This is a genomic window from Vibrio sp. RE88 (assembly GCF_013113835.1).
Taxonomy (GTDB): domain Bacteria; phylum Pseudomonadota; class Gammaproteobacteria; order Enterobacterales; family Vibrionaceae; genus Vibrio.
The window spans coordinates 1-93387 of sequence record NZ_VTYQ01000012.1; the positions used below are offsets into that span (position 1 = coordinate 1).

Annotated in this window: 88 protein-coding genes and 5 tRNA genes; 49 read left to right on the top strand and 44 right to left on the bottom strand. The window is 45.5% G+C overall.

What is annotated here, in order from left to right; genetic code table 11:
* Both F0265_RS21155 and F0265_RS21160 read left to right on the top strand, forming a co-directional pair.
* Positions 1-69: transfer RNA gene (locus F0265_RS21155), tRNA-Met, on the top strand.
* 46 nt (positions 70-115) lie between these two features.
* Positions 116-200, top strand: a tRNA-Leu gene (locus tag F0265_RS21160).
* Positions 201-370: 170 nt separating this feature from the next.
* On the opposite strand, the gene F0265_RS21165 is transcribed toward F0265_RS21160, so the two are convergent.
* From F0265_RS21165 to F0265_RS21235, 15 genes are all read right to left on the bottom strand, one after another.
* Positions 371-1504: a flagellin gene (locus F0265_RS21165; protein WP_038510104.1), complete on the bottom strand. Its 1134-nt coding sequence runs from the start codon at positions 1502-1504 to the stop codon at positions 371-373.
* A 506-nt stretch (positions 1505-2010) separates the two neighbouring features.
* Positions 2011-3150, bottom strand: coding sequence for a flagellin (locus F0265_RS21170; RefSeq protein WP_171750257.1), 1140 nt, complete (start codon positions 3148-3150; stop codon positions 2011-2013).
* Between the two features lie 374 nt (positions 3151-3524).
* Positions 3525-4718, bottom strand: coding sequence for a flagellar hook-associated protein FlgL (flgL, locus tag F0265_RS21175; protein ID WP_171750258.1), 1194 nt, complete (start codon positions 4716-4718; stop codon positions 3525-3527).
* Positions 4719-4730: 12 nt separating this feature from the next.
* On the bottom strand, positions 4731-6605 hold the full coding sequence (gene flgK, locus F0265_RS21180) for a flagellar hook-associated protein FlgK (RefSeq protein ID WP_171750259.1): 1875 nt from the start codon (positions 6603-6605) through the stop codon (positions 4731-4733).
* A 229-nt stretch (positions 6606-6834) separates the two neighbouring features.
* Positions 6835-7749, bottom strand: coding sequence for a flagellar assembly peptidoglycan hydrolase FlgJ (gene flgJ, locus F0265_RS21185; RefSeq protein WP_171750260.1), 915 nt, complete (start codon positions 7747-7749; stop codon positions 6835-6837).
* An 11-nt stretch (positions 7750-7760) separates the two neighbouring features.
* Entirely contained in the window at positions 7761-8852 is a 1092-nt protein-coding gene (locus F0265_RS21190; RefSeq protein ID WP_171750261.1) for a flagellar basal body P-ring protein FlgI, read from the bottom strand.
* 51 nt (positions 8853-8903) lie between these two features.
* Positions 8904-9683: a flagellar basal body L-ring protein FlgH gene (flgH, locus tag F0265_RS21195; RefSeq protein WP_171750262.1), complete on the bottom strand. Its 780-nt coding sequence runs from the start codon at positions 9681-9683 to the stop codon at positions 8904-8906.
* Positions 9684-9707: 24 nt separating this feature from the next.
* Positions 9708-10496, bottom strand: coding sequence for a flagellar basal-body rod protein FlgG (gene flgG, locus F0265_RS21200; RefSeq protein ID WP_171750263.1), 789 nt, complete (start codon positions 10494-10496; stop codon positions 9708-9710).
* A gap of 21 nt (positions 10497-10517) precedes the next feature.
* Complete coding sequence (locus F0265_RS21205; protein WP_171750264.1) at positions 10518-11267, bottom strand: flagellar basal body rod protein FlgF; 750 nt, start codon at positions 11265-11267, stop codon at positions 10518-10520.
* Positions 11268-11482: 215 nt separating this feature from the next.
* Positions 11483-12787, bottom strand: a complete 1305-nt coding sequence (flgE, locus tag F0265_RS21210) for a flagellar hook protein FlgE (protein ID WP_171750265.1) — start codon at positions 12785-12787, stop codon at positions 11483-11485.
* Positions 12788-12829: 42 nt separating this feature from the next.
* Complete coding sequence (flgD, locus tag F0265_RS21215) at positions 12830-13543, bottom strand: flagellar hook assembly protein FlgD (RefSeq protein WP_019274764.1); 714 nt, start codon at positions 13541-13543, stop codon at positions 12830-12832.
* 16 nt (positions 13544-13559) lie between these two features.
* The gene (flgC, locus tag F0265_RS21220; RefSeq protein ID WP_045975446.1) at positions 13560-13976 is read right to left on the bottom strand and encodes a flagellar basal body rod protein FlgC; all 417 of its coding nucleotides are present in this window, start codon (positions 13974-13976) and stop codon (positions 13560-13562) included.
* Positions 13977-13980: 4 nt separating this feature from the next.
* The gene (gene flgB / locus F0265_RS21225) at positions 13981-14376 is read right to left on the bottom strand and encodes a flagellar basal body rod protein FlgB (protein ID WP_171750266.1); all 396 of its coding nucleotides are present in this window, start codon (positions 14374-14376) and stop codon (positions 13981-13983) included.
* A gap of 220 nt (positions 14377-14596) precedes the next feature.
* A complete protein-coding gene (locus tag F0265_RS21230) occupies positions 14597-15424 on the bottom strand; it encodes a protein-glutamate O-methyltransferase (RefSeq protein ID WP_171750267.1) in 828 nt (275 codons plus the stop codon).
* Between the two features lie 10 nt (positions 15425-15434).
* The gene (locus F0265_RS21235; protein ID WP_171750268.1) at positions 15435-16361 is read right to left on the bottom strand and encodes a chemotaxis protein CheV; all 927 of its coding nucleotides are present in this window, start codon (positions 16359-16361) and stop codon (positions 15435-15437) included.
* 76 nt (positions 16362-16437) lie between these two features.
* On the opposite strand from F0265_RS21235, the gene flgA reads away from it, so the two are divergent.
* From flgA to flgN, 3 genes are all read left to right on the top strand, one after another.
* Entirely contained in the window at positions 16438-17184 is a 747-nt protein-coding gene (gene flgA, locus F0265_RS21240; protein WP_171750269.1) for a flagellar basal body P-ring formation chaperone FlgA, read from the top strand.
* A gap of 82 nt (positions 17185-17266) precedes the next feature.
* Entirely contained in the window at positions 17267-17581 is a 315-nt protein-coding gene (gene flgM, locus F0265_RS21245) for a flagellar biosynthesis anti-sigma factor FlgM (RefSeq protein WP_171750270.1), read from the top strand.
* Positions 17582-17593: 12 nt separating this feature from the next.
* The gene (gene flgN / locus F0265_RS21250) at positions 17594-18019 is read left to right on the top strand and encodes a flagellar export chaperone FlgN (RefSeq protein WP_171750271.1); all 426 of its coding nucleotides are present in this window, start codon (positions 17594-17596) and stop codon (positions 18017-18019) included.
* Between the two features lie 65 nt (positions 18020-18084).
* Here the strand turns inward: flgN and flgP are convergent, their stop codons facing one another.
* Positions 18085-18516 carry a flagellar assembly lipoprotein FlgP gene (gene flgP, locus F0265_RS21255; protein WP_006957411.1) on the bottom strand — a complete coding sequence of 144 codons (432 nt, stop codon included), beginning with the start codon at positions 18514-18516 and terminating at the stop codon, positions 18085-18087.
* Positions 18517-18525: 9 nt separating this feature from the next.
* The gene (locus F0265_RS21260; RefSeq protein WP_019274762.1) at positions 18526-19161 is read right to left on the bottom strand and encodes a FlgO family outer membrane protein; all 636 of its coding nucleotides are present in this window, start codon (positions 19159-19161) and stop codon (positions 18526-18528) included.
* A gap of 164 nt (positions 19162-19325) precedes the next feature.
* Here F0265_RS21260 and F0265_RS21265 point away from each other — a divergent pair, with 164 nt between their 5' ends.
* From F0265_RS21265 to F0265_RS21280, 4 genes are all read left to right on the top strand, one after another.
* Positions 19326-20459 carry a flagellar assembly protein FlgT gene (locus tag F0265_RS21265; protein WP_029236009.1) on the top strand — a complete coding sequence of 378 codons (1134 nt, stop codon included), beginning with the start codon at positions 19326-19328 and terminating at the stop codon, positions 20457-20459.
* Between the two features lie 52 nt (positions 20460-20511).
* Positions 20512-20588 (top strand) — tRNA-Arg (locus F0265_RS21270).
* 470 nt (positions 20589-21058) lie between these two features.
* A complete protein-coding gene (locus F0265_RS21275) occupies positions 21059-21610 on the top strand; it encodes a helix-turn-helix transcriptional regulator (RefSeq protein WP_171750272.1) in 552 nt (183 codons plus the stop codon).
* Positions 21579-22400: a VUT family protein gene (locus F0265_RS21280; protein WP_171750273.1), complete on the top strand. Its 822-nt coding sequence runs from the start codon at positions 21579-21581 to the stop codon at positions 22398-22400. Before F0265_RS21275 ends, F0265_RS21280 begins: the two co-directional genes overlap by 32 nt.
* Positions 22401-22479: 79 nt before the next feature.
* On the opposite strand, the gene F0265_RS21285 is transcribed toward F0265_RS21280, so the two are convergent.
* The 4 genes from F0265_RS21285 to F0265_RS21300 form a co-directional block, all read right to left on the bottom strand.
* Positions 22480-23256, bottom strand: a complete 777-nt coding sequence (locus F0265_RS21285) for a class I SAM-dependent methyltransferase (RefSeq protein WP_171750274.1) — start codon at positions 23254-23256, stop codon at positions 22480-22482.
* Between the two features lie 171 nt (positions 23257-23427).
* Positions 23428-23964 (bottom strand): N-acetyltransferase, encoded by a 537-nt coding sequence (locus F0265_RS21290; RefSeq protein WP_171750275.1) that lies wholly within the window; start codon positions 23962-23964, stop codon positions 23428-23430.
* A 99-nt stretch (positions 23965-24063) separates the two neighbouring features.
* Positions 24064-25719, bottom strand: a complete 1656-nt coding sequence (locus tag F0265_RS21295) for a phosphoethanolamine--lipid A transferase (RefSeq protein ID WP_171750276.1) — start codon at positions 25717-25719, stop codon at positions 24064-24066.
* Between the two features lie 106 nt (positions 25720-25825).
* Complete coding sequence (locus F0265_RS21300; protein WP_171750277.1) at positions 25826-26215, bottom strand: glycine zipper family protein; 390 nt, start codon at positions 26213-26215, stop codon at positions 25826-25828.
* 215 nt (positions 26216-26430) lie between these two features.
* Between F0265_RS21300 and F0265_RS21305 the strand changes: the two genes are divergently transcribed.
* Positions 26431-26937 (top strand): Fe3+-citrate ABC transporter substrate-binding protein, encoded by a 507-nt coding sequence (locus F0265_RS21305; RefSeq protein WP_171750278.1) that lies wholly within the window; start codon positions 26431-26433, stop codon positions 26935-26937.
* 53 nt (positions 26938-26990) lie between these two features.
* Here the strand turns inward: F0265_RS21305 and F0265_RS21310 are convergent, their stop codons facing one another.
* The 5 genes from F0265_RS21310 to F0265_RS21330 form a co-directional block, all read right to left on the bottom strand.
* Positions 26991-27953, bottom strand: a complete 963-nt coding sequence (locus F0265_RS21310) for an OmpA family protein (RefSeq protein WP_171750279.1) — start codon at positions 27951-27953, stop codon at positions 26991-26993.
* Between the two features lie 233 nt (positions 27954-28186).
* Positions 28187-29152, bottom strand: a complete 966-nt coding sequence (locus tag F0265_RS21315) for an OmpA family protein (protein WP_171750280.1) — start codon at positions 29150-29152, stop codon at positions 28187-28189.
* Positions 29153-29470: 318 nt separating this feature from the next.
* Positions 29471-30898 (bottom strand): glutamate--tRNA ligase, encoded by a 1428-nt coding sequence (gltX, locus tag F0265_RS21320; RefSeq protein ID WP_171750281.1) that lies wholly within the window; start codon positions 30896-30898, stop codon positions 29471-29473.
* 119 nt (positions 30899-31017) lie between these two features.
* Entirely contained in the window at positions 31018-31674 is a 657-nt protein-coding gene (locus F0265_RS21325; protein WP_171750282.1) for a DUF2057 domain-containing protein, read from the bottom strand.
* A gap of 73 nt (positions 31675-31747) precedes the next feature.
* Complete coding sequence (locus tag F0265_RS21330) at positions 31748-32884, bottom strand: porin (protein WP_171750283.1); 1137 nt, start codon at positions 32882-32884, stop codon at positions 31748-31750.
* A 478-nt stretch (positions 32885-33362) separates the two neighbouring features.
* On the opposite strand from F0265_RS21330, the gene F0265_RS21335 reads away from it, so the two are divergent.
* The 4 genes from F0265_RS21335 (at position 33363) to F0265_RS21350 (ending at position 39095) form a co-directional block, all read left to right on the top strand.
* Positions 33363-36056, top strand: a complete 2694-nt coding sequence (locus F0265_RS21335) for a copper-translocating P-type ATPase (RefSeq protein WP_171750284.1) — start codon at positions 33363-33365, stop codon at positions 36054-36056.
* Between the two features lie 8 nt (positions 36057-36064).
* Complete coding sequence (locus F0265_RS21340) at positions 36065-36508, top strand: DUF411 domain-containing protein (protein WP_171750285.1); 444 nt, start codon at positions 36065-36067, stop codon at positions 36506-36508.
* A 303-nt stretch (positions 36509-36811) separates the two neighbouring features.
* The gene (locus F0265_RS21345; RefSeq protein ID WP_171750286.1) at positions 36812-37411 is read left to right on the top strand and encodes an outer membrane beta-barrel protein; all 600 of its coding nucleotides are present in this window, start codon (positions 36812-36814) and stop codon (positions 37409-37411) included.
* Positions 37412-37604: 193 nt separating this feature from the next.
* Positions 37605-39095 (top strand): winged helix-turn-helix domain-containing protein, encoded by a 1491-nt coding sequence (locus tag F0265_RS21350; protein ID WP_171750287.1) that lies wholly within the window; start codon positions 37605-37607, stop codon positions 39093-39095.
* 55 nt (positions 39096-39150) lie between these two features.
* On the opposite strand, the gene hemH is transcribed toward F0265_RS21350, so the two are convergent.
* From hemH to htpG, 3 genes are all read right to left on the bottom strand, one after another.
* Positions 39151-40107, bottom strand: a complete 957-nt coding sequence (gene hemH / locus F0265_RS21355; RefSeq protein ID WP_171750288.1) for a ferrochelatase — start codon at positions 40105-40107, stop codon at positions 39151-39153.
* Positions 40108-40240: 133 nt separating this feature from the next.
* Positions 40241-40885, bottom strand: coding sequence for an adenylate kinase (gene adk, locus F0265_RS21360; RefSeq protein WP_006957391.1), 645 nt, complete (start codon positions 40883-40885; stop codon positions 40241-40243).
* Positions 40886-41202: 317 nt separating this feature from the next.
* Positions 41203-43107 carry a molecular chaperone HtpG gene (gene htpG / locus F0265_RS21365; RefSeq protein WP_171750289.1) on the bottom strand — a complete coding sequence of 635 codons (1905 nt, stop codon included), beginning with the start codon at positions 43105-43107 and terminating at the stop codon, positions 41203-41205.
* Between the two features lie 252 nt (positions 43108-43359).
* On the opposite strand from htpG, the gene F0265_RS21370 reads away from it, so the two are divergent.
* Genes F0265_RS21370 through F0265_RS21385 form a run of 4 tightly spaced genes read left to right on the top strand, consistent with a single transcriptional unit; the run spans position 43360 to position 45842 of the window.
* The gene (locus tag F0265_RS21370; protein ID WP_171750290.1) at positions 43360-44226 is read left to right on the top strand and encodes a transcriptional regulator; all 867 of its coding nucleotides are present in this window, start codon (positions 43360-43362) and stop codon (positions 44224-44226) included.
* A 10-nt stretch (positions 44227-44236) separates the two neighbouring features.
* Positions 44237-44752, top strand: a complete 516-nt coding sequence (locus F0265_RS21375; protein WP_006957388.1) for a regulatory protein ToxS — start codon at positions 44237-44239, stop codon at positions 44750-44752.
* A 49-nt stretch (positions 44753-44801) separates the two neighbouring features.
* The gene (locus tag F0265_RS21380) at positions 44802-45557 is read left to right on the top strand and encodes a sulfite exporter TauE/SafE family protein (protein WP_171750291.1); all 756 of its coding nucleotides are present in this window, start codon (positions 44802-44804) and stop codon (positions 45555-45557) included.
* A gap of 6 nt (positions 45558-45563) precedes the next feature.
* Positions 45564-45842, top strand: coding sequence for a SelT/SelW/SelH family protein (locus F0265_RS21385; RefSeq protein WP_171750292.1), 279 nt, complete (start codon positions 45564-45566; stop codon positions 45840-45842).
* A 26-nt stretch (positions 45843-45868) separates the two neighbouring features.
* Here the strand turns inward: F0265_RS21385 and yfcE are convergent, their stop codons facing one another.
* From yfcE to F0265_RS21410, 5 genes are read right to left on the bottom strand one after another with little or no spacing between them, the layout of a single operon-like run.
* Positions 45869-46414, bottom strand: a complete 546-nt coding sequence (gene yfcE, locus F0265_RS21390) for a phosphodiesterase (protein WP_171750293.1) — start codon at positions 46412-46414, stop codon at positions 45869-45871.
* 50 nt (positions 46415-46464) lie between these two features.
* Complete coding sequence (locus F0265_RS21395; protein WP_171750294.1) at positions 46465-46869, bottom strand: CBS domain-containing protein; 405 nt, start codon at positions 46867-46869, stop codon at positions 46465-46467.
* The gene (locus tag F0265_RS21400) at positions 46866-47216 is read right to left on the bottom strand and encodes a P-II family nitrogen regulator (protein ID WP_043008947.1); all 351 of its coding nucleotides are present in this window, start codon (positions 47214-47216) and stop codon (positions 46866-46868) included. Before F0265_RS21400 ends, F0265_RS21395 begins: the two co-directional genes overlap by 4 nt.
* The gene (locus F0265_RS21405) at positions 47206-48000 is read right to left on the bottom strand and encodes a DUF1538 domain-containing protein (RefSeq protein ID WP_171750295.1); all 795 of its coding nucleotides are present in this window, start codon (positions 47998-48000) and stop codon (positions 47206-47208) included. The genes F0265_RS21400 and F0265_RS21405 overlap by 11 nt, the downstream gene beginning before the upstream one ends.
* Positions 47997-48731 (bottom strand): DUF1538 domain-containing protein, encoded by a 735-nt coding sequence (locus F0265_RS21410; protein WP_171750296.1) that lies wholly within the window; start codon positions 48729-48731, stop codon positions 47997-47999. The genes F0265_RS21405 and F0265_RS21410 overlap by 4 nt, the downstream gene beginning before the upstream one ends.
* A gap of 231 nt (positions 48732-48962) precedes the next feature.
* Between F0265_RS21410 and F0265_RS21415 the strand changes: the two genes are divergently transcribed.
* The 5 genes from F0265_RS21415 (at position 48963) to F0265_RS21435 (ending at position 53432) form a co-directional block, all read left to right on the top strand.
* A complete protein-coding gene (locus F0265_RS21415) occupies positions 48963-49877 on the top strand; it encodes a TIGR01777 family oxidoreductase (RefSeq protein WP_171750297.1) in 915 nt (304 codons plus the stop codon).
* A gap of 45 nt (positions 49878-49922) precedes the next feature.
* Positions 49923-50750 (top strand): SDR family oxidoreductase, encoded by an 828-nt coding sequence (locus F0265_RS21420; protein ID WP_171750298.1) that lies wholly within the window; start codon positions 49923-49925, stop codon positions 50748-50750.
* A gap of 302 nt (positions 50751-51052) precedes the next feature.
* A complete protein-coding gene (locus F0265_RS21425) occupies positions 51053-51907 on the top strand; it encodes a co-chaperone YbbN (protein WP_171750299.1) in 855 nt (284 codons plus the stop codon).
* 140 nt (positions 51908-52047) lie between these two features.
* A complete protein-coding gene (locus tag F0265_RS21430) occupies positions 52048-52971 on the top strand; it encodes an SPFH domain-containing protein (RefSeq protein ID WP_019274732.1) in 924 nt (307 codons plus the stop codon).
* Between the two features lie 8 nt (positions 52972-52979).
* Positions 52980-53432: an NfeD family protein gene (locus F0265_RS21435; RefSeq protein ID WP_171750300.1), complete on the top strand. Its 453-nt coding sequence runs from the start codon at positions 52980-52982 to the stop codon at positions 53430-53432.
* 544 nt (positions 53433-53976) lie between these two features.
* Here F0265_RS21435 and F0265_RS21440 read toward each other — a convergent pair.
* The 4 genes from F0265_RS21440 to zipA form a co-directional block, all read right to left on the bottom strand.
* Positions 53977-54777: a DUF2057 domain-containing protein gene (locus F0265_RS21440; protein WP_171750301.1), complete on the bottom strand. Its 801-nt coding sequence runs from the start codon at positions 54775-54777 to the stop codon at positions 53977-53979.
* A gap of 133 nt (positions 54778-54910) precedes the next feature.
* Positions 54911-55966: a porin gene (locus F0265_RS21445; protein WP_171750302.1), complete on the bottom strand. Its 1056-nt coding sequence runs from the start codon at positions 55964-55966 to the stop codon at positions 54911-54913.
* 495 nt (positions 55967-56461) lie between these two features.
* Positions 56462-58471 (bottom strand): NAD-dependent DNA ligase LigA, encoded by a 2010-nt coding sequence (ligA, locus tag F0265_RS21450; protein ID WP_171750303.1) that lies wholly within the window; start codon positions 58469-58471, stop codon positions 56462-56464.
* 156 nt (positions 58472-58627) lie between these two features.
* On the bottom strand, positions 58628-59548 hold the full coding sequence (zipA, locus tag F0265_RS21455) for a cell division protein ZipA (RefSeq protein WP_171750304.1): 921 nt from the start codon (positions 59546-59548) through the stop codon (positions 58628-58630).
* Positions 59549-59756: 208 nt separating this feature from the next.
* Between zipA and cysZ the strand changes: the two genes are divergently transcribed.
* From cysZ to crr, 5 genes are all read left to right on the top strand, one after another.
* Positions 59757-60494, top strand: coding sequence for a sulfate transporter CysZ (gene cysZ / locus F0265_RS21460; RefSeq protein WP_171750305.1), 738 nt, complete (start codon positions 59757-59759; stop codon positions 60492-60494).
* 198 nt (positions 60495-60692) lie between these two features.
* On the top strand, positions 60693-61661 hold the full coding sequence (cysK, locus tag F0265_RS21465; RefSeq protein ID WP_006957372.1) for a cysteine synthase A: 969 nt from the start codon (positions 60693-60695) through the stop codon (positions 61659-61661).
* Positions 61662-61960: 299 nt separating this feature from the next.
* Positions 61961-62218: an HPr family phosphocarrier protein gene (locus F0265_RS21470; protein WP_006957371.1), complete on the top strand. Its 258-nt coding sequence runs from the start codon at positions 61961-61963 to the stop codon at positions 62216-62218.
* Between the two features lie 137 nt (positions 62219-62355).
* Positions 62356-64080 carry a phosphoenolpyruvate-protein phosphotransferase PtsI gene (ptsI, locus tag F0265_RS21475; protein ID WP_171750306.1) on the top strand — a complete coding sequence of 575 codons (1725 nt, stop codon included), beginning with the start codon at positions 62356-62358 and terminating at the stop codon, positions 64078-64080.
* Positions 64081-64185: 105 nt separating this feature from the next.
* Positions 64186-64695 (top strand): PTS glucose transporter subunit IIA, encoded by a 510-nt coding sequence (gene crr, locus F0265_RS21480; protein WP_006957369.1) that lies wholly within the window; start codon positions 64186-64188, stop codon positions 64693-64695.
* A 67-nt stretch (positions 64696-64762) separates the two neighbouring features.
* Here the strand turns inward: crr and F0265_RS21485 are convergent, their stop codons facing one another.
* Positions 64763-65917: a 2-octaprenyl-3-methyl-6-methoxy-1,4-benzoquinol hydroxylase gene (locus tag F0265_RS21485; RefSeq protein WP_171750307.1), complete on the bottom strand. Its 1155-nt coding sequence runs from the start codon at positions 65915-65917 to the stop codon at positions 64763-64765.
* A 288-nt stretch (positions 65918-66205) separates the two neighbouring features.
* Between F0265_RS21485 and miaB the strand changes: the two genes are divergently transcribed.
* The 5 genes from miaB to lnt all read left to right on the top strand — a co-directional run bounded on the left by miaB (position 66206) and on the right by lnt (position 71850).
* On the top strand, positions 66206-67630 hold the full coding sequence (gene miaB, locus F0265_RS21490; RefSeq protein WP_006957367.1) for a tRNA (N6-isopentenyl adenosine(37)-C2)-methylthiotransferase MiaB: 1425 nt from the start codon (positions 66206-66208) through the stop codon (positions 67628-67630).
* Between the two features lie 108 nt (positions 67631-67738).
* Complete coding sequence (locus F0265_RS21495) at positions 67739-68836, top strand: PhoH family protein (protein ID WP_019277799.1); 1098 nt, start codon at positions 67739-67741, stop codon at positions 68834-68836.
* A complete protein-coding gene (ybeY, locus tag F0265_RS21500; RefSeq protein WP_171750308.1) occupies positions 68833-69303 on the top strand; it encodes an rRNA maturation RNase YbeY in 471 nt (156 codons plus the stop codon). Before F0265_RS21495 ends, ybeY begins: the two co-directional genes overlap by 4 nt.
* 100 nt (positions 69304-69403) lie before the next feature.
* The gene (gene corC, locus F0265_RS21505; protein ID WP_171750309.1) at positions 69404-70303 is read left to right on the top strand and encodes a CNNM family magnesium/cobalt transport protein CorC; all 900 of its coding nucleotides are present in this window, start codon (positions 69404-69406) and stop codon (positions 70301-70303) included.
* Positions 70304-70341: 38 nt separating this feature from the next.
* Entirely contained in the window at positions 70342-71850 is a 1509-nt protein-coding gene (gene lnt / locus F0265_RS21510) for an apolipoprotein N-acyltransferase (RefSeq protein WP_171750310.1), read from the top strand.
* Between the two features lie 65 nt (positions 71851-71915).
* On the opposite strand, the gene F0265_RS21515 is transcribed toward lnt, so the two are convergent.
* Positions 71916-72386, bottom strand: coding sequence for a zinc ribbon-containing protein (locus tag F0265_RS21515; RefSeq protein WP_006957362.1), 471 nt, complete (start codon positions 72384-72386; stop codon positions 71916-71918).
* A gap of 138 nt (positions 72387-72524) precedes the next feature.
* On the opposite strand from F0265_RS21515, the gene leuS reads away from it, so the two are divergent.
* The 13 genes from leuS to F0265_RS21580 all read left to right on the top strand — a co-directional run bounded on the left by leuS (position 72525) and on the right by F0265_RS21580 (position 85507).
* Positions 72525-75098, top strand: a complete 2574-nt coding sequence (leuS, locus tag F0265_RS21520; RefSeq protein ID WP_171750311.1) for a leucine--tRNA ligase — start codon at positions 72525-72527, stop codon at positions 75096-75098.
* A gap of 139 nt (positions 75099-75237) precedes the next feature.
* Positions 75238-75870, top strand: a complete 633-nt coding sequence (gene lptE, locus F0265_RS21525) for an LPS assembly lipoprotein LptE (RefSeq protein WP_171750312.1) — start codon at positions 75238-75240, stop codon at positions 75868-75870.
* Between the two features lie 6 nt (positions 75871-75876).
* Positions 75877-76899 (top strand): DNA polymerase III subunit delta, encoded by a 1023-nt coding sequence (gene holA / locus F0265_RS21530; protein WP_171750313.1) that lies wholly within the window; start codon positions 75877-75879, stop codon positions 76897-76899.
* Between the two features lie 51 nt (positions 76900-76950).
* Positions 76951-77268 carry a ribosome silencing factor gene (gene rsfS / locus F0265_RS21535; protein ID WP_006957358.1) on the top strand — a complete coding sequence of 106 codons (318 nt, stop codon included), beginning with the start codon at positions 76951-76953 and terminating at the stop codon, positions 77266-77268.
* Between the two features lie 3 nt (positions 77269-77271).
* A complete protein-coding gene (gene rlmH, locus F0265_RS21540) occupies positions 77272-77742 on the top strand; it encodes a 23S rRNA (pseudouridine(1915)-N(3))-methyltransferase RlmH (protein ID WP_171750314.1) in 471 nt (156 codons plus the stop codon).
* Between the two features lie 6 nt (positions 77743-77748).
* Positions 77749-79632 carry a penicillin-binding protein 2 gene (gene mrdA, locus F0265_RS21545; protein WP_171750315.1) on the top strand — a complete coding sequence of 628 codons (1884 nt, stop codon included), beginning with the start codon at positions 77749-77751 and terminating at the stop codon, positions 79630-79632.
* Positions 79632-80753: a rod shape-determining protein RodA gene (gene rodA / locus F0265_RS21550; protein ID WP_006957355.1), complete on the top strand. Its 1122-nt coding sequence runs from the start codon at positions 79632-79634 to the stop codon at positions 80751-80753. Before mrdA ends, rodA begins: the two co-directional genes overlap by 1 nt.
* Positions 80754-81536, top strand: a complete 783-nt coding sequence (locus tag F0265_RS21555) for a septal ring lytic transglycosylase RlpA family protein (RefSeq protein WP_171750316.1) — start codon at positions 80754-80756, stop codon at positions 81534-81536. It abuts the gene before it with no gap.
* Between the two features lie 89 nt (positions 81537-81625).
* A complete protein-coding gene (locus F0265_RS21560; protein ID WP_171341562.1) occupies positions 81626-82804 on the top strand; it encodes a serine hydrolase in 1179 nt (392 codons plus the stop codon).
* A gap of 143 nt (positions 82805-82947) precedes the next feature.
* Complete coding sequence (gene ybeD, locus F0265_RS21565; protein WP_006957352.1) at positions 82948-83226, top strand: DUF493 family protein YbeD; 279 nt, start codon at positions 82948-82950, stop codon at positions 83224-83226.
* A gap of 178 nt (positions 83227-83404) precedes the next feature.
* On the top strand, positions 83405-84058 hold the full coding sequence (gene lipB, locus F0265_RS21570) for a lipoyl(octanoyl) transferase LipB (RefSeq protein WP_171750317.1): 654 nt from the start codon (positions 83405-83407) through the stop codon (positions 84056-84058).
* 23 nt (positions 84059-84081) lie between these two features.
* Entirely contained in the window at positions 84082-85047 is a 966-nt protein-coding gene (gene lipA, locus F0265_RS21575) for a lipoyl synthase (protein ID WP_171750318.1), read from the top strand.
* Positions 85048-85180: 133 nt separating this feature from the next.
* Positions 85181-85507, top strand: coding sequence for a hypothetical protein (locus tag F0265_RS21580; RefSeq protein ID WP_171750319.1), 327 nt, complete (start codon positions 85181-85183; stop codon positions 85505-85507).
* A 74-nt stretch (positions 85508-85581) separates the two neighbouring features.
* Here the strand turns inward: F0265_RS21580 and F0265_RS21585 are convergent, their stop codons facing one another.
* Positions 85582-86148 carry a hypothetical protein gene (locus tag F0265_RS21585; RefSeq protein WP_171750320.1) on the bottom strand — a complete coding sequence of 189 codons (567 nt, stop codon included), beginning with the start codon at positions 86146-86148 and terminating at the stop codon, positions 85582-85584.
* A gap of 279 nt (positions 86149-86427) precedes the next feature.
* The gene (gene glyA, locus F0265_RS21590; protein ID WP_006881653.1) at positions 86428-87678 is read right to left on the bottom strand and encodes a serine hydroxymethyltransferase; all 1251 of its coding nucleotides are present in this window, start codon (positions 87676-87678) and stop codon (positions 86428-86430) included.
* A 366-nt stretch (positions 87679-88044) separates the two neighbouring features.
* On the opposite strand from glyA, the gene F0265_RS21595 reads away from it, so the two are divergent.
* Positions 88045-88644 (top strand): YitT family protein, encoded by a 600-nt coding sequence (locus F0265_RS21595; protein ID WP_045985433.1) that lies wholly within the window; start codon positions 88045-88047, stop codon positions 88642-88644.
* Between the two features lie 60 nt (positions 88645-88704).
* Here the strand turns inward: F0265_RS21595 and vexH are convergent, their stop codons facing one another.
* Positions 88705-91815, bottom strand: coding sequence for a vibriobactin export RND transporter permease subunit VexH (vexH, locus tag F0265_RS21600; protein WP_171750321.1), 3111 nt, complete (start codon positions 91813-91815; stop codon positions 88705-88707).
* Positions 91815-92879: an efflux RND transporter periplasmic adaptor subunit gene (locus F0265_RS21605; protein WP_065741298.1), complete on the bottom strand. Its 1065-nt coding sequence runs from the start codon at positions 92877-92879 to the stop codon at positions 91815-91817. Before F0265_RS21605 ends, vexH begins: the two co-directional genes overlap by 1 nt.
* 268 nt (positions 92880-93147) lie before the next feature.
* Between F0265_RS21605 and F0265_RS21610 the strand changes: the two genes are divergently transcribed.
* Both F0265_RS21610 and F0265_RS21615 read left to right on the top strand, forming a co-directional pair.
* Positions 93148-93232: transfer RNA gene (locus tag F0265_RS21610), tRNA-Tyr, on the top strand.
* A gap of 55 nt (positions 93233-93287) precedes the next feature.
* Positions 93288-93372: transfer RNA gene (locus tag F0265_RS21615), tRNA-Tyr, on the top strand.
* Positions 93373-93387 lie beyond the last annotated feature (15 nt).

Genomic DNA, 93387 nt, shown 5'->3' on the forward strand with positions numbered 1-93387 from the left:
AGCTCAGCTGGTTAGAGCACATCACTCATAATGATGGGGTCACAGGTTCGAATCCCGTCGTAGCCACCATTAATTTAGATTGCTAGCTCAGGCTAACAGTCCTGAAAATTAAGACGCGGAAGTGGCGGAATTGGTAGACGCACCAGATTTAGGTTCTGGCGCCGCAAGGTGTGAGAGTTCAAGTCTCTCCTTCCGCACCATATCTATTCTAGAAATAGAATTCTGAAACCCAGCTTTATGCTGGGTTTTCTTTTAACTGAACAAACCTTTTGTTTGTTAACTTAAACGCATCCCCCAGACATAAAAAATCCAGCCGAAGCTGGATTTTACTTAAAGTCATGACTTTCTAATATGCTGCGAAATTACTTTCTTAGCCTAGAAGCCCCAACGCTGAGTTGGGCGCCTGCTTTGCTTGAGCAAGAACAGAGCTAGATGCTTGAGACAAGATCTGAGCTTTTGTTAATGCGGTAGTTTCTTTGGCGAAATCAGTATCTTTGATTCGGCTCTTAGAAGCATTCACGTTTTCGTTAATGTTATCTAAGTTGTTGATCGCATGGCTGAATCGATTCTGGAAAGCACCAAGTTCTGCACGGTGGCTATCCACGAATTTCAACGCTGAATCGACAATAGCAACCGCTTCCTGAGAACCGGCAACCGTAGTAACGTCGATGGTATCAACCGTTACCGCTTGGGCTGGGCCCATGCTCAATTCACCGGCTAATGCACCACCAAATGTCACATCACCAACAACACGGTTGTTGTCAGCAAAGACTTGTAAGTTACCATCTTCACCAACCGATGCTTTTACCATATCAGTCTGACCATTGATGTACGTAGCCAGCTCTTCAATATCGTCACCTTCTTTCGCATTTACTGTGATGTTTTGTTGTTCACCAAAAACATCCGTCAGTGCGATAGTCAGATCATTAGCACCCGCTTGCACACCCCAGTCTTTGTCCTTGGCATTGGCTGCAACATAGCTGTTACCACCCATCATGCTGTTGTCGCTACGCATGTTGTTTAGTGTCAGCATCACTGCTTCACCATTGTCAGCACCAATCTGGAATGACTTAGTTGCGAATGTACCGTTCAGTAGCTTGTTACCACCGAATGAAGTCGTTTCGGCAATACGGTTCAGCTCATCGTTCAGTGCAGTGATCTCTTCCTGAATCGCAACACGTTCAGACTTAGAGTTTGAGCCGTTTGCAGATTGTAGTGACAAATCACGCATACGTTGCAGAATATTAGTCGTTTCGTTCATAGCGCCTTCAGCTGTCTGCGCCATGGAAATACCATCATTCGCGTTACGTACAGCAACGTCTAGACCTCGGCTTTGTACATTCAAACGGTTAGAGATCTGCAAGCCTGCTGCATCATCTTTAGCACTATTGATTTTAAAACCAGAAGATAAACGTTCCATTGAGGATTGCTGTGCATTAGATGCGCTATTTAGGTAGCGCTGCGCAGTCATTGCCGCAACATTGGTGTTTACATTAACCGCCATAGTGGTTACTCCTATTGATTTTCCGTAGATCGGAAGTTTCGAAAGGTTTCCGACGTCTCGGTAAACCAAGTTCTCTCAAAGTAACCTTATTAGCGACGATAAAATGATTATCTTTAGAGCAATTTTCAAAATTCCTACGAAAACTAGGGAGAAGAATAAATATGTTGATCAAATCAGCAGATATGAAATCTATTGCTAAAGTTTTTGCTAAAACAGCCGGGGGGAGTAGTGAGAAGACAAAGGGTATTTGTCTAAGAATAGCAGAGGTGAGCTGGCCTGAATGACAGGCAAAAGAAAAGCCCCTTTTCCTTTGAGAGAACCGGGGCTAGTGTGGTAGCCATTGTGGAGATCGAGAGAAATGATCACAGCCTGGCTGCCGTGTGCATAAGTCACTTGGTTAATTAGAGCAGGTGTGAGAGAGAACTCTAATTACCTTATCACCTATGCTTGCCGAAACATCTTCGCTAGCCCCACGTCTAGGTTAATGCTAGTGAAGATATTTACTGCTACTGCAATAATGACATTGCAGAATTTGGCAACTGTTTTGCTTGGGCTAGAATCGAAGTACCAGCCTGTTGCAGAATTTGTGCTTTGGTCATCGCGGTCGTTTCTTTCGCGAAATCGGTATCGCGGATTCGACTGTTTGATGCCTCTACGTTTTCTTGGATGTTGGCCAAGTTATTAATACTGTGGCTCAATCGGTTTTGCTTCGCACCTAAGTCTGCACGTTGAGAATCAACGTATCGCAGAGCTGCATCGACAATACCAACCGCATTTTGTGCGCCACCAACGGTATTTACATCAATGTTTTGAACGGTTGTGTTCAAACCCGGACCACCATTGAGACCCAGCTCCGTAGCAAGACCACCCGAAATATTCAGGTTACCTTCCAGGTTCGGCTCTGCGGCAAAAATCTGCAGCTTGCCTTCTTCATCCACAGACGCTTTCAACTTATCGGTCTGACCATTGATGTACGTCGCCAGCTCCTCGATGTCATCGCCATCTTTCGCAATGATATCCAACGTCACAGCCTCACCATCTTTAGTCGTGAACTCAAACTTGAGATCTTTGGCTGTAGGAGGTACTCCCCAGTCTTTGGTTTTAGGTTGCTCAGCAATAAAGGACTGGCCTCCCATACGGAAATCATCCGCACGAATACTGGTTAAGCCCATGATGATTGCTTCACCTGAACTCGCACCTATCTGGAACGACGCTTCTCCAAATGAGCCGTTAAGAAGTTTACGACCACCAAAAGATGTCGTTTCCGCAATACGGTTTAACTCATCTTGCAGCGCTTCAACTTCTTCGTTCAAAGCCTGACGCTCAGACGCAGAGTTTGTCCCGTTTGCTGATTGCAGTGACAAGTCACGCATACGCTGTAGGATGGAGGTCGATTCGTTCATCGCGCCTTCCGCTGTCTGGGCAATGGAAATACCATCATTAGCATTTCGCATGGCAACATCCAGACCACGTGACTGTGCTGTCAAGCGGTTAGAGATCTGAAGACCCGCAGCATCGTCTTTTGCACTGTTGATTTTCTGACCTGAAGACAATCTTTCCATCGAGGTGTTTAAATCACCTGTGGCCTTATTCAGGTAACGCTGGGCAGTCATTGCCGACACGTTAGTATTTACAGTAATGGTCATAGTTTGCTCTCCTAATGAGTTCGCAAGTGCTTTGCGAAGCGGCCAGCTTAATCTCAGTTGGAAGCACTGACCGTAAATGACTTGCTAAGCAGGAAACGCCTGCTTAAAACCTGTTCGTTAAACTCTTGGTTTTATCAATACAAGTAGTGTGCCAACTTTAGAAAACGAATAATAAAATAATTTTATATATATTTTTCATGCACTTAATGAGATTGGAACTTTAAAGCACTCATGCTCATTTTATCGCCACACCGTAGCGGCAATGACCTTGCCGCCTATTTGCCACTTGGTTGCCATTACCATACAGGCGATGTTTCTGACCAAGAGGCAATACCTGACTTCGCACATACGGCTTAGCACGTATGGCATTGAAGTTAGATGTAATTAAACAATGTTAAATCTTTCGTTTTACCAAATGCCTGTTGAGAGGCTTGAAGCGCCCGCGAGTTTTCATTGAACTCTATAATGGCATCGGCATAGTCGAGGTCTTCAAAGTTACTCTTGGACTTTGCCAAGGTCATTTTGAAATCATCGTGTTGTTCTTCTTGGATATCCAATGTACTCAGGCGAGCACCGACATCCGTTCTTGCCTTATTCAGATGAATAAATGCCGCATGGAACTCTTGAGTAATCTGATGCAACTCGGCGGTATTTGACGTATCCGATACGGAGCCTTCCGCTAATTTCATCGCCTGCTTAAACGTATCAAAGATACTGTACGTTTTGCGCGGCTCTAAGGTGATCGCATCACCTTTAGTAATTTGGCCTTTGACCTGAATCGTGACATCTTCAAACTTAATCCCAATCGCAGGGTCAAAATTGTCTGCTTTCACTACCGCACCATCACGTTCAAGCTGATAGCCATAATTTCCATCAGGCATGTCAACAAACGTGACTTTGTACGTCGACTGGTCATCCGGATTGGTGTTTATCGCTCGCTCAAGCAGCAACTCAGAGACCCCTTTGAGATCATATTGAGGCTCAAAGTCTCCATAAGGGTTGTCGATTTCCATAAACAGTTTGCTGCCCGGATCGTTGATTGGCATTTCCAAACTGTTTGAAATCTTCATCTTGCGCTGGTAGTCATCGCCTGCATAAACCACGTCACCATCTTTATCACGGAAAAACGGCTGGTTTTTCGGCTTAGTTCCCGCAAAGATATAGTTACCTGATTCATCCTGCACATTGGAGAGATTGAGGAAATTATTCGAAATTTCCAGCAATTCACGGCGCTTCGCGATTCGGTCTTCAGGTGATAACGAGCCATTGATCATTTCCATGACCGTACGCTTAGCTTCATCGGCATACTGTTCCGCATTGGAAATAATCACTTCGTGATGCTCTAGGCGATTTCGGCTTAGTACAATCGCATCGGTAAACTGGCGTAATTGCTCTTTCTGTTGACCGATGTTTTGGATGTAATGCGTCGCTAGCGGATCATCACTGGCACGCATTAACTTCTTACCCGAAGCTAACTGAGCCTGATTGTGGTGAACTTTGGCTTCCTGACGGCGTAAGTCATTCTGTACCGATTGATAGTTATGGAAGCTGGAAATACGATTCATCATTTATCTGCCCCCCTATCTCAACGCCAATATAGTGTTAAAGGTATCGTTCGCCGCTTGCATAATGCGCGATGATGCCATGTAAGCCTGCTGAAACTTCATCATGTTGGCGGCTTCTTCATCGAGGTTCACCCCGGAGATAGAAGCAACCCTTTCTTGCGCGGCTTCTTTTTCCAGACGTGACACGTCGGTTAAGCGAGACGCCGTAGACATTTGCAGGCCTACATCAGTATTCAGGTTATGGTAGATATCCAATACCGTTGATTCACCATCATTGAGGTGTTTGTTGGTCTGGATATTCTGCATTTTCAGTAAGTTGCCGTTATCACCTTCGGATGGGACAAGGTTTGCCGTGAACTTGTCATTGGCAATTGCACCCGCAGACAACTCAAACGTGGTGCCCTGTACGGTCACAGGCCCGGTTGGCGGGTAAGCCTGAGGTTGAAGTAGAATCTTGCCCTTGGTGTCTGTGACGGCAAACTGCTTACCATCCGGTGAGATGATCACTTCGAATTCGCGTAAGTCGCCGGCAGTATCAATAGAGAAAGTGGCGCTCCCTTGGGCAAACGTCGTCGAGGCTTCGTAACTCTGAGCGGCAATCGCTGAAGGGTCATTGGTTGCCATCTTCATCTGCGCCGCACCGTTTCGTGTCGGTCTGATCAACACTCGTTCGCCTGCCTGTAGGCCGTTGTTGATATCAATACGAATGCCATCGAGTGATATTGAGTTTCCAACCACAGGAACAATCGACATATCGCCATTGGGGCGAGTGATATAGTAATCACCACCGTTAAATTGAAGTGAGTACTGACCGCCAACTAATTTATTGGTGTCTTCGATATACACTTCTAGATCGGCAGTAGAGTTGGAGGATGTCACCACACGGGATTTGGCCACTACTTCAGAGTTCACATCAGTAAAGACTAACCCACCGATATTCCCCCTGAGATCCAAACCTTGAGATTGAAGTGCATTGACATCATAAGAGAACGCGGTCGCCATCTTACCTAATTCGTCCATCAGGTAAGGGATCTTCTCGTCACGCATCGTCAGCATCGCACCGAGTTTGCCATCAATGTCTTTAGTGGTGATGGCTTTGATGCCTTTACCTTCGATCATTGCCAAACGACGCTGGTGCACGTCAGGGTAGCCATCAATCATTTTCAACTGGCTAGCCTCTGTACCTGAAACTAAGGTGTGTCCGTTACCAATATGAACGTTAAAGCCTTCAGCGTTTTTACGCGGCGTTACCGTCACCTTAGTGTACTCAGACAATTCTGCTATCAGCTTTTCATGCTGATCCATTAAGTCATTGTGCGGGCCAGGTGTACGCATCATCAAGCGATGTAAATCCCTGATTTCAAGAGCAAGCTGGTTTACTCGCTCAATGCCGAGATCGAGCTTTTTGTTTGTGACGTCAGACTGTCTACGTACAGTTTCGTGGAAGTCATTGAGGTTTTGCGTGATCAGATCCGCTTTCTCCAGCACCACTTTTCGTGCGCCAACATCATTAGGGCTATCAGCCAACGACTTGACCGCATCAAACCATTCATTAAGGTTTTCAGGAATTTTTTTCGACGCGACGGATGACAGCATGTTGGATAACATTTCCAAGTTAGCCTCATCATCGACCTTGTGTGCGTAGTTAGTCGTTGAGATGTTCATCTCATTGACGGCAAACTGATCCCAAGAGCGGCGAACTTTTTCCACATGCACGCCCATACCATAGGTTTCCCCGCCGTATTGGCGTGGCATATTCGCACCTTGGATCACCGACTGACGGCTATAACCCTCTGTATTTACGTTAGAGATGTTATGACCCGTGGTGTTAAGTTGTCTCTGAGCCGTCAGTACGCTTTGCGAACCAAGATTCAGAAGATCAGACGCCATATAGCCCCCAGGAAACCCAATAAAATCAGTAGAACTGAATAACTTAGTTAACTATTTGCAATATATGTGCCAAATGCGGGATGCGGGATGCGGGATGCGGGATGCGGGATTATTTTGCTTTTCTGAAGAGCATTCCTGCCAATATTTTTTGCGGCAAGACAAAGTTGTAGTCAGCACTCTCAGTAAAACAGCCGTGCTTAAAAGCAAACTCACCCAAAGGTGAGTCTGTTTACATCTGATCGATTTGCGCTTTAACTCTCAGTACTTTGTTAGCGTACTGCGGGTCTGTCGCATAACCAGCCTGATGAATACCATGAATAAACTGCTCATTGTTGCCTTGATGGCGAAGTGCCATGGTGTAGCGAGGGTTATCATTCAAGAAGCGCACATAATCATTAAAGCTTTCTTCAAAGTTAGAGTACGAGCGGAATGCCGCTTTTTCTTTTACCGGAACACCTTGATGGTATTCTAGGGTCTGTGTCGCGACCTTATCTCCACCCCAGCTCTTATCAGCTTTGATGTTAAACAAGTTGTTGCTGCTACCTCGGCCATTACTGACCACTTTTTGCCCCCAACCCGTTTCCAACGCGGCCTGAGCCAATAGCAATGAAGAGTCCACACCCAATGCTCGTGCTGCTTTTTCAGCATACGGTTTCATGGATGTCACGAAAGACTCTGGAGACTCGAATGAAGTGGGTGTTGAAGCAGCCGCAGTAACAGGAGCAAGTTCTGCATTCTCTCGGCGAGACTGGCGGACATTATCAATTTTGTTCATCAAAGCTTCGAAGTCGGCTTCGCGACTGGCAGCATTAGTGTTTTCCACTGACCCAGAAGTAAGCTGAGCTACGATCATATCAGCCAGTCCAAGAGAGCCTGAGGAGCTAAGTTCACTCGCCATTTGCTCATCCATCATCTGGCGGTAGAACTGCTGATTTTGACTGTCCATCAACCCTGATTCAAACGTTGAGTTGGCGTCACGCATCGATTTAAACAGCATGGAAGTAAAGATAGATTCAAACTGTTTGGCTGCCGCAGTCAGCGCTTCCTTTTCACTGTTTTCATCCCCATCTACCGCTTTCTGACGTAGTTTGTCGAGATTAGCGATATCGTGGATGAAGCCGATGTCTTTTCCATTGTTAATCATAACGCCTCTCCTTAGATTACGATCAACTGACCTTCAATCGCACCCGCCTGTTTGAGCGCTTGGAGGATAGCCATCAGATCTGACGGTGCAGCACCGACTTCGTTCACGGCACGGACCAAATCATCTAAGGTCAGGCCTGGTTCGAACTTGAACATCTTGCCTTGCTCTTCAGTAACTTCAATATCTGTATCGGGTGTCACTACCGTTTCACCGCCACCAAATGCGTTTGGCTGACTGACATTGAGGTTTTCCTTGATTGCGACTGTCATGCCGCCATGGGTGACCGCAGCCGGTTTAAGACGCACGTGTTTGCCAACCACAATCGTACCAGTACGAGAGTTAACAATAATTTTCGCTGAACCCTCAGCCGGATTAAACTCAAGGTTTTCAATAGCAGAAAGGAAGGAAACACGTTGGGAGATATCGCGTGGCGCACGGACTTTAACGGAAGTAGCATCAATGGCTTGGGCCATTTGTGGGCCAAGGAAATTGTTCACTGCATCAGCCATACGCTGCGCTGTTGTAAAATCAGATTCGAGTAGGTTAAAGGTAATGTAGTCCCCGCGACCAAATGGTGTCGGGATCTCACGCTCGACAATCGCACCATTAGAAATCATACCGGCTGTTGGGTTGTTACCGACGATTTTAGACCCGTCCGCCCCGGTCGCACTAAACCCACTCACGACTAGGTTGCCTTGTGCAACGGCATAAATTTGCCCATCGAGACCTTTCAACATCGTCTGCATCAAGGTGCCACCACGTAAGCTTTTCGCTGAACCGATAGAGGAGACAGTGACGTCGATGGTCTGGCCCTGCTTAGAAAAAGCCGCCAAGTCAGCCGTGACAATGACAGCCGCGACGTTCTTTGATTTCGGTTTAGTACCGGGTGGAAGCTGAATGCCGAAGTTTTCGAGCATGGCGTTAAAGCTTTGATCTGTAAAAGGAGTTGATTCACCAGTACCCGGTAAACCCGTGACCAATCCGTAACCTACTAATTGGTTGCTTCGCACACCTGCCACTTGTGACACATCTTTGATACGTGCGGCATAAGCCGGTGTGGATGCAATGATCAAACTCGTCAATAACAGAATCAGCTTCTTCATCGGGATACCTTTCTTAAATACTCTGTGCCAAAACTTCGACTTCAGATGGCTTTATAAAGCAACATTAAAAAATCGTGCCAAGAATCCCGGCTCTTGCATATCTTGTTGAGTGCCTGTACCTGAGTAACGAATTCTTGCGTTAGAGATACGGTTTGACGCAATTGTATTCTCATAAGAGATGTCATCTGGACGAATTGTGCCGCTTAAGCGGATGTACTCATCCCCCGTATTGAGCGTCAACCATTTCTCACCACGAATCACAAGATTGCCGTTAGCCAGTACTTCAACCACTTCAACAGTAATCGAGCCAGAAATACTGTTACTCTGGTTGGCCGCAGCACTGCCACTGAACTTGTTATCGTTACTTAAATTATAAGAGAAATTGTAATCGCCAATGTTAAGTTGCTGGCCACCGACTTCAAGAGGATCCATTGATGCATCGTTGTTTTTCGATAGATCCGCATCTGAGCTCTTGGCTGCCTTAGTATTTTCATCCAAGGTCACGGTGATGATGTCACCTACACCACGCGGTTTAGAATCATCATAAAGGCTGCTTGCCTGAACTGTATTGAACAGAGATCCTGTTTCAGCCGCATAATGCTCAGGTTGATGCTTAGGGTGAATAGGTGCCCATGCAGGATCACCCGCTACCGGATCGGATCTGCCACGAAGCGTATCAACGATACCTGAGCTTTCGTCTTGAGACTTATCCCCTTCAACAGCATCCACCGTTGTCGTACCCTGAATAACATCGGATGTTTCAACTGGCGCTTCAAGCATCGAACAGCCCGATAACAGCGCAATAGCCAAAATGGTCAGTAAGCGATTCATTAGCAATTCCTCAATCTTTCAGGCTTATAGCTGCTGGTTAACGAAGCTCATCATCTTGTCGACGGCAGAAATGACTTTGGAATTCATTTCGTATACACGCTGCGCTTCGATCATGTTGACTAGCTCTTCCGTCACATTCACGTTGGAGGTTTCCAACATGGATTGACGAATGTCACCAAAGCCATCAAAGCCTGGGACACCTTCTTGAGGATCACCACTAGCACCTGTTGGTAAGTACAAGTTCTGCCCGATAGGCTCAAGACCACCTGGGTTAACAAAATCCACGGTCGCAATTTGCCCTACGACCTGATTATCTTGCTGCCCACGAACACGTACTGACACTTCACCGTCGGTACCAATCGTAATGCTGATTGCATCTTGTGGAATCGCGATTTCTGGTTCCAATGGATAACCGGCACCTGAAGTCACCACGACACCTTCATCGTTAACAGTAAACTGACCGTTACGGCTATAACCGATGTTGCCGTCTGGCATTAGGATCTGGAAGAAACCATCCCCTTCGATCATCATGTCGAGGCTGTTATTGGTCGTTTGAGTGTTACCCTGAGTATGGACCTTTTGGGTTGCGACTACTTTAGAACCCGCGCCCAACATTAAACCACTTGGTAGCTCGGTATTTTGTGAAGACTGGCCACCCGGTTGGTTGATGTTCTGATAAAACAGATCTTCAAATACCGCACGGCTCTTTTTATAACCAACCGTTGACGCGTTCGCCAGGTTATTTGAAATCGTAGAAATATTGGTTTGTTGGGCATCCAAACCCGTTTTACTTACCCATAATGCTGGATGCATATCTCTCTCCTAATAATCTGGTTAGCTCATACGAAGCAGAGAGTCAGACGCTTTGTCCATGTCTTCTGCCGTGCTCATCATCTTGACCTGCATCTCAAACTGACGCTGAAGGTCAATCAGATTGGTCATTTCGCCAATTGCATTGACGTTACTGCCTTCCAGCGCACCGGTGAGCAGTTTGACGCCGGCATCCATTTCGTATGCGGCATTAGGATCTTTAGAACGGAATAACCCGTTAACATCTTTGTACAGTGATTGATTATTGGTGCTGGTAAGCTTGATTCGATCGACGATTTCAATCGCGTCTGCTGGCGCGCCCTGAGGAACGACAGAAATCGTACCGTCAGTGCCAACTTCAATTTTGCTGACTGGGATAGGTATCGTAATTGGCGCCCCAGTCTCACCTAAGACCAAGTTGCCGTTACCCGTGGTAAGCATGCCATTGACATCAACTTTCATATTACCGTTACGTGTCAGGCCTTCTTTACCTGTCACATCAAGAACAGAGATCCAACCTTGATCTTGAATAGTGACGTCTAAGTCCCGCCCAGTGGTAATCACACTACCCTGTTGGAAATTATGGCCCGGACGCTCTGTCATGCTGAATACACGGCTTGGCATACCATCACCGTACGCTTGCATAGAGCGGGCTTGCGCCAAATCAGCACGGAAGCCCGTGGTACTGACGTTTGCTAGGTTGTTCGCTCTAAGCTGCATAGCCTGCATATTCTGCTTTGCGCCACTCATAGCGAGAAACAGTGCACGATCCATAATTTGCTCCAATAATCACAATTCAGATCAATTAAAGCAAATTGTATGCCAGTTTTATATATCTATAATTATCAATGATTTAATGAAAGATTGTTCATCAGAAAAAGGAATAGATGAAGAGAGTTGCCATAGGTGGCAATAATAGCAAGCTGGTTGTTGCCACCAGCCTGCTATTCAGATGATTGCGGAATGTCTTTAAACTCTCAGAACCGTGATTAACGAATCTGCAGGATGTTCTGTTGAGTTTGGTTGTGCACTTCTAGAGAACGTGAGTTCGCTTGGAAGTTACGCTGAGCAGAGATAAGATCCACCAGCTCCTGTGTCATATCGATGTTGGCTTGTTCAAGCACACCACTCGAAATCGTACCAAAAGAGCCCTTGTTTGACTCACCCCAAATCTTACTGCCAGAGAACTGAGTGGAATCCCACTGAGTACCACCTTTCTTATCCAGACCTTGCTCATTAGGTACTCGGACTAATGCAACTCGACCTAGGATAATGTTCTCACCATTCGAATAAGTACCAAGCACGCTACCGTTCTCATCGAAATCAACTTTAGTCAAGAAGCCAGTCGTTGCACCGTCTTCGTCAAACTTGGTTAATTCAAATGGAGCGGCAAACTGTGTCGCATCCTGTAGGCCAAATGATAGCGCTTGGTTGATATCCGCACCATTCAGCTCTACTGGGTTTGCACCTGTACCAAGCGGCTCAGAGACAATGTTCTGACCGTTGTTAAGGCTTGCTAACGTACCATCATTATTGAATCGCATAGTGTGACCAACATGACCCGTAGGTGCCGTAGCATCACCACCAACTATGTTGATTGGCTTCTCACCAGCGCTATCAGTAACAGTGTAATACGTCTGCCAAGTATTGGCTTGATTCTGATCTTTCAAATAGTAAGTCGTCAACTTGTACGACTGACCCATAGAGTCATAGATAGTCGAAGATGTTGAGCGGTTGTAGGTTTCCGGATCGGAATAATCAAACAATGCCGGGTCTTTCAACTCCCCACCAGCAGGCAGGTTAACACCTACATCAATATTCGAAGTCTGTTTAGGTTTACCAAACTCTTTCGGGATATTAATTGGTGAAGGCTCGTAAGACAGTACATCGCCCGTGTCTTTGTTGACCTGATAACCTAACAGGAACTCATCATTCGCTGTTGTCATGTAGTTATCTTTGTTCAGGTGAAACGCACCATTACGTGTCAACTCATTAGTCGTCGGTGCTAGGCGGTCTTTAGCAACAGCAAAGAAGCCAGTACCAGAGACACGCAAATCCATTGGGTTGTTGGTATAAATACTTGAACCTTCATGGAATTGCTGAGCAACCTTAGCGGCTTGTACACCCTGACCAGGCGTGGTCTTAGCGTGGGTGAACAGTGAATTAGAGTAAACATCACCAAACTCGGCACGGGACTCTTTAAAGCCATATGTGTTCGCGTTCGCAATGTTGTTACTGGTTGTGTTCAGATCTAACTGAGCTGCGGACAAGCCGCTTAATGCAACATAAGACATTCCAAATCTCCTATCTAGCTAGCATATCAACTTTATAAAGAGTTACGCTTTGCCAACTTCTAGTACTTCAGCAAGTCGAACTGGCGACTCAAAGCCAGCCAGATTGAGTAGTACGTTACCATCACCTTTACCAAGCAGAACGCTATTGACATTAGCGTAAGTCGAAACTTCAAAGTCTTTCGCCTGCCCGTCCAGCAAACCCGATGCTTTCACATTGTATTTGCCAGCCGGCAATGGATTACCGTTTTGATCTTTACCATCCCACTCGACGCGGTTATCACCTGCAGGTTTAGAACCGACATCAAAGGTACGGATCAGCTGCCCCATTTGGTCTTCTACTCGCACCATCAGGTTATCAACAGATTGAGGTAGTTTGACCATAGCAGCCATGGAGCCATCATCAGCCTTCACCCCTGCTGCACCTGGGACTAATACGTCTCGGCCAACAAGTGACGATGCCTGAAGCGCTTGGTTAGAAGTCATCGACGCATTCAGTGTTTCAAACTGATTGTTCATTTTGCCGATGCCATCTACCGTCGCGAACGACGCCATCTGAGCAATCATCTGGTCATTGCTAACCGGCTTAAACGGGTCTTGCTGAGCAAGCTGCTTGGTGAGCAACGATAAGAAGTCTTCTTGTTTAAGATCCTGCTTACCCGTTGTTTCATCAGGCTTATTCTTGTCCTGAAGCTGTTTAAGCTGGTCAACATAGGACAAGCCACTCTGACCAACATTATTATTAATGCCCCCGGCCATATGTTACCTCCTATCCCTATTGACCCATCTGCAGCGTACGCAGCAGCATTTGTTTGCTTGCATCTGCTACTTGCACATTCGTTTGGTATGAACGAGAAGCAGAAATCATATTGGCCATTTCTTCCATCACATTGACGTTTGGCTTGTAGATATAGCCATCGTCATTTGCGAGTGGGTGATCTGGGTTGTACTCCGCATCAAGCGGTTTATCGCTTTCAACTATCCCTAACACTTGTACTGGCACCGTATGGTCTCGACCGTACTTTGCCTTACTTAACTCAGCACCGAACACAGCGTGGCGCGCTTTGTAGGTGTCTTTTGCAGAGCTAGAGACACTGTCAGCATTTGCCAAGTTGCTAGAGGTGGTGTTTAGACGAACAGATTCAGCACTCATGGCAGAACCAGTTACATTGAATACATTAAATAAGCTCATCTAATTATTCCCCTTTGATTGCTTTCGTTAAGTTCTTGAACTTACTTCCTAAGAAGTCGAGTGATGCTTGGTGTCTGATTTGATTCTGCATAAACAAGTTACGCTCTAAATCTACGTCTACCGTGTTGCCATCACCGGTGTCAGGTTGAGTCGGAAGTCGATAAAGCACTTCCCCTGTCACTTGTGTAGAGGCAGGAATATGCCGACCATCAGTACGGCTAAGCCCAATGCTTGCCTCTGATGTTGCCGCCTGCAATGCCTTTTGGAAGTCCATGCCTTTCGATTTGTAGCCAGGTGTGTTGGCTTGAGCAATGTTGGAGGAAATCACCTCAGCATTGCGCTCGCGTACACCCACCGTGTATTGGTGGATACCTAATGCGTTGTCGAAAGATATAGCCATGTTAACCTCTACATAAAGAACTGACCGTTACTACTGAATAACAAAGCAATTAGCGTACCAACTTTAATTAAACCGTAATTTCTTTGTTATAAGCTCATCAGCAATTACCACGCCAAAGTGTGAAATTGTGGAGCAATGGAATGTCACTGTAAGTATAGAGAAATAATCCCGATACGAAAAAGCCCAGCGAGTCGCTGGGCTTGAGTTAAATGTATTCGGCTTATTTAAGTTTATAAATAATACCCGGGTTACAACGAACCATCTCAAAACGGTCAGTTAACCCAGTTAAAGACTCAGACGCCCCAAGTAGTAGATATCCACCTGGATTTAAACTGTTAGCCATCTGATTTAAAACCTGTGATTTCATGTCTGGAGAGAAATAAATCAATACGTTGCGACAGAAAATGATGTCGAACTTACCGAGCAAGGCGTAGCTGTCCATCAGGTTTTGAGGGCGGAAATTAACCAAGCGCTTAACATTGTCTTTGACTTTCATTCGGCCATCACCAGCATCTTCAAAGAAATTGCGGCGACGCTCAGGAGACAGACCTCGCCCTAAGGCAAGATTATCGTAAACACCTGCACGACACATATCCAACATACTCGCAGAGATATCCGTTGCCGTAACGGAGACGTTTGGCAACATCCCTGGCTTACGTTGCTGGGTTTCGAGAATGGTCATCGCCATAGAATACGGCTCCTGACCAGAAGAGCTTGCCGCTGACCAAATTTTTATTGGTCGTTTGTTTGCCGCCGCTTCCGGCAACAGCTTATTAGCAAGGACTTCAAACGGGTAAGTATCACGAAACCACAGTGTTTCGTTGGTTGTCATAGCATCAACAGCGGCAACGCGTAACTCTCGGTTACGGCCAGTGACAACATCTCGTAGCAGATCGGACAAAGAGCTGAGCTTAAACTTTGTCACAAGAGGACTTAATCGACTCCTCACTAAGTACTGTTTACTGTCACCCAGTACGATGCCACATTGAGATTCTAAGAAACGGCTGAAATCACGATACTCTTGATCGCTTATAGTTATCGCTGTCATTTACTTCTCTTTATTCAGTAAGCGCAGTCTTCACTGCATTACCAAGTTCATCAGGGTTGAATTTCGCAATGAAGGAGTTAGCTCCCACACGTTCAACCATCGCTTGGTTAAATACACCACTGAGTGATGAATGGAGAATAACATACAAATTTTTCAGATCTGGATGACGACGGATTTCCGCTGTCAGTGTGTAACCGTCCATTTCTGGCATTTCAATATCTGAAATGACTAAGGAAATTTGGTCGTAGATACTGCCCTCTGCTGCCATTTCGACCAGCTTGTCGTACGCTTCTTTGCCGTCCTTAACCGAAACAACTTCAAAACCGATAGAAGTGATCGCTCTTTCCACCTGCTTACGGGCAACAGTGGAGTCATCGGCAATCAGTATACGACGTACCACTTCTTTTTCCGTCTGCACCTGAGCAATTTCTTCACCAATGGTTGAATCCATGGTTTCATCAACTGGTGCAATTTCTGCAAGGATTTTTTCAACATCGAGGATTTCGACAAGTTCATTATCGATATTGGTGACCGCAGTCAGGTAGTTGGCTTTACCCGAACCATCTGGCGGAGGCAGAATCGCTTCCCAGTGCATGTTGATAATACGTTCTACGGACGTCACTAGGAAAGCCTGAATCGTACGGTTAAACTCAGCGATCACAACAAAGGCTTTTTCAACATCCGTAGTCGGACGACCACCAATCGCTAAACTCAAGTCAATCACCGAAACTGTATGGCCGCGAATGTGCGCCACCCCTTTAACAAGAGGATGCAAGTTTGGCATTGAAGTAAGCTTAGGACACTGAAGAACTTCTTTTACCTTAAATACGTTGATACCGTAACGCTGTCGCCCCATCAGGCGAAATGTTAGGAGTTCTAATCGGTTTTGACCGACGAGTTGCGTACGCTGATTCACCGAATCAAGAATACCCGTCATAAGCTCATCTCCATCTCAAACTTTCATGGTATAAAATGATAGTCTACTAAAAGCTATGAAAAATCAGAGAAACAGAATGACACACCATAAATCACATTTATGCTCAGTTTCCATAACTAATTGTAGAGCTTTCTATAAAAACTTTTATAAGTCTATCGTCTTTTTATGCTTTTTCTTTAGTTTTTCAGCAACATCAGCCACGTCTGAGCAAATTATCAGTATTCAGCAAGCGGCAGAAGAGTACGTTTTATCGACCGTCGAATGGCCCACTGGCGGTACGTTAGACGCAAGAGCGGCAAATATTGACAGCCGTGTCTTTGCCACCGATTGCCCAAGCCCTTTAGACACGTCTTCCTCCTCTACAAACCCTAACGCCAGTAACATCACTGTGTTAGTAGAGTGTAGCGAAGATAACTGGAAATTATATGTTCCCGTCAGACTGACTCGTTCTGGCCCTCAAGTTACGCTCGTTGGCCCGCTTAGCCGAGGTCAAGTTATCTCACGACAAGATGTCACTATTAATATGGTAGACTTGCAACGCTTCAGGCGGCAAGGCTTTTCCAACATTGATGCCGTAATTGGGGCAAAAACAAAGAAAAATCTGCGCGCTGGCGAAGTCATTGAAAGCAATGATATATGCGTAGTTTGCCGCAATGAAACGGTCACAATCAAAGCCGTAAAGTCTGGTATGACCATCACAACCAAGGGCACAGCACTCACAGATGGGTCACATGGTGAACAGATAAGAGTGAAAAATACAAAATCCAACCGTATAATTGAAGGGAGAGTCACAGGGATCTCGGAAGTAACGGTTATTTTCTGATCAATTCAAAAAAAGCCTAAAGTAATCCCTACTCTAGTCGATATTGACAACATAAGATTCTAAACACGAAAGGCTCACACATATGGCAGGCATTGATAACATACGCTCTGGGCAGACGGTTACAACGTCGACGAGAAGCACAGCGCGTAATGAAAATAGCCCTTCTGCAACTGATTCAGCAAAGAAGTCAGAAGTTGCACAAGACTCTGTATCCTTAAGTCAACAAGGTAAGGCAGTCGGTGAAATGCATACCCAACTTGCTAGCCAGCCAAGCTTTGACCAAGCAAAAGTTGCCGCGATCAAAGAAGCTATTGCGAATGGCTCTTACAGCGTTGACCCACAAAAGCTGGCCGATAATATGATCAAGTTCGAAAAAGAACTTGGTGGTTTCGAATAACGAGTTTCTGTCATGGCAGCCCTAAGCAGTTTAGTTGAGTTCCAACTTAAAAGCGCAACCGATCTTTCATTACTGTTAGAGAAAGAGAAAGCTGCGATCGCCACCAGGGTCGCTAAAGACATCGAACAGCTTGCCAAAGAAAAACTCACTTTAGTTAACCAGCTTCAACAGACTGACCAACGCATTAGCCAACATCCCGATGTGGCGACTTTGACCAATGACCCAGAGTTGAGCCCTCTAGTCGACCAAATTCGCTCTATCGTCCATGATTGCCAACAGGCGAATGCAGTAAACGGTGAAGCTTTGCAACGCGCACAGTTGAGCTTCAATAAGCTGAATAACCTAATGCAGCAAACTCAGGGCAAACTGGGGATGACTTACACAGCAGAAGGTCAAACCAAAAATGTCACTACATTAGGCACCAACATCAAAGCCTAATCAGCAGGAACACAAAAAAGCGGCAATGATTGCCGCTTTTTTTGATCGAAGATTTAGAGAGAAATTTAGAAAAGAGTTTGTTGACGTTTTTCCGGAACGACTTGCACTTCACCGTAATCACGGAGCTTGTTCATCTTCTTGATGTCCAAGCGCAATTCAGTAACGTAACTGTCGCCCACTTTATAACTGCGTACCACTTCAGCACCACGAATGACACCATCGACAGCACCCGAGGTTAATTCAGTCCCTAGGCGTTGATCCTGTAGATCTGCTCGGCCGCTCACTCGCATACCATATACTTGCTCAGCCAGTTCTCGATAGGCATCAATCTTAGAGGCACGCATCGCTCGCACCTGACGCTCTTCATCTGTACGGCCTTTCTGCTCACTGATATTGGCATAGCCAACCGCAGTTAACCAATCATCCGGGCGCATATTCTGCAAAGGTTGGCAGCCAACCATAATCAACGCAACCGCCAGTAAAAATAGCTTCTTCATCTCAACTCCCTATGGACGCAGAATAACCGTGTAAGGTTGTCTTATTGTAGGGTCTGAGCGAATCAAAACACCATCTTCAGTTCGGATACTGTTAAGTGTATCTAGGTCACGACCAATTCGATCCGCAGGTAAGAAACCTTGAGCAGTGGCAACAACCACGCGTGACTGCATACCCACAACACGAGCATTCACCAGAACACCACCTTCTTGACGAAGCATGGTCCCCGTCAGGACATATTGGATATCTTGCTCCTGAGACAAATCTTTCCAATCACGACTGAAGGCGAAATCTCCTTGTTGCGTCACTTGAATGGACCCCGTCGTTTTGTAGTCGACCACTTTAAAACCACGGCGTTGGAATTGGTGAATAAACCCTTCCGATACCGAATTCCCCAACCAGTTCGTCGCGTCCATGTTTTGTAGATCAACAAAAGAGGTGACGGCAATCGGTGTCCGCGCTGACACACTGGTGTTCGAGATCATCAGATCTTCAGTCATACTCTCAATAAAGAAGTCAAGAGTATGACGCGGACTCTCCATCAGCATAAACTGAGAGCCTGGGTACGGTTCTTTACCGTTGTAAATTGGGGCATAGGCACAAGCGGTGAGAAACACCACTGGCACTAGCGTTAGCCATCTTTTCATTCTCTAATCTCCGATACATATTAGGCACTGATTGGTTCCATTTCCTATCTCTCATAAAAAGTGGAACAGTCTTTGCTTTTCTAAATCTGCAACCATTCAGAACGGCAATGCCTAAATCAGCTAAGATAGAGCAAGCAAAAAATGAACCAACTTGGAAGATGAATATGAAAAAATCGCTTCTTGTCCTGATTTCAACCATTTACGCCTCGCTGTACGCGAGTATAGCGTCTGCCGGATGGTATGAAGTGACCGGAACCGCCACTGTGGTTTCCTCTGAAGAAGTCGCTCGTATTCATGCATTGGAAGATGCCATTTATAAAGCCGTCAGCTTTTCTGGCGCCGATATCGGCAGTATTTCCAACTTGAGACCACTACTTGAAAGTGAGCGTAAGGAATATCAATTTAGCAATACCGAAGTTCGCTATATCTTGGTCGATGAGCAGAAGGTCCGCAGTGGCGTTATGTTTGTCAAAGCACGTATTGATATCTATCCATCGGCAACGGGTTGCCATGTCAGCCAATACAAGAAAACGTTTTTGGTTGGCAATATCGATGTGGAGTCACCTCAGCAGGCAGTAATGGGCCAGATTTATAGTGTGGGGGACGATTTTGCTACGGTAATTAATCGCCAACTTGACCAGCAATCGGCCAACTTTGTCTCTGTTGGCACCACAGACTATGAGATCAGCCAGCGTTATCCGGAACGTCTCAAAATGATTGCGCAAGACACAGGCGCTCAATACATCATTGGTGGTGTCATCACCGACTTAACCGCCACCATTGAACAGAAACTGCTAAGAGATGACATCATCAACCGCCAGTTTGCGCTAGAGATGACCGTATTTGATGGAAAAACAGGTAATGAAGTGTATAACCGCAATTATCGTGAAGTTGCGCGTTGGCCATTCCCAAAAACCAGCCAAGTGGATACGAAAAGTGCCCGCTTCTGGGCGTCAACATACGGTGACATGATGCTGCGCGTCAGCCGCAACATCATGTTAGATCTGGAATCAGAGGTGTCGTGTAAGATCACACTCCCAGAGATCATTTCAAAGTGGAACAATGTCCTCACTATGGATTTAGGCCGTATCCACGGCGTTCAGCAAGGCGATAAGCTCAAACTTTGGCACACAGGTTCCTTTATCGATCAACGTGGTTTGCCGCGTAACAAGGTGACAGAGTCAGACATTACTCTCACTGTGTCTCGTGTGTATGAAAACGAAGCAGAGCTTACCGTTGACCAGCCAGAGCTTGCAGGCAGCATTCAAATTGGCGATGTTATGCACAAGATGCTTTAAATCAGTGAGTTAAGGTTTAATATCCTGATCTAATTCAGTATGATGAATCTAAGCTCCCGTGGCACAGCTGGATAGCGCGATCCCCTCCTAAGGGATAGGTCACAGGTTCGAATCCTGTCGGGAGCGCCACATCCTTATAAAAGCCAGATCTAATGTAAGTAGGTCTGGCTTTTTTTGTACCTATGATTCTCTGTGTATTCCACTTGATACGACGACTTCTCTGTAGAGCAATAAAAAACCTCTTCCCAATCAGGGAAGAGGTTCAACAAGAAGGGTGTTGAAACAAGGATAATTAACATTGGTTCCATACCGAGGTGTTCATTAGGCGGATTCCAATAATGCCACTAGGCTAAAGTGGCAAGTTCGAACAATCGTCAGAGCACATAACCCATACCTAAAACCAACTTAACCATGAGGAATGAGTGCTTAGATCTCAATCTAAGCATTGTTCTACAAGAAGAACTCACTGACACTTGAGCTTCTCGATGGAAAAAAGTGTAATATATGCATCAATTTGTTGTCAAACGTGAAACTTTTTTCAACAAAAAATAATCTTAGACTGTGTAACAGTTCATAAAAACACGACTCGGAGAAGCATATTGAAAGATGTCACCACTATTGGCGGGCGGTTAAAAGAAATTCTTTTTGTTAAAGGCGTTTCTGCAGCTGAGCTATCGAGGAAAGTGGGTATAGAAAGAGGCTATATGAGCAAGCTTCTTAATAATAAAATTAAAAACCCACATAAGAACATGACCCAAATAGCGAAAGCACTTAATGTATCCTACGAATGGCTGATGACCGGTGTTGAACGAACTGGTACTTACGAACGTGATTATGATGTCGAAGGAATTGTTAACTCAAAGCTTCAAAAAATTGGTTTTTTTGAAACTGGTATGCCAATATCCAAGTTCCACAAACTCATTTACAATGATGAATCTATAAATATAGTCAGCACTAAGAAGCTTGGTGCTGGAAATTATTTATTTCAGAGCGGTGATGATATTGTAGAGCTATTTAGGGTTGATAATTTTATCAATTTAGCTTGGTATCCTCACGAGCCTGAAAAAGACTATATTCCAATTGGCAAGGTTATTACAAAAATAAGTAAGGAACATATCAATGACAAGAAGCTTAAACTTGTTGAAGGTTGAGAATGGCTTAATATATTACACAAATGAAGATAACGACTACGTTTTAAGCTCACCAGCCAGAGGGCTTATCAACAAAGGGCTAGTCGTGTTTTTCAAAAAGGAGCACCGAGATTTAATCCACGCGATGGATCCTATTACCAAATTTGATATTAAATGGTACGGATTCCTTACCGCGCTTTATCTCGCATCTCTATTAGTTGCGATTCCTATGTCACCACACAGTGTTGAAATATTCGGCACTTGGCAACCTGCTGGTATTTTAATATTCCCATTAACCTTTTTAGTTCTCGATACGATCAACGCGACACTCAGATATGAGTATGCAAAATCGACAACCTATTTTGGTGCGGGAATGTGTGCACTCGCCTCTGGATTAATTGCGCTCACCTTTTTCACTTTTGATATTCAATCTCCTTATAAAGAAGTATTCGAGCCACTTATCTATTTATACCTAATTAATAGCCTGTGTATTCTTGCTGCTGATCAAGCTAACAACTTTATTTTCAGAAAGCTTAGTATGACGCTGCATAAAGCACCGATTTGGGCACGCTCTATTATTTCAAGCACTATCGGCCAAGCACTATATACTGTTATTTGGATCGGTTTATTCTTTAATTCATCAACATCAATAACACTATTACAAAAGATTGCTGATAATTATCTATTTAAAGTCGGCTATGCTGTCGCTCTCATCCCTGTACTTTATGCTTTAGTGTTTACTTACAACATTCTAAAAGCAAAGAAACAAAATGACTCTTCCGAGTTAGATGAAAACTCTAACTATGCGTAATTAGCCTCCCCAAAAACCAAAAAGCTCGGACTGTCTGTCCGAGCTTTTTATTGTTCATCACTTATCTATGCGACCCAATCTAGTCGTCACGGCTGAAGCAAGCCAGTATCCTAGAAATACTCACCTCGAAACATTGCTGACTGCATACCCTCTCATCGATAAAATTTTCTAGATCAGCAGCAAACGCTGGCGGGACCGGTAGAGAGTAACTTTTCTCTGAGGTATACACTTTATATGCCCCTGACATGAAGAACTGTTTGAACTCTTCCCCACTAAAAGAATACTCAAACTCTTTGGGCATCATTGAAATCACATTAAAGCCTCTCGACTCAAACATTTCACGGTATTCACTCTCATGCTCTAAGTGCATACAGACCATGCGGAAGTCTTGCCCAAGTTGAGGGTAAAAGTCTTGAAAAAACTCACTCATTAACTTTGAGACCTGTGGGCACCAGTCTTGTTTATAAGGAGTCTGAAGTACAAACATACCATCTGGTTTCAGGGCCGTTCTAAGTGCCGATAGCGCAGCATCATAGTCTTGATACCACTGAAAAGAGGAATTCGATGTGATGACATCAAACCCTTCTTCAGAGGTATAATCAGCGATGTCTGCATGCACGAAATCAATAAGGCTCTCAGGGTACAGGCGCAGTGCCTGTTCGAGCATTTCCGACGACACATCTATCGCCACCATGGTTTGAGGTGATGAGTGATCGTGTATCAAGTGAGCAACTTTCCCTGAGCCACACCCGACATCAAGCAAACGCCCAGCCTTAGTGGGCAAAAGCCGAATCAGCTCTTTCGCAGCATCAAACTGTACGATTCCATTGCGATGGTATTCTTTGTTGTAATTCATAACGCATTCATCTCTGTTTCAGGCGCAAAATGATAATTCAAAAGCCATTACGTAACTGTAAGATGCACGTCAAATACCACGCTTATTACCTATCACTTACACAATAAAATAGGTGAAAACGTAGAGCCTTAATAAAAGCGCTTCCAACACTCAGCGTCTGATGAGTCTTAACTACCAAAGCTCGGGATGATTGAACACTTCTACACAAACAGGCTTGTCTAAAACTGTGTCAAAAGCAGCACCATTGAGTGAGTTTGCAAGCCAGCCTTGCGGTTGAGTGAGTGGGTACGGCGATGCAATGATGGATGTCCCAACCTGCTGAAAACCGACTTTAGAATAAAAGTTTGGATCGCCATAGGTCATTACCAACTCGACGCCTTTCTCTTTAAGATCTTTCAATGCATAACGTATTAATGCCTGACCAATTCCCTTGCCCTGATACTGGGTTGCAATGGCGACCGGAGACAATAAATACGCACTCACCGCAGAGTCAAAGTCCATTGTTGACAGCAAGATACACCCAACTATACGGCTTTCTTCTGTAGCAACATAAACCTCAACCTTGGAAGCTTCGGTATTGTTCATCAAGTCAAACGCCAGATTCGATACAAGCAGCCCCTCACTTTCCCCTTCAGAATCACTGAAAGTGTTTAAAAATAGTTGCTTGATCTCTTCAGCCTGACTCGGATGATACAATGAATAATGCATAGGTCTTTTTCCTTCTTATTGTTCAAGATGAATGCATCATAAAGTGTGAAGCTTTAGACAGGTCAAGGATGAGTCACGCACTTTCTTCCCCGCATGAGATTAATTATTCTCAACCCGACACGCACTGAAAATATCCAGTTTGCTCTGATACTCTTGTGTCGCCACGTCCATCATCCCAAGCAGCGAATGAAAGACATTATCGTGGGAATGGACACCCGTTTGCTGCGCTTCTTGCTGAAGGCAACGCGTATTAATGTGTTTCGCTTGCTTGAAACCTGGCGACATCCACAACAAGAAGGGCACCCGTTTTTGAAAGTTTGGGGCAAGGCTATAAGGTAAGCCATGTAAGTAGATGCCTTCCTCACCCAGCGACTCTCCGTGGTCGGAAACATAGATGAGCGCCGTGTTAAATTGTTCCTGTAGTGCTTTCAGTTTGTCTATCGTCTGACTCACGACGTAATCGGTGTAAAGGATGCTGTTGTCGTAGGAGTTGATGATTTGCTCTGATGTACAGTTTTCGATGTCGGAGCGTTCACAATCAGGAAAATACATCGCTCTGTCTTTCGGATAACGTTGAAAGTAAGTCGGGCCATGACTGCCAATCAAATGCATGAGCATCATTCGGTTACCTTTAAGGGAATCGACATGTTGTTCAAAATTCTCAAGCAACGCTATGTCATAGCACGTAGTTCCATTGCATTGCGGATCGGTCGGTGCATGCGCTATCTCTTCCTTAGCAACATGTTTGGCTACCTGCTTATCACCACCATCATTGTCACGCCAAAGCACATCGACTCTCGCCCGCTTTAGAATGTCTAAGACGTTATCCTGATTATCAGCGAGTTGGCGATCAAAATGAGATCGATCCATATTAGAAAACATACAGGGGACCGATACTGCAGTCGCGGTGCCGCAGGAGCTTACATCTTGGAATGAAATAACGCCCATATCCCGAGTGTATGGATTGGTTTCCCGGTTATAGCCGCTCAATTGGTAGTTTTGTGCTCGCGCTGTTTCACCGACCATAAATACCACTAACGTTGGTTTAGACTTGGCAGCTTCTAAAGCCTCGGCAGATTGTTGTGCGTCCAACCCCAACTGGTGGTATTTCACTGGAACGGCAAAGTAATGCCTTTTAATATAACGAGAGAGGCTGGAAACAAACTCGGTCGGAATCAACACTCGATTCAACGTATGATGATTGCGACCAACGGAAACATAATTCTGATAGTACAAGCCAACAACACCCGTCACCACAACAATAGAGATCACCATCGAAAGCAACTTGCTTTGGATCAAACCCATTGGGTGAGGCGTTTTAAATCTAATTTTAACGACGACCAGTGCTGGAAGCCCGCCCATCACAGCGACCCACCCAACAGAGTAAACGCTGAAATAAGACAGTGCTTCACTTTGATTGGTTTCAAACAGGTTAGCCATCATCGACAGGTCGAATAACACCCCATAATTGTATCCGGCATAGCTGACAATACTTGAGCTAACCAGCAGTACAATGAAGAAAGGCTTAGTCAGATACGGCCAACTAAAAAGACTAAACAGAAAGTTCAGAGATGCCCACAGAAACAGAGGAATGGACAGCAAGAAGCCAAGATTCACTGCATCTGAGTGGCTGTATATCGTGTGCAACTCTTTGTAAAACGGTAAATTAACGACAACGGCAAAGTACAGTGCAAGTAAGGCGGTAAAAATGGCATAGCTGATGCCTTTCGACCTATCAGTATTTAATCCGTTCATAGCATTACATCATTTGTGTTAACCAGACAGGGAACAACGCGTCAGTGCGCCATTCGTACAGGACTTGTACTGCTTGGCGTCTTATTCTCGTGATGCCTTAAAGCAATCACTCAAGGTCATACACGGTATAACCCTTGTTGGCTAAGCACTTGCGTAAGACCAAAGACTGAGTTTTCGTCGAGTCATTAGCACCACCCAAAGCCCCAGCACCCGCGCCGACAGCGCCACCAGCCGCAGCACCTACAACCGCGCCTCCGACACCATCCTGAATAACGCCAGCTACGGCTCCAATAACTGCGCCTGATACTGCCCCGTTTGTCGCTTCGGTTTTCGCCGCTTCTCCTTTGTCGACTTGCTCAGCGTACCCTTGGCAATACGCAAAATCGGCATCGTATTGTTGCTGATCGACACCAGTCATATCCACTACAGGTTTTTGGTTGTAAGCACATGCTGCCAGACCGGTAGACAGCGCAATCACAGAAAATGTTCTCAACATTTCAAATACTCCCTCATAAATCTGGGATCAAATGTACAGTGTTTTATTATTAAGTTCTGTCGTACTTGAGTAATGGAATGTCAGCCTATGTCATGCGCATATCAGTGAAACGAGAAGGAGTTACTCTGGCTAGTCAGTGAGAGAAAAATCGGGGCTTCAACAATTGCTGACATTCAACTAAAATAGTTATTAATAAAATTATTCATAAGAATTTAATGAAGAAAAGTAACTTGACCACCAACACTGGTCATCGCTTTATATCTAAAGCCAAAACCGCTTTCAAAATCCACATCCATACGCCTGATGACAAGGTGCTGCACCGCTCTGTGGGTTATGTTCGAATTGGTGAAAAGAAAGGGCTGCAGAAGGCGATCAAACTTCGTAACGAGCTTGGAAGTGAAATGTGGGGGAAATTTTGGCGTAAGTTGCTCAAAGACCCTTACTTAATGACCCGTTTGCCTCACTCTGTAGAACCTAAGATCATCTTTAAGCCACGCCCAACCAAAACCAATCCTGACGCGAAAGACGAATGCTATATTGCAGCTTGGCGAACTTACGACAAAAGCGGCAAGCTAATCTATCAAAGCGTCGTATGTTCCATCAAAAAGCACGGTAGGTTGGCTGCATACACCAAAACTAAGAAAGCGTTACTGGAAGCCAATAAAGATAACCTAGAAATTCTCGAATTTATGGGAAGGCTAAACAGTATTGACCTCAAATAAAAACACCCCGAACTTTCATCCGAGGTGTTGTCAGTAATCAAAGTATCCAATGGTTATTGAGCTTGATACTCAAACGCTGGCACCATGATTTCTACACGGCGATTTTGTTCACGCCCTTGCTGTGTGTCATTCGAAGCGATTGGGTTATTTTCCCCTTCACCACGAGCACTGATTCGAGAAGCATCAATTCCCTGCTCTTCTAGAGCATCCGCCACCGATTGAGCACGTCGCTCAGACAGTTTCTGGTTGTATGACGCAGCGCCACTAGAGTCGGTGTAACCAACCACTTCAACCGTAGATTGCGGGAATTCCGTCATAAACGCGACTAATTCAGCTAGCATCGCTTTGCTTTCTGGTTTCAACTCTGCGCTATTTAAAGCGAAGCTGCTAGAGTCAACAACTTTGGTCTCAAACGTTTTAACGATAGGTTCAACAACGACTTCTTCTTCAACCACTTCCTCAACCATTAACTCTTCTTGTACAGGCTGCGCTGCTGGCTCATCACTGCCACCAAACTTAGCAATAAAACCTAGCGTTAACGCATTGCCTTTAAAGCGATGAGTATCAATGTTGATGTCGGTTAAACGTTGATATTCAAGTTGGAAATCGATAGTTGGCATAAAGGCGTAAGTGACACCTAACGCACCTAGAAGAGAGCTATCGTCTTTGTTCCCATACTCCACATAGGCACCACCGACTTTAGCAAACGCATCAAACTTTTGTGAAAGTGGCATGGTGAATCGCGGTGCAAGAGAGTACGAGCTCAAACCTGCATCGGTATAACCATAGCCTGTGGTTTCCCCAAGTGTATCAAGGCCCAGCTCAAGACTAATCATGTCATTGAACTCGTAACCTGCGAATGAACCTAGCGCCCAAGAGTTATCATCACAAGGTCCAGTCGAGCATGAATCATTGAGCCAAGATGCCCCCGCTTTAGCACCAAGATAAAACTGGGCATTTGCAGATGCGGAAGCAAGAAGAAGTGTGGTGGAAATTACCGCTGCTAATTTTTTCATTGTTTTTTCCTTATATACCGACAACGCACGCGCGTCATAACTAACAACCAACACGATAACATTCATCTAGTTACAGTATGGCCACATTAACAGTACACCCTGATTCATAAAATGTACAAATCGGTTTATGAATAAACTTCACCTTTCGTATGCTAGCAAGTAACTTTCTCATAAATATGACAAAGCCCTGTCGAAACAGGGCTTTGGTTCAGGAATGAATGGTTCAGTCTAGATTATGGCTGAACTTCATATTCAAACTCGTTGACGGTAACTTCTGCACGGCGGTTCTCAATGCGTCCGTCACGTGTTTCGTTGGTCGCAATTGGATTGCTCTCACCCGCACCTTCAACATGAATACGTGACTGGTTCACACCGTATTCTGCAATCACATCAGCTACTGACTGAGCGCGCTGCTCAGATAACTTCTGGTTGTATGCTGCCGGGCCGCTGGTATCTGTGTAACCAACAACATCAACGGTTGCCTGTGGGTATTCACTCATGAAAGAAGCCACTTCTTTAAGAGCCATCTCACTTTCAGGTGTTAGCTCTGCGCTATCAAATTTGAAGCTTACTGAGTACACCACTTCTGACTCAAACGTTTGGAATACTGGCTTAACAACAACCGTCTCTTCGACAGTTTCCTCTACCAGCATTTCTTCTTGTGCCGGTGCTTCAGCTTGCTCATCACTTCCGCCGAATTTAGTGGTAAAGCCCAGAGTAACGGCGTTACCGGAAATACCATGCGTATCAATATCGATGTCCGTCAGACGTTGGTACTCTACTTGAATATCAATGTTCGGCAACACGCTGTAGCTCAAGCCAACACCACCAACAAAAGAGCTGTCACTCTTGTTTCCATACTCCACGTAAGCGCCACCAGCTTTGGCAAATGCATCAATATTTTCCGTCAGAGGCAAGCTAAAACGTGGCGCCAATGAGTACGAGACTAAACCCGCATCTTGATAGCCTGAACCCGTCGTTTCACCTAGCGTATCTAGGCCAGCTTCAAGCGCTAGGTAGTCGTTAAATTCGTAACCAACAAATGAGCCAAGTGCCCAAGAATTATCATCGCACTCGCCCGTTGTACATAAATCATCTATCCAACTCGCCCCTGCTTTTGCACCTAGATAAAACTGCGCATTCGCTGACGCTGATGCAAGAAGGAGTGTGCCAGAAACTACCGCTGCTAATTTTTTCATTTTTCATACCTTATTAATACGCGCTAGATTTGCGACGCTATAGACAATCCGTACAAAAACAAATACATAGAGAGTTACCGTACAGATGTGCGGACACTACACTTTAATGAGATGAATAACAAATAACTTTGTGAGTTTTTATTTAATTTCATCTAATTAGATAACTTTGCGTCGTCTCGGCGCATTGTGAATAGGAAATTGGAACCATAATCACAGGCCGATTAAGGTGTTATCTAAGGTTTAAATTGTCTCATTAAAGTTGAGACACAAAAAAACCGCAGCCTGAAGCTGCGGTTTATATGCAGTGTATTTAATTTTTTATGCGTTAGCTTCACGCTCTTCAATAAACGCAATCGCCATCTTGATACGAGCGATAACTCGCTCTTTACCTACAAGCTCCATAACGGCATCAACAGAAGGAGACTGGCCGCCACCTGTTACTGCAACGCGCAGTGGCATACCAATTTTACCCATGCCGATTTCTAGCTCTTCACAAACGGCAGCGATAACGCCATCTTTGATGTTGGCAGTTGTCCATGCTTCTAGCGCTTCAACTTTTGCTAAAGCCAACTCTAGCGGGCCTTTAGCAACACCACGTAGGTGCTTCTTAGCGGCGCCAGCTTCAAACTCAGAGAAATCTTCGTAGAAGTAGCGGATTTGCTCTGCAAGCTCTACAAGTGTGTTACAACGCTCACCCACAAGCTTGATCACTTCGGTGATTGCAGGGCCGCTTTCAATGTTTAGATTCTGGTTGTCTAGGTGCCATTGTAGGTGCTCAGCCACGTACTCAGGAGCCGAAGTCTTGATATAGTGGTTATTCAACCAAAGTAGCTTTTCAGTGTTAAACGCTGACGCTGACTTCGAGATGGCATCTAGAGAGAATAGGTTGATCATCTCTTCTTGAGAGAAGATTTCTTGATCACCGTGAGACCAACCAAGGCGCACTAGGTAGTTGTTTAGAGCATTTGGAAGATAACCTTCATCGCGGTATTGCATCACAGATACAGCACCGTGACGCTTAGACAGTTTCGCGCCGTCATCACCTAAGATCATTGCACAGTGAGCAAATGTTGGTACGGGTGCACCTAGCGCTTCGTAAATGTTGATTTGACGAGGCGTGTTGTTGATGTGGTCTTCACCGCGAACAACGTGTGTAATACCCATGTCCCAGTCATCCACAACCACAACGAAGTTGTAAGTTGGAGCGCCATCAGTACGGCGGATGATTAAATCATCTAGCTGTTCATTAGCGATCTCAATACGGCCACGGATTTGGTCTTCAAAGACTACGCTGCCTTCTTTCGGATTACGGAAGCGGATAACAAATGCATCACCTTCTTTCGCTTCTGCATTTGCCGCAACAATTTTCGGGTGGTTCGCATCGTAACGAGGCATCTCTTTTGCTGCTTCTTGCTCAGCACGGATTTCGTCTAGCAGTTCTTTAGACGCGTAACATTTGTAGGCTTTGTCTTCTGCTAGTAGCTTATCAACCATCTCGTTGTAACGGTCAAAACGCTTTGACTGGAAATAAGGCCCTTCATTCCACTCAAGACCCATCCACTGCATCCCTTCAAGAATTGCATCGACTGCTTCCTGAGAGTTACGCTCTAAATCCGTATCTTCGATACGTAGAACGAATTCACCGCCTTGGTTTTTAGCAAAAAGCCAAGAGTAAAGTGCAGTACGTGCACCACCAACGTGAAGGTAGCCTGTTGGGCTAGGAGCAAAACGAGTTTTAACCGTCATGTAAAATACCTTGATTGTCTAAATGACTGCACCATTCAATAGAGGCCATGAATGGTGCCAAAATTGCGCGTATTTTAGCACTGATGTACAAATCTACAATCCGTCTTGCACAGAATTCATCATTCATTGAGGTGTTTTACTGCCCATGAGATAAACTCTTGGCGCTGTTGCGGCGTCATCTTAAGAAACTCGCCTTGTAAATCTTCACTCGCCGTCATTTTTATCTCTGAAGTCGAGGCTGAATCGATGGTAGACGCAGCGACCGCTTGCGTAGCGTGAGTATCACTACCATGAGCTTGAGACGAGAGCGATGCGATAGCGCCAGTTTGATTGTACTCTTCTATCGCTGCCTCATAGTTTTTGAACGAAGAAAAGCCTTTCACCTGAATCAAATCCACTTGGTAATCAACAGGGTTGCCATTTTTGTCAACCAGTGAGAAATCCAAAGATTGACGGAATTTTTTTGCCTGATCGATTTGACGAAATACCGGGTAGCTTAAAGTGAGTGGTTCTTGAGAGGATTCAAAGCGCATCACAACAGAAGGAAATACCAGCTTATTTCTTCGGCCATCTTCAACTACAATCTGGTCTAACCCAAACAGCAACTGATTCTCGCCTTCTTTTAGATTGATAACTTGTCGACTTTGGAAATCGCTCGCTGACATTTCTTTGCCATTAAGTGCTAACGGTTCAATCTCATCAATAATCTTGAGTTCATTCGCGCTGACAGGCAAAACAACAGCACCCAGTAAGATTGCAGGTAACCAATTTTTCATACTCTTCTCACACTAAATTTTTTAAAACCGCGAAAGGCGGCATATCGCCGCCTTATCATAAAATGAAGCTAATTTAGAACCAGTATTCAATACCGACAGACGCCTCATCAAAGCTGTCAGACTTCCAACGACCTTGGTAGCCTTCCCCTGTTTTACCCGTGTTTTCAAGATCATTGATAGCGTAACGCGCGTAAACCACCGCATTGGTATCAACCGCATACATTAATTGCATGGAGGTTACGTTATCTTTAGTTCCCTCAATATCTTTACCGTCCACTTCTAGGCCAAGGTTTTCCGCTCGAGCAATCTTAGCTTGCCACTTATCACCTTCACCAAAGTTGTAAGTCAAGCCAACAGAGTAAGAGTTTTCTGTCTCGTCACTGCCCAACGTATCTTGCGCCTCAGCAATACGGTAGTAAGCGAAATAACCAATGCCATTGTTGAAACCACCTTGAGCGCCCATTAGGTAAGTTTGGTTGTCCCAATATTTCTCGTTTTCACCTTGCATGGTGTCGTAGTTCATTTCATAAGCGAGATCTAACTGAACCCAACCCCAGTCACCATCAAATTTTTGGTGCGCGGCCATACCATGCCAATAGTTGCTTCCGGCTTCAGTGCTTTCTGTCGAGCCAGCACGGTCAGCACCAGCACCTACCGCAATATCCATGGTGAAGCCAGTCCATAGCTCTTTGGTATCCCAACGAATAGTGTCAGACTGGCGATCGTTAAAGTTGTTACCACCTATGTTTCCGCCCCAGTCCCAGACGTTGCCCATACCAGGGTTCGTCGCTGGCCAGTCAATCAGTTCATACATCGGAGTTAACACGCGGCCCAGCCTGATCTGGCCGATCGAGTCGTGTTCAAAGCCGACAAAAGTATCACGTCGACCTAGGTAGCCATTGCCCCCATCTTCGCCAGCAAAAGACTCATCGACGTAACCAGACTCGATTTGCCACAAAAAGGTCCAGTCCTCTAAACTGTCAAACTTGGCGGTACCACGCCAACCTAAACGGGATTCGTTGTTGAACTGAACACCATCATTCGCTGGTGAGTTGTCGTAGTCACGGTTGGCCACCTGCATCGCAATCAAACCGTAAATGCCTTGTTCATACTTTGCTTCTAAATTTGTATCCGCTACTGCTGCACCTGAAAATGCCAGAATCGCACCGGAAACTGCCGCACCAACAAGTGTCTTTTTATAGTTAGACATACATTAACCCCTAGTCATTATGTTTTTCGCCGTTCCCCTCAGGCACTTTTAAGTTCATGTTTTGAAGGGAACTATTTATGGACAGGGATATGTTGGCAAACTTTTTTTTTGCCAAAAAATTGCGAGGAGCAATATCTGATTAGCGTCAAAGTCTAAAAAAGAAAAAAACAATAAATCATTTAAAATCAAAACATTAAAAGCAAACACAAAGAAACAAAAACGTCAAAATGGGACTATTAATCTTTTTAACAGCCTCCTCCCCCCAATATTTGCCTATCGGATCACGCCCAATTTTGAGTGATTTACCTCAATTGATATATTCCCTATAAAAAATTTGAAATGTCTCGCAAGCTAAGACAAACAAAACACTGTTCTCTGGTAAGTTTTGACGTTTTGGTATTTGTTCATTGACAGCGCTTGACCTTACCCTTGAGGTAAGGTTTATTCTCAGCAAAAGTTCATCGTTGAGGGTTATGTTATGCGTCAGTTCGATATTCCACTATCAGGTTTAAGCTGCATGGGTTGCGCGCGAAAAGTTGAGCGGGAGCTTACCTCTCAGCATCAAGTCAACATCCATGATTTAACGCCACAACGTGTCACACTGGATAGCGACAGCCGCTTCGCGGATTTAGAAAAGTCGATTCAATCTCTGGGGTATCAAGCGGGTCATCAGTATCAGTTTCACCTCTCAGGACTAAGCTGTGGCAAGTGCGTGGCCAAGCTTGAGTCTGCTTTAAAAGAAAGTGACGATATTGGCCATTTCGATGTATCGAAAACCACTCTTTCTCTTTCGACATTGTTGACGCAACAACAAGTGAAAGATCTTGTCGCTTCTCTCGGTTATCAAGCCAGTGAGTCTGAATCAGAAATAGAAGAGCCAGAGACTCAACCGCAAACCACTCAGCTAAACACGCATCTTCCCTCTTCCAATCACAAAGAAACCCTTCATTTTCTGATTTCGGGAATGACTTGCGCCAGTTGTGTGGCGTCTGTTGAGCAGGCACTGACTCAGGTAGAGGGTATAGACAAAGCTCAAGTTAATCTCGCGGAACAAAGTGCCTTAGTTTTTAGTCGCTCTAAAGACAGCAAAACCATTAGAGCTATAACCAATGCAGTAAAAGAAGCAGGCTATCAGGCTGAAATTGTTGACGATCCAGCGACGCAACAAGAAAAGCAACAAGCCCAACAAATGGCTGTGCAAGCTCACCATAAAAAAAGTGCGTGGGCAGGTATTGTGATCGGCGTACCACTCATGCTTTGGGGTGTGTTGGGTGGCAATATGATGATCCGTACCAGTCAGGATCAGTTAATTTGGGGCGTCGTTGGGGTTATTTGTTTCTGGCTGCTTGCTACCGCGGGAAAAAGCTTCTTCTCCAACGCTTGGCAAGCCCTCACTCACAAGCGTGCAACCATGGATACCCTAGTTGCGCTGGGTACGGGTGCCGCTTGGCTGTTCTCAATGTTAGTTGTGACATTCCCAGATTGGTTTCCACCAGCGTCACGTCATGTTTACTTTGAAGCCAGCGCGATGATTGTCGGTCTGATTTCTTTGGGCCATTACATTGAGGCAAAAGCCAAAGCGAAGACCACTCGCTCATTACAAGCCCTGATTAACCTTCAGCCTAATGAAGCGATATTGATTACCGAATCTGGCGATCAAGTGATTGCGATTGACCAAATAACAGAAGGCATGCAGCTGCGAATCAAACCCGGAGAAAAAGCTCCTATCGATGGTCACGTCATTTCAGGTGAATCTTACCTTGATGAATCTATGCTTACTGGCGAACCTGTCCCCGTCTATAAACAATGTGGCGATACGATTTCTGCAGGCACGTTAAACCAAGATGGCAGCTTAGTCATTGAAGCAACGGGAGTGGGTAGCAATACCATGCTGTCGCGCATTATAACCATGGTGCGGGAAGCGCAAAGCAGCAAGCCGGCCATTGCCAAACTAGCGGATCAAATTTCGGCCGTCTTCGTCCCTGTTGTTGTCGCTATTGCTCTGCTCTCTGCCCTAGTGTGGTTTATGGTTGGCCCCGACCCGAAAGCGAGCTACATGTTGGTCGTGACCACCACGGTACTGATCATTGCTTGTCCGTGTGCATTAGGCCTAGCCACCCCACTGTCGGTGACTGTTGGTATTGGCAAAGCCGCCGAAATGGGAATATTAATCAAAGATGCGGATGTACTCCAGTCTGCCAGCAATATTGATACGGTTGTATTTGATAAGACAGGTACATTAACTCAGGGTAAACCTGACGTTCAGCATATCTTTGCTCTTAATCAGGACGATAAACAACTGCTAACTGCAGCGGCTAGCGTTGAACAATATTCAGAGCATCCACTAGCAAAAGCCATCGTAAAGCACGCTCAAGAAACTCAGCTTAGTTTGGGTGAAGTTCGCGATTTCAATAACATGCGTGGCATGGGAGTGACCGGTGTTTTGGACAATGAAAGTATCGCGGTGGTTTCTTTGCCTTATGCTCAGAAACACGGGCTTCAGCTTGAAGGACTTGAACATGAACTACAACGCTGTGCAGACAATGCCTGGACCCCAGTGATTGTCGTTCAGCAAGATCAGGCGTCAGGTTTAATCGCCATTGCCGATCCAATTAAACAAGACGCGAAACAAGCTGTGGACGCCCTGATCGCAATGCAGATTACTCCCATCATGCTAACCGGTGATAATCAACATGTGGCTAAAGCAATAGCCCTACAACTGGGTATCGAACAGGTGATATCTCAAGTACTGCCTGATGAAAAGGCAGGCCATGTAGCTCAAATTCAGGCAAGTGGAAAACGAGTTGCTATGATTGGTGATGGCGTCAACGATGCACCAGCTCTCGCGCTCGCAGACATCGGTATCGCAATGGGTAGCGGTAGCGACGTCGCAATCGAAAGTGCACAAATGACTTTGCTTAACTCATCACCGCTGGCTGTTGTTAAAGCCATCGAACTTTCCAAAGCAACGATTAAAAACATGAAACAGAATTTATTCGGTGCATTCATTTATAACTCTTTAGGTATTCCAGTCGCAGCTGGCGTACTGTATCCAGCATTCGGATTTTTGCTCAGCCCAGTCGTCGCTGGTGCAGCAATGGCGCTCTCATCAATCACGGTCGTGAGCAATGCCAACCGATTAAGACTCTTTAAATCTTCGATTCGTTCATAGAGGTGTGTATGAAAACTCAAGTTATTTCCTTTGCGTCCCTTCTTTTACTATCCGGTCACGCACTGGCGGCAGATGTACTAAACCACAAGTCACCGTATTGTGGATGCTGCACAGAGTGGACCAAGCATATGCAGGAAGCCGGATTTACGGTTGAAGAAAAATTGCACGATGATATGAATCCAATAAAGCAGAAACTGGGAGTAAAACCGAAATTGGCCTCATGCCACACCGCTGAAATTAACGGCTTTGTATTTGAGGGGCATGTTCCGGCACAAGACATCAAAGCTTTTTTAGAGAACCCGCCTAAAAATGCTAAGGGTTTAGCCGTTCCTGGCATGCCAATGGGTTCACCTGGTATGGAATACGGCAATGAAAAAGGCGCTTATTCTGTTTATGCGTTTAACGAACAAGGTCAGGTATTCGAATACCGTTCTTACCCAGGAAACAAGTAATAACCATTTCTGTTGATGTCTTGATAAATTTAAACGCCTGATTTTTGTCAGGCGTTTTCTATTTTCACAAACCCAATTAGCACTTTTAAATCAGTCAATTAGATAAAAAGTGTAACTTATTTCAACTATTTTTAATTTTATTTTTAGCTTCCATCAACACGCTCAGTTAACTTCCGTCCGGCGAAAAAGCGACCATACGTGACGCATTTCTCATATTGCGGCTACCTGATGAAAATCACTCTCTTTCATCCAATCAGCCCACGCAATCACAACTCAATACAAACAAAAACTGAGCGTAAAATTATGAAAAAAACTCTACTTTTGGCAGCAACAGCTGCACTGGTTTCAATGCCTTCTCTTGCTAATGAAAACTACATTGCAGTTGAACTAGGCGCTGGCTCGTACAACACATCTGGCCAAGATGCCAACTCAGATTTTATCAATGATGATACGGGTTTTATAAGCCTTAAAGCTGGCCACTATTTTAGCGATAACGTCCGAGCTTATGGATACCTTCAAGGTGGTGCAGAATCTACCATAGAGCACCAAAACATCTCGGGCTATACCTATGCTAAGGCTAGTATTACCACTCATGAGTTTGGTGCAGGTGCTGATTATCTTCACAATCTAACAGACAAGTTCTACCTTCTAGCTGGTGGTAACCTAGGTATCTATAACAGTACCTATGAAGTCTCTGCTCTTGGTCTTTCAAAAGACAGTACCAACACCGGTTTAGCAGCTGGCGTAAACCTAGGTATGGGTTACAACTTTACGGACAACTTTAGTATGGAACTTGGCTACCGACACAGCCGTTTCTTCGGAAATGATCACGAAGTTAGTGATATTAAACTTAGTGTAGATGCTTCAAACACTGGTTACCTAAACGCTAGTTACTCTTTCTAAGCTAACCTCCATCAGGTGTGGCTGGGCTCACCACACCTGAATTTCCCACCGCCATCACTTAAAATTAAACAATCCTGGTTCAAGTTCTCATTTGTGAGACACCTAATTCCACATTCAGGACTTATAAGCAACAACAATATTGCGGTAGAATTCGCGACCTCCACTCAATAATGTTGTATCCCGATAGCACTGCATGAACGTACTTGAAAAAGCCAAAACTGAACAATGCAATATTGCTATTGCGGATCTGATCTACAACCCTGTAGATAAAACGCTGCATTCTAAACAAGGCGAAGTTTCACTCGAACCAAGAAACTTGGCGTTACTGGAAATTCTACTCACTAACGTTGGAAACCCAACGTCAATTGAAGAATTTATAGAGTCCGTCTGGGAAAGCCAGTACATCTCTAAAAATGTGGTCACCAACAGAATTAGCCTGTTGCGTAACCTCTTCCGTGAACATTCTGAACAAGCCGACCCATCTAAGATTATTGTCACTTACCCCAAACGGGGCTATTACATTCCAGAAAGCGGTGTTCAGCTGGTGGCAAAAGCGTCGGGTTCGGACAAAGCGCCGCAAACCGCTAAAAAGAACGTTGAAAAAAAACAGACAGCGCTACGCTATTTTTCCTGGAGTTTAAATCTGATTTTGAGTGCGTTCGCTGTGGTGTTCGCGATCCATACTTGGTCTCACTTTGAAGAAGACAAGCAAAGTAACACTCTGCATATCCCTCAGGTCAGACTGCTTCTCGATAGCATCAACCATGAAGAACAGAGCTTGAACCAAACCGTTCTCAAGTTAAAAGCACTGATCTTGCACTCACAAAGCTGTTCTCCGTATATCCATCTATCGAATATGAGTTCGCCAACCTACTACCTACAAAGCCTAAGCGAACGTGATAGCTTCCCCGGCTCAGAAGCCTTTTATGACTCAGACTACACTCTGAGTTTTAACTTATGGGAAGATACCAACGGAGTGCTGAACTTGGAGAGCCTTCTTCATCACTCTGCCTCAGGCCGTGTCGCATGGCGCCAAATATATCATCTGAAACCGCCTTACTTGGCTGCGACGATTAACCAGCTTAATGTGGATTTAAGTGAATACTTCAAGCTCCCACAGCCGATAAAGCCGCTATCTTCCAAGTTGTCTAGCCAAATTGTACCTGTATCAGAGCTGACTCTTGAACAACTGCTCTCCCGCCAGCTATCAGGGGTTGAAGTGCTGTTTTATACCCGAGAGTTACTTTTTACTCAGCAGTCTAGTGATGGGTTAAAGAGTTGGATAAAGAAGGTAAGGAAGCAAACCCCGATTCCTCCACCCGATCTGCATATGCTGTTGGCACTCCTCACTTATCGTTCGGGTGACGTTGAACGCAGTTTACGCATGCTGCAACGAGAATATGTCACCGAGATACCAGAAAATGCGTTGATTTTGCTACTGCAAGCCAACATCAACAGAAAGATAGGCAACAAACAAATGTATCTTGCCCACTATCTCAAAGCTATTTCTGCACTCACCAGTACCATTGAGGCTGAGCGTGTGCTCGATCACTATTCCAGCTCCGACAGACAACAGTCATGCCTCGCCCTTTGGCGTGAAGCGCTAAAAGGCGTCAAATATATTCAGGAGCCGCAGTCTGTTCTATGGCAAGGCATTGAACAATTCTGCCAACCTTACGATTAATTGAGGCACAAAAAATCCACCTCATAAGGTGGATTTTCTAATCAAACTTATCGGCTTAGCGGCCAATAAGTTCAACCATCATCTGGATATGGAGATCATCATCGTTTAAGCATGGAATGAAGTTAAATACTTCTCCTCCTTGCTCGAGAAAAATGTCTCTGCATTCTTCCGAAATTTCTTCCAAAGTTTCAAGACAATCCGATGAAAAGGCTGGCGTCATGATGTCCAGCTTCTTGATACCCTTTTCAGGCAGCTTTTCCAACGTTTTGTCGGTATAAGGTTGCAACCATTCTTCGCGGCCAAAGCGGGATTGATAGGTCATTCCAATCTGGTCTTCGCTCAAACCTAACTCTAGTCTTAACAACTCAGTGGTCGCTTCACAGTGCTTGGGATATATATCCCCGTTATCTGCGTAACGTTGAGGTATGCCATGGTACGAACACAGTAAATAATCGCCACGCCCTTTTTCTGCCCAAGATCGCTTTACACTCTCTGCCAACGCTTTGATGTAAGCTGGATGGTCATGATAATCACGGATCAGTTTGTAGCCAGGCATCACAGGCATATTTTGAAACGCTTTGGTTAAGCCATCAGAGACTGCCGCAGTCGTTGTACCCGAATACTGTGGGTACAGTGGCAATACGATCACCTCTTCCACGCCTTTTGCCATCAGAGATTCAACTCCAGATTGGAGACTCGGATTACCATAAGTCATACCAAGTTCAACCGGGACATCCACTAAATCTGCGAGTTTCTCAGCCTGACGTTTCGAATACACCATGAGTGGAGAGCCTTCATCCATCCACACTGATTGATAAAGCTTGGCGACCTTCGGTGAACGAATAGGTAAAATGACACCACGCAAAATGGGATACCAAATCAACCTAGGCGTATTAACAACGCGCTTATCGCTAAGAAACTGATTCAGGAAACGTTTGACTGCTGGTGCCGTCGCTTCGTCTGGCGTACCTAAGTTAACCAGTAAGACACCCTGTTTTTTATTGTTTTGCATAGAACCCTATCGACACTTTAAAAGAGGCTTTACGTCGGAAACTTCTTTATCGTTCAGTATGTAGCGATAAAAAAAGCGACCCATCAGGGTCGCTTCCACTATATCAAACTTTTAAATTCTGCCGTTAGCAAAATTAAGCCAGTGCTTTCTCAATATCAGCACTTACTTCAGCGACTTGTTTAGTACCATCGAACTTAAGGTACTTAGTGTTACCAGCTGCTGCTTCTTTACCGTAGTAATCGATAAGCGGTGCAGTTTGCTCATGGTAAACACCTAGACGCGCACGAACGGTTTCTTCTTTGTCGTCATCACGAACAACCAGATCTTCACCTGTTACGTCGTCTTTACCTTCAACTTTAGGCGGGTTGTACACTACGTGGTAAGTACGGCCAGAAGGTAGGTGAGCACGACGGCCCGCCATGCGTTCAACGATAACGTCATCAGCAACGTCAAATTCAATAACGTAATCGACATCAACGCCCATTTCTTTCAGACCGTCAGCCTGAGGAATAGTGCGCGGGAAGCCATCCAGTAGGAAACCTTTTTCACAATCATCTTGAGCAATGCGCTCTTTGATTAGACCCAGGATGATTTCATCAGAAACTAGCTGACCAGCATCGATAACAGCTTTAGCTTGCTTACCAAGCTCTGTACCTGCTTTGATAGCAGCACGTAGCATGTCACCAGTAGAGATTTGCGGAACACCGTATTTTTCCATGATGAAATTTGCTTGTGTGCCTTTACCTGCACCTGGAGCACCTAGAAGAATGATGCGCATGTTGAATCCTCTTAAGATAATGATGATTTATACCGAAGCTCACTATGGTGTTCATAACAAACAACAGCCTTAGCTCACGGTAAGTTTCGGTATAACTGTTCTTTCAATTGACAATAAAACAGGCGTGCACATTACACGCCTGCTCACTTTGTTTCAAGATTGCATTCTATCACACAATCCGTCCGCTTAGCGCAGCTTACGACTAAAGAATGCTTAAACACTCACATTAAGCTGCAAACTTACGTAGTTTTATTCACGGTAAGCGCAAATAAATCAAAAAGCCCGCATGATGCGAGCTTTTTGTTACCATTTGATTATTAGCCCTTAGTCAAAAGCGAGTTGATGGCGCCTACAAATTGAGACGGATCTTCCATCGACCCACGCTCAGCCAGAATTGCCTGACCAAGAAGCACTTCAACCCAACGACCAAACGCTTCTTCGTCGGCTTCATCCGCCATACGTTTGACAAGTTGGTGCTCTGGGTTAATTTCGAAGATGTACTTCACTTCAGGTGCAGCCTGACCAGCGGCTTCAAGCAACTTCGCCATTTGTGTGCCCATTTCGAAATCATCGGTCACAACAACCGCTGGCGTTGAAGCTAGTTTGAACGTAGTACGTACTTCTTTTACGCGTTCGCCTAAGTAGTCCTTCGTACGTTCAACAACAGACTTAAACTCTTCTTCCGTCTCTTTCTGCTTTTCTTTTTCTTCTTCGTTTTCAAACTTGCTCAGGTCAAGGCCTGCTTTAGTGATCGACTGGAACTGCTTACCATCAAACTCTGTTAGGTAGTTCATCAACCACTCATCGATACGGTCAAACATCAGAATGACTTCGATGCCTTTTGCTTTGAACTGCTCTAAGTGAGGACTGTTCTTCGCAGCAGCGTAGCTATCTGCCGTTAGGTAGTAAATCTTGTCTTGACCTTCCTTCATACGCTCAACGTAAGAGGCTAAACCGACCGTTTGCTCCGCAGAATCCACGTCTGTAGAAGCAAAACGCAGCAGACCAGCAACTTTTTCTTTGTTGCTCATGTCTTCTGCTGGGCCTTCTTTCAGAACCAGACCGAACTCTTTCCAGAATGACTGATATTTCTCTTCGTCATTCTTCGCCATGCGCTCAAGCATAGTAAGAACACGCTTAGTACAAGCGTTGCGCAGAGATTGCGTGACTTTATTGTCCTGTAGAATTTCACGTGACACGTTCAATGGCAGATCGTTTGAGTCTATTAAGCCACGAACGAAACGCAGATAAGAAGGCATGAATTGCTCAGCGTCATCCATGATAAATACGCGCTGAACATAAAGCTTAAGACCCGATTTGTGGTCACGGTTCATCATGTCCCAAGGCGCTTTCGCTGGAATGTACAACAGGCTAGTGTAATCGTTCTTACCTTCAACACGGTTGTGGCTCCACACTAGTGGATCAGCGAAGTCGTGCGAAACGTGTTTGTAGAACTCTTGATACTCTTCTTCAGAGATATCAGATTTGTTACGTGTCCAAAGTGCTTGAGCTTTGTTGATTTGCTCCCACTTTTTCTCGCCTGTTTCGTTACCTTCTTCGTCACGCTCAGCGGTCTGAATAGCAACAGGGATACCAATGTGATCCGAGTACTTGCTGATCACTTCACGTAAGCGCCACTCGTTCAGGAACTCTTTACCTTCATCACGCATGTGAAGAACGATGTCGGTACCGCGAGATTCTTTCGAAATTGTCTCGATGGTGTATTCGCCTTCACCCGCTGAGTGCCACTGAACCGCTTCATCAGCAGACAGGCCAGCAGCTCGAGTACGAACTGTCACTGCATCGGCAACAATAAATGCTGAGTAGAAACCTACACCAAACTGACCAATCAGTTGAGAGTCTTTAGACTGGTCTTCCGACAGTTTTGAGAAAAACTCTGCTGTGCCTGACTTTGCAATCGTACCCAAGTGCTCGATCACATCATCGCGGCTCATACCGATACCGTTATCGGAAATTGTTAGGCTATTTGACGCTTCATCAAATGAAAGTTTTACATCTAATTCAGCATCGCCTTGATATAAATTAGGATTAGATAGCGCCTGAAAACGTAGCTTGTCTGAAGCATCAGATGCGTTCGAAATCAGTTCACGCAAAAAGATCTCTTTATTGGAATAAAGAGAATGAATCATTAAGTGAAGTAGCTGTTTTACTTCAGATTGAAAGCCACGAGTTTCTTTGTTTTGTGTTGCTGTATCGCTCATGCTAGCTCCGTAACATCTATATTTATCAAGCCTCCGCATTGTCAACGGGGGCGATACTGAGATAATCTGCAAGTTAACATGAGGGTGACAATTGTAAATTCAAGGTCAAAAATCATAAAAACAGTGTTTTTTTGATCTTATTTTGACTATTCTTGCACCTCAAAAAATCAAAAAAACTAAACGTCACCTCCCTGAAATAGGGATTTTTGCGCGCATCTGATGAAATCTATACAACAATAATGGTCATATCCAATGAGTAACATAGGCACTAAGTTCAATCTTGCTAACAGATTCACTTTTGACCCCAATACGAACTCTCTGGTGGACAAGTCAAACGACAATGAAGTCATTCGTCTGGGAAGTAATGAAAGTCGCATCCTGCTTTTATTGTCAGAAAAGCCCAATGACATCGTATCCCGTAATGAACTGCATGACTTCGTCTGGCGAGAACAAGGCTTTGAGGTGGATGACTCTAGCCTTACTCAGGCGATTTCGACATTACGTAAGCAGCTTCAAGACTCAACCAAATCTCCTCAATATGTCAAAACAGTGCCGAAGCGCGGCTATCAACTCATTTGTAATGTAGAACGTGCAACTCCGTTAATGAGTGGAGACTCGCCAGTAGCCGAAGATGAAGCACTTGAAGCGGAAGAGGTTTCTGTCGAGCTGCCTACTGAATCTCACGTAGACGAAGTTAGCCCACTTAAATCGACGGTTACGGAAACTAAGTCAGCGCCAAGTGGCACAAAGCAGGTCAAGCCACAATCTAGATGGGCGATGCGCATTATGCTGGTTCTGGCAGTGCTCATTCCTTTGTGTGTTGTGTTGTTTACCAACCCAGCGGAATCTAAATTCCGTCAGGTTGCGGTTTACGATAATACTCCGGTGAAAACACCCATTAATCATCCTGATCTTAGTGAATGGTATCCATCGATTGAGCAGTGCGTGAAACGCTACAATGCCGCTCATGCGACCGTCGCTCCAGTTGAGGTGATCGCGACTGGTGGTCAGAACAACCAACTAGTGCTGAACTACATTCATTCACTAGACAACTCAGGCGAAAATATCACTGTTCGTATTTTTGCGGACCAACAAGATCTCAGTAAAGTGTGCCAATAGGAATAACGACATGAATCAGAAAATCGCAGCTGGATTACTTGTTCTGTCAGCTCTGTTCAGTGGCTGGCTTTACTGGGGCAGTGATCTAAAAGTTGAGCAAGTACTGACCGCGAAAGAATGGCAGTCAAAAATGGTGACGGTAATAACAGATAGCCTTCAAGAAGAGTCGGTAGGACCGCTTCGCAAAGTGGATGTCACCTCGAATGTGAAGTACCTGCCTAACGGTAGCTACATTCGTGTTGCTACTGTTCGTCTGTATGCCAACAACGCGGAAAGTGAAAACGTCATCAACATCTCTGAAACGGGCGAATGGGATATCAGTGATAACTACCTGCTGGTTTCCCCTATCGAGTTCAAAGACGTTTCTTCAGCGCAAAGCAAAGACTTCACTGCAGATCAGCTAAAACTGATCACGCAGATCTTTAAGATGGATGCTCAGCAGAGCCGTCGTATCGACATTGTGAATGAGAAAACATTGCTTCTGACGAGCTTAAGTCACGGTTCTACGGTACTTTTCTCTAACTAATTTCTACCAAAGGGGAGCATGATGCTCCCCTAACTTTATCTTACTCATCATGGATTGGATTCACTCAATTGGGCTACTGATTGGCTCATTTATCTCAAACACGCTTGCTTCTCTGTCTGGCGGTGGTGCTGGACTCTTGCAATTCCCATTGCTCATTTTCTTTGGCCTACCGTTTTCCGTTGCGCTTGCAACTCACAAGGTCGCCAGCGTCGCGCTTGGTATTGGTGCAGCGTTCACGCACATTAAGCAAAAAACGATAGACTTCAAAGTCGCTCTGTATCTGATTACGGTAGGTAGTATCGGTGTCATCATCGGTGCGAATATCGTGTTGATGATTCCAGAAAAGCTGGCCGAAACATTATTGGGTCTGATGATTCTGGCTATCGGCGTCTACTCTCGCTTCAAAAAGCAGTTGGGCCAGCAAGAACTTCCAACAAATCGTCATACACTAGGTTGGGTATTTGGCGGGCTATGCCTGATTCTAATTGGGATAATAAATGGCTCTCTCACCGCGGGTTCTGGGCTATTAGTGACCATCTTCTTAGTTCGTTGGTTTGGTTACAGCTATAAGCAGGCTGTCGCGTTAACCATGATTTGCGTCGGGCTGTTTTGGAACGGTATTGGCGGTGCTGCGGTGGCACAAGCAGGCGCCCCAATTTACTGGCCGTGGTTACCTATCTTATTGCTGGGTTCCTTCCTTGGCGGAGGGCTAGGAGCTTACCTGAGCACTCGTTATAGTAATCAGGTTATTAAGGTTTGTTTTGAATTGTTGACCTTTGCGGTCGGCATCAAGTTATTACTGTGAGTGTTTATGGACAAAGCAAAAATCGATATTTATTACTGTCGCCAATGCAATTGGATGTTGCGATCTACATGGTTATCTCAGGAGCTGCTCCATACGTTCAGTGAAGAGATCGAAACCGTCTCCTTGCATCCCGATACAGGAGGCCGTTTTGAGGTTCATTGCAATGGTCAACTTATTTGGGAAAGAAAGCGTGATGGTGGCTTCCCAGAAGCGAAAGTACTGAAACAGAAAGTCCGAGATATCATTGACCCAGAAAGGGACCTTGGCCACTCTGACAGTAAGTAAAAAATGCCCGTTTTAACGGGCATTTTTTATAGTTGAATCGAGGCTAGCAGCTGATTATCAAAGGTCACCACTTTTAGCTCTCCTTCTTCATAGACACCGAAGCTAGGTTCAAAGCCATTACGTGGAAACGTCACCGAACCTGGGTTAAAGATGACTTGTTCTCCCTGCCACTGCGCAACAGGCACATGGGTATGACCATGTGCAATCACATCCCCACGCTTTAAAGGCGGACGTTTATCCGTGTTGTACAGGTGGCCATGAGTGACAAACAAGCGATGGCCACTCTCAAGTAACACCCATGCGTAATCCATCATCATCGGAAACGAGAGCAGCATCTGATCTACTTCGCTGTCACAATTGCCTCTTACCGCAATAATCTGCTGCGCATATTGATTGAGTCGTTCCGCGACTTCTGGAGGGTTGTAACCTTCAGGTACCGGATTACGTGGTCCGTGGTTAAGAACATCGCCCAGTAAAACTAAAGCCTCAGCGCCAGATTGGTCGAACTGCGCAAGTACTTTCTCGGTTGCAGGCAAACTGCCATGAAAGTCTGAGGTAAAAAACAATTTCATGACATCATTTCCTCAAAAAAACTGAGGCTATTTTACTGACTCAACGATGTTTAGTCATCTCTTGCCATGCCATTAATCACAATATTGTTGTAGCTCACCATCCCTATAACCTGACCGTTTTCAACCACAGGTGCTCGACTGATACCAAAGCGCTCAAACAAACGTGCGCAATATTTCACGTTCATGTCAGGATCCACCGACAAAGCTGGTTTTGTCATGATCTCATAAATATTAATCCGATCCGGCGAGCGATTCTTTGCCAATACTTTTTTCGCAATATCATTCATTAGCACCAGACCGAACTCATCATCTTCGTTACGCTTGTTCACGACCAAGGCTTTCACTTCATGGCTACGTGCCAACTGAATGCCTTCTCTGACGGTTGTCAGGCCATCAATCATGACGTAAGTACTCGCCATCACATCGCGTACCCGGATTTTTTCATGACTGCTCATAATTCGTCCTCTACTACTTTGGTTAGTTTTTCCACCTGATGAGCAACGCCGACTGCATCTTCAATGTCGATCTGTACCGCTATTCCCTGCCCCGACTCCTGATCAAACTCGCCAACGTCACTGATGGTCTCAAGAATATGACGAGAAAGGTGCTCTTCGACAACGAACAGCACTACGTCTTTTTGCACTTCCAGTGTCAGGCCAAAAAAGGTGCGCTTCTTATTCAAGCCTTCACCTCTGGCGTGATTGATGACGGTAGCACCCGTGGCGCCTGCATTTCTGGCCGCGTCCAGTACCGTTTCAGTTTTACTGTCTTCGACAAAAGCCAGTATCAATTTAAAGCGCATTTTCACTATCCTCCTGCGTCGACTCCTTGTTAAGCCAACGAGTGATTTGGGCATAGCCCATAACAGAAATCATTGGGAACAAACTGGCAAAAGCAATCAGTCCAAAACCATCAATCATGGGGTTTCTTCCCGGAACGGTAGAAGCCAGCCCTAACCCTAAAGCAGCGACCAAAGGCACGGTAACGGTGGATGTCGTGACACCGCCAGAATCGTAGGCCAACGGGACAATCAACTTAGGGGCATAAAAGGTTTGGATAACAACCACAATGTAGCCAGCGATAATGTAGTAATGAATTGGGTCACCAACTACGATCCGATAGCTCCCTAAGGAGATACCAATCGCCACTCCTAAAGCCACGGCGATGCGTAAGCCGTTCACACTGATTGAACCACCTGAGACTTGGTTAGCCTTAATAGCGACAGCAATCAAAGAAGGCTCAGCAATCGTCGTACTAAAGCCAATACAGAACGCGAATAAATACACCCAGTAGTAGTCCTGCCACCCGATAGCGCCCGACACACTGGCTCTAAATTCTTGTAAAAAAGCAGGTGCCGTCAATTGCGTCGCCATCGTTTCCCCAAGTGGAAACAACGCCAGCTCTAAACCAATGAGAAATAAAGATAAGCCAAGAATCACGTACCCGAATCCAAGCAACACTTTAGGTAGATTAGTCACCGGACGGCGTAATACTGCAAACTGAAAGCCGAAAATAATCGATGCAATGGGGATGACATCGCTAATGGTGCCAAGGAAAGTGTCAACAAAATGCGACCATTCAATCATGCCACCACCATTCCATAAACCATCACAAACATCATAGGTAGCAAGGACGCAAAGGCGATTAACCCAAAGCCATCTATCATCGGGTTGCGACCTTTAATGGCCGATGCAAGCCCAACGCCGAGCGCCGTCACCAAAGGTACAGTGATGGTTGATGTGGTCACGCCGCCAGAGTCGTATGCCACACCAATAATGGCGTCTGGTGCAAACATGGTCAGTACGACAACCCCAATGTATCCGCCGATGATCATGTATTGAATGGACCACCCTTTAAGAATTCGAAGTACTCCTAGCATGATGGCTATCCCGACCGATAAGGCGACGGTGTAGCGCAAACCATTGGCATAATCGTCCTTCGCCATTTCCCCAGAAGCAATCATCCCCCCCTCAGCCGCAACTTCTGCCGCTTCATCGGCTACCGCAGTGAGTGCAGGCTCGGCGACTGTAGTACCAAAGCCCAAACAAAAGGCGAAAATCATCAACCAAAACACGCTGCCCTTGCGAGCAAACGCCTGTGCCATCGACTCACCAATAGGAAACAGACCCATCTCCAGCCCAAAGATAAAAAACGTCAACCCCATGACAACCAGCATCAGGCCGAACAGTATCGATAACATATTGGGTAATGGCTCTTGCAGTACCACCAGCTGAAAAAAAGCAATTACGGCAACGATTGGCAACAAATCCCTCATGCTGCCCAAGAACGCTTTTAGCAGCGCAGTAATTGCCTGCATAGAAACCTCTTTATCTGTGAAGTACTTGTTTATGATGACAAATGGAATACACGGTTGATGTGACTCGCATTGCGGGATGACCAACAAAAGTAACAAAATGTTAATTTTGTGATAATCGTTAGTTTTGCATAATCAGTGATCCTAATCGCTGCTAACTCGCTATAATTACTAGAATTACCATAAATGCCACCTGAGTAATCTGGCATTTATGGAGGAGCAAAGGAGAGCGGAATGAAAGTACTACTCACTGGTGGCACAGGTTTTATTGGCAGGGAATTGCTGAAACACTTCACAACGTATGAAGTCGTTCTGCTCACCCGTTCTCCCGCCAAAGCAAAAGCGGCCGTCAACCATGCTGATTTAGGCAACATCACCTATCTATCAGACTTAGAGCAGTACCATGACCTCAATGAATTCGATGCCATTGTCAATCTAGCGGGTGAGCCCATCGCTGATAAGCGCTGGAATGAACAACAAAAAGAAACCATTTGCAAAAGCCGTTGGGCTATCACCGAAAAAATCGTTGATTTGATCCATGCCAGCACATCTCCCCCCTCCGTGTTTATCAGCGGTTCTGCGGTTGGGTATTATGGCGACCAACAAGACCACCCTTTCGATGAAGGGCTGCACGTTCATCACGAAGGATTCCCTCACCACGTTTGCGCAAGGTGGGAACAGATCGCTAATCGAGCTCGATCTGAATCCACCCGAGTATGCATACTCAGAACAGGGGTCGTACTAGGACAAGACGGTGGGGCACTGGAAAAAATGCTACTGCCTTATAAGCTTGGCCTAGGTGGGCCAATCGGCAATGGCCGACAATACATGCCATGGATACATATGCTGGACATGGTTCGCGGTATTGTCTATTTACTTGAAACAGAACACGCACACGGTGAATTTAACTTATGTGCACCTCACCCCGTGACCAACAAGCAGTTTAGCCAAACATTGGCGAAATCACTCAAACGCCCTCACCTTTTGTTTACCCCCAAATGGGCTCTGCGTTTGGCTATGGGGGAAAGTTCAGTATTGCTGTTTGATAGTATTCGAGCTAAGCCCAAAAAGCTTACGGAGCTCGGATTTCGTTTCAGTTACTCCCGATTAGAGCCCGCTCTGAAAAATCTATTACAACATCATGAATAATCTTTTACTCTAAGCCATCTCCGTTGCGCTAGAAGAAAGGATCTCATGTCTAAATCTATACTCATCACTGGTTGTTCGACCGGTATTGGTTACGTTTGTGCGCACGCACTCCACCAAAAAGGCTATCAAGTCATTGCGTCATGTCGACATACCGATGATGTTGAACGCCTGCGCAACGAAGGGCTAACGTGCATACAGCTAGATCTGGCTGATAGTGACAGCATTTCAAGCGGGGTTAAAAAGGCACTAGAACTGACGAACGGCAAGCTTGGTGCTCTGTTTAACAATGGGGCTTATGGTCAACCGGGTGCGTTGGAGGATCTCCCCACTCAAGCTTTAAGAGAACAGTTTGAAACCAACTTTTTTGGCTGGCATCAGCTAGTATGCGAGATTTTACCGGTTTTGCGCCAGAATGGGCACGGCAGAATTATTCAAAACAGTTCCGTTCTTGGCTTTGCAGCGATGAAATATAGAGGCGCGTATAACGCTTCCAAGTTTGCGCTTGAAGGTTGGACAGACACACTTCGATTAGAGCTGCACAACAGCGACATTCACATTAGCCTGATAGAGCCGGGGCCAATAGAGACTGAATTCAGAAAAAATGCGCTGCAAGCATTTCTAAAGTGGATTGATATCAAAGACAGCGTCCATCATCAGCAATACCAAGATCAATTACAGCGCTTAGAAAAAGAGTCTTCTAACAACTCGTTTGTTTTACCCGCTGAATCATGTATAGCGCCTCTTCTGCATGCACTAGAATCAGACAAACCTAAAATTCGCTACAGAGTCACCACACCAACCAAAGTGTTTGCCGTGTTAAAACGGTTACTGCCTAGCCGATTATTGGATGGTATTTTGCGACGCGCTGCCTAAAAATAAATCACCGAGTGTAATTTTTTCGTAACAATAAGACGCTAATTTACACCCTGAAGTTGTTCACTTCATGACCTCATTTAAGCGTTACATTCGGTAAAAGACATGACATTGAACCAGTTAAACTGGCTAAGTGTGGGTGTTGCGCTAACATTGTTTATCGTTTTATAAACACCTTCGCTTGCATTAGGCAGCAATCACACCGCTTTCATAAGCGGTGTTTTTGTATCTGCTATTCCCTTGATATCTATAGCAACCGCCCATATGTTTGTTGTATCCAACTCTTTGCAAGGAATCACCAAATGCAATCTCCTTTTATTGTGGAACTGAGCGAACAGAACTTCCGTCAAGTACTGGAAGGCTCAATGCAAACGCCCGTACTTATTCATTTCTGGGCCCCAATGAGCCAAGAAAGCACTCAAATTATTCCCGAGCTGCAAAATCTTGCTCAACAATATAATGGAGCGTTCACACTGGCATTACTCAACTGCGAACAAGAGCAGATGATCGCAAGCCAGTTTGGTGTACAAGCTCTGCCCACCATTGCATTGTTTGTGAATGGTCAGCCTGTCGATGGCTTAGGCGGCCCTCAAGAGCTCCCTGCGATTCAAGCTATGCTAGCCAAGCATCTACCAAGCCAAGACGAGCTTAATCTAAAACAAGCCGTAGAATTTCTTCAAGCAGGCCAGCACGCTCAGGCTTTAGCGCTTCTTCAGGCATTGCCAGATGAGCTCAAACATAAAGGCGACGTAAAACTCGCTTTAGCAGACTGCTTACTAGAAACTCAGAGCTTTGATCAGGCTAAAGCCTTGCTAGATACCATCCCTATGGAATATCAGGACAACTACTACAAAGGCTTAGTAGCAAAACTGGAGCTGCACGACCAAGCGGCGAACAGCCCTGAAATCCAGTCTCTTGAGAATGCGTTGAAAGAAAATCCAGCGGATGCCAAAAACGCCGCAGAACTGGCACTGAGCTACCATCAAGTTAATCGTGACGAAGAAGCACTCGAATTACTATGGACTTTCTTACGCAGTGATTTAAATGCTCTTGATGGCGACATGAAAAAGCACTTTATGGACATTCTCGCAGCACTAGGTCAGGGAAACCCAATTGCCGCGAAGTATCGTCGACAGCTCTACTCCGTACTCTATTAGTCTTCCTTATAAATCACCTTTAAAGCCGGCATGTCCGGCTTTAATTTTGCGCGAATTTAGCACTGGTTCTCATTTATGTCATTGTGCTGCCACATGAATTAAGCAACAATCGACATAATAACTTATACAAGGACTCAGATATGGCTATCGACTCTCTCATTACCATCGGCATTTTTCTCATTGTCGCTATTGCGTTCATCATGGCAGGCGTCAAGACTGTACCTCAGGGTAACCACTGGACCGTCGAGCGTTTTGGCCGCTACACCTTGACTCTAAAACCAGGCCTGAACATCATCATTCCTTTTATTGACGGTATAGGTCATAAAATCAATATGATGGAGCGCGTGTTAGACATCCCCGCTCAGGAAGTTATTTCTAAAGATAACGCTAACGTCACCATCGATGCCGTCTGTTTTGTCCAAGTGGTCGATGCAGCGAAAGCCGCGTATGAAGTTAACGACCTAGAACACGCTATTCGTAACCTTACACTGACTAATATCCGTACCGTCCTAGGCTCTATGGAGCTTGATGAGATGCTGAGTCAACGTGATATGATCAACAGCAAATTACTGTCTATTGTTGATGAAGCAACCAACCCTTGGGGTGTGAAAGTAACACGGATTGAAATCAAAGATGTGCAGCCACCAGCGGATCTAACCGCCGCCATGAATGCTCAAATGAAAGCAGAACGTAACAAGCGTGCTGAGATATTAGAAGCTGAAGGTATTCGTCAGGCGGAGATCTTAAGAGCCGAAGGCCAGAAGCAATCGGAGATTTTGAAGGCGGAAGGTGATAAACAAGCCGCGATACTTCAAGCAGAGGCTCGTGAACGAGCAGCTGAAGCCGAAGCGAGAGCAACAACTATGGTATCGGAAGCGATTGCCCAAGGTGACATGCAGGCTGTGAATTACTTCATTGCCCAAGGCTATACGGACGCATTGCGGGCGATTGGCCAAGCCGAAAATGGCAAGATTATCATGCTACCACTTGAGGCATCGGGGCTGATGGGTTCCGTGGCTGGTATCGCAGAAATGTTCAAGCATAAATCCGATCAAAATAAATAGAGGTGCTCTTGTTCGAATTACTCGATTCTCTCAATTATTGGCACTGGCTAGCCTTCGGGCTAGCTTTACTGGCTGTGGAACTGCTTGGTACTGCTGGCTACTTTCTTTGGCTGGGTTTGTCAGCTTTAATCGTCGGCCTACTACTTACTTTACTTCCGATGAGTTGGCAACTGCAGTGGATTGCGTTCAGTGTATTTTCGCTTATGACAACTTGGTTATGGTGGAGACGACAGTTTAAGAAGGACTCCTCCGACGATCTAAACCGAGACTTAAACCAGAAGCAAAAACAACTCATTGGTCAGACAGTTCTGGTTGAAGAAAACCTAGCACCAGGAAAGCATCGCATAAAAGTGGGGGATACCACCTGGTCAGCACAAACTGAACAGGCGATATCCGCAGGTACACTCGTAGAAATAACCCAAGTGAACGGTATTATTCTCACTATAGAAGAAAAAAAATAATCTCTATCTCAGGCTCTTTGTCTTAACAAAGAGCCTTTTTTCTTCTAGAAACGCTTCCCTTGAAGTAACAAGTGATAGTATTCAAATGCTTAGCGTATTATTGTCTTGAATTAAGTTGCTATTTATACCGACAAATAGCAATAATCAAACTCAACCTTCTCATTTCAAACAAAATAACATTCTAACCATATCATTTAGTTATTAATTCATTTCCCACAAAAAGTAAGAGTTATTTATTAAAGAAAATTTTAAATAACTAAACTTTTTTTTGATCTTTCATCGTTAAGCGACATACTGATAAATATCTCTTTAATGGGATTTTTAGTGAGGTGTTTATTATGAAATATTTCGTTGCGTTAGCATGTAGTCTTATTTTTAGTTTTTCGGTAGCAGCACAATCACCCGTAGGAAGCACTGCTTCGGGCCCAATAGTGAAATGTGAATTAAGTTCAGGGGTAGTTGAACGCATGCCAATCGTTATATGTGAAAATAGCGATGGTACGGTAATGAGATGAAAAAAGGAGCCTTTCGGCTCCTTCTCTTTTTATAATTCTAGCAGTTGTTTAATGACTGTTTTTCTTTCTTCTTTCGTTGCTTTCCCATACCAGTAACCAAACATTTCTTGTTGCTTGGAATCGGTTGTAAGCGTCAATTTGGTTGAGTTGCGATTTTCAACCGCCCAGCTCAATAGATCATCACGTTGTTCTTTTGGCGTTTGCTCAAACCAATATTGCGTCATCTCTATCGCTTTTGAAGACGAGCTGTGCGCCACAGAAGTCGCAGCAGCAACAGGAGCAGCTACCACAGCCGGAGCTACATTAGAATTGGCGCTGTTCACAATAGCTTCAATGTAACCCGAAGGGATAGAGAAAGTAATGTTATTCGCATTCGACGCGGTCACATCAAATTTAAGATCTTGATACGGCTGCTGTGCGAGAAGCTGGCTAGACACTGGAAATCTGACATACTGAGTTTGAGTACATACATCACTACAGGTTTCCGCTGATGCAGCGTAAGGCTTTAGAGCAACCTCTTTATTGCTACCTTCAACCATTACTGTTTTAAATTCGTTATAGTTTTTAAAGTACTGTAATTCCATTTTAATAAAAGAATCTGGTACGTTTTTTTTCTGTGTTGGAGTTACATAATTCAGCTCTAATGATGACTTCACCAACTGACTACCGTTCACTTCAAGTGCATCCGGCGTTAGTGATTTACCAACAATAATTTGATAGTTCTGTTTCGATTCAACTCGTTTTACTGCATCGGTAAAATCGCTTGTTGAATCTAACGTAGTACAACCTACCATCAATAAAGGAAGTGACGCTAAAATAATTTTCTTCATATAAACCACCCTGGAAATTACTCCGTTATATACTATTCGAATTACCCTTTATCTTCAGGCTCTACCTCTCAATACAACAAACGCTGGCCAATAATGACCAGCGTATTTTATTAAGAACTAAATTGGGAAACTCTTAGAAACCGTACTCTAGACCAACACGAACAACAAATGTTTCTGTGTTTGTTAAACCATCTGAAGAAAGGATATCACGCTGGGCAATACGTACGTAAGGTACAAAACCATTATGAACGTACATCAGCTGACCAGATACAACGTTGTCTTCGTTATTCGTCTTAACGCCATCAGCTTCTGAGTCCATATTCGCTGCGTAACCTAGCTTGAAGCCCCATGGCCCTGTCCAGTATTGGCCAATAACAGAATATGAAGCCTGCTCTGATTTTGCACCACCTTGCTCATCAGACTCACCTGCTTTATATGCACCAGAAATACCAAAACCTGCAGGAAGAGATGCTTCAAAGCCGACTAGGTAACCAAACGTATCAGCCAGAGTACCAGCATCAGCATCAGTTTGACGATCCGTTTCAGTTTCCAGTGCAGCATGGAAAGTTAAGCTGTCATTCAGACGATAGTGCGCGGCAGCACCGTAGAAGTAGTTATCTTTTACGCTTGCATCACCACGACCAGTCGCCAGATTGAAAGTGAAACCGTTGTAATCAACTGAATCGTAGCGTGCCATATCACCATGACGGTCACGGTTGTATTTCACATCACCGCCCCAGTCCCATACAGCGCCTAGGCCTGGGTTTGCGTAAGGCCAGTCAATTACTTCATACATAGGCGTCAGCATACGACCAAAGCGTACTTTACCCCAATCGCCTTTTAGGCCAAGGAACGTATCACGGTTACCCAGTGATGCACCGTCGCCATTTTCACCAACGTAGCCAGACTCAATCTGCATGAAAACATTTACGTTTTCGTACATATCCTTGCTTGCACGGAAACCAATGCGTGATTCGTTTTCGTAGTCATAGCCTGTACCAGTATCTTTAGTAACACCTGCTTTCGTCTCTTCAGAGTCGTAGTTTACGATTGAGATCGCTGCCACACCGTAAGCTTGAACATTGAAGTCAGAGATAATACCAACCTGAGATGATTCAGCTGCTAATGCACCTGTAGAAACCATCGCCACTGCTGCACCAAGAAGAGTGCGTTTGAACATTTTTTCCATGGAAGAACTCCTAAAAATGGATATAGCTGTTTTTGTTGTTCTCACCTTAAGTTGGCCGCCGAAGGGAGAATCATTTCCTATGACGAAAGCAAAAGATTAATCATTAATTTCTCACTTTCTAATTCTGCATACACCCGGTGTATCCATGGCCTTAAGACTAACTTCGCGACAAAAAACATCAATCAGAACTTAATTTCTAAATAAAAAAATATGACCAGCTACAAATTTTTCTAAACATAGTGATCAAGATCCAATTACCCTAATGATAATCAAAACAAAAACAACAAAATCATTAAAAATCAAAATCTTAAATATAAAAACAGATAAATTAACTTTGAAGTGACTCGCATAAAGATAATGGAAAAGGGAACTTTCTCAGTTATAAGATCTTGATCACTGCATTAATTTTGGCCTCTACAACCGTTAAAAACATCAGTATTTTTGCCACAAAAAAAAACCACCCATATGGGTGGCTTTTTACCATTGTAATTAGATTTAGATGAGATCGACTAAGTCCTGCTCTGTTTTAATTTCTATGCCTAGTTCTTGTGCTTTGGCCAGTTTAGAGCCTGCATTTTCGCCAGCAAATAAAATGTCTGTTTTCTTACTCACACTCCCCGTCACTTTCGCACCTAGCGCCTGCAGTGCAGCTTTTGCATCATTTCTAGATAACTGTGACAAAGAACCAGTAAGAACCACCGTTTTTCCAGCTAAAGGCTGAGGAGTGTCTTCACTCTGCTCTTCAATCTCAGGCCATTCTATCCCTTGGTCGAGAAGATCTTGGATGACTTGCTGGTTTTTATCCTGTGCAAAGAAAGCAATAACATGGCTGGCAACGATGTCACCAATATCAGAGACCTCAATAAGCTGCTCGTGATTAGCAGCTTTTACTGCATCCAAATTTTTAAAGTGCTGAGCGAGATTCGCTGCTGTGGCTTCGCCGACTTCTCGAATGCCAAGGGAATAGAGGAATCGAGGTAGCGTTGTCAACTTAGCTTTGTTTAACGCATCAACAACATTCTGCGCCGATTTCGGACCCATACGATCTAGGACGGTTATCACCCCCGCCGATAACTTGAATAAGTCTGCTGGTGTTTCAACCATCTCACGGTCCACGAGCTGTTCAATCACCTTCTCTCCAAGTCCGTCAACATCAAGAGCTTTGCGCGACACAAAGTGTTTAAGGGCTTCCTTGCGTTGCGCCTGACACACTAAGCCGCCAGAGCAACGAGCAACCGCTTCACCTTCAACACGCTCCACTTCTGAGCTACACACAGGGCACTGTTCAGGGAATACGATGTCGCGAGCATTATCTGGTCGACGCTCTTCAATCACAGAAACAATTTGTGGAATCACGTCTCCTGCACGACGAATGATGACGCTATCGCCAACTTTCACGCCAAGGCGTTCAATCTCATCCGCATTGTGCAATGTTGCGTTACTGACCGTCACACCGCCAACAAACACGGGTTCCAGTTTGGCAACAGGTGTAATCGCTCCAGTACGTCCAACTTGGAACTCAACATCATTCAGCAAGGTGATCTCTTCTTGCGCAGGAAACTTGTAAGCAATCGCCCAACGTGGCGCTCTAGCGACGAAGCCTAACTGTTCTTGCAATGCAATATCGTCGACTTTAATCACAATCCCATCGATTTCATAAGGTAAGGCTTCTCGACGCTCTAGAATGTCCTGATAGTAAGCTTTTACTTCGGTCAAATTAGCAACTCGACGGGTTTCAGGGCACATTGGCAGCCCCCAGCCTTTAAGTTGCAGAAAGCGCTCATAGTGGCTTTCAGACAATGCTGTGCCTTCCACAACACCAACGCTGTATGCGTAGAAGCTAAGAGGGCGTGTGGCGGTAATACGGGAATCCAGTTGGCGCAGACTGCCTGCTGCTGCATTACGTGGATTCACAAAGACTTTCTCGCCCTTTTTCTGGGCTTGCTGGTTCAATTTGTCGAAGCCTTCTTTTGGCATGAAGACCTCACCACGTACCTCGATACGTTGCGGCCAACCTTGACCACTCAACTTCAGAGGGATCGATTTGATAGTACGAACATTCTCAGTAATGTTCTCACCCGTAGTTCCGTCACCGCGAGTTGCAGCCTGAACTAAGATACCATTTTCATACAATAAGCTGACGGCTAAGCCATCTAGCTTAGGCTCACAACAAAAGACATTGAATTCTGCCGTTGGAATACGATCAGACATGCGCTTGTGAAAACTTTCTAGCTCTTCATCATCGAAAGCGTTGTCCAGAGACAGCATCGGAATTTCGTGCGCCACTGACTGAAATCCGTCAAGCGGTTGCCCGCCGACTCGCTGACTAGGAGAGTCGATAGTCACCAAATCTGGATGTTCAGCCTCAAGCTCCAATAACTCACGCATCAGGCGATCATATTCCGCATCAGGAACTTCAGGATTGTCTTCCACATAGTACTTAACTCCGTGGTAATGGAGCGTCTCGCGTAATTGATTGAGTCTTTCTTGAATCTCTTGTGACATAACTAACTCTGTACTTAATCATTTTAACGACCGATATCATATCGATGTCGGGATATAATTTGCAGGAGTATGAACAGGCTTTGTCTGGTTCGCAACTGTGCCATGTTCAAAAAAGAAAGGCTCCGGATTCGGAGCCTTGATTGAATTATGGATAACTTAAGCAGTTTCTGCCGTTTTGAAACTCTGAATCTGCGCTCGGTATGCATCCAGACGGTTTGGTGTCATTAAGTTGCGGGCATCATCGAGCACATTCGCGCCTAAATCATCGGCAATCTGCTGAGCTGTTTTTAGCATCAACTTAAAGTTCTGCTCTGGATCACCGTAGCAAGGTAACGTCATGAAGAATGAGATACCTTTAGTTGTGAACTCCGCTGGATCTGTATGCTCAAGCGTACCGGGTTGCATCATATTGGCAACGCTAAACAACACCTTGCCTGTCCCGGAGAGGTCTGAGTGACGATGGAAGATGTCCATTTCGCCGTAAAGCAGGCCATTTTGCTGCATGCTATCAAACAACTTAGTTCCAACAAACGGCTCGCTTCCCGCGCAATGAACGTTAAGCACAATCACTTGCATTTCCGGCTCAGCGGCGGCAACTTCAGGTTCTACAGGTTCGTTGACTTCTGGCAAAGGCTCAGCGTCATCCGAGGCTACCACTGGCTCCACACTCGCTTCAATATCATCCAACGCTTTGGTAGAAATTGATGGCACGTCTAGATCAGGCTCTTCGATCACCTTTTTCTCAACTTTATCAGAAGGCAACTCAGGCTGAGATTGAGGCTCAAGAGCAACGTCTGGCTCAACATAACCATCGATCAGTGGATCGGCTGTGAGTTTCTCTTCAGCGAAATCGGGTTCTTTGCGCTCTTTACGAATGATTTCAAAATCGTCTTCGGGTGCAAATGCGCGCTCTGGCATCGCCTCAGGATCATCCTCTTTATCGGCATCCAATTTACGAAGAGGCTTACTGCCAAATTTGGCCTTTCCTTCTTTTTTGCTTGTCCATAAACCGTGGAACAATAGCGCTGCTATTGCTAAAGCTCCGACAATTATGAGTACAAATCGCAATTCCTGCATTTTTCGCTCTCAAATTACTCGATATACCTAGCCCGTAAACCAACTTATCGAATTTGGTTAAACCTTTCTATAAGTAACTCTACCAAAACTCTCCCCTGTTTTAGAACAACTTAATGTGAGAAGTTCACGCAATGTTGTGATTTTGAACACGCTTTTTTCTTGTTAAGATAAAAAGCGTTCGATTTTACACCACCAACAGTCAGGGCTTATGAATTCAAACATACAACAACGATCCGGTTTTGGTTACTTCTTCTACGGACTTGAACTCGCAGTCAAGCCCGGTATCCGTCAATTTGTTCTGCTTCCTTTATTAGCAAATGTCTTGCTTGTGGGTGGTGCGCTGTTTTATCTGTTTTCTAACTTAGATATTTGGATAGATCAGTTAATGGGGCAACTACCCGGATTTCTTTCTTGGTTGAGTTACATATTGTGGCCTTTGCTGGTACTCACCATACTTGCCACCTTCTCCTACTTCTTTAGTACGCTGGCTAATTTCGTTGCCGCACCATTTAACGGTTTATTGGCCGAAAAAGTCGAAGAACACCTGACAGGCAAAACCGTCAACGACGATGGGATGTTAGCCGTAGTCAAAGATACTCCGCGTATTCTTGCTCGCGAATGGAAAAAGCTACTTTATGTTTTGCCAAAAGCCATCGGCCTGTTCATTTTGCTTCTGATTCCCGCTTTGGGTCAGACGCTTGGACCAATTCTATGGTTTGGGTTTACGGCTTGGATGCTGGCCGTCCAGTACTGCGATTACCCATTTGACAATCACAAAGTGCCTTTTAACGAAATGCGTAACAGTTTGAAACAAAAACAAGGTAAGGCATACAGCTTTGGGGCTTTGGTGGCTATCTTTACCACCATCCCGATCTTAAACCTTATCGTGATGCCCGTTGCAGTCTGTGGTGCGACAGCAATTTGGGTCGCAGAGTTCAAGCGTTGATCAACAAATAGTGCATGTTAGGTGAATAACATGCACTTCATCCCATTCTAATAAGTTATAACTTTTTAATCCTTCTCTAGAATTTTTAGCTAGCCTACTCTTCTATCCACGCACTCTATAATGAGCACACAGATTACCAGCTTGTCGCTCTCAGCTTTCTAAAGACCGATAAGCTTTTAACAGATGAAGGATCACGACATGAGCAAAATCTACGAAGATAACTCTCTTACCATCGGTAACACGCCATTGGTACGCCTGAACAAAGTCAGTAAAGGTAAAGTACTGGCGAAAATTGAAGCTCGTAACCCTAGCTTCAGTGTGAAGTGCCGTATCGGTGCCAACATGATTTGGGAAGCAGAAAAAGCTGGTACGTTGAAGCCAGGCGTAGAGCTTGTTGAACCAACCAGTGGTAACACAGGTATTGCTCTTGCTTTCGTTGCAGCGGCTCGTGGCTACAAACTCACATTGACGATGCCTGAGTCTATGAGTCTTGAACGTCGTAAACTGCTGAAAGCGCTAGGTGCCAACCTTGAGCTGACAGAAGCAGCAAAAGGCATGAAGGGCGCGATCGCTAAAGCAGAAGAAATTGTTGCGGCTAACCCAGACAAATATCTACTTCTTCAGCAATTCAACAACCCTGCAAACCCTCAGATTCACGAAAAAACCACAGGTCCTGAGATCTGGGAAGCGACTGATGGCGAAGTTGACGTATTCGTTGCAGGTGTAGGTACAGGCGGTACTATCACAGGTACAAGCCGATACATTAAAGGCGAGAAAGGTAAGAACATTGTTTCTGTAGCTGTTGAGCCAGCAGAATCACCGGTCATTGCACAGGCACTTGCAGGCGAAGAAATCCAACCTGCACCACACAAAATTCAAGGTATCGGCGCTGGTTTCATCCCTGGTAACCTAGATTTAGAGCTTTTGGACCGTGTAGAGTCAGTCACTTCTGAAGAAGCTATCGAAATGGCACGCCGACTAATGGAAGAGGAAGGCATTCTGGCTGGTATCTCTTCTGGCGCAGCCGTTGTTGCCGCAAACCGATTGGCAGAACTACCTGAATTTGAAGGAAAAACTATCGTAACCGTACTTCCTAGCTCAGGTGAGCGCTACTTGAGTACAGCACTGTTTGCGGGCATCTTTACAGAGAAAGAGAACCAACAGTAATTCGTAGCCAAATCAATTTTTCGTCTAAAAAAGCCCCTTTATGGGGCTTTTTTGTTGATCCCTGCCTCACCTTTGGTAATATCAGGGCAGTTTTATTTTTAGCTTCAAAATAAAAGCTAAATAAGAATTTCTCCCAGTGATGAGATCCAGCACAGATTGGAATCATGACTGGAAAATTTGCAATCAGTATCAACTATGACACTAAATGAATATTGTGTATTTGGCACAAGGTGACGTTCAGGGTTAAGCTGAATCTGATTTAGAAACTATCAAAATATAAATCAATTGGGGTATATAACATGTACGAGAAGCAAGTAGAAATCACTGCAGAAAACGGTCTTCACACTCGTCCAGCTGCACAGTTTGTTAAAGAAGCAAAAGGCTTTGACGCAGACATCACTGTGACTTCTAACGGTAAAAGCGCTAGCGCGAAAAGCCTGTTCAAACTTCAAACTCTTGGCCTAGTAAAAGGTACACAAGTTACTATCTCAGCTGAGGGCCCTCAAGCTCAACAAGCTGTTGACCACCTAGTTGCTCTAATGGATCAACTACACTAATCCGGTCTCCTATTTTCAAAGCCATTTTGTGAAAGCAAAATGGCTTTGTTGGAAATAGGCCAAGATATAAGCTACACATTATCGTTAGCGCACCCATATTTTCTCCCGTTTAAAGTTGACCAATTTAAGGTAAGGCTATGATTTCAGGCATCCTAGCATCTCCAGGTATTGCTATTGGTAAAGCACTACTCCTTCAAGAAGATGAAATTGTCCTAAACACTCACTCAATTACTGATGCTCAAGTAGACGCAGAAGTAGCTCGCTTTTTTGACGCACGTAACAAATCAGCAGCTCAGCTTGAAACGATCAAGCAGAAAGCCCTTGAAACATTCGGTGAAGAGAAAGAAGCGATCTTTGAAGGTCACATCATGCTTCTTGAAGATGAAGAGCTAGAAGAAGAAATCCTAGCACTGATCAAAAACGACAAGATGCACGCCGATAACGCGATTCACACGGTTATCGAAGAACAAGCGACCGCGCTTGAATCTCTAGACGACGAATATCTAAAGGAACGTGCAACGGATATCCGTGATATCGGTACACGTTTTGTTAAAAATGCTCTTGGCATCAATATCGTTTCACTTAGCGATATCAACGAAGAAGTAATTCTGGTCGCTTACGACCTCACACCATCAGAAACAGCGCAAATCAACCTAGACTATGTTCTTGGTTTTGCTTGTGACATCGGCGGTCGTACTTCTCATACTTCAATCATGGCACGCTCGCTTGAGCTTCCGGCTATCGTTGGTACTAACGACATCACTAAGCAAGTTAAGAACGGCGACATGCTAATTCTTGATGCGATGAACAACAAAATCGTTATCAACCCATCAGACGCTGAACTAGAAGAAGCAAAAGCGGTGAAAGCTGCATTCCTTGCTGAAAAAGAAGAGCTAGCCAAGCTAAAAGATCTCCACGCAGAGACCACTGACGGTCACCGTGTAGAAGTGTGCGGTAACATTGGTACAGTTAAAGACTGTGATGGCATCATCCGTAATGGCGGTGAAGGTGTTGGTCTGTACCGTACTGAATTCCTATTCATGGACCGTGATGCACTTCCTACTGAGGAAGAGCAGTACCAAGCGTACAAAGACGTTGCAGAGGCAATGAACGGTGAGTCGGTAATTATCCGCACTATGGATATCGGTGGTGATAAAGATCTTCCATACATGGATCTACCACAAGAGATGAACCCATTCCTAGGCTGGCGCGCAGTTCGTATCAGCTTGGATCGTCGTGAAATCCTACGTGACCAGCTACGCGGCATCCTACGTGCTTCTGCACACGGAAAACTGCGTATTATGTTCCCAATGATCATCTCTGTAGAAGAAATCCGTGAACTGAAGAAAGCGATCGAAGAGTACAAAGCAGAACTTCGTGCGGAAGGTCTAGCATTCGACGAAAACATCGAAATCGGTGTAATGGTGGAGACTCCAGCAGCCGCTGCTATCGCGCACCACCTAGCGAAAGAAGTCGCATTCTTCTCTATCGGTACTAACGATCTTACTCAGTACACGCTAGCAGTAGACCGTGGTAACGAGATGATCTCACACCTATACAACCCACTGTCTCCAGCTGTACTGACCGTAATCAAACAAGTGATTGATGCTTCTCACGCTGAAGGTAAGTGGACTGGTATGTGTGGTGAGCTTGCTGGCGATGAGCGTGCAACACTTCTACTTCTAGGTATGGGTCTGGATGAGTTCTCTATGAGCGGCATCTCTATTCCTAAAGTGAAGAAAGTGATTCGTAACTCGAACTTTGCAGAAGTAAAAGCAATGGCGGAAGAAGCACTTTCTCTACCAACAGCGGCAGAAATTGAAGCCGTTGTAGAAAAATTCATCGCAGAGAAAACTCAATAATTGACTGATACCATTAAGATAGACGGCTAAAAATAGTCGTCTATCTTGTGAGATTGGTATACTATAATTCGACAGAATTAAATAAAACGTTAGGAGCATGACACAATGGGTCTGTTTGACAAACTTAAGAAGCTAGTATCTGACGACAGTGCTGACGCAGGTGCAATTGAAATCATCGCGCCTCTGTCTGGTGAAATCGTAAACATCGAAGATGTGCCAGATGTCGTTTTCGCTGAGAAAATCGTTGGTGACGGTATTGCTATCAAACCTGCTGGCAGCAAAATGGTAGCTCCTGTAAACGGTACAATCGGTAAGATCTTTGAAACTAACCACGCATTCTCAATTGAGTCTGACGACGGTGTAGAGCTATTCGTTCACTTCGGTATCGACACTGTTGAACTAAAAGGCGAAGGCTTCAAGCGTATTGCAGAAGAAGGTCAAACAGTTAAAGCTGGCGACACTATTATCGAGTTCGATCTAGCGCTTCTAGAAGAGAAAGCAAAATCAACTCTAACGCCTGTCGTTATCTCTAACATGGACGAAATCAAAGAACTGAACAAACTATCTGGTTCAGTATCTGTGGGTGAAACACCAGTCCTACGCGTAACTAAGTAATTTTTACTTAGCCAAATACCAAAAAACGCAGCGACTCAGCTGCGTTTTTTATTGCCTCTCTCTTGGGTTATTTTAGCCCCAACGCATATTTCAACACCTGACTTTTTAACGGACCAGCATTCTCAGCCACTTTCAATGCCGCGTTGCGGACAAATTTCAGTGGAGCCAGATCGTTACTAAAACTCTTGTAGAAAAAATCCATTCCCGATTGCATAAGAAGGTTATCAGGGCGGCGTTTGCGTTCGTAGAGCTTGAGCGCTTCCTGCGAAAAATGCGTTTTTCCATCCGTCACTTCAAGTAGCGCTTCCACATCTTTAAAGCCAATATTCACCCCCTGCCCTGCCAGCGGGTTTATAGTATGCGCCGAATCGCCGGCAAGCACACAACCAAGCGCTGAATAGGACTGCGCGTGTCGTCGGGTTAGAGGAAATGAGCCAGCTTGAAGCACTTTAATATCGCCTAATTCGGCAGGGAAATGACTCAGAACTTCTTGCCTTAGCTGCTCATTGGTCATAGAGCACAGCTGTTTGATTCGCTGAGGAGAATCGTACCAGACCAATGCTCCCTGATTACCACATAACGGAAGAAACGAACGCGGTCCTGATGGTGTAAATTGCTGCCAAGTAATGTCTTGCTGTGGAAGTTCAGTCTCCACATTGATCAACATGCAATGTTGGCGATAATCCCATGCCGTCACGCCAATCCCAGCCAGAGCTCTAACCTGAGAATTTGCTCCATCAGCCCCCACAACTAGGTCAGCCTGAAAGGACTGACCGGAACTTAAGCTTACAGAGCAAGGTTGACCAAACTCAATATGCTCTAATCGGTCTGGGCAGCAAAGTGTGATATTAGAATAACGTTCAAATTCCCCCCACAGCCCCAACTGAATCAGGCGGTTTTCGACAATGTAGCCAAGTCTATCCATATTTAGCGCATCAGCATGAAAACGGGTTCTGCATTCTGGATGTTCCCAAGTTTCAAGCCTGCGATAAGGACAAACTCGCATCTTTGATGTTGCCTGCCATGCACCCAGATCTTCCAATATCGAGACAGAATGCTCTGAGATCGCCGAAACTCGAATATCCATCGGCTGCTCTGCTGAAAACGGCTGAGGAGCCGCACCTTCTACGACAACAACGGTTCTGCCTTGCTTGGCGAAACCGATCGCAATCGCCGCACCAACCATACCGCCACCGATAACGGCAACATCATATCTGGTCATAATTTGTACTTTATTTGTTGATTATCTGGCTGATTTTCATTGTACTTTTTCATTACTAAAATGTAACTAAAAACCTCAACACAGATAAGGGCAAATCCCTTGCATTACATAGGATTTAACTGAATGTGTGACAGCACTAGTCAGTAGGTTTTTAAAGCAGTACAATACGCCGCTTACCGCCGAGAGGGCGGCTAAAATATAGTCAACCACATGAGATATGCAGCGTTGGCACTGTTCCACACTGGGCGATTTGCTCCCTTAATTTAAACTAACGATCGAGCGAACAACATGAGTAAAAAACTGCTAATTAAAACCTGGGGCTGCCAGATGAACGAATACGATTCGTCTAAAATGGCCGATCTACTGAATGCTGCTAACGGCTATGAGCTGACAGAAGAACCAGAAGAAGCAGACGTACTACTACTGAATACCTGTTCTATCCGCGAAAAAGCACAAGAAAAGGTATTCCACCAGCTAGGTCGTTGGAAAACCCTCAAAGACAAAAAAGAAGGCGTTGTCATTGGCGTGGGAGGCTGTGTAGCCACTCAGGAAGGTGACCACATTCGCGAGCGTGCGCCGTTCGTTGACGTTATCTTTGGCCCTCAAACATTGCACCGTCTGCCTGAAATGATCAAGCAATCACAAAGTAATGAAGCGCCTGTCATGGATATCTCTTTCCCTGAGATCGAGAAATTCGACCGTCTACCAGAACCTCGTGCAGAAGGCGCAACCGCGTTTGTTTCCATCATGGAAGGTTGTTCGAAGTACTGTACCTACTGTGTTGTTCCGTACACGCGTGGTGAAGAAGTCAGCCGCCCGATGGATGACGTTCTGTTCGAAATTGCGCAGCTAGCAGAGCAAGGTGTTCGTGAAGTAAACCTTCTCGGCCAGAACGTGAACGCATACCGTGGTCCAACACACGAAGGTGATATCTGTAGCTTTGCTGAGCTACTTCGCCTTGTCGCTTCGATTGATGGTATCGACCGTATTCGTTTCACCACCAGTCACCCACTTGAGTTCACCGATGACATTATTGCCGTTTACGAAGACACGCCTGAGCTGGTGAGCTTCCTGCACCTACCAGTGCAAAGTGGCAGTGACCGCATCCTAACGATGATGAAGCGCCCACACACTGGTATCGAATACAAGTCGATTATCCGTAAACTGCGTAAAGCGCGTCCTGATATCCAAATCAGCTCTGACTTTATCGTCGGTTTCCCGGGTGAATCCGATATGGACCACCAAGCAACAATGAAGCTGATCAAAGATGTCGATTTCGACATGAGCTTCAGCTTTATCTTCTCTCCGCGCCCAGGTACACCAGCTGCCGATTACCCATGTGATCTGTCAGAGCAGACCAAGAAAGAGCGCCTGTACGAACTTCAGCAAACAGTGAATGCGCAAGCGATGCGTTTCTCTCGTCTAATGCTGGGTACAGAACAACGCGTTTTGGTTGAAGGTCCTTCGAAAAAGAATCTAATGGAGCTTCGCGCACGTACTGAGAACAACCGTGTTGTGAACTTCGAAGGTAATGCTGAGCTCATCGGGCAATTTGTCGATGTAAAAATTACTGACGTTTTCGCGAACTCATTACGTGGTGAAATTGTACGTACAGAAAAAGACATGGATCTGCGTACCGTGATTTCGCCAACTCAGATGATGGCAAAAACAAAACGCGAAGATGAGCTAGGTGTAGCAACCTTTACGCCTTAAGCTTGAAAATACCTGTCTGAGTGACCATCTTAGATATAGGTATATAAAGCCATTGGAAGCCCGGTCTAAATCGGGCTTCTGGGAAATGGCCAATAATGAGAGGCAACTTTGAGCAATAAAATTGTGACTCTAGAGATTGATCTAGAACCTTCTGACAACCGCCGCCTAGCGAGTCTGTGCGGTCCTTTCGATGACAACATCAAACACTTAGAACGCCGTTTAGGTGTCGAAATCAGCTACCGAGGCAACTTCTTTACCATCGTTGGTAAACCTCATACCTCAGCGGCTGCGCTGGAAATCATCAAAACCCTTTACGTCAATACTGCGCCTGTTCGCGGCAATATTCCAGATATTGAACCAGAAGAGATTCATCTGGCGATCAAAGAGACCGGCGTACTTGAACAAGACACTGAGTCCAATCTTGAGCACGGTAAAGAAGTCTTCATCAAGACCAAGAAGGGCGTGATTAAACCACGTACACCGAATCAAGCTCAGTATCTGGTCAATATGGTCACGCATGACATCTCTTTCGGTATTGGCCCAGCCGGTACAGGTAAGACGTACCTTGCCGTTGCTGCAGCCGTAGATGCTCTAGAGCGTCAAGAGATTCGTCGTATTCTACTAACACGTCCTGCTGTTGAAGCGGGCGAAAAGCTGGGCTTTCTCCCAGGTGACCTAAGCCAAAAAGTCGACCCGTATCTACGTCCACTCTACGACGCGCTTTTCGAGATGCTTGGCTTTGAAAAAGTCGAAAAACTGATTGAGCGTAACGTCATTGAAGTAGCACCGCTAGCTTATATGCGTGGTCGTACACTGAATGACGCTTTTATCATTCTCGATGAAAGTCAGAACACCACTGTAGAGCAGATGAAGATGTTCCTGACTCGTATCGGTTTTAACTCCCGCGCAGTCATCACTGGTGACGTTACTCAGATTGATTTACCGCGCGGCGCAAAATCAGGCCTTCGCCATGCGATTGAAGTGCTTAATGAAGTGGATGAAATCAGCTTTAACTTCTTCCAGTCTGACGACGTCGTTCGACACCCAGTGGTTGCACGTATCGTCAATGCCTATGAGAAGTGGGAAGCGCAAGATCAAAAAGAGCGTAAAGAGTACGAGAAGCGCCGTCGTGAAGAGCGCGAAGCAAAACTTCAGGAAGCGCCAGCGACTCAACCTACTGTGACTCCGGAGACGAAACCGTCATGAGCATCGAACTAGATCTTCAATTAGCAGTCGAAGATGAAAAAGGCTTACCAAGCTTTGAAGATGTTCATCTCTGGTTAAGTTCTGCTGTAGCAAAGTTTCAGCCTCAAGCCGAAGTTACTGTTCGTATCGTCGATGAGCAAGAAAGCCACCAGCTTAACCATGACTATCGCGGCAAGGACAAACCAACCAATGTGTTGTCTTTTCCTTTCGAAGCACCTCCGGGTATTGAAATGAATTTGCTGGGTGATCTGATCATTTGTAAACAGGTGGTTGAGCAAGAAGCCGATCAGCAATCTAAGCCATTGATGGCACACTGGGCGCATATGGTTGTACATGGTAGCCTGCATCTGCTAGGTTATGATCATATCGAGGATGACGAAGCCGAAGAGATGGAGTCCCTCGAAACAGAAATCATGCTGGGTATGGGGTTTGAAGACCCATACATAGCTGAAAAAGAGTCACCTTAGGGTCACTCGCATGTGAGGGTTTGAGAGTTCATTATTTACCTCTCTCATGCCCTCAACGTGAGCTATCACACTTCTGATAGCGTTACTTAATTGAGAAACAATGAACGAAGACAATTCGCCCTCTTCTCTAGAAGGTAAAAAAGAAAAATCTGAAGGTCCGAGTAGAAAGTCCTTCTTCGGACGCCTAGGTCAACTATTTCAAGGCGAACCTAAAGATCGCCAGGAGCTTGTGGAAGTATTCCGCGACTCAGAAGAAAATGACCTGATTGACCATGACACCCGAGACATGCTTGAAGGCGTTATGGAAATCGCAGAAATGCGCGTGCGCGATATTATGATCCCACGTTCACAAATGGTTACCGTTGACCGTAGCGACGATTTAGACGCATTGGTTAACCTTATCACTGACGCTCAGCACTCTCGCTACCCAGTCATCAGTGAAGATAAAGACCATGTTGAAGGCATCCTGTTAGCGAAGGACTTACTTAAATATTTAGGCTCAGGCAGTGCGCCATTTGATATCGAACAGGTGATCCGCCCAGCGGTCGTTGTTCCTGAAAGTAAGCGAGTAGATCGCTTATTAAAAGAGTTCCGTGAGGAACGTTATCACATGTCCATTGTCGTAGATGAGTTCGGTGGAGTTTCTGGTCTTGTGACAATCGAGGATATTCTCGAAGAAATCGTTGGAGAAATCGAAGATGAATTCGACGATGAAGAAGAACTGGATATTCGTAAACTCAGCAAACACACCTATGCAGTAAAAGCCCTAACGACAATTGAAGAATTCAATGACACCTTCAACACCGCATTCAGTGATGAAGAAGTCGACACAGTTGGTGGCATGGTAATGACAGCTTTCGGTCATCTTCCTTCACGCGGTGAAGTGGTTGAACTGGAGAATTATAGCTTTAAGGTTACCTCTGCGGACAATCGTCGCGTGTTACAGCTTCAAGTAACCATCCCCGACGAAGAGCCTCTTCCGGAACCAGCCGAAGAGTAACGCTAATTTCCCGAACTGGGATACTCAGAAGTATAACGATGATAAAAACACTTTTTCATCGCCTAAAACGGCCGCTTGCGGCCGTTTTTGTTGGCGCCCTCACTACCTTCGCATTTGCTCCGTTTCAGCTCTGGCCTTTGGCGATCCTTAGCCCACTGCTATTGTTGGCCTTAATTCATCAACAAAGTGCAAAGCGTGCTTTATGGATTGGCTACGCGTGGGGAATTGGTCAATTTGCAACTGGGATCAGTTGGGTACACATCAGCATTGACAATTTTGGTGGTATGCCGAAAATCGCCAGCGTTTTTCTCATGGCGCTACTGGTGGGTTATCTTGCAATTTATTCTGCGCTGTTTGCTTGGAGCCTTAATCGTTACTTTCCACACGGCAACCGCACGCGTTTTCTGCTTGCCGCTCCAGCGATTTGGCTGATTTGTGACTGGCTGCGCGGTTGGGTCATGACAGGGTTCCCATGGCTATGGCTTGGTTACAGCCAAATAGACAGCCCCCTAGCGAATTTTGCCCCGATTGGTGGCGTTGAACTACTGACTCTGCTGCTGATAATCAGTGCTGGCAGTATCATCTATGCATTTAGCCAGCGACAGTGGCTTCACCTTCTCATCCCTGCCGTTATTTTTTCTACCGGTTATGGGCTTAAGTCCGCCAATTGGGTAACAGTAGACCCAGATAGCACCACCAAAATAGCCCTAATTCAGGGTAACGTCGATCAGGCAAAGAAATGGTTACCACAAGAGCGCTGGCCAACCATCATGCAATACACTGATCTGACGCGCGAAAACTGGGATGCTGACATCATCATATGGCCAGAAGCCGCCATCCCAGCGTTTGAGTTTGAAATCTCTTCCTATCTGAGTAACCTAGACTCTGCAGCTAAAATGAACAATAGTGCCGTCATAACAGGTGTGGTTAATCAAGGAGAAGACCGTCAGTTTTACAACAGTATTCTTACTGTCGGCAAAACACCTTATGGTGATTACAGCTTTGATATGAGCGAGCGCTACCACAAGCATCACCTATTGCCTTTCGGCGAGTTTGTGCCTTTTGAGGATATTCTAAGACCATTAGCGCCATTTTTTAATCTGCCTATGTCCTCGTTTAGTCGTGGCGACTTTATACAGCCTAATATTGAGGCTAACGGTAAGCAGATGGCACCAGCACTGTGTTATGAAATTATTTTCAACGAGCAAGTACGTGAAAATGTCACAGATGACACCGACTTCATCCTTACTCTGTCTAACGATGCTTGGTTTGGTAAATCAATCGGCCCACTACAACATATGGAAATTGCTCGAATGCGAGCACTTGAGTTGGGTAAACCCGTCATTCGCTCGACTAATAATGGCGTCACCGCGGTGACCGATTACAAGGGCAACATCACCGCGCAGATCCCTCAATTTGAAACAGAGGTATTGCGCGCAGAGATCACCTCCACCCAAGGGAAGACTCCCTATCGAGAGTTCGGTACTTGGCCACTCTACATCTGGGTACTACTGAGTTTGATTACCGGTTGGCGCTTGAGGAAGTAAGAGTAGACTAATCACGGGGGTGACGTGCAAACGTCACCCTTTTTGTCAGTAGTAGGAACACTTCCTTAGGGTTTCAGAAGCTGGCGGCTAAAGCCCTTCCCACCACATTTTGTGCATGGAATGATCACGGTTGGATGGTTGTATTGCGTTTTATGACCACATTCGTCACACACTAAAATACCTAACCCAATCACTTCACCGGCTTGATACAACCCTTGGTGTTCTAAGTCAGCAAACAATTCAACCCATTCGACCTTTGTCCGGTCTGTGATATCCAATAGCCCCTGCCAGATTGAATCTGCCACCATAAGATAAAAAGGCCCCCCCTTCGATTCCTCGTAGCTATCGGCAAACTCTTTCAAATCTGACTTCACATACGCTGACACCAAAGCCAGTTCATCTTTAGTCAAATCATTGGCCGCCTCAACGACCTTTTCTGAGGTTTCAAAAACGTGGTTGACTTCATCTGGGCTATGTTTGAGCGCTTCCACAACATCCTCAAACATCTCCTCATAACCTGCTTTACGTTTTGGCATAGTGACCTCCTTCTAGCGACTCGGGAGAATTGCGCCCGTAGGCTATTGTTGTGCTCCTCTCCTTTAGGTATTCTATGACGATCTATTTATGTCTGTTCTAACTGAACTCACAATTTCCAAGATAACCGGATATCATCGATGCAAGAGCAATACAACCCGCAAGATATTGAACAGAAAGTTCAAAAGCACTGGGATGACAACAAGACCTTTATTGTAAGTGAAGACCCAAATAAAGAAAAATTCTACTGTCTCTCTATGTTCCCTTACCCAAGTGGTCGACTGCACATGGGTCACGTGCGTAACTACACCATCGGTGATGTGGTATCTCGTTTTCAACGTCTGCAAGGTAAAAATGTAATGCAACCAATTGGTTGGGATGCATTTGGTCTACCAGCAGAAAACGCAGCGGTTAAGAATAACACGGCACCTGCACCATGGACTTACGAAAACATTGAGTACATGAAGAACCAGCTAAAAATGCTTGGTTTGGGCTACGACTGGAACCGTGAATTCGCAACTTGTACGCCAGAGTACTACCGTTGGGAGCAAGAATTCTTCACTAAGCTTTACGAAAAAGGACTAGTTTACAAGAAGATGTCTACAGTTAACTGGGATCCAGTTGACCAAACAGTTCTTGCGAACGAACAGGTTGTTGACGGCCGCGGCTGGCGTTCAGGCGCAATCGTTGAGCAGAAAGAAATTCCTCAATGGTTCATCAAAATTACTGAATACGCTCAAGAACTGATCGATGACCTAGACAAGCTAGAAGGCTGGCCAGAAATGGTTAAGACCATGCAGCGCAACTGGATCGGTCGCTCTGAGGGTGTAGAACTTAAGTTTGAAGTGAAAGGTCAAGCAGACCTAGAAGTTTACACAACTCGCCCAGACACGCTAATGGGTGTGACTTATGTTGGAATCGCAGCAGGTCACCCTCTAGCAGCAGAAGCAGCTAAGACAAACCCTGAGCTAGCGGCCTTCGTTGAAGAATGTAAGAACAACAAAGTAGCAGAAGCTGAAATGGCGACAATGGAGAAGAAAGGTATGGCGACTGGCCTTACTGCTATTCACCCATTGAACGGCCGTGAGGTTCCTGTTTACGTAGCTAACTTCGTACTGATGGACTACGGTACAGGCGCAGTAATGGCAGTACCTGCTCACGACCAACGTGACTACGAGTTTGCAACTAAGTACGGCCTAGACATCATCCCTGTGATCAAGCCTGCTGACGGCAGCGAACTGAACATATCTGAAGAAGCATACACTGAGAAAGGCGTACTGTTCGATTCTGGTGAGTTCGACGGTCTTGAATTCCAAGCGGCATTCGATGCAATCGCAGCCAAGCTTGAAACTGAAGGCAAAGGTACTAAAACCGTTAACTTCCGTCTGCGTGACTGGGGCGTATCTCGTCAACGTTACTGGGGTGCGCCAATCCCAATGGTAACCACTGAAGATGGTGAAGTTCACCCAGTACCCGCTGACCAACTGCCAGTAGTCCTTCCAGAAGACGTGGTAATGGACGGCGTAACCAGCCCAATCAAATCGGATAAAGAGTGGGCGAAGACGACATTTAACGGCGAACCAGCTCTACGTGAAACTGACACGTTCGATACCTTCATGGAGTCTTCTTGGTACTACGCACGTTACTGCTCACCACAAGCTGACGACATCCTAGATCCAGAAAAAGCAAACTACTGGCTACCAGTAGACCAGTACATCGGTGGTATCGAGCACGCTTGTATGCACCTACTGTACTCTCGCTTCTTCCACAAATTGCTACGTGATGCGGGTTACGTAACCTCTGATGAACCATTCAAGCGCCTACTATGTCAAGGCATGGTACTGGCTGATGCATTCTCTTACGAGAACGAGAAAGGCGGTACAGAGTGGGTTGCACCTACTGACGTGACTGTTGAGCGTGACGGTAAAGGCCGCATCACTTCAGCGAAAGACAACACTGGCCGTGACGTTGAACACTCAGGCATGATCAAGATGTCTAAGTCGAAGAACAACGGTATCGACCCGCAAGAGATGGTAGACAAGTACGGTGCTGACACAGTACGTCTATTTATGATGTTTGCTTCACCAGCAGACATGACACTTGAGTGGCAAGAGTCTGGCGTTGAAGGTGCTAACCGCTTCCTGAAACGTGTTTGGAAACTAGTAAACGAGCACGCTTCGAAAGGCGCGGCAGAAGCAGTGGATACCTCGGCACTATCTAGCGACCAAAAAGCACTTCGTCGTGACGTTCACAAGACTATCGCGAAAGTGACGGATGATGTTGCTCGTCGTCAAACGTTCAACACGGCAATCGCAGCGATCATGGAACTAATGAACAAGCTAGCGAAAGCACCTCAAGAGTCTGCACAAGACCGTGCAATCCTTGATGAAGCGCTAAAAGCCGTTGTCGCAATGCTTTACCCAATCACTCCGCATATCTCTAGCGAAATGTGGGTTGGTCTTGGTGAAACTGACATCGACAATGCAGCATGGCCAACACACGATGAGAAAGCTCTGGTTGAAGACGAGAAGCTAATCATCGTTCAAGTAAACGGCAAGCTACGTGCGAAGCTGACAGTACCTGCGGATATCTCTAAAGAAGATATCGAAGCGCTAGGCCTAAACGATGAGAACGTAACTAAGTTCACCGACGGCAAGACTGTGCGTAAAGTGATTTACGTGCCAGGTAAGCTACTGAATATCGTTGCAAACTAAGCGTTTGCAAAGAAAGTGTTGCGAACTAATTCGTCAAACTAAAGTCTTAAGCAGGGTATATTGGCCCTGCTTTACTTATCTCAGCCTATTCGATGAGTAGCCTGAGATAAGTATTCAAATAATCGAGAAACATCAACTAATGCGCCTATTTTCAATCTCTACTTTTAAGCTAACCAGTGTTGTTCTTGCTGCGAGTTTGCTGTCTGCCTGTGGCTTCCATCTTCGTGGTGATTACTCTATACCAGAAGAGCTCGACACACTGTCTCTTACCAGTTACGACCAGTACAGTACATTTACCCGAATGATGAAAGCCCAACTACGTATGAGTGAGATTGAGGTGGTTCCGCCTTCTGACAGTGTCCCGAACCTTCACTTACTCAGTGAAGGTGTTGGTGAGCGTACCCTATCGCTTTATCAGAATACGCGTGCAGCAGAGATTGAGTTGACGTTTTACGCGAGCTACAGCGTTTCAATCCCGGATATTGGTATCAAAACGTTCTCTACCAGTGTTACTCGCAGCTACTTAGATAACCCGCTAACGGCACTGGCGAAGTCAGTGGAACGCGATATGATCGAAGATGAAATGCGTAAGCTGGCTGCCACTCAGATCATTCGTCAAATGGCACGTTTAAAGGCCGATATCGAAGCTAACGAACTCGATATGGAAGAGCAAGACATCCAACTAAAAACAGACGAAGAGCAGTACCGAATCAAGACCTATTCGTCAGATGAGCCTCAAGGAGCATCTGACAGTAACTCGGCGGCTCAATAGAATCCTATGCGAATCTTCGCAGATCGACTGGTGGAGCAGCTCAATAAGCAGCTCCACCCCACTTATCTAATTTTTGGCAATGAGCCATTACTACTACAAGAATCTCGTCAGTCCATTCAAAAAGCCGCTTACACTCAGGGCTTTGAAGAACGGCACCGTTTCGCAGTAGACAATAGCTTTGATTGGAACTTAGTGTATGACAGTTGCCAAGCATTAAGCCTGTTTTCATCGCGCCAATTGATTGAGTTAGAACTCCCAGAATCAGGAGTAAACGCGGCAATTGCAAAAGAGCTAGTAGGCATTTCAGAGGTGTTACACAGCGACATCATATTAGTCGTGATTGGCACTAAGCTCACCAAAGCACAAGAAAATGCTAAATGGTTTAAAGCCTTGTCTTCCCGTGGCTGCTGGGTAAGTTGCCTTACGCCAGACCTCAGCCGCCTGCCCCAGTTTGTCCAGTCACGCTGCAGAGCATTGAAATTGAATCCGGATGCAGAAGCGATTCAGATGTTGGCTCAGTGGCATGAAGGCAACTTGTTTGCACTGACACAAAGCCTAGAAAAACTCGCGCTTTTGTACCCTGACGGGCAATTAAACCTCATCAGACTCGAAGAGTCACTAAGCCGACATAATCATTTTACGGCATTTCACTGGTCAGACGCTCTGCTAGCAGGTAAAGCTAACCGTGCTCAACGGGTATTGAGACAGCTAGAAGCGGAAGGTGTTGAAGCGGTGATCTTGCTTCGAACCATTCAAAAAGAGTTGACTCAGCTACTCTCAATGCAGCAACAAATGCAATCGCAAGCCATAGGACAAGTGTTTGAACGCTACCGGATATGGCAATCAAAGCGACCGCTGTACTCTGCGGCGTTAAACCGTCTTTCACAGACAAAGATCACTCAGCTAATCCAGTTAATTGCTAAAGCCGAAGTTATCTCTAAAACTCAATATGAGATTTCAAGTTGGCCACTATTGCATCAGTTAAGTACTGAGATGTGCTTGCCACAAGTGAAGCTTCAAAAAGCGTGATATACTGCGCCGCTTTGATTTTAAACCGAATAAACAAACGAGGACCTGACTTTGCAACTTGAAGAACTGAATGATTTTCTAGTAGATAAAGCCGACGACATGAAAGCACAGGACATTAAAACACTTGATGTTCAAGGCAAATCCAGCATCACAGACTACATGATTATCTGCACAGGCACTTCAAAACGCCACGTTGCCTCTATTGCTGAACACGTAGCAAAAGAATCAAAAATGGCTGGACTTGAACCACTAGGCATCGACGGTGAAAGTGAAGGTGAGTGGGTCGTCCTTGATATGGGCACGACCATTGTTCATGTTATGCAGGAAGAACAACGCGAGCTATATCAACTGGAAAAACTCTGGGGCTAAGCGATGAAACTGCAATTGATCGCCGTTGGCACTAAAATGCCTAAATGGGTTGAAGAAGGCTTTCAAGAATATAAGCGCCGGTTTCCTCACGATATGCCACTGGAACTTGTTGAAATTCCAGCCGGAAAACGGGGAAAAAATGCCGATATTGCAAGGATTCTGCAAAAAGAAGGCGAAGCCATGCTGGCTGCGGTGCCAAAAGGCAATCGAATTGTTACCCTAGATATTCCCGGCAAAAAGTGGGATACCTCTCAGCTGGCGCAGCAACTAGACAGTTGGAAGTTAGATGGCCGCGATGTCTCCATTCTTATTGGCGGCCCGGAAGGGTTAGCTCCAGCTTGTAAAGCGGCGGCCGATCAAAGTTGGTCGCTGTCTGCACTCACCTTGCCCCACCCTCTGGTTCGCATCGTGATGGCAGAAAGCCTTTATCGAGCCTGGAGTATCACTGCTAATCATCCATATCACCGAGAATAAGCGTTAATGTTAAGGAAGCGTACCCGAATCAGGGATTATCAAGAAGAAGCACGGCTGTTTAAAAGCCGGGCTATTGTCGCTTTCATTGGTATTGTCACTATGGTTGGCCTGTTAGTGGCCAACCTCTATAACATCCAGATCAACCAATACCAAGATTACAAAACCCGCTCAAACGACAACCGTATCAAAATTGTCCCTATCGCACCAAACCGCGGGTTGATCTATGACCGAAATGGTCAACTGCTCGCTGAAAACCGACCTGTCTTTAATTTGGAGATTACTCCAGAAAAAATTAAAGATATGGAGGCCACTATCGCTGGTCTTCAAGAGTTCATTGAAATAACTCCAGAGCAAGTCGAACGTTTCGAAAGAGAAAGACGCCAAACCCGACGTTTCAAATCGGTGCCAATACTGACTCAGCTCACGCAAGAGCAGGTCGCCAAGTTTTCGGTCAATCAGCATAAGTTTCCCGGTGTCGCTGTCAACGCGAGCTTAAAACGCCATTACCCATACGGTGATGTTTTGACCCATGTGATTGGTTATGTATCACGCATTAATGACCGAGACATGCAGCGTTTGATCCGCGAGGAAAAAGACGCCAACTATCAAGCGACACGTGATATTGGCAAGCTTGGTATCGAGCGTTATTACGAAGACCTGCTTCACGGAACGGCTGGCTATCAGGAAGTCGAAGTGAATAGCCGCGGTCGTATTATCCGCACGTTAAAGTACATTCCGCCAGTTCCGGGCAAAGATATCGTGCTTAATCTCGATATAAACTTGCAGCTCTACATTCACGAATTACTCGCTGGACGCCGTGGTAGTGCCGTAGTGCTCGATCCCAAAGACAACGGTGTATTGGCCATGGTCTCGAGCCCAAGCTACGATCCCAATGCTTTCGTGCATGGCATTTCTGGCAAAGCCTACAGTGCTCTTCTCAACGATAAGAACCGTCCATTGGTTAACCGAGCCACTCTGGGCATTTATCCACCCGCGTCGACAATTAAACCATTTTTAGCGGTAGCGGCTCTAGAAGAAGGCGTCATCACCCCATACACCACGCGTAATGATCCTGGTTACTGGAAGATTCCTAACTCTAAAACAAGGCCTTTCCGAGACTGGCTACGTTGGGGGCACGGCAAAGTTAATATCGTCAAATCGATAGAAGAATCCGTGGATACCTTCTTTTATCAGATAGCCTACGACATGGGCATCGATCGAATCTCTCGCTGGATGATGATGTTTGGTTTTGGAGAAAAAACCGGCATCGATATCTACGAAGAAAGCAAAGCAAACATGCCCACTCGTGAATGGAAAATGGCCCGCCACCGCGTGCCTTGGTATCAGGGAGACACCATTCCTGTCGGCGTCGGCCAAGGGTATTGGACAGCAACACCGATGCAAATTGCCAAAGCGACCTCTGTGTTAGTTAACCGGGGCGAAGTGATTGCACCTCACCTATTGAGAGCAACCATCGACAATGGCCAGCAATTCGATAAGCAAGTGATGTCTGAGATCGAGACTTACCCGCCAATTACTGACGTTAAAGAGAAATTCTGGGATTTGTCGATAGAAGGGATGCGACTGGTTAACCACGGTAAAAAAGGCACAGCAAGACGCTCCTTCTACAATACGCCTTACGTCAGTGGCGGTAAATCCGGTACCGCGCAGGTATTCGGTCTAGCAGAAGATGAAGAATACAATGCAGATGAGATTGCTGAGCACTTAAGAGATCACGCTCTATTTACTGGCTTTGCTCCATTGGAAGAACCTGAGGTGGTAGTGACGGTCGTACTTGAAAATGCGGGCGGGGGCTCTTCACAAGGTGGCCCTGTGGTCAGGCAGGTCTTTGACCGCGTGTTAGTAGAAGATAAAGAGGCGAAAGAATAATGGATTTTGATCCTGCTACAGGCCAAAACCGAGCGCTGTTCGAGCGCTTCCATATCGACTTGCCTTTACTGCTAGGTATTTTGGTATTAATGGGCTTCGGTCTGGTCGTCATGTACAGCGCCAGTGGCCAAAGTCTGGCGATGATGGATCGACAAGCGATGCGTATGGGGCTGTCACTCGGTGTGATGGTGATTCTCGCCCAGATACCTCCCAGAACCTATGAATCTCTGGCTCCCCTAATGTTCATTGTCGGCGTTCTGCTGCTGTTCGGGGTTCTGTTTTTTGGTGAGGCTTCAAAAGGCGCACAGCGTTGGTTAAACCTAGGTTTTGTGCGTTTCCAGCCTTCAGAGCTACTCAAACTTGCTGTTCCATTAATGGTTGCGCGCTTCATTGGTAAGCGTTCACTACCCCCAACGTTTCAGACTCTTGTGATGTCGTTGGTAATGGTCTTTGTACCAACCATTTTGATCGCGAAACAGCCCGATTTAGGCACTTCGATTCTAATTGCCGCCTCAGGAATTTTCGTTATCTTTCTTGCAGGCATCAGCTGGAAAATCATCTTCGCTGCGGCCTGTGGCCTCGGCGCATTCTTGCCAATCTTGTGGTTCTTCCTAATGAGGGAATACCAGAAAGTCCGAGTTCGTACTCTGTTCAATCCAGAATCGGATCCTCTTGGCGCTGGTTATCACATTATCCAAAGTAAAATTGCCATTGGTTCTGGCGGCATCGCTGGTAAAGGTTGGCTACAAGGGACTCAGTCTCAACTTGAGTTCTTACCAGAACGTCACACCGATTTTATTTTTGCTGTTATCGCCGAAGAATGGGGCCTGATTGGTATTCTGATTCTGCTTAGCTTGTATCTATTTATCATCGGACGTGGCCTAGTGCTAGCAAGTAAAGCACAAACGGCTTTTGGCCGTATGATGGCAGGCAGTATCGTGCTCAGCTTCTTTGTTTATGTATTCGTAAACATTGGTATGGTGAGTGGCATCTTGCCAGTCGTAGGTGTTCCGCTGCCTCTGATTAGCTATGGCGGTACGTCCATGGTGACCTTAATGGCAGGCTTTGGCATATTAATGTCGATCCACACTCATAGAAAAGCATTTTCGAAGGCAACTTAAATGACAATAAATAAACCTCTGCTAGGCATGCTATACGCTGTAACCATTCTAGCAGGTTGTTCCTCTGCGCCTTCAAAGCGTTACACGATAGACGACGATATTGCACCGGATGCCCCGATCTCCGTCGATCATATCGAAGATGCAAATCCTCAGTACGAGCCGTACAGCTTGGGCGGCAATAGCGACTATACGCTCCGAGGACAGAGCTACCAGATCATCAAAGAGCCCAAAGGATTTACTCAAGAGGGACAGGCATCTTGGTACGGGAAAAAGTTCCACGGTCACCTGACTTCCAACGGCGAAGTGTACGATATGTACTCCATGACGGCGGCACATAAGACCTTACCGATACCGAGTTATGTCAAAGTCACCAATCAAGATAATGGAAAAACAGCCATTGTACGCGTTAATGATCGCGGGCCCTTTCATGAAGGTCGGATTATCGACCTCAGCTTTGCAGCCGCTACCAAATTAGATGTGGTTCGTACAGGCACTGCTAATGTGTCGATAGAGGTCATCTCCGTCGACAAGCCGACGGAAGCACATAAACAAAAAGCATTGCCAAAGTTCGTTGTTCAGGTCGCCTCTTCACAACATGAAGACAGAGTACGAACTTTAGCGCAAGATCTGAGTCAAACACTTTCGGTAAAGAGCTATATCAGCTCGGATAAAAACCTTCACCGCGTGTTTTTAGGCCCGTTTGATGACTATATGCTGACGCAAAAGGCCTTAGAACAAGTTAAGCTGATGGGCTATTCGAGTGCTTTTATAAAATCCCAGTAGTCCTCAATCCAGTGTGAGGTACGCCGCACACTGGTTTGAGCGATTGTTTCTGTTAATATATGGACAGTTAATAAAAACCTGTAGTCAATATGAAAAAAACAACGCTAATTAAATCCGTTTTTGCGTCTTCTATTGCGCTTTCTGCAACTTTCGCATCATCTTCGTTTGCCACCCCAATTGTTGTACCAGACGCTCCTCAAATCGCCGCGAAAGGCTACGTTTTGATGGACTATAACTCAGGTAAGATCCTCGCAGAGAAAGAGATGAACACTAAGTTGTCTCCTGCAAGTCTGACCAAAATGATGACCAGTTACGTGATCGGCCAAGAACTTGAGCGTGGTAATATTTCGCTTCAGGACGACGTAACTATCAGCAAGAATGCATGGGCTAAAAACTTCCCAGATTCTTCAAAGATGTTTATCGAAGTCGGCACGACAGTTAAAGTCGAAGAGCTTAACCGCGGCATCATTATTCAATCGGGGAACGATGCATGTGTTGCTATGGCAGAGCATATTGCAGGGTCGGAAGATGCCTTCGTTGATCTGATGAATGCTTGGGCCGATACGCTCGGCATGAAAGACACTCACTTTGCTAACGTTCACGGCTTAGACAACCCTAACCTGTACTCAACGCCGTACGATATGGCGCTACTTGGCCAAGCATTAATTCGTGACGTGCCAGACGAGTACCGTATTTACTCAGAGAAGAAATTCACCTACAACGGCATTACCCAATACAACCGCAACGGCTTGCTTTGGGACAAGAGCATGAACGTTGACGGTATCAAAACTGGTCACACAAGCAATGCAGGTTATAGCCTAGTGAGCTCGGCCACTGAAGGTAAAATGCGCCTTGTTGCTGTCGTCATGGGCACTAAGAATGCAAACGCACGTAAATCAGAAAGCAAAAAGCTACTGAGTTACGGCTTCCGCTTCTTTGAAACTGTTGCTCCACACAAAGCTGGTGAAACCTTCGTTGAAGAAAAAATCTGGATGGGCGACAAAGATACCGTTGCACTGGGTCTAGATCAGGATACTTACGTCACCCTTCCTCGTGGACAGGCCAAAAACCTTCAGGCGAGCTTCGTACTTGAAAAAGAGCTGGAAGCCCCAATTAAGAAAGGTGACGTAGTTGGTAAGCTATACTATCAACTAGAAGGCGAAGATGTTGCTGAGTACCCACTTCTGGCGTTAGAAGATGTCAATAAAGGTAGTCTGTTCAGCCGTCTGTGGGATTACATTGTAATGCTGTTTAAGAGCTTCCTGTAATTCAAACCACACATTCATCGAAAGCCGCATAATGCGGCTTTTTTTGTTCCTGCCAAACACAAGTCGGCAGGATCTTGAGATTTAAAATTAATGGCAGTACTATTCCGCGCTGCTAAAACGACTTTCCAACTTGGAGTTTCAACATGTTGACTATCAACTCAGATGCAAAACTGAAAGACCTGCTTGAGTTCCCTTGCTCATTTACTTACAAGGTGATGGGTTATGCGAAACCTGAACTGCCAGAGAAGGTTCTAGAGGTGATCCAACGCCACGCTCCAGGTGATTACAGCCCTAGTGTAAAACCTAGCGCGAAAGGTAACTACCACTCAGTGTCTGTGACGATCACAGCAACTTCCATTGAGCAGGTAGAAACGTTATATAAAGAACTGGGCGAGATTGATATCGTGCGCATGGTTCTATAATTTTATTTGATAAAGTAAAATTATTTTGAAAGCAGCGCAAGCTGCTTTCTTTTTAGATATCAAACAGATAATAATCCTGTATTTTATCAAGGGTTAAAAATGTGTTACTGGTATATAGTTCATTGACCAGAACCAGTTTATAATCCACAAACTTTATTTACGGGCAATAGGATTAGGGATGCACAACCAGCTTGTTGTTAAACACTTAGGTAGGCAAGATTATGAGCCTATCTGGCAAGCCATGCATGACTTCACAGACACTCGTACCGAGGAGACCTGTGACGAGATTTGGCTGGTTGAACACAACCCAGTGTTTACACAGGGGCAAGCAGGTAAAGAAGAGCACCTGATCAATACTGGCGATATCCCAGTTGTTCAAAGTGACCGAGGGGGTCAGGTTACCTACCACGGTCCAGGTCAACTTGTGGCTTATTTCCTGATAAATTTACGTCGTAAAAAGCTCGGTGTTAGAGATCTCGTCACTCATATTGAGAATCTCGTGATCAACACACTAAAAAATTACAATATTGAGTCAGCGGCACGACCGGATGCACCAGGCGTCTATGTTGATGGTAAAAAGATCTGCTCACTAGGATTGAGAATTCGTAAAGGATGCTCTTTTCACGGTTTAGCACTCAACGTAAATATGGACTTGTCACCATTTTTACGTATCAATCCATGCGGCTATGCTGGCATGGAAATGGTTCAGGTTAGCCAGCTTGGCGGCCCGGATGATCTTACCCAGGTTGAGAAGACGCTCGTCGATGAACTTGTCACTTTGCTTGATTATGAGCAAGTTGAATTCAGCACAGAAGCCTCTCCTACGCGATGAGAAGCAAAGAGAAGTAAAGAAGCATGAGTAAACCAATCCAAATGGAAAAAGGCGTTAAATACCGTGACGCCGACAAGATGGCACTGATTCCTGTCAAGAACATGCCAACTGAGCAAAAAGAAATTCTGCGCAAACCAGACTGGATGAAGATCAAGCTGCCCGCTGACAGTCAGCGTATTCAAGATATCAAATCGGCAATGCGTAAAAACAACCTTCACTCGGTATGTGAAGAGGCCTCTTGTCCAAACTTGGCTGAGTGTTTTAACCACGGTACTGCGACCTTTATGATTCTTGGCGCGATCTGTACTCGCCGCTGTCCATTCTGTGACGTTGCACACGGCCGCCCGGTTGCTCCAGAAGAAAATGAGCCACAAAAGCTGGCTCAAACCATCTCTGACATGAAGCTGAAATACGTGGTTATCACTTCTGTAGACCGCGACGACCTTCGTGACGGTGGTGCCAAGCACTTCGCCGATTGTAACCGTGAGATTCGTGCCAAAAACCCAAACATCCGCATCGAGACTCTGGTTCCAGATTTCCGTGGTCGTATGGATGTAGCACTGGAATTAATGAAAGACAATCCACCAGATGTCTTCAACCACAACTTGGAAACGGCTCCTCGTTTGTATCGTAAAGCTCGTCCAGGTGCAAACTACAAATGGTCGCTACAGTTGCTTCAGAAATTCAAAGAGCAGCACCCAGATGTACCGACTAAATCAGGCTTAATGATGGGCCTAGGTGAAACCAAAGAAGAGATCGTCGAAGTCTTGAAGGACCTGCGTGCGCACGGTGTGACAATGCTGACTCTAGGTCAGTATTTGGCACCAAGTCGCCACCACCTTCCGGTAGAACGCTACGTACCACCTTCAGAGTTTGATGAACTCAAAGAGATTGCGTTGGAGCTTGGTTTTACTCATGCTGCGTGTGGACCATTTGTCCGTTCTTCTTACCACGCAGACCTTCAGGCACAAGGTGTCGAAGTGAGCTAAATGTTCTTTTAGTTAATAGGAAGGGCTGACTGCATAAGTCAGCCCTTTTTTATTTCGTTTCTTGAATGAGACACAACTCTTCTATAGGCTTACCCCTAACAACACTAAAAAGTACATCTTCCAAGGAATTATTATGAAAAGATTAGGTTTTGTTGCTGTCGCTCTTGCCGCACTGACAGCAGGTTGCGCTTCTAATACACAGCAAGACAATTTCCGTGAAGCTTCTTTTGAGCTGTGTAATACAGAGGTTGAACTTTACTCTGTAAGTGATGATGGCCGCGTACGTATCGTCTGTGCAGATGGTTCTAAATTTGCTCTAAATAGCGAAAAAACACTAGAAACCATGCGTGACATCAACATCGATTACTGTGATGGTGAAGGTCTGGGCAAGTTCAGCGAAAGCCGCAAGTACTACTCTTTCAAATGTAAGTCAGGCACGCTACTGAGCATTTCAAAATAAGCTCAGACGAGAATCGAAAAAAGGTTGATATGATATCAACCTTTTTTATTTCATCTCATCCGTGGATTAAGCGACTACTTAAACGTTCTTACCGACAACACCTTACCATTGCTGCCCCCCATGCTGGTCACTTCGACTTCTAACGAGTTCATCGAAATAATGCCATCCGTTGAACAGATCACGAAGACATAGGCACAGGAAAATTTGTCTTCAAACGGCATAGGAATGCGGTTCCAGTAGAACTCGCTTGCTTTTGCATCAGTACGGAATTTACGGTAATCGGCCGGAGCCGTAGAACCACTCTGCTTAGCAATGTGCGCAGCAAAGACACGGTTCTGGTCCTTATCCACACCAATAGCCATTTCACAGCCACTGAAAGGGCCTGACGCCAACCAGCCGACACCACTGCCCGTGTAACGTCCTACCACCGCTTTCGTTTCAGCATAAGGCACCCATACGCCAGCATCGACCGATGAGTCATCACGAGTCAAAACAACTTTGCCGTCGCGCTCAAGCAAAGTGACACCATATTGCTTTTCCAAGTAGCCATTTTCGCTGCTCTCTGGCCGGCATGACAGGCGTATATCCATTTCGATATTTTTGCCTACTAAAGCGGTCAGGTTTTCTTTCGTTGGACGCATTCAACTCTCCCTTCTGAATTACCAATTAAGACTAAGTATATAGATTTAAACTCAATGCCAATCAATCATAGATATGAAACATTGTGATTATGTTTTCGTTTTTAATCGTTAATAAATGAGCAATATGTATGATAAGGGAAGTGAGAGGAGGACTGGTTTATCCAGTTGATCTTTATGGAGTAAACACGCAAAAAACAAAAGCCTCCCGAAGGAGGCTTTTGAAACATGCGATTAGTGAAACCAAAAACTGAAGGTTTACGGTTCCAAGCTGAATGCTACTTAAGCATATACAGGTAGACGCTTACAGATGTCCAGAACCTTAGCTTTCGTTGCCGCGATAACTTCCTCGTTGCCGATGTTATCTAGAACGTCACACATCCAGTTTGCTAGCTCTTTGGCATCTTCTTCAGTGAAACCACGACGAGTGATTGCTGGAGAACCTACACGGATGCCAGAAGTCACAAACGGGCTACGTGGATCGTTTGGTACAGAGTTCTTGTTTACCGTGATGTTTGCAGCGCCAAGTGCTGCATCTGCATCTTTACCTGTGATGTCTTTGTCGATGAGGTCAACTAGGAACAGGTGGTTCTCTGTACCGTTAGACACGATCTTGTAACCGCGCTCTTGGAACTGAGCAACCATCGCTTTAGCGTTCTTCACTACGCGAGCTTGGTACGCTTTGAATTCTGGCTCCATTGCTTCTTTAAACGCTACCGCTTTACCTGCGATAACATGCATCAGAGGGCCGCCCTGACCACCAGGGAATACCGCTGAATTCAGCTTCTTGTACATCTCTTCGCCAGCGTTAGACAGGATTAGACCACCACGCGGACCTGCGAGTGTCTTGTGCGTTGTTGTTGTCACAACGTGAGCATGTGGAACTGGTGTTGGGTATTCGCCTGCTGCGATTAGACCCGCAACGTGCGCCATGTCTACGAACAGGTACGCGCCGGCTTTGTCTGCGATTTCACGCATGCGAGCCCAGTCAACGATTTGAGAGTAAGCAGAAAAACCACCGATGATCATCTTAGGCTTGTGCTCTAGGGCAAGCTGCTCCATCTCGTCGTAGTTGATTTGACCCGCTTCGTCGATACCGTAAGGAATCACGTTGTAGTGTTTACCAGAGAAGTTTACTGGTGAGCCATGAGTCAAGTGACCACCATGTGCTAGGCTCATACCTAGAACAGTATCACCTGGGTTTAGCAATGCCATGTACACAGCGCTGTTTGCTTGTGAGCCAGAGTGAGGTTGAACGTTCGCGTACTCACAACCAAATAGCTGACATGCACGATCAATGGCCAAAGCTTCCGCTTTATCAACGTATTCACAACCGCCGTAGTAACGCTTACCAGGGTAGCCTTCAGCGTATTTGTTTGTTAGCTGAGAACCTTGAGCTTCCATTACACGTGGACTCGTGTAGTTTTCAGAAGCGATTAGTTCAATATGTTCTTCCTGGCGAAGAGTTTCTTCTTGGATTGCTGCGAACAGTTCCGCATCGTAATCTGCGATGTTCATATCACGCTTTAGCATCTGTATCTCCTGACTCAGATTTAAACTGAAATTTGCAAAAAACCTACCAATGACCCTATTAATCTACGTAAATCGACTCACGCAAACGTTTGCATCACGTTAATAGCGCGCATTCTACATAATTTGATCTTGGCCATAAAGAGAAAGTTTTACTTTTTCTCATGCAGATTCTTCATGTGGTTCTACAAGGATTGTCATATTGTCACCTTTCTAAATCGTATAAATATGAAAAGTGTCAATTTTTCCCTTTACACCCCGTAAAACGATAATTACATAGGTTTACCTTAAATTTGCTTCTCAAGCTACCGAAAACCTCATTTTTTAAATAGTATGCGCGCCATTATCTACTGTAAAAGTTTCAAATTGATGGAAAAACACTCACGCAAAGAAGATTGGATTGCTATTTTAACCGGAACATTTCTGGTCGCTCAGGGCGTTTTCTTCCTCCAATCTGCCAATCTGTTAACCGGAGGCACCACAGGTTTGGCCCTGCTTATGAGCCAATTTGTGTCACTTTCCTTCGGTACGCTTTACTTTTTGGCCAACAGCCCTTTTTACTTACTCGCGTGGAAGCGTTTTGGCTCACGATTTGCCTTTAACAGTGCTATTTCTGGTGCCTTAGTCTCTGTGTTTGCAGACCACCTCTCTCTGGTCGTCAGCCTTGAAACGGTTAATGTTGTGTATTGCGCGGTTGCCGGTGGGTTACTGATGGGTTTGGGTATGCTTATCCTGTTCCGTCATCGCTCAAGCCTCGGTGGTTTCAACGTACTTTGCCTATTTATTCAGGATAAGTTCGGCATCTCAGTGGGTAAATCCCAATTAGCCATCGATTGTTGCATCTTGTTCGCATCATTCTTCTTTGTCTCTCCTGAAATCATCGGGTTATCCATTGTGGGCGCTATCCTGCTCAATGTCGTGTTAGCCATGAACCACAAACCAACCCGTTATTCGGTCAATTACGGTTGAGAACTACGAGATGAAAAAAAGCCCGCGAATTGCGGGCTTTTGCGTTATCGGGCGCTGCGATTAGTGTGAGGTTCTGGCCTTCACATCGTGGCTTAGCTCTTTGTTCAGTTCAGCTTCCACATGACCCGGTGATTGCGTACTTGCTGAAATCAGTCGGTACATCGCAGGGATAACAAACAAAGTCACCAGCGTTGCGAAGCCCATACCGAAGAAGATCACCGTACCTACCGCCACTCGGCTTTCATAACCGGCCCCTGTCGATAGGATCAACGGAATTGCACCAGCAAGCGTAGTGAACGCCGTCATCATGATTGGGCGCAGGCGACGTGCTGCGGCATCGACAATCGCTTTCTCAAATTCGAAGCCGCGATCACGCAACTGGTTCGCAAACTCAACAATCAGGATACCGTTCTTGGTCACCATACCAATCAACATGATCATGCCAATCTGGCTGTAGATATTCAGCCCCTGACTCATAAAGAACAAGCCCAAGAAGCCGCCAAATACCCCCATAGGGACAGTGAACATCACCACCAGTGGGTTAATGAAACTTTCAAACTGCGCTGCCAACACCAGATACGCGACCAGCAGTGCCAAGCCAAATACCACCAGAATACTGGATTGGTTCTCTTTATAATCTTTCGATTCTCCAGAGTAGCTGACTGAGATATCACCCGGCAGAATTTCCACCGCTTGTTGATCTAAGAAGTCCAGCGCCTGACCTAAGGTGTACCCGTCAGACAAGTTAGCCGTTACGGTAATCGATTTCTGCTTGTTGTAGTGTGACAAACGAATCGACGAAGCCACTTCTTCAATCTTGGTGACCGCATCCAGTGTCACTAACTCGCCAGAATTGGTTCGTAGATAAATCTGGCTCAGATCCGTCGCGTTATTGAAGCTGTTCTCATCACCGCGCAGATAAACGTCATACTCTTCACCACGCTCGACAAAGGTCGTCTCACTCTTACCGCCAAGCATAATTTCTAAGGTCTCAGAAATCTCTGATACGCTGATGCCCAACTCTGCCGCACGTTGTTTATCAACCGTCACCACCAGCTCAGGGGTTCGCTCAGAATAGTTAATGTCCGCCCCTTCCATGATCGGAGACTCTTCCGCTAACTGCTCAAGCTTTTCGGCCCACTGTTTCAGTTCTGGGTAATCAGACCCACCTAACACGAACTGTACAGGCTCACTAGAGCCGCCTCGGAAGCCCGGCATAAACGGGAAGACGCGAACATCAGGAATACCAACCAGTGCCTTTCTCACCTCTCCTAGCGCCTGCTGAGCCGTTACATCACGATCATTCCAGTCATCCAGAATCATGATCACGAAACCCGTCTGGTCACCTGCATTACCGCCAAAAGCTGGCGATTGAATGCTGAAGGACTTAAGGAAACCTTCGCCCAGTAGCGGCAATAAGCGCTCTTCAACGATATCCATGTTCGCAGCCATGCGGTTGTAACTGGTAGCATCAGCACCACGAACAAAAGCAAAGATCACCCCGCGGTCTTCAGACGGTGTGAGCTGAGAAGGTACTTGCTTCATCAAGCCCCAGCTTCCGCCAATACAAGTCAAGATGATCAGAGGCGCGGCCCATTTCCATTTCAAGGCTCCACGCAGCACTCTACGGTAACCGCTTTCCAGACGACCAAACATGCGATCAACAAACTGATTAAAGCGGTTTGGTTTCACATTAGCCTTCAATAGCTGACTGCCTAACACTGGCGTTAAAGTCAGTGCAATCAATGACGAGAAAATCACCGACATTGCCAACAGTACCGAAAACTCGGTAAACAGCAGGCCGACCATGCCATCCATAAACGAGATGGGCAGGAAGACCATCACCAGTACCAAAGTTGTCGCCACAACGGCAAAGCCAACTTCGCGAGTCCCTTTGTACGCCGCTAACAGTGGTTTTTCTCCCCGTTCGATATGGTGGAAAATGTTCTCCACCACCACGATGGCGTCATCAACCACCAAGCCAATCGACAATATCAGCGCCATCAACGTGATGAGGTTGATGGAAAAACCGAAGTAATAAGCGGCCATGAAGGATGAAATCAAAGAAACAGGCACCGTTACTGCTGGGATCAGCGTGGCTCGTGCCTGACCAATGAATATGTACAGCACAAGAATGACCAGACCACCGGTAATAAACAGAGTGCTGTATACTTCCGCAATCGAGCGCTCAATAAATACGGTTGAATCATAGTCGATAGCAAGACGAGTTCCCGATGGAAGGAATTGCTGGATTTTTTCCACTTCATCATGCACTAAGTCAGCCACTTCAAGTGGGTTGGCGTCCGATTGAGGCACAATACCCATGCTGACGTTAACAACACCATCACTCTTAAAGGTCGAGTTTTCGTTCTCCGCGCCGATGTAAACATCGGCCACATCTTTCAGATAGATGGGGGTATTATCACTGGCACGTTTGACCACCAAATATTCAAAATCTTCAGCCACGTTGTAGCTGCGAGCGGTACGAACCGACATTACGATCTGATCGTTACGTACCTCACCGCCCGGACTTTCAATATTCTCATTGTTAAGTGCCGCAGTAATGTCAGAAGTTGTGACCCCACGCCCCGCCATCTGGGCTGGTTTCAGCTTAACGTACATGACTTTGTACAAGCCGCCAGACACGTCCACCGAACTTACACCCGAGATCAAACTGAATCTGTCGAGCAAAACTCGGTCGACATAGTCCGTCAGTTGGGTCCGATCCATTTCTGAAGAACTCAGGTTGATGTAGAGAGACGCTTCACCGGAGCCATTATTCTTATAAACAATCGGATCATCCGCCTCATCAGGCAAGGAACGCTGCGCACGTGCAACCGCATCCCGAACGTCACTGACACCGGTATTGAGATCATACCCGAGTTCAAAAGTAATCGTGATTCGTGAGCTGCCATTACGCGTGGTCGATTCAATTTCATCAATACCGCTGATACCAGAAAGCTGGTCTTCCAGTGCAGTCGTAATTTGGCTTTCAATAATGGTCGCTGAAGCGCCTTCATAACGGGTACTGATTGAGACTACCGGACTTTCAATATCCGGCATTTCGCGTACCGCCAGTTTACTGAAAGAGACAATACCAAATACACACAGCAGTAAGCTGAGAACGACCGCCGCAACGGGTCGTTTTACTGAAGCATCAGATAACCACATTAGCTGTTACCTTCTTGCTCATTATTCAGTGGTTTGCCATCTTCACCCAGTTCACTCACGGCCACGCCATCGCGCATGTTCACAATGCCTTGAACAACGATTTTCTGGCCAATATCCAGGCCTTTTTCAATCACGACCTGGTTGCCGATACGAGCGCCTAAGAAGACTTCAGTGCGAACCGCTTTGTTGTCGTCACCAACCACGTAGACATAGCGTTTGGTGCCAGAATATTCGAGTGCCTGAACAGGAATAATCGGCGCTTCCATTGGAGGAAAATCCATATCCGCAGCCACTAACATGCCTGGTTTGAGGCTTTGCTTCGGATTGTCAAAGTGGATACGAACCCTTAAATTAAGGGTTTCTTCATTGATTCGTGAATCGATACCAACGACTTCGCCACTGAACACAGCATCATTCCATGCTGCCGTCTTTGCTGTCACTTTCATGCCTTTAGAGATCTGAGATAGATAGCGCTCCGGCACTTGTAAATCTAACTGCATCACTGACAGGTCATCCAGTGCCACTAATTCATCCCCCGCACTGACCATTTTACCTAAGCTGAAATCCACAAAGCCAACCGTGCCAGAAAACGGTGCAGTAATATGTAGGTCACTCAAGTTAGCATTCGCGGCATCAAGACGAGCTTTAGCGATTTCTACGCTGGTTTTCTGCGCGTCTATTTCTGTCTGAGTAATCGCATTGCGCGTCACCAGACGTTCAAATTCTCTCAATTTGCGTTCTTCATCTTTCAGGTACGCTTGAGCCTCCGCCACGCTGGCTCTGGCCTTATCATCGTTAAGCTGAATCAGCATCTGGCCTTGTTTGACCTCCTGATTCGCTTTAACGGCAATGACATCCACCTTTCCGGTCACTTCCGAAGAGACCACAACAGATTGCTCAGCTTCCAGCTTTCCAACTAAAGACAGGGACTGAGAAACCTGATGAACCTGGACCTGTTCAGTCACCACAGTAACTGTCTGTGGACCTTGTCGTTTAGCCTGCACACCAGGTGCTGCGGCCAGAATAGACAACGACAAAATGCTCAGAATAATTTTATTTTTCATGTTTAAATTCTGCCTCAAAAAACTCCGTACATTGTACTCGTTAAACCGCGCTGGAAACGTCAAGTAATGTAAAGAGAGAGCAATAAACTGTAAGTTTAGACGTTGATTACGTGAGCTTTTAGGTCAATTACTGGCATCTTTGCCCAAAAAGCCAGCATTCAATTCAAAATCATAAGAAAAGGCTTTACAGGTTTAGCGAGTTTGCTATGATGCGCTCCGCACTTGAGTGATGTGTTGGGAAATCATTTCTTAAGTATAAAAACACCCTGGAGGGGTTCCCGAGTGGCCAAAGGGATCAGACTGTAAATCTGCTGGCACTGCCTTCGATGGTTCGAATCCGTCCCCCTCCACCATATTGAATGCTTGATTGATGCGTTGGGAAAACGTCAGTTAAGGATAAAAAGCCCTGGAGGGGTTCCCGAGTGGCCAAAGGGATCAGACTGTAAATCTGCTGGCACTGCCTTCGATGGTTCGAATCCGTCCCCCTCCACCATATTGAACGCTTGAT

Excerpts from the sequence above, each read along its gene's own strand:
- F0265_RS21165 (WP_038510104.1), bottom strand. The coding sequence starts at position 1,504 with ATGGCGGTTAATGTAAACACCAATGTTGCGGCAATGACTGCGCAGCGC.
- F0265_RS21170 (WP_171750257.1), bottom strand. The coding sequence starts at position 3,150 with ATGACCATTACTGTAAATACTAACGTGTCGGCAATGACTGCCCAGCGT.
- flgL (WP_171750258.1), bottom strand. The coding sequence starts at position 4,718 with ATGATGAATCGTATTTCCAGCTTCCATAACTATCAATCGGTACAGAAT.
- flgK (WP_171750259.1), bottom strand. The coding sequence starts at position 6,605 with ATGGCGTCTGATCTTCTGAATCTTGGTTCGCAAAGCGTACTGACGGCT.
- flgJ (WP_171750260.1), bottom strand. The coding sequence starts at position 7,749 with ATGATTAACAATGGAAAAGACATCGGCTTCATCCACGATATCGCTAAT.
- F0265_RS21190 (WP_171750261.1), bottom strand. The coding sequence starts at position 8,852 with ATGAAGAAGCTGATTCTGTTATTGACGAGTTTGATCATTGCATCCACA.
- flgH (WP_171750262.1), bottom strand. The coding sequence starts at position 9,683 with ATGAATCGCTTACTGACCATTTTGGCTATTGCGCTGTTATCGGGCTGT.
- flgG (WP_171750263.1), bottom strand. The coding sequence starts at position 10,496 with ATGCATCCAGCATTATGGGTAAGTAAAACGGGTTTGGATGCCCAACAA.
- F0265_RS21205 (WP_171750264.1), bottom strand. The coding sequence starts at position 11,267 with ATGGATCGTGCACTGTTTCTCGCTATGAGTGGCGCAAAGCAGAATATG.
- flgE (WP_171750265.1), bottom strand. The coding sequence starts at position 12,787 with ATGTCTTATGTTGCATTAAGCGGCTTGTCCGCAGCTCAGTTAGATCTG.
- flgD (WP_019274764.1), bottom strand. The coding sequence starts at position 13,543 with ATGGCCGGGGGCATTAATAATAATGTTGGTCAGAGTGGCTTGTCCTAT.
- flgC (WP_045975446.1), bottom strand. The coding sequence starts at position 13,976 with ATGAGCTTATTTAATGTATTCAATGTAACTGGTTCTGCCATGAGTGCT.
- flgB (WP_171750266.1), bottom strand. The coding sequence starts at position 14,376 with ATGGCTATATCTTTCGACAACGCATTAGGTATCCACCAATACACGGTG.
- F0265_RS21230 (WP_171750267.1), bottom strand. The coding sequence starts at position 15,424 with ATGACAGCGATAACTATAAGCGATCAAGAGTATCGTGATTTCAGCCGT.
- F0265_RS21235 (WP_171750268.1), bottom strand. The coding sequence starts at position 16,361 with ATGACGGGTATTCTTGATTCGGTGAATCAGCGTACGCAACTCGTCGGT.
- flgA (WP_171750269.1), top strand. The coding sequence starts at position 16,438 with ATGACACACCATAAATCACATTTATGCTCAGTTTCCATAACTAATTGT.
- flgM (WP_171750270.1), top strand. The coding sequence starts at position 17,267 with ATGGCAGGCATTGATAACATACGCTCTGGGCAGACGGTTACAACGTCG.
- flgN (WP_171750271.1), top strand. The coding sequence starts at position 17,594 with ATGGCAGCCCTAAGCAGTTTAGTTGAGTTCCAACTTAAAAGCGCAACC.
- flgP (WP_006957411.1), bottom strand. The coding sequence starts at position 18,516 with ATGAAGAAGCTATTTTTACTGGCGGTTGCGTTGATTATGGTTGGCTGC.
- F0265_RS21260 (WP_019274762.1), bottom strand. The coding sequence starts at position 19,161 with ATGAAAAGATGGCTAACGCTAGTGCCAGTGGTGTTTCTCACCGCTTGT.
- F0265_RS21265 (WP_029236009.1), top strand. The coding sequence starts at position 19,326 with ATGAAAAAATCGCTTCTTGTCCTGATTTCAACCATTTACGCCTCGCTG.
- F0265_RS21280 (WP_171750273.1), top strand. The coding sequence starts at position 21,579 with ATGACAAGAAGCTTAAACTTGTTGAAGGTTGAGAATGGCTTAATATAT.
- F0265_RS21285 (WP_171750274.1), bottom strand. The coding sequence starts at position 23,256 with ATGAATTACAACAAAGAATACCATCGCAATGGAATCGTACAGTTTGAT.
- F0265_RS21290 (WP_171750275.1), bottom strand. The coding sequence starts at position 23,964 with ATGCATTATTCATTGTATCATCCGAGTCAGGCTGAAGAGATCAAGCAA.
- F0265_RS21295 (WP_171750276.1), bottom strand. The coding sequence starts at position 25,719 with ATGAACGGATTAAATACTGATAGGTCGAAAGGCATCAGCTATGCCATT.
- F0265_RS21300 (WP_171750277.1), bottom strand. The coding sequence starts at position 26,215 with ATGTTGAGAACATTTTCTGTGATTGCGCTGTCTACCGGTCTGGCAGCA.
- F0265_RS21305 (WP_171750278.1), top strand. The coding sequence starts at position 26,431 with ATGAAGAAAAGTAACTTGACCACCAACACTGGTCATCGCTTTATATCT.
- F0265_RS21310 (WP_171750279.1), bottom strand. The coding sequence starts at position 27,953 with ATGAAAAAATTAGCAGCGGTAATTTCCACCACACTTCTTCTTGCTTCC.
- F0265_RS21315 (WP_171750280.1), bottom strand. The coding sequence starts at position 29,152 with ATGAAAAAATTAGCAGCGGTAGTTTCTGGCACACTCCTTCTTGCATCA.
- gltX (WP_171750281.1), bottom strand. The coding sequence starts at position 30,898 with ATGACGGTTAAAACTCGTTTTGCTCCTAGCCCAACAGGCTACCTTCAC.
- F0265_RS21325 (WP_171750282.1), bottom strand. The coding sequence starts at position 31,674 with ATGAAAAATTGGTTACCTGCAATCTTACTGGGTGCTGTTGTTTTGCCT.
- F0265_RS21330 (WP_171750283.1), bottom strand. The coding sequence starts at position 32,884 with ATGTCTAACTATAAAAAGACACTTGTTGGTGCGGCAGTTTCCGGTGCG.
- F0265_RS21335 (WP_171750284.1), top strand. The coding sequence starts at position 33,363 with ATGCGTCAGTTCGATATTCCACTATCAGGTTTAAGCTGCATGGGTTGC.
- F0265_RS21340 (WP_171750285.1), top strand. The coding sequence starts at position 36,065 with ATGAAAACTCAAGTTATTTCCTTTGCGTCCCTTCTTTTACTATCCGGT.
- F0265_RS21345 (WP_171750286.1), top strand. The coding sequence starts at position 36,812 with ATGAAAAAAACTCTACTTTTGGCAGCAACAGCTGCACTGGTTTCAATG.
- F0265_RS21350 (WP_171750287.1), top strand. The coding sequence starts at position 37,605 with ATGAACGTACTTGAAAAAGCCAAAACTGAACAATGCAATATTGCTATT.
- hemH (WP_171750288.1), bottom strand. The coding sequence starts at position 40,107 with ATGCAAAACAATAAAAAACAGGGTGTCTTACTGGTTAACTTAGGTACG.
- adk (WP_006957391.1), bottom strand. The coding sequence starts at position 40,885 with ATGCGCATCATTCTTCTAGGTGCTCCAGGTGCAGGTAAAGGCACACAA.
- htpG (WP_171750289.1), bottom strand. The coding sequence starts at position 43,107 with ATGAGCGATACAGCAACACAAAACAAAGAAACTCGTGGCTTTCAATCT.
- F0265_RS21370 (WP_171750290.1), top strand. The coding sequence starts at position 43,360 with ATGAGTAACATAGGCACTAAGTTCAATCTTGCTAACAGATTCACTTTT.
- F0265_RS21375 (WP_006957388.1), top strand. The coding sequence starts at position 44,237 with ATGAATCAGAAAATCGCAGCTGGATTACTTGTTCTGTCAGCTCTGTTC.
- F0265_RS21380 (WP_171750291.1), top strand. The coding sequence starts at position 44,802 with ATGGATTGGATTCACTCAATTGGGCTACTGATTGGCTCATTTATCTCA.
- F0265_RS21385 (WP_171750292.1), top strand. The coding sequence starts at position 45,564 with ATGGACAAAGCAAAAATCGATATTTATTACTGTCGCCAATGCAATTGG.
- yfcE (WP_171750293.1), bottom strand. The coding sequence starts at position 46,414 with ATGAAATTGTTTTTTACCTCAGACTTTCATGGCAGTTTGCCTGCAACC.
- F0265_RS21395 (WP_171750294.1), bottom strand. The coding sequence starts at position 46,869 with ATGAGCAGTCATGAAAAAATCCGGGTACGCGATGTGATGGCGAGTACT.
- F0265_RS21400 (WP_043008947.1), bottom strand. The coding sequence starts at position 47,216 with ATGCGCTTTAAATTGATACTGGCTTTTGTCGAAGACAGTAAAACTGAA.
- F0265_RS21405 (WP_171750295.1), bottom strand. The coding sequence starts at position 48,000 with ATGATTGAATGGTCGCATTTTGTTGACACTTTCCTTGGCACCATTAGC.
- F0265_RS21410 (WP_171750296.1), bottom strand. The coding sequence starts at position 48,731 with ATGCAGGCAATTACTGCGCTGCTAAAAGCGTTCTTGGGCAGCATGAGG.
- F0265_RS21415 (WP_171750297.1), top strand. The coding sequence starts at position 48,963 with ATGAAAGTACTACTCACTGGTGGCACAGGTTTTATTGGCAGGGAATTG.
- F0265_RS21420 (WP_171750298.1), top strand. The coding sequence starts at position 49,923 with ATGTCTAAATCTATACTCATCACTGGTTGTTCGACCGGTATTGGTTAC.
- F0265_RS21425 (WP_171750299.1), top strand. The coding sequence starts at position 51,053 with ATGCAATCTCCTTTTATTGTGGAACTGAGCGAACAGAACTTCCGTCAA.
- F0265_RS21430 (WP_019274732.1), top strand. The coding sequence starts at position 52,048 with ATGGCTATCGACTCTCTCATTACCATCGGCATTTTTCTCATTGTCGCT.
- F0265_RS21440 (WP_171750301.1), bottom strand. The coding sequence starts at position 54,777 with ATGAAGAAAATTATTTTAGCGTCACTTCCTTTATTGATGGTAGGTTGT.
- F0265_RS21445 (WP_171750302.1), bottom strand. The coding sequence starts at position 55,966 with ATGGAAAAAATGTTCAAACGCACTCTTCTTGGTGCAGCAGTGGCGATG.
- ligA (WP_171750303.1), bottom strand. The coding sequence starts at position 58,471 with ATGTCACAAGAGATTCAAGAAAGACTCAATCAATTACGCGAGACGCTC.
- zipA (WP_171750304.1), bottom strand. The coding sequence starts at position 59,548 with ATGCAGGAATTGCGATTTGTACTCATAATTGTCGGAGCTTTAGCAATA.
- cysZ (WP_171750305.1), top strand. The coding sequence starts at position 59,757 with ATGAATTCAAACATACAACAACGATCCGGTTTTGGTTACTTCTTCTAC.
- cysK (WP_006957372.1), top strand. The coding sequence starts at position 60,693 with ATGAGCAAAATCTACGAAGATAACTCTCTTACCATCGGTAACACGCCA.
- F0265_RS21470 (WP_006957371.1), top strand. The coding sequence starts at position 61,961 with ATGTACGAGAAGCAAGTAGAAATCACTGCAGAAAACGGTCTTCACACT.
- ptsI (WP_171750306.1), top strand. The coding sequence starts at position 62,356 with ATGATTTCAGGCATCCTAGCATCTCCAGGTATTGCTATTGGTAAAGCA.
- crr (WP_006957369.1), top strand. The coding sequence starts at position 64,186 with ATGGGTCTGTTTGACAAACTTAAGAAGCTAGTATCTGACGACAGTGCT.
- F0265_RS21485 (WP_171750307.1), bottom strand. The coding sequence starts at position 65,917 with ATGACCAGATATGATGTTGCCGTTATCGGTGGCGGTATGGTTGGTGCG.
- miaB (WP_006957367.1), top strand. The coding sequence starts at position 66,206 with ATGAGTAAAAAACTGCTAATTAAAACCTGGGGCTGCCAGATGAACGAA.
- ybeY (WP_171750308.1), top strand. The coding sequence starts at position 68,833 with ATGAGCATCGAACTAGATCTTCAATTAGCAGTCGAAGATGAAAAAGGC.
- corC (WP_171750309.1), top strand. The coding sequence starts at position 69,404 with ATGAACGAAGACAATTCGCCCTCTTCTCTAGAAGGTAAAAAAGAAAAA.
- lnt (WP_171750310.1), top strand. The coding sequence starts at position 70,342 with ATGATAAAAACACTTTTTCATCGCCTAAAACGGCCGCTTGCGGCCGTT.
- F0265_RS21515 (WP_006957362.1), bottom strand. The coding sequence starts at position 72,386 with ATGCCAAAACGTAAAGCAGGTTATGAGGAGATGTTTGAGGATGTTGTG.
- leuS (WP_171750311.1), top strand. The coding sequence starts at position 72,525 with ATGCAAGAGCAATACAACCCGCAAGATATTGAACAGAAAGTTCAAAAG.
- lptE (WP_171750312.1), top strand. The coding sequence starts at position 75,238 with ATGCGCCTATTTTCAATCTCTACTTTTAAGCTAACCAGTGTTGTTCTT.
- holA (WP_171750313.1), top strand. The coding sequence starts at position 75,877 with ATGCGAATCTTCGCAGATCGACTGGTGGAGCAGCTCAATAAGCAGCTC.
- rlmH (WP_171750314.1), top strand. The coding sequence starts at position 77,272 with ATGAAACTGCAATTGATCGCCGTTGGCACTAAAATGCCTAAATGGGTT.
- mrdA (WP_171750315.1), top strand. The coding sequence starts at position 77,749 with ATGTTAAGGAAGCGTACCCGAATCAGGGATTATCAAGAAGAAGCACGG.
- rodA (WP_006957355.1), top strand. The coding sequence starts at position 79,632 with ATGGATTTTGATCCTGCTACAGGCCAAAACCGAGCGCTGTTCGAGCGC.
- F0265_RS21555 (WP_171750316.1), top strand. The coding sequence starts at position 80,754 with ATGACAATAAATAAACCTCTGCTAGGCATGCTATACGCTGTAACCATT.
- F0265_RS21560 (WP_171341562.1), top strand. The coding sequence starts at position 81,626 with ATGAAAAAAACAACGCTAATTAAATCCGTTTTTGCGTCTTCTATTGCG.
- ybeD (WP_006957352.1), top strand. The coding sequence starts at position 82,948 with ATGTTGACTATCAACTCAGATGCAAAACTGAAAGACCTGCTTGAGTTC.
- lipB (WP_171750317.1), top strand. The coding sequence starts at position 83,405 with ATGCACAACCAGCTTGTTGTTAAACACTTAGGTAGGCAAGATTATGAG.
- lipA (WP_171750318.1), top strand. The coding sequence starts at position 84,082 with ATGAGTAAACCAATCCAAATGGAAAAAGGCGTTAAATACCGTGACGCC.
- F0265_RS21580 (WP_171750319.1), top strand. The coding sequence starts at position 85,181 with ATGAAAAGATTAGGTTTTGTTGCTGTCGCTCTTGCCGCACTGACAGCA.
- F0265_RS21585 (WP_171750320.1), bottom strand. The coding sequence starts at position 86,148 with ATGCGTCCAACGAAAGAAAACCTGACCGCTTTAGTAGGCAAAAATATC.
- glyA (WP_006881653.1), bottom strand. The coding sequence starts at position 87,678 with ATGCTAAAGCGTGATATGAACATCGCAGATTACGATGCGGAACTGTTC.
- F0265_RS21595 (WP_045985433.1), top strand. The coding sequence starts at position 88,045 with ATGGAAAAACACTCACGCAAAGAAGATTGGATTGCTATTTTAACCGGA.
- vexH (WP_171750321.1), bottom strand. The coding sequence starts at position 91,815 with ATGTGGTTATCTGATGCTTCAGTAAAACGACCCGTTGCGGCGGTCGTT.
- F0265_RS21605 (WP_065741298.1), bottom strand. The coding sequence starts at position 92,879 with ATGAAAAATAAAATTATTCTGAGCATTTTGTCGTTGTCTATTCTGGCC.